This is a genomic window from Flavobacterium esculini (assembly GCF_048284325.1).
Taxonomy (GTDB): domain Bacteria; phylum Bacteroidota; class Bacteroidia; order Flavobacteriales; family Flavobacteriaceae; genus Flavobacterium.
In genome coordinates this window covers 57,672-173,014 of sequence record NZ_JBLVPI010000005.1, presented here as the reverse complement: position 1 = coordinate 173,014, position 115,343 = coordinate 57,672, and the positions used below count along the sequence as shown (strand labels likewise).

The 115,343-nt window shown below is 32.6% G+C and carries 106 protein-coding genes (2 of these 106 cut by a window edge); 45 read left to right on the top strand and 61 right to left on the bottom strand.

Going from position 1 to position 115,343, the window contains the following annotated elements; genetic code table 11:
- Nucleotides 1-2,630 carry the 3' portion of a DUF8202 domain-containing protein gene (locus tag ACNQGG_RS06525; protein WP_417962318.1) on the top strand. 2,218 nt of this gene lie to the left of the window's left edge, so only the last 2,630 of its 4,848 coding nucleotides appear in the window; its start codon lies off the left edge, out of view; its stop codon occupies nt 2,628-2,630.
- 364 nt (nt 2,631-2,994) lie between these two features.
- Here ACNQGG_RS06525 and ACNQGG_RS06520 read toward each other — a convergent pair whose 3' ends face one another.
- The gene (locus tag ACNQGG_RS06520; RefSeq protein WP_417962316.1) at nt 2,995-4,539 is read right to left on the bottom strand and encodes a hypothetical protein; all 1,545 of its coding nucleotides are present in this window, start codon (nt 4,537-4,539) and stop codon (nt 2,995-2,997) included.
- A 154-nt stretch (nt 4,540-4,693) separates the two neighbouring features.
- On the opposite strand from ACNQGG_RS06520, the gene ACNQGG_RS06515 reads away from it, so the two are divergent.
- The 14 genes from ACNQGG_RS06515 to ACNQGG_RS06450 all read left to right on the top strand — a co-directional run bounded on the left by ACNQGG_RS06515 (nt 4,694) and on the right by ACNQGG_RS06450 (nt 21,169).
- The gene (locus ACNQGG_RS06515) at nt 4,694-5,869 is read left to right on the top strand and encodes a 2-isopropylmalate synthase (RefSeq protein WP_417962314.1); all 1,176 of its coding nucleotides are present in this window, start codon (nt 4,694-4,696) and stop codon (nt 5,867-5,869) included.
- A gap of 44 nt (nt 5,870-5,913) precedes the next feature.
- Nucleotides 5,914-7,029 (top strand): 3-isopropylmalate dehydrogenase, encoded by a 1,116-nt coding sequence (gene leuB, locus ACNQGG_RS06510; RefSeq protein WP_417962312.1) that lies wholly within the window; start codon nt 5,914-5,916, stop codon nt 7,027-7,029.
- A 270-nt stretch (nt 7,030-7,299) separates the two neighbouring features.
- On the top strand, nt 7,300-8,973 hold the full coding sequence (gene ilvD, locus ACNQGG_RS06505; RefSeq protein WP_417962309.1) for a dihydroxy-acid dehydratase: 1,674 nt from the start codon (nt 7,300-7,302) through the stop codon (nt 8,971-8,973).
- Between the two features lie 130 nt (nt 8,974-9,103).
- The gene (gene ilvB, locus ACNQGG_RS06500) at nt 9,104-10,798 is read left to right on the top strand and encodes a biosynthetic-type acetolactate synthase large subunit (RefSeq protein ID WP_417962307.1); all 1,695 of its coding nucleotides are present in this window, start codon (nt 9,104-9,106) and stop codon (nt 10,796-10,798) included.
- Between the two features lie 4 nt (nt 10,799-10,802).
- Nucleotides 10,803-11,324, top strand: a complete 522-nt coding sequence (gene ilvN, locus ACNQGG_RS06495) for an acetolactate synthase small subunit (protein WP_417962305.1) — start codon at nt 10,803-10,805, stop codon at nt 11,322-11,324.
- A gap of 88 nt (nt 11,325-11,412) precedes the next feature.
- Nucleotides 11,413-12,882, top strand: a complete 1,470-nt coding sequence (ilvC, locus tag ACNQGG_RS06490) for a ketol-acid reductoisomerase (protein WP_417962303.1) — start codon at nt 11,413-11,415, stop codon at nt 12,880-12,882.
- A gap of 478 nt (nt 12,883-13,360) precedes the next feature.
- Complete coding sequence (gene acs / locus ACNQGG_RS06485) at nt 13,361-15,268, top strand: acetate--CoA ligase (RefSeq protein ID WP_417962300.1); 1,908 nt, start codon at nt 13,361-13,363, stop codon at nt 15,266-15,268.
- A 162-nt stretch (nt 15,269-15,430) separates the two neighbouring features.
- Nucleotides 15,431-16,561: an NAD(P)/FAD-dependent oxidoreductase gene (locus ACNQGG_RS06480; RefSeq protein ID WP_417962298.1), complete on the top strand. Its 1,131-nt coding sequence runs from the start codon at nt 15,431-15,433 to the stop codon at nt 16,559-16,561.
- Complete coding sequence (locus ACNQGG_RS06475) at nt 16,562-17,275, top strand: methyltransferase domain-containing protein (RefSeq protein WP_417962296.1); 714 nt, start codon at nt 16,562-16,564, stop codon at nt 17,273-17,275.
- Nucleotides 17,272-18,324 (top strand): type III polyketide synthase, encoded by a 1,053-nt coding sequence (locus tag ACNQGG_RS06470; RefSeq protein ID WP_417962425.1) that lies wholly within the window; start codon nt 17,272-17,274, stop codon nt 18,322-18,324. Before ACNQGG_RS06475 ends, ACNQGG_RS06470 begins: the two co-directional genes overlap by 4 nt.
- 34 nt (nt 18,325-18,358) lie before the next feature.
- Entirely contained in the window at nt 18,359-18,787 is a 429-nt protein-coding gene (locus ACNQGG_RS06465; protein WP_417962294.1) for a 3-hydroxyacyl-ACP dehydratase FabZ family protein, read from the top strand.
- 55 nt (nt 18,788-18,842) lie between these two features.
- Nucleotides 18,843-20,123 carry a beta-ketoacyl-[acyl-carrier-protein] synthase family protein gene (locus ACNQGG_RS06460; protein ID WP_417962292.1) on the top strand — a complete coding sequence of 427 codons (1,281 nt, stop codon included), beginning with the start codon at nt 18,843-18,845 and terminating at the stop codon, nt 20,121-20,123.
- Between the two features lie 123 nt (nt 20,124-20,246).
- Nucleotides 20,247-20,495, top strand: a complete 249-nt coding sequence (locus ACNQGG_RS06455; RefSeq protein ID WP_417962289.1) for an acyl carrier protein — start codon at nt 20,247-20,249, stop codon at nt 20,493-20,495.
- A 188-nt stretch (nt 20,496-20,683) separates the two neighbouring features.
- Complete coding sequence (locus ACNQGG_RS06450; protein ID WP_417962287.1) at nt 20,684-21,169, top strand: 4'-phosphopantetheinyl transferase family protein; 486 nt, start codon at nt 20,684-20,686, stop codon at nt 21,167-21,169.
- Between the two features lie 33 nt (nt 21,170-21,202).
- Here ACNQGG_RS06450 and ACNQGG_RS06445 read toward each other — a convergent pair whose 3' ends face one another.
- The gene (locus ACNQGG_RS06445; RefSeq protein ID WP_417962285.1) at nt 21,203-21,799 is read right to left on the bottom strand and encodes a 3'-5' exonuclease; all 597 of its coding nucleotides are present in this window, start codon (nt 21,797-21,799) and stop codon (nt 21,203-21,205) included.
- 2 nt (nt 21,800-21,801) lie between these two features.
- Nucleotides 21,802-23,718, bottom strand: coding sequence for a DUF294 nucleotidyltransferase-like domain-containing protein (locus ACNQGG_RS06440; RefSeq protein WP_417962283.1), 1,917 nt, complete (start codon nt 23,716-23,718; stop codon nt 21,802-21,804).
- 184 nt (nt 23,719-23,902) lie between these two features.
- On the opposite strand from ACNQGG_RS06440, the gene ACNQGG_RS06435 reads away from it, so the two are divergent.
- On the top strand, nt 23,903-24,406 hold the full coding sequence (locus tag ACNQGG_RS06435) for a DUF2911 domain-containing protein (protein ID WP_417962281.1): 504 nt from the start codon (nt 23,903-23,905) through the stop codon (nt 24,404-24,406).
- A 311-nt stretch (nt 24,407-24,717) separates the two neighbouring features.
- On the opposite strand, the gene fucP is transcribed toward ACNQGG_RS06435, so the two are convergent.
- The 4 genes from fucP to ACNQGG_RS06415 are packed head-to-tail and all read right to left on the bottom strand — an operon-like array spanning nt 24,718 to nt 28,500.
- The gene (gene fucP, locus ACNQGG_RS06430) at nt 24,718-26,079 is read right to left on the bottom strand and encodes an L-fucose:H+ symporter permease (protein WP_417962279.1); all 1,362 of its coding nucleotides are present in this window, start codon (nt 26,077-26,079) and stop codon (nt 24,718-24,720) included.
- A 20-nt stretch (nt 26,080-26,099) separates the two neighbouring features.
- Nucleotides 26,100-27,038, bottom strand: coding sequence for a carbohydrate kinase family protein (locus ACNQGG_RS06425; protein WP_417962277.1), 939 nt, complete (start codon nt 27,036-27,038; stop codon nt 26,100-26,102).
- Nucleotides 27,039-27,092: 54 nt separating this feature from the next.
- Complete coding sequence (locus ACNQGG_RS06420; protein WP_417962275.1) at nt 27,093-27,947, bottom strand: sugar phosphate isomerase/epimerase family protein; 855 nt, start codon at nt 27,945-27,947, stop codon at nt 27,093-27,095.
- A 16-nt stretch (nt 27,948-27,963) separates the two neighbouring features.
- On the bottom strand, nt 27,964-28,500 hold the full coding sequence (locus tag ACNQGG_RS06415; RefSeq protein ID WP_417962423.1) for a carbohydrate porin: 537 nt from the start codon (nt 28,498-28,500) through the stop codon (nt 27,964-27,966).
- Between the two features lie 453 nt (nt 28,501-28,953).
- Here ACNQGG_RS06415 and ACNQGG_RS06410 point away from each other — a divergent pair, with 453 nt between their 5' ends.
- Nucleotides 28,954-29,691, top strand: coding sequence for an NUDIX hydrolase (locus ACNQGG_RS06410; RefSeq protein WP_417962272.1), 738 nt, complete (start codon nt 28,954-28,956; stop codon nt 29,689-29,691).
- 241 nt (nt 29,692-29,932) lie between these two features.
- Here the strand turns inward: ACNQGG_RS06410 and ACNQGG_RS06405 are convergent, their stop codons facing one another.
- The gene (locus tag ACNQGG_RS06405; RefSeq protein WP_417962270.1) at nt 29,933-31,435 is read right to left on the bottom strand and encodes an aldehyde dehydrogenase family protein; all 1,503 of its coding nucleotides are present in this window, start codon (nt 31,433-31,435) and stop codon (nt 29,933-29,935) included.
- A 212-nt stretch (nt 31,436-31,647) separates the two neighbouring features.
- Nucleotides 31,648-32,484, bottom strand: coding sequence for a helix-turn-helix domain-containing protein (locus ACNQGG_RS06400; protein ID WP_417962268.1), 837 nt, complete (start codon nt 32,482-32,484; stop codon nt 31,648-31,650).
- Between the two features lie 181 nt (nt 32,485-32,665).
- Between ACNQGG_RS06400 and ACNQGG_RS06395 the strand changes: the two genes are divergently transcribed.
- Nucleotides 32,666-33,910, top strand: a complete 1,245-nt coding sequence (locus tag ACNQGG_RS06395) for a multidrug effflux MFS transporter (RefSeq protein ID WP_417962266.1) — start codon at nt 32,666-32,668, stop codon at nt 33,908-33,910.
- 13 nt (nt 33,911-33,923) lie between these two features.
- On the opposite strand, the gene ACNQGG_RS06390 is transcribed toward ACNQGG_RS06395, so the two are convergent.
- The 4 genes from ACNQGG_RS06390 to ACNQGG_RS06375 all read right to left on the bottom strand — a co-directional run bounded on the left by ACNQGG_RS06390 (nt 33,924) and on the right by ACNQGG_RS06375 (nt 39,179).
- Nucleotides 33,924-35,201, bottom strand: a complete 1,278-nt coding sequence (locus ACNQGG_RS06390) for an NAD(P)/FAD-dependent oxidoreductase (protein WP_417962264.1) — start codon at nt 35,199-35,201, stop codon at nt 33,924-33,926.
- A gap of 321 nt (nt 35,202-35,522) precedes the next feature.
- Complete coding sequence (locus ACNQGG_RS06385) at nt 35,523-36,860, bottom strand: DEAD/DEAH box helicase (protein ID WP_417962261.1); 1,338 nt, start codon at nt 36,858-36,860, stop codon at nt 35,523-35,525.
- Nucleotides 36,861-36,999: 139 nt separating this feature from the next.
- Nucleotides 37,000-38,544, bottom strand: coding sequence for a DEAD/DEAH box helicase (locus ACNQGG_RS06380; RefSeq protein WP_417962259.1), 1,545 nt, complete (start codon nt 38,542-38,544; stop codon nt 37,000-37,002).
- Nucleotides 38,545-38,651: 107 nt separating this feature from the next.
- Nucleotides 38,652-39,179: a DUF6155 family protein gene (locus ACNQGG_RS06375; protein WP_417962256.1), complete on the bottom strand. Its 528-nt coding sequence runs from the start codon at nt 39,177-39,179 to the stop codon at nt 38,652-38,654.
- Between the two features lie 147 nt (nt 39,180-39,326).
- On the opposite strand from ACNQGG_RS06375, the gene ACNQGG_RS06370 reads away from it, so the two are divergent.
- Genes ACNQGG_RS06370 through ACNQGG_RS06360 form a run of 3 tightly spaced genes read left to right on the top strand, consistent with a single transcriptional unit; the run spans nt 39,327 to nt 41,282 of the window.
- Nucleotides 39,327-39,611, top strand: a complete 285-nt coding sequence (locus tag ACNQGG_RS06370) for a DUF3817 domain-containing protein (protein ID WP_417962254.1) — start codon at nt 39,327-39,329, stop codon at nt 39,609-39,611.
- The gene (locus tag ACNQGG_RS06365; RefSeq protein ID WP_417962252.1) at nt 39,604-40,857 is read left to right on the top strand and encodes a mechanosensitive ion channel family protein; all 1,254 of its coding nucleotides are present in this window, start codon (nt 39,604-39,606) and stop codon (nt 40,855-40,857) included. The genes ACNQGG_RS06370 and ACNQGG_RS06365 overlap by 8 nt, the downstream gene beginning before the upstream one ends.
- Before the next feature lie 32 nt (nt 40,858-40,889).
- Nucleotides 40,890-41,282, top strand: a complete 393-nt coding sequence (locus ACNQGG_RS06360) for an ACT domain-containing protein (protein ID WP_417962250.1) — start codon at nt 40,890-40,892, stop codon at nt 41,280-41,282.
- Between the two features lie 21 nt (nt 41,283-41,303).
- Here the strand turns inward: ACNQGG_RS06360 and ACNQGG_RS06355 are convergent, their stop codons facing one another.
- A complete protein-coding gene (locus ACNQGG_RS06355; RefSeq protein ID WP_417962248.1) occupies nt 41,304-41,687 on the bottom strand; it encodes an acyl-CoA thioesterase in 384 nt (127 codons plus the stop codon).
- A 69-nt stretch (nt 41,688-41,756) separates the two neighbouring features.
- On the opposite strand from ACNQGG_RS06355, the gene ACNQGG_RS06350 reads away from it, so the two are divergent.
- From ACNQGG_RS06350 to ACNQGG_RS06280, 15 genes are all read left to right on the top strand, one after another.
- Nucleotides 41,757-42,161, top strand: a complete 405-nt coding sequence (locus ACNQGG_RS06350) for a glyoxalase (RefSeq protein WP_417962421.1) — start codon at nt 41,757-41,759, stop codon at nt 42,159-42,161.
- A 227-nt stretch (nt 42,162-42,388) separates the two neighbouring features.
- A complete protein-coding gene (locus ACNQGG_RS06345; RefSeq protein ID WP_417962246.1) occupies nt 42,389-43,102 on the top strand; it encodes an esterase family protein in 714 nt (237 codons plus the stop codon).
- Between the two features lie 18 nt (nt 43,103-43,120).
- On the top strand, nt 43,121-44,068 hold the full coding sequence (locus ACNQGG_RS06340; RefSeq protein WP_417962244.1) for an ATP-grasp domain-containing protein: 948 nt from the start codon (nt 43,121-43,123) through the stop codon (nt 44,066-44,068).
- 119 nt (nt 44,069-44,187) lie between these two features.
- Nucleotides 44,188-45,294 (top strand): carboxylate-amine ligase, encoded by a 1,107-nt coding sequence (locus ACNQGG_RS06335; protein ID WP_416858532.1) that lies wholly within the window; start codon nt 44,188-44,190, stop codon nt 45,292-45,294.
- 41 nt (nt 45,295-45,335) lie between these two features.
- Nucleotides 45,336-46,166: a type 1 glutamine amidotransferase gene (locus ACNQGG_RS06330; RefSeq protein WP_417962242.1), complete on the top strand. Its 831-nt coding sequence runs from the start codon at nt 45,336-45,338 to the stop codon at nt 46,164-46,166.
- 15 nt (nt 46,167-46,181) lie between these two features.
- Nucleotides 46,182-47,372 carry a hypothetical protein gene (locus tag ACNQGG_RS06325; RefSeq protein ID WP_417962241.1) on the top strand — a complete coding sequence of 397 codons (1,191 nt, stop codon included), beginning with the start codon at nt 46,182-46,184 and terminating at the stop codon, nt 47,370-47,372.
- A 482-nt stretch (nt 47,373-47,854) separates the two neighbouring features.
- Nucleotides 47,855-48,415 (top strand): gluconate 2-dehydrogenase subunit 3 family protein, encoded by a 561-nt coding sequence (locus tag ACNQGG_RS06320; RefSeq protein WP_417962239.1) that lies wholly within the window; start codon nt 47,855-47,857, stop codon nt 48,413-48,415.
- Between the two features lie 105 nt (nt 48,416-48,520).
- Nucleotides 48,521-50,224 carry a GMC oxidoreductase gene (locus tag ACNQGG_RS06315; protein ID WP_417962237.1) on the top strand — a complete coding sequence of 568 codons (1,704 nt, stop codon included), beginning with the start codon at nt 48,521-48,523 and terminating at the stop codon, nt 50,222-50,224.
- A gap of 10 nt (nt 50,225-50,234) precedes the next feature.
- The gene (locus ACNQGG_RS06310) at nt 50,235-51,398 is read left to right on the top strand and encodes a Gfo/Idh/MocA family protein (protein ID WP_417962235.1); all 1,164 of its coding nucleotides are present in this window, start codon (nt 50,235-50,237) and stop codon (nt 51,396-51,398) included.
- A 35-nt stretch (nt 51,399-51,433) separates the two neighbouring features.
- Nucleotides 51,434-52,486 carry a sugar phosphate isomerase/epimerase family protein gene (locus ACNQGG_RS06305; RefSeq protein WP_417962233.1) on the top strand — a complete coding sequence of 351 codons (1,053 nt, stop codon included), beginning with the start codon at nt 51,434-51,436 and terminating at the stop codon, nt 52,484-52,486.
- A gap of 94 nt (nt 52,487-52,580) precedes the next feature.
- Nucleotides 52,581-54,047, top strand: coding sequence for a Gfo/Idh/MocA family protein (locus tag ACNQGG_RS06300; protein WP_417962231.1), 1,467 nt, complete (start codon nt 52,581-52,583; stop codon nt 54,045-54,047).
- Nucleotides 54,048-54,106: 59 nt separating this feature from the next.
- Complete coding sequence (locus ACNQGG_RS06295; protein ID WP_417962229.1) at nt 54,107-54,751, top strand: 3-keto-disaccharide hydrolase; 645 nt, start codon at nt 54,107-54,109, stop codon at nt 54,749-54,751.
- Between the two features lie 62 nt (nt 54,752-54,813).
- Complete coding sequence (locus ACNQGG_RS06290; RefSeq protein WP_417962227.1) at nt 54,814-56,052, top strand: nucleoside permease; 1,239 nt, start codon at nt 54,814-54,816, stop codon at nt 56,050-56,052.
- A 12-nt stretch (nt 56,053-56,064) separates the two neighbouring features.
- Nucleotides 56,065-56,958: a hydroxypyruvate isomerase family protein gene (locus ACNQGG_RS06285; RefSeq protein WP_417962225.1), complete on the top strand. Its 894-nt coding sequence runs from the start codon at nt 56,065-56,067 to the stop codon at nt 56,956-56,958.
- A gap of 19 nt (nt 56,959-56,977) precedes the next feature.
- Nucleotides 56,978-57,853 carry a sugar phosphate isomerase/epimerase family protein gene (locus ACNQGG_RS06280; protein WP_417962223.1) on the top strand — a complete coding sequence of 292 codons (876 nt, stop codon included), beginning with the start codon at nt 56,978-56,980 and terminating at the stop codon, nt 57,851-57,853.
- A gap of 203 nt (nt 57,854-58,056) precedes the next feature.
- Here the strand turns inward: ACNQGG_RS06280 and ACNQGG_RS06275 are convergent, their stop codons facing one another.
- The 23 genes from ACNQGG_RS06275 to ACNQGG_RS06165 all read right to left on the bottom strand — a co-directional run bounded on the left by ACNQGG_RS06275 (nt 58,057) and on the right by ACNQGG_RS06165 (nt 84,050).
- Nucleotides 58,057-59,712 (bottom strand): M1 family metallopeptidase, encoded by a 1,656-nt coding sequence (locus ACNQGG_RS06275; protein ID WP_417962221.1) that lies wholly within the window; start codon nt 59,710-59,712, stop codon nt 58,057-58,059.
- Between the two features lie 41 nt (nt 59,713-59,753).
- Nucleotides 59,754-60,968 (bottom strand): ATP-grasp domain-containing protein, encoded by a 1,215-nt coding sequence (locus ACNQGG_RS06270; RefSeq protein WP_417962219.1) that lies wholly within the window; start codon nt 60,966-60,968, stop codon nt 59,754-59,756.
- Between the two features lie 3 nt (nt 60,969-60,971).
- Entirely contained in the window at nt 60,972-62,405 is a 1,434-nt protein-coding gene (locus ACNQGG_RS06265) for a leucyl aminopeptidase family protein (RefSeq protein WP_417962217.1), read from the bottom strand.
- 91 nt (nt 62,406-62,496) lie between these two features.
- Complete coding sequence (locus ACNQGG_RS06260; RefSeq protein WP_417962215.1) at nt 62,497-63,627, bottom strand: alpha/beta hydrolase; 1,131 nt, start codon at nt 63,625-63,627, stop codon at nt 62,497-62,499.
- A gap of 138 nt (nt 63,628-63,765) precedes the next feature.
- Nucleotides 63,766-64,365, bottom strand: coding sequence for a bifunctional phosphoribosyl-AMP cyclohydrolase/phosphoribosyl-ATP diphosphatase HisIE (hisIE, locus tag ACNQGG_RS06255; protein WP_417962213.1), 600 nt, complete (start codon nt 64,363-64,365; stop codon nt 63,766-63,768).
- Nucleotides 64,366-64,395: 30 nt separating this feature from the next.
- Entirely contained in the window at nt 64,396-65,151 is a 756-nt protein-coding gene (gene hisF / locus ACNQGG_RS06250; RefSeq protein ID WP_417962211.1) for an imidazole glycerol phosphate synthase subunit HisF, read from the bottom strand.
- The gene (gene hisA, locus ACNQGG_RS06245) at nt 65,145-65,873 is read right to left on the bottom strand and encodes a 1-(5-phosphoribosyl)-5-[(5-phosphoribosylamino)methylideneamino]imidazole-4-carboxamide isomerase (protein ID WP_417962209.1); all 729 of its coding nucleotides are present in this window, start codon (nt 65,871-65,873) and stop codon (nt 65,145-65,147) included. Before hisA ends, hisF begins: the two co-directional genes overlap by 7 nt.
- 120 nt (nt 65,874-65,993) lie before the next feature.
- Nucleotides 65,994-66,575 carry an imidazole glycerol phosphate synthase subunit HisH gene (gene hisH / locus ACNQGG_RS06240; RefSeq protein WP_417962207.1) on the bottom strand — a complete coding sequence of 194 codons (582 nt, stop codon included), beginning with the start codon at nt 66,573-66,575 and terminating at the stop codon, nt 65,994-65,996.
- Nucleotides 66,576-66,648: 73 nt separating this feature from the next.
- Nucleotides 66,649-67,785 (bottom strand): bifunctional histidinol-phosphatase/imidazoleglycerol-phosphate dehydratase HisB, encoded by a 1,137-nt coding sequence (hisB, locus tag ACNQGG_RS06235; protein WP_417962205.1) that lies wholly within the window; start codon nt 67,783-67,785, stop codon nt 66,649-66,651.
- 16 nt (nt 67,786-67,801) lie between these two features.
- A complete protein-coding gene (gene hisC, locus ACNQGG_RS06230) occupies nt 67,802-68,857 on the bottom strand; it encodes a histidinol-phosphate transaminase (protein WP_417962203.1) in 1,056 nt (351 codons plus the stop codon).
- On the bottom strand, nt 68,847-70,139 hold the full coding sequence (gene hisD, locus ACNQGG_RS06225; RefSeq protein ID WP_417962201.1) for a histidinol dehydrogenase: 1,293 nt from the start codon (nt 70,137-70,139) through the stop codon (nt 68,847-68,849). The genes hisC and hisD overlap by 11 nt, the downstream gene beginning before the upstream one ends.
- Before the next feature lie 87 nt (nt 70,140-70,226).
- Nucleotides 70,227-71,084 (bottom strand): ATP phosphoribosyltransferase, encoded by an 858-nt coding sequence (gene hisG, locus ACNQGG_RS06220; protein ID WP_416858559.1) that lies wholly within the window; start codon nt 71,082-71,084, stop codon nt 70,227-70,229.
- A gap of 291 nt (nt 71,085-71,375) precedes the next feature.
- Nucleotides 71,376-71,906 (bottom strand): DUF2231 domain-containing protein, encoded by a 531-nt coding sequence (locus ACNQGG_RS06215; RefSeq protein ID WP_417962199.1) that lies wholly within the window; start codon nt 71,904-71,906, stop codon nt 71,376-71,378.
- 229 nt (nt 71,907-72,135) lie between these two features.
- The gene (locus ACNQGG_RS06210; RefSeq protein ID WP_417962197.1) at nt 72,136-73,263 is read right to left on the bottom strand and encodes an efflux RND transporter periplasmic adaptor subunit; all 1,128 of its coding nucleotides are present in this window, start codon (nt 73,261-73,263) and stop codon (nt 72,136-72,138) included.
- Nucleotides 73,264-77,607, bottom strand: coding sequence for a CusA/CzcA family heavy metal efflux RND transporter (locus ACNQGG_RS06205; RefSeq protein WP_417962195.1), 4,344 nt, complete (start codon nt 77,605-77,607; stop codon nt 73,264-73,266).
- A gap of 97 nt (nt 77,608-77,704) precedes the next feature.
- Nucleotides 77,705-78,154: a hypothetical protein gene (locus tag ACNQGG_RS06200; protein ID WP_417962194.1), complete on the bottom strand. Its 450-nt coding sequence runs from the start codon at nt 78,152-78,154 to the stop codon at nt 77,705-77,707.
- 134 nt (nt 78,155-78,288) lie between these two features.
- On the bottom strand, nt 78,289-79,683 hold the full coding sequence (locus ACNQGG_RS06195; protein ID WP_417962192.1) for a sensor histidine kinase: 1,395 nt from the start codon (nt 79,681-79,683) through the stop codon (nt 78,289-78,291).
- 6 nt (nt 79,684-79,689) lie between these two features.
- Entirely contained in the window at nt 79,690-80,352 is a 663-nt protein-coding gene (locus tag ACNQGG_RS06190) for a response regulator transcription factor (protein ID WP_417962190.1), read from the bottom strand.
- Between the two features lie 19 nt (nt 80,353-80,371).
- Entirely contained in the window at nt 80,372-81,769 is a 1,398-nt protein-coding gene (locus tag ACNQGG_RS06185) for a DUF3570 domain-containing protein (RefSeq protein ID WP_417962188.1), read from the bottom strand.
- Between the two features lie 44 nt (nt 81,770-81,813).
- Nucleotides 81,814-82,026: a DUF4266 domain-containing protein gene (locus ACNQGG_RS06180; RefSeq protein WP_417962186.1), complete on the bottom strand. Its 213-nt coding sequence runs from the start codon at nt 82,024-82,026 to the stop codon at nt 81,814-81,816.
- Between the two features lie 15 nt (nt 82,027-82,041).
- Nucleotides 82,042-83,025: an FAD:protein FMN transferase gene (locus ACNQGG_RS06175; RefSeq protein WP_417962418.1), complete on the bottom strand. Its 984-nt coding sequence runs from the start codon at nt 83,023-83,025 to the stop codon at nt 82,042-82,044.
- Nucleotides 83,025-83,459 (bottom strand): thioredoxin family protein, encoded by a 435-nt coding sequence (locus ACNQGG_RS06170; RefSeq protein ID WP_417962184.1) that lies wholly within the window; start codon nt 83,457-83,459, stop codon nt 83,025-83,027. The genes ACNQGG_RS06175 and ACNQGG_RS06170 overlap by 1 nt, the downstream gene beginning before the upstream one ends.
- A gap of 129 nt (nt 83,460-83,588) precedes the next feature.
- A complete protein-coding gene (locus ACNQGG_RS06165) occupies nt 83,589-84,050 on the bottom strand; it encodes a QcrA and Rieske domain-containing protein (RefSeq protein ID WP_417962182.1) in 462 nt (153 codons plus the stop codon).
- Nucleotides 84,051-84,296: 246 nt separating this feature from the next.
- Here ACNQGG_RS06165 and ACNQGG_RS06160 point away from each other — a divergent pair, with 246 nt between their 5' ends.
- On the top strand, nt 84,297-86,396 hold the full coding sequence (locus ACNQGG_RS06160) for an LTA synthase family protein (RefSeq protein ID WP_417962180.1): 2,100 nt from the start codon (nt 84,297-84,299) through the stop codon (nt 86,394-86,396).
- A 57-nt stretch (nt 86,397-86,453) separates the two neighbouring features.
- On the opposite strand, the gene ACNQGG_RS06155 is transcribed toward ACNQGG_RS06160, so the two are convergent.
- Nucleotides 86,454-87,452 carry a zinc dependent phospholipase C family protein gene (locus tag ACNQGG_RS06155; protein WP_417962178.1) on the bottom strand — a complete coding sequence of 333 codons (999 nt, stop codon included), beginning with the start codon at nt 87,450-87,452 and terminating at the stop codon, nt 86,454-86,456.
- Between the two features lie 96 nt (nt 87,453-87,548).
- On the opposite strand from ACNQGG_RS06155, the gene ACNQGG_RS06150 reads away from it, so the two are divergent.
- Entirely contained in the window at nt 87,549-88,280 is a 732-nt protein-coding gene (locus ACNQGG_RS06150; protein ID WP_417962176.1) for a YoaK family protein, read from the top strand.
- A 21-nt stretch (nt 88,281-88,301) separates the two neighbouring features.
- On the opposite strand, the gene ACNQGG_RS06145 is transcribed toward ACNQGG_RS06150, so the two are convergent.
- The 19 genes from ACNQGG_RS06145 to ACNQGG_RS06055 form a co-directional block, all read right to left on the bottom strand.
- Nucleotides 88,302-89,279: a YeiH family protein gene (locus tag ACNQGG_RS06145; RefSeq protein ID WP_417962174.1), complete on the bottom strand. Its 978-nt coding sequence runs from the start codon at nt 89,277-89,279 to the stop codon at nt 88,302-88,304.
- Nucleotides 89,280-89,354: 75 nt separating this feature from the next.
- Entirely contained in the window at nt 89,355-90,251 is an 897-nt protein-coding gene (locus ACNQGG_RS06140) for a LysR family transcriptional regulator (RefSeq protein WP_417962173.1), read from the bottom strand.
- A gap of 31 nt (nt 90,252-90,282) precedes the next feature.
- Nucleotides 90,283-92,310, bottom strand: a complete 2,028-nt coding sequence (locus ACNQGG_RS06135) for a hypothetical protein (protein WP_417962171.1) — start codon at nt 92,308-92,310, stop codon at nt 90,283-90,285.
- 65 nt (nt 92,311-92,375) lie between these two features.
- Nucleotides 92,376-93,122, bottom strand: coding sequence for a 3-oxoacyl-[acyl-carrier-protein] reductase (fabG, locus tag ACNQGG_RS06130; protein ID WP_417962169.1), 747 nt, complete (start codon nt 93,120-93,122; stop codon nt 92,376-92,378).
- Between the two features lie 135 nt (nt 93,123-93,257).
- Complete coding sequence (locus ACNQGG_RS06125) at nt 93,258-93,680, bottom strand: hypothetical protein (protein ID WP_417962167.1); 423 nt, start codon at nt 93,678-93,680, stop codon at nt 93,258-93,260.
- Nucleotides 93,681-93,897: 217 nt separating this feature from the next.
- Nucleotides 93,898-94,770 carry a succinate--CoA ligase subunit alpha gene (gene sucD, locus ACNQGG_RS06120; RefSeq protein ID WP_121925180.1) on the bottom strand — a complete coding sequence of 291 codons (873 nt, stop codon included), beginning with the start codon at nt 94,768-94,770 and terminating at the stop codon, nt 93,898-93,900.
- Nucleotides 94,771-94,856: 86 nt separating this feature from the next.
- Nucleotides 94,857-95,219, bottom strand: a complete 363-nt coding sequence (locus ACNQGG_RS06115) for a nuclear transport factor 2-like protein (RefSeq protein WP_416850943.1) — start codon at nt 95,217-95,219, stop codon at nt 94,857-94,859.
- 2 nt (nt 95,220-95,221) lie between these two features.
- On the bottom strand, nt 95,222-96,151 hold the full coding sequence (locus ACNQGG_RS06110; RefSeq protein ID WP_417962165.1) for a UDP-3-O-(3-hydroxymyristoyl)glucosamine N-acyltransferase: 930 nt from the start codon (nt 96,149-96,151) through the stop codon (nt 95,222-95,224).
- Nucleotides 96,152-96,219: 68 nt separating this feature from the next.
- Nucleotides 96,220-96,786 carry an elongation factor P gene (efp, locus tag ACNQGG_RS06105; protein WP_143388916.1) on the bottom strand — a complete coding sequence of 189 codons (567 nt, stop codon included), beginning with the start codon at nt 96,784-96,786 and terminating at the stop codon, nt 96,220-96,222.
- Nucleotides 96,787-96,858: 72 nt separating this feature from the next.
- The gene (gene lpxA / locus ACNQGG_RS06100) at nt 96,859-97,644 is read right to left on the bottom strand and encodes an acyl-ACP--UDP-N-acetylglucosamine O-acyltransferase (protein WP_143388917.1); all 786 of its coding nucleotides are present in this window, start codon (nt 97,642-97,644) and stop codon (nt 96,859-96,861) included.
- Between the two features lie 70 nt (nt 97,645-97,714).
- A complete protein-coding gene (locus ACNQGG_RS06095) occupies nt 97,715-99,103 on the bottom strand; it encodes a bifunctional UDP-3-O-[3-hydroxymyristoyl] N-acetylglucosamine deacetylase/3-hydroxyacyl-ACP dehydratase (protein WP_417962416.1) in 1,389 nt (462 codons plus the stop codon).
- Nucleotides 99,096-100,139 carry a UDP-3-O-(3-hydroxymyristoyl)glucosamine N-acyltransferase gene (lpxD, locus tag ACNQGG_RS06090; protein WP_417962162.1) on the bottom strand — a complete coding sequence of 348 codons (1,044 nt, stop codon included), beginning with the start codon at nt 100,137-100,139 and terminating at the stop codon, nt 99,096-99,098. The genes ACNQGG_RS06095 and lpxD overlap by 8 nt, the downstream gene beginning before the upstream one ends.
- Before the next feature lie 40 nt (nt 100,140-100,179).
- Nucleotides 100,180-101,409 (bottom strand): HD domain-containing protein, encoded by a 1,230-nt coding sequence (locus ACNQGG_RS06085; RefSeq protein WP_417962160.1) that lies wholly within the window; start codon nt 101,407-101,409, stop codon nt 100,180-100,182.
- A gap of 149 nt (nt 101,410-101,558) precedes the next feature.
- Nucleotides 101,559-102,353, bottom strand: coding sequence for a 3-keto-disaccharide hydrolase (locus ACNQGG_RS06080; protein ID WP_417962158.1), 795 nt, complete (start codon nt 102,351-102,353; stop codon nt 101,559-101,561).
- Between the two features lie 141 nt (nt 102,354-102,494).
- Nucleotides 102,495-103,034: a GNAT family N-acetyltransferase gene (locus tag ACNQGG_RS06075; protein ID WP_417962156.1), complete on the bottom strand. Its 540-nt coding sequence runs from the start codon at nt 103,032-103,034 to the stop codon at nt 102,495-102,497.
- A 32-nt stretch (nt 103,035-103,066) separates the two neighbouring features.
- A complete protein-coding gene (locus tag ACNQGG_RS06070) occupies nt 103,067-103,234 on the bottom strand; it encodes a hypothetical protein (protein WP_282742777.1) in 168 nt (55 codons plus the stop codon).
- Nucleotides 103,235-103,355: 121 nt separating this feature from the next.
- On the bottom strand, nt 103,356-104,273 hold the full coding sequence (locus ACNQGG_RS06065) for an NAD(+)/NADH kinase (RefSeq protein WP_417962154.1): 918 nt from the start codon (nt 104,271-104,273) through the stop codon (nt 103,356-103,358).
- Nucleotides 104,274-104,279: 6 nt separating this feature from the next.
- Nucleotides 104,280-105,287 carry an SPFH domain-containing protein gene (locus ACNQGG_RS06060; RefSeq protein WP_417962152.1) on the bottom strand — a complete coding sequence of 336 codons (1,008 nt, stop codon included), beginning with the start codon at nt 105,285-105,287 and terminating at the stop codon, nt 104,280-104,282.
- A gap of 98 nt (nt 105,288-105,385) precedes the next feature.
- Nucleotides 105,386-107,434 (bottom strand): hypothetical protein, encoded by a 2,049-nt coding sequence (locus tag ACNQGG_RS06055; RefSeq protein WP_417962150.1) that lies wholly within the window; start codon nt 107,432-107,434, stop codon nt 105,386-105,388.
- A gap of 472 nt (nt 107,435-107,906) precedes the next feature.
- Here ACNQGG_RS06055 and porX point away from each other — a divergent pair, with 472 nt between their 5' ends.
- The 6 genes from porX (at nt 107,907) to ACNQGG_RS06025 (ending at nt 112,127) form a co-directional block, all read left to right on the top strand.
- Nucleotides 107,907-109,460 carry a T9SS response regulator signal transducer PorX gene (gene porX, locus ACNQGG_RS06050; protein WP_417962148.1) on the top strand — a complete coding sequence of 518 codons (1,554 nt, stop codon included), beginning with the start codon at nt 107,907-107,909 and terminating at the stop codon, nt 109,458-109,460.
- A 71-nt stretch (nt 109,461-109,531) separates the two neighbouring features.
- Nucleotides 109,532-109,939, top strand: coding sequence for a tRNA (adenosine(37)-N6)-threonylcarbamoyltransferase complex ATPase subunit type 1 TsaE (gene tsaE, locus ACNQGG_RS06045; RefSeq protein WP_417962146.1), 408 nt, complete (start codon nt 109,532-109,534; stop codon nt 109,937-109,939).
- 10 nt (nt 109,940-109,949) lie between these two features.
- Entirely contained in the window at nt 109,950-110,135 is a 186-nt protein-coding gene (locus tag ACNQGG_RS06040) for a hypothetical protein (protein ID WP_417962144.1), read from the top strand.
- Nucleotides 110,122-110,424 carry a GNAT family N-acetyltransferase gene (locus ACNQGG_RS06035; RefSeq protein WP_417962142.1) on the top strand — a complete coding sequence of 101 codons (303 nt, stop codon included), beginning with the start codon at nt 110,122-110,124 and terminating at the stop codon, nt 110,422-110,424. Before ACNQGG_RS06040 ends, ACNQGG_RS06035 begins: the two co-directional genes overlap by 14 nt.
- Nucleotides 110,425-110,516: 92 nt before the next feature.
- The gene (locus ACNQGG_RS06030) at nt 110,517-111,716 is read left to right on the top strand and encodes an alanine dehydrogenase (RefSeq protein WP_417962140.1); all 1,200 of its coding nucleotides are present in this window, start codon (nt 110,517-110,519) and stop codon (nt 111,714-111,716) included.
- Between the two features lie 36 nt (nt 111,717-111,752).
- On the top strand, nt 111,753-112,127 hold the full coding sequence (locus ACNQGG_RS06025) for a DUF4258 domain-containing protein (protein ID WP_417962138.1): 375 nt from the start codon (nt 111,753-111,755) through the stop codon (nt 112,125-112,127).
- A 66-nt stretch (nt 112,128-112,193) separates the two neighbouring features.
- Here the strand turns inward: ACNQGG_RS06025 and ACNQGG_RS06020 are convergent, their stop codons facing one another.
- From ACNQGG_RS06020 to ACNQGG_RS06005, 4 genes are read right to left on the bottom strand one after another with little or no spacing between them, the layout of a single operon-like run.
- Nucleotides 112,194-112,331 (bottom strand): hypothetical protein, encoded by a 138-nt coding sequence (locus ACNQGG_RS06020; protein WP_417962137.1) that lies wholly within the window; start codon nt 112,329-112,331, stop codon nt 112,194-112,196.
- A 21-nt stretch (nt 112,332-112,352) separates the two neighbouring features.
- A complete protein-coding gene (ung, locus tag ACNQGG_RS06015; protein WP_417962135.1) occupies nt 112,353-113,033 on the bottom strand; it encodes a uracil-DNA glycosylase in 681 nt (226 codons plus the stop codon).
- A 1-nt stretch (nt 113,034) separates the two neighbouring features.
- Nucleotides 113,035-113,400, bottom strand: coding sequence for a HepT-like ribonuclease domain-containing protein (locus ACNQGG_RS06010; RefSeq protein WP_417962133.1), 366 nt, complete (start codon nt 113,398-113,400; stop codon nt 113,035-113,037).
- Nucleotides 113,393-113,683, bottom strand: a complete 291-nt coding sequence (locus tag ACNQGG_RS06005; protein ID WP_417962131.1) for a nucleotidyltransferase family protein — start codon at nt 113,681-113,683, stop codon at nt 113,393-113,395. Before ACNQGG_RS06005 ends, ACNQGG_RS06010 begins: the two co-directional genes overlap by 8 nt.
- Before the next feature lie 164 nt (nt 113,684-113,847).
- On the opposite strand from ACNQGG_RS06005, the gene ACNQGG_RS06000 reads away from it, so the two are divergent.
- Nucleotides 113,848-115,343, top strand: the 5' portion of a protein-coding gene (locus ACNQGG_RS06000) for an endonuclease MutS2 (protein WP_417962129.1). 670 nt of this gene lie beyond the right edge of the window; only the first 1,496 of its 2,166 coding nucleotides appear in the window; the start codon lies at nt 113,848-113,850; its stop codon lies beyond the right edge, outside the window.

The following is a 115,343-nucleotide window of genomic DNA, read 5'->3' as shown; positions in this document are numbered from 1 at the left end:
TAGTGAATACTACTTCTAGTGTTATTGACAAAGATTTTTTAGTTGGAGAATATGCCTTGAATTTAAATAGCGGTTCATTTACTGTTGGCTGTTGGATAAGAAATGACGGCTCAAGCACAACTGTTAAAACCATAATTGGCAAAGGAGTCAATTTAGAAATAGTATTAAATGCTCAAAACAAAATAGAAGCATTTTGGGATGGTGTATCACAATTTATTTCAAACACAGCTGTTGCAGACGGGAAATGGCATAATATCGTTGCTGTTTATTATTTGGGGAGTGTGGATTTATACATAGACGGAGTTATAGAATCTTCTATTTTTAATCTTCAAAATCCATCACCAAATTTTTCCAGATTTTCTATTGGTGCGCTTTATATTGATAAAAATAATATTGTTAATCCATTTATAGGAGAGATTGACGAGGTTCAAATTTGGGATTTGGCGTTATCATCAGATCAGATAAATTATTTAATGAACCAGGAATTTGTGAAGTATACAGACAATACTGTAAATGGGAAAATAATACCACAATATATCACTAAGAATTCAGTTAAAACAATTCCTTGGACTAAACTTAAAGCTTATTATGATTTTAATTCCTTTTATGGTACCACTGTGGAGGGATTAACGGATGATCGTAATTTCTTGAGAATTAAGTATTTAAATAAAAGCAAGCAGATTCTAAATGTTCAAACCGCACCATTACCCTATGAAACTGTTGCAGATGGTTTATGGAGCAGTCCAGCTATTTGGAAAAACGGTTCCTTACAAACTATACCCAACGATAATTCTATAGTAAATCAAACTCCACAGCCGATAGTAAATGGAAATATTGTTAAAATATTTAATAATGTTGAATCAACAGGGAACAAAACCCTTTTAGGATTATTTGTTGAAGGTACAGATACCGTAACCTATAAAACGTTATTGGCTAGTAATAACACTAAAATTGAGATTTCTAATTATTTAAAATTAGATGGTTTAATTGACTTGAAAGATCGTTCCCAATTAGTTCAAACTCTTAATAGCGAACTTGACCCAACAAGTAAAGGCTTTGTAAAAAAAAACCAACAAGGAACTAGTAATAAATATAATTATAATTATTGGTCTTCTCCTGTAGGACCTATAAACGGCAGTTCTAATAATAATGGATATAGCGTAAATGATATATTTAAAGATGGTTCGACAACTACTCCTCAAGATATAAATTGGGTTAGTGGTTATGATGGTAATCAAACCATACCAATAAGTTTAGCAAGATATTGGTTGTATAAATTTCAAAATGGAACAGAATATGCCGATTGGATACATTTTAATGAAATCACCGACCAAATTCTTCCTTCTCAAGGATTTATATTTAAAGGTGCAGGAGCAGTAGACTCCAGTAATTTAATAACTCAAAATTATACGTTTATAGGGAAACCATTTAATGGGCTAATTAATGGTAATTCTGTTTTGGCGGATAACTTATTTTTGGTAGGTAATCCTTATCCATCGGCTTTAGATGCTTTTGCATTTATAAATGATAATATTAATACCATTGATGGCGAAATTACAGGGGAACTTTATTTTTGGCAGCATTCTCCAGAAAATAATACTCATCTACTCGCAGGGTATACAGGTGGCTATGCTACATTAACTTTAACTGGAGGAACACCGCCAGTAGTTCCGGTAGGAATTATGGGACTTGGTACTAGTACTAAATTAGCATATCAATATATTCCTGTTGGTCAAGGTTTTTTTGTATCAGGAAAACCAGGGATAGTTGGATCTGTACCTATTGTATTTAATAATAATCAACGGGCTTTTGTTAAGGAAAATGACATAGACGATTTAGCTGCACCAATTTCTAACACATTGTTTAAAACAATCCCAAAAAAAAATAAAAAAACAGCTCTTGTTGAACGCTTCAATGATAATAGTAATGATATAGTTTACAATAATTATAATGCAAAAATTCGATTAGGTTTTAATACAGCTAATAATTATCACAGACAATTATTAATTGGTTTTATGGATGATTTAGCAACTGATGGAGTGGATAAAGGTTATGATGGGTATCAAATAGATACGCAAGCGAACGATTTATATTTTCTAATTGATGATTTTGAATATACTATTCAAGGTGTTGGCTCATTTGATACTAGTAAAGTGTATCCATTAGGAATAAAGACTGATAGGATTGGGAAAATTCAATTTACTCTTGATAGTGCAGAATTCTTACCTCCAAATCAAAATATATATATTCATGATAAAGAAACTTCAGTTTACTATGATATTACAGAAAAAGCAGCGGAAGTTAATTTGCCGGTTGGAACTTACAACACTCGTTTTGAATTAACTTTTCAAACTGACAAAACGTTAGCAATAAGACAAAATGAATGGACAGAATCAATGTTTGTGATTTACAATAATGAGATAAAAAAGAAATTGTTTATTAGTAAAAATATTTCAATAGATATTAAAGAAATCGCAATCTACAACATCATTGGTCAGCAACTTAGTACTTTGAAAAAAATTCCAAATGTTAATACAGTAGAAATTCCATTTAATGTACAAAAGGGTGTTTATTTAATAAAAATAATTACCGATAAAGGTATAATCAGTAAAAAAGTATTAAAACAATAATTTCATCGTTGAAGAGATTAACTAATTATTCCATAAAGAATAAGGTTTAGTGCTAATCTAATACCTTTTTTCAAACAAATGAAACTAAAAAACTGATAAATTCTATATAAAAGAATTCTAAAAAATAGAAAACATTAATTTGTTGATATTCGATGATTTTCTATTATGGGCTATTGAATAAGAAAAAAATAAAAACTGATGAATGAATCGAAAAATAGGATTAAAGAAAATGAACTATTTTTATTTTACAGCTTGCCATAAAAAATGGGTATCATTTTAATCAAATAAAAAATGATTATCTGAGATTAAATACTTTTAAAGATGAGTCCAGTCAGACGGAAGGGAATAAAAGAAAACTTAAATCTTATCGATTACTCAATTTCGCTTTTTCCTTTATGATATCGCTTATTTTACGATTTTCGATTTTGCTTTCGAGCCAAGAGATAATATCAAGATAAAGAAACGCTCTTTTTTCGTAGGTGTTTTTTTCTAATTCGATAAATCGCTCTCTCATTTTTACAAACTCTTTTTTGATATCACCAGGATAAATGGAGTTTAAGTTCTTCATAAATCGCATGATTTCCTTTTGAACTTCATGCAAATCATTCATTTTTAATAAAAACTTATAGGTGTTTTTTAATTGGTTTTCCAAGTAATAATCTTTTCCTAATTCATAATGGGCGATCAGGCAAAGAATTCGAGAAAAACACATTAAATCTTCCCTCATCGTTAGATTTTTGTTGTTTATGATTTTCTCTAAATAAAAAATACATTCATTATATTTTTCGTTACCAAAATAAATTGATGCAATTTTATAATAAAACAACATTTCGTGATGTTCATCAAGATGCTCACTATGTAGTTTTAACTTTTCTAAAATTTCAGGGATTAAGTATTCACTTTCGGCAAAAGTGCCTTCTAAAATATGATAATTCAATTTGTTATTATACAAATATAAGAATGATAAAGAAGCAATATTATCATTCACCGGAAAGCGAGGATCTTTAATAGTTTCTTCTAATAAAACCAAATATTTTTTAAAATTTGATTTGTATTTGAGCATATATAAAGATTCCAGCAAATAATGGTTTCCTTTAAGGAAAAAAACGGGATTGAGATAAATCATATTGGGGTTGTCATAAAAGAGATTGACCCATTTATAGGCATATTTATAGCTGGCTAAAAAGTCCTGTACTAAAAAGCTATGCCAAAGATTGGCATTGTAAAACCAGTATTTTTCTCGAAATCCAAATTTTTTCTCATCGAATTTAGAAATATGTTTGTTGAAATAGTCGTCTATATATTTGTACTCCTCGTCACTTTTTACATAACCCGTTTTGAGCATAATACCATATAGTTGCAGGGATAAATTCGATAATTTGCTGGAAATAGTATTACGATAATTCAACTCCTTCGCCTGAATAACTAACTCATCAGCGCGTCCTTGAATACTTCGGGTAATATATTGCGATTCAATTAGTTTTTCGAATTCTACAATCTCATATGCCATGAGTTTTTCATCATTTTCTAAAGCCAGAATCTTCGTTTTATCCAAGATTTTTAAGCTTTGCTTGTACAAGCCTTTATTATATAGTATCGCCGCAAAATCAATTTGTTCTCTAAGCTGATACCTAATGTTTTGACTCGGAATATTCAATCGAATACTTACTAAAATTTGTTTATATAAATAGGATTTTAAATTGGATAATTGTACTTTTTTAATAATACCACTTTTCAAGATAAGTTTCTCATCATACACTTCTGATTTGTCTAAAATGTTGAATAATTCGATGAATTTTGTATTTGAACTTGTCTCGAGTCGGCTCGCAAAAATCTTAAATTGTCTTTTTTCAGACTTTGAAAGGGATTTTATTAATACAAATAAGAAATCTTTTTGATGGTTAGCCATTGTAATATATTGTAGCTTAATTAATTGTAAATCAATTACTTATAAAGTATTAATTCTCTTTATAAGCAGTATATTTCGTTAAAATGAGTTTTATATTAAAGTAATGAAATATAAATTTGTTATCGAGATGTGAAATTACATTAAATAAATGAAAATGAATAGAGAGAAAGTTCAAATTTTTGATACCACTTTACGAGATGGAGAACAGGTCCCAGGATGTAAATTAGATACCAATCAAAAACTCGTTATAGCCAATCGCTTAGACGAAATGGGTGTTGACATTATTGAAGCTGGTTTTCCTGTTTCTAGTCCAGGTGATTTTTTGTCTGTTTCTGAAATTAGTAAGATTGTAAAAAATGCAACTGTTTGTGGTTTAACCAGAGCAGTAAAAAATGATATTGATGTTGCTGCAGCTGCCTTAAAACATGCTAAAAAACCGCGTATTCATACTGGAATCGGAACTTCAAATTCACATATAATACATAAATTAAATACTACAAGAGAAGATATTATCGCCAGAGCGAAATTTGCAGTTTCACACGCCAAATCGTATGTTGAAGATGTAGAATTTTATGCTGAAGATGCTGGTAGAACTGATAATGATTTCTTGGCAAGAGTTTGTGAAGAAGTTATAAAATCAGGTGCTACTGTACTTAATATTCCTGATACTACAGGATATTGCTTACCGGAAGAATATGGAGCAAAAATAAAATACCTAAAAGAAAATGTAAAAGGTATTGAAAATGTTATTCTTTCTTGTCATTGTCATAATGATTTAGGAATGGCAACTGCTAATTCTATTGCTGGTGCAGTAAACGGTGCAAGACAAATAGAATGTACTATAAATGGAATAGGAGAGAGAGCCGGAAACACTGCACTTGAAGAAGTGGTAATGATCTTCAAACAACATCCTTATTTAAATCTATATACTGATATCAATACGAAACAGTTGAACGAAATGAGTCGTTTGGTTTCTGAAAGTATGGGAATGATGGTGCAGCCCAATAAAGCGATTGTTGGCGCTAATGCTTTTGCACACAGTTCAGGAATTCATCAGGACGGTGTGATTAAAAACAGAGCAACTTATGAAATCATGGATCCTTTGGATGTTGGTGTCAATGAGTCTTCAATCGTTCTTACTGCGAGAAGTGGTAGAGCAGCATTGGCATACAGAGCAAAAAAGGTAGGATATGAACTTACTAAAGTGCAATTAGATATAGTCTATGTTGAGTTCTTAAAATTTGCCGATATCAAAAAAGAAGTTTTAGATGATGATATTCATCAAATTATTGAAGCTTGTAAAATACAAAGCGATTTAATAAGAAGCTAATAAAAGAACTATTTACAATAGTATAATTATACAAAAAATAAACCATGAATTTAAAAATAGCAGTATTGCCAGGAGACGGAATAGGGCCAGAGGTGACCTTACAGGCAAAGAAAGCTTTATATGCTATAGGTGTAGTGTATGATCATGAATTTGTTTTTGAAGATGCTCTTATGGGAGCTGTTGCGATAGATAAAACAGGAAACCCTCTTCCGGAGCAAACGCTTAATCTTTGTATTAATACGGATGCAGTTTTGTTTGGCGCTATTGGTGATCCCAAATACGACAACAATCCTAGCGCTAAAGTTCGTCCGGAGCAAGGTTTATTAAAATTGAGAAAAGAATTAGGTCTTTTTGCAAATATCCGGCCTATAAAACCATATAAATCATTATTGGATTCTTCTCCTTTGAAGAGAGAAATTATCGAAGGTGCAGATTTTACTATTTTCAGAGAACTCACCGGAGGTGTTTATTTTGGGGAGAAAAAATTGAACGATGCTGGTACAATAGCTTCTGATTTATGCGAATATTCAGAAGAAGAAATCACCAGAATTACTCATTTGGCTTTTAAAGCGGCACAAAACAGACGTAAAAAAGTAACGATGGTGGATAAAGCCAATGTACTTGAAACTTCTCGATTATGGAGAAATGTAGTGAAAAAAGTTAGCGAAAATTATCCTGATGTACTATTGGATTTTCTTTTTGTTGATAATGCTGCAATGCAAATCATCTTAAATCCAAAACAATTTGATGTCATTTTGACCGAAAATTTATTTGGAGATATATTATCTGATGAAGCTAGTGTTATTACAGGTTCTATAGGATTATTGGCTTCGGCATCATTAGGAAATAAAAATGCACTTTTTGAACCCATTCATGGTTCTTATCCGCAGGCAAAAGGAAAAAACATAGCAAATCCAATTGCTTCCATATTATCTGCAGCAATGCTTTTAGAACATTTTGGACTTCATAAAGAAGCAAAAAAAGTCTATGAAGCAGTAGAAAAAGCGATTGAATATAATGTGGTGACAATAGATTTGAAAGCAGATTCAAAATTTGGTACAAATGAAGTTGGAGACTTTATTTCGAATGTCATTTTAAGTAAAGACGATTTATATTTTAAAAGTGATAATGTCCAAATAGGACAATCGACTATTGTTTAATAAAACAATGATCAAAATGCATTTAATAATTGAAAAGTGCTTATAATTTTAAGGTTCTATTTTTTTGTTCTATTTGTTTTTCATACTTTTGAAACAAATAAAAAAAATGAAAATCGGAACTATTATTTATTCAATTATTAATGTCAATGTGGTAATCACATATGCAACAGGAATGGTATAGATATAATTAAAAAAATATTTAAAACCTTCCAATAATTTTGGAAGGTTTTTTTTTGGAATAAATTAAAAAAATAGAGAAACAATCATATAATGGAATTAAACAAATACAGCAAAATAATCACGCAAGATGAAACACAACCAGCTTCTCAAGCCATGTTGTACGGAATTGGATTAACTGAAGAAGATCTTAAAAAAGCGCAGGTAGGAATCGTGAGTATGGGCTACGATGGAAACCCTTGCAATATGCACTTAAACGATTTGGCTAAAGATATTAAGACAAGCGTCTGGGCATCAGATTTAGTTGGTTTGATTTTTAATACGATTGGTGTAAGTGACGGTATTTCAAATGGGAATGACGGAATGCGTTTTTCTTTGGTTTCCCGTGATGTAATTGCAGATTCTATTGAAACTGTTATGGGTGCACAATGGTACGATGGTATGATTGCTGTTCCAGGTTGTGATAAAAATATGCCAGGAGCCTTGATGGCTATGGGTAGAGTAAATCGCCCTTCCATTATGGTATATGGAGGTTCGATTCATCCTGGGAAATGGAAAGGTGAAGATTTGAATATTGTTTCAGCTTTTGAAGCATTAGGGAAAAAATTCAACAATACTATTACACCTGAAGATTTTAAGGGTGTGATACAAAATGCTTGTCCAGGTGCAGGTGCGTGTGGAGGAATGTACACAGCTAATACAATGTCATCAGCGATTGAAGCATTAGGAATGAGCTTGCCTTACAGTTCCTCTAATCCTGCTTTGAGTCCAGAAAAGAAAAAAGAATGTGCTGATGCTGGTCGCGCCATCAGAATATTACTAGAAAAAGATATTAAGCCTAGAGATATTATGACTCGTAAAGCATTTGAAAATGCGATTACAATAGTGGCTGTCTTAGGTGGTTCTACGAATGCAGTTATGCACTTAATTGCAATGGCACATTCAGTAGGCGTTGATCTTACATTGAAAGATTTCCAAGACATTAGTGATAAAACACCCTTGCTTGCTGACTTGAAACCAAGTGGGAAATACTTAATGGAAGACTTACATAATGTAGGTGGTGTTCCGGCAGTAATGAAATATTTATTGAAAGAAGGTTTTTTACATGGCGATTGTTTAACGGTAACCGGAAAAACAATTGCTGAGAACTTAGCTTCAGTTGCTGATTTACATGATGGTCAAGAAGTTATTCATGAAATCCAAAAAGCATTAAAAGCTACTGGAAATATTCAAATTCTATACGGAAACTTAGCTTCAGAAGGTTGTGTGGCTAAAATTAGCGGAAAAGAAGGAGAATTTTTTGAAGGTACAGCAGTAGTCTATGAAAATGAAAAAGATGTAATTAAAGGAATACAAGGAGGCGAAGTTAAGCCTGGAAACGTAGTGATCATTCGGTACTGCGGTCCAAAAGGTGGCCCGGGTATGTCTGAAATGTTAAAACCAACATCTGCCATTATGGGAGCTGGGTTAGGAAGTACTGTCGCTTTGATTACTGACGGACGTTTCTCTGGAGGTTCTCACGGTTTTGTGGTAGGACACGTTACTCCCGAAGCCTATGAAGGTGGAGGAATTGCATTGATAGAAAACGGTGATGTTATTACCATTGATGCTGTGAAAAACACCATCAATATGAAAATATCTGATGCAGAATTTGCCGAAAGAAAAGCCAACTGGGTTCAACCAGAATCACCAATTAAACAAGGAGTTTTACTTAAATATATGCGTTCGGTCTCCAGTGCCTCTGAAGGATGTGTAACCGATAAATAATCCCCTAACTCCCGAAAGGGAAAATAGGGTTGGACTTTTATTTTAAAAGTAAAAAATAGGAATACTATATCAATCTCGGCTTCCTCTCTTATGGAGAAGGTGGTGGGGAGGAAAAATAATAAACGTACCCATGGGAACAAATAAAATATCAGGCGCAGAAGCCGTTATTAGATGCTTATTAGAAGAAGGAGTAGACTTGGTTTATGGTTATCCAGGAGGTGCCATAATGCCTGTTTACGACGAATTATATAAATTCCAAGATCAATTACAGCATGTGTTAGTACGTCACGAACAAGGTGCAACTCACGCGGCTCAGGGATATGCAAGAGCAACAGGAAAAGTTGGAGTTGCCATAGCGACTTCAGGTCCTGGAGCAACAAATCTTGTAACCGGTATTGCTGATGCTCAAATTGATTCTACTCCAATGGTTTGTATCACAGGTCAGGTAGGAAAACATTTATTGGGTTCAGATGCATTTCAGGAAACCGATATTATCGGAATTTCGACTCCGGTTACCAAATGGAATTATCAAATTACCGAGGCACATGAAATACCAGAAATCATTGCTAAAGCTTTTTTTATTGCAAAATCTGGTCGTCCGGGTCCCGTATTGATTGATATTACAAAAAATGCGCAATTTGACGAAATTGAATTTAGTTATAAAAAATGTACCAGCATTAGAAGTTACAACCCAAAACCGACTTTAGATATTGAAAAAGTTAAAAAGGCTGCGGAATTAATTAATAATGCAAAAAAACCATATATTGTTTTTGGTCAGGGAATTATTCTTGGCGAAGCCGAAGAACAATTAAAAGCATTAGTTGAAAAATCAGGAATTCCTGCTGCTTGGACTATTTTAGGACTTTCGGCATTGCCAACTGATCACCCATTGAATGTGGGAATGTTAGGAATGCACGGAAATTATGGTCCTAATTTGTTGACTAATGAATGTGATGTTTTGATCGCCCTTGGAATGCGTTTTGATGATCGTGTTACAGGAAATTTAGCTACTTATGCAAAACAAGCCAAAGTAATTCACTTTGAAATTGATCCTGCCGAAATAGATAAAAATGTTAAAACAACTGTCGCTGTTTTAGCTGATGTCAAAGAATCATTGACTGCCTTACTTCCTTTTATAAAAAATAATACACATGAATCTTGGCACAATGAGTTCAAGGAAATGTATAAAATTGAATTGGAAGCAGTAATCAATGAGGAGTTAAAACCTAAGAAAGAAGGAATTTCTATGGGAGAAACTATTGAAATGATTAACAAACATTCTAAAGGTGACGCAATTATGGTTTCGGATGTGGGACAACACCAAATGTTTGCTTGTCGTTATGCCAAATTCAATTCTACAAAAAGTAACGTAACTTCGGGTGGTTTAGGAACTATGGGATTTGCTTTACCGGCTGCTATTGGTGCCAAAATGGGAATGCCAGAACGTGAAGTGGTCGCTATTATTGGTGATGGTGGTTTTCAAATGACCATTCAGGAATTAGGAACCATTTTTCAAACTAAAGTTCCAGTGAAAATTGTAGTCTTGAACAATGAATTTTTAGGAATGGTACGTCAGTGGCAACAATTGTTTTTTGATAAAAGATATGCTTCTACGGAGATGATTAATCCAAATTTTATAGCGATTGCTGAAGGCTATTATATTAAAGCTAAAAAAGTGACCAAAAGAGAAGATTTAGATGCTGCCGTTGCTGAAATGATGGCTTCAAAAGAATCTTATTTCCTTGAAGTTATGGTAGAAAAAGAAAATAATGTATTCCCAATGATTCCAACAGGAGCATCGGTTTCTGAGATGAGATTAAGTTAATATTATGGAAAATAAAACATTCACCATTTCTGTTTATTCAGAAAACAACGTTGGCTTATTAAACAGAATATCAGGAATATTCTTGAAACGCCATATCAATATTTTAAGTTTAAATGTATCCGAATCAGAAATAGAAAATGTTTCCAGATTCATCATTGTAGTAGATACAACTGAAAAGTGGGTACAAAATATTGTAGGCCAAATCGAAAAACAAATCGAAGTAATCAAAGCCTTTTATCATGTTGATGAAGAAACTATTTTCTTAGAAAGTGCTTTGTTCAAAATAAATTCGAGTTTATTATTTGACGAAAGACAAATACAAAATATTATTAAAGAAAGTCATTCAGAAATTGTTACCGTATCAAGAGACTTTTTTGTGATTTCAAAATCAGGAAGACGCTCTGAGATTGAAGAACTATATGAAAAATTAAAACCTTTCGGAATCATGCAGTTTGTACGTTCAGGGAGAATATCGGTTTCCAAAGAAAAAATGGAAATATCAACATTATTAGAAGAGTTTAAATAGAATTCATTTTGCAATAACACTTTATAGAGCGCTATTGCAGCAATCAAAATTTCAAGTATTAAATTTTAAAATCATTAAATAAAAAAAGATGGCAAATTATTTCAATTCATTACCACTTAGATTACAATTAGAACAATTAGGCGTTTGCGAATTCATGGATCAATCAGAATTTGCAAATGGTATAACAGCATTAGCAGGAAAAAAAGTAGTTATCGTAGGTTGTGGAGCTCAAGGTTTGAACCAAGGTTTAAACATGAGAGATTCAGGTTTAGATATTTCTTACGCATTGCGTGCAGAAGCAATTTCCCAAAAAAGAGCTTCTTACATGAATGCTGCTGATAATGGTTTCAAAGTGGGAACTTATGAAGAATTAATTCCAACTGCTGATTTGGTTTGTAATCTTACACCAGATAAACAACATACAGCTGTAGTAACAGCAATCATGCCTTTGATGAAAAACGGTTCAACATTAGCGTATTCTCATGGTTTCAATATCGTAGAAGAAGGAATGCAAATTCGTAAAGACATCACGGTTATCATGTGTGCTCCTAAATGTCCCGGATCTGAGGTTCGTGAAGAATATAAAAGAGGTTTTGGTGTACCAACTTTAATTGCAGTTCACCCTGAAAATAATCCAAACGGAGAAGGTTTCGAACAAGCAAAAGCGTATGCAGTTGCTACTGGAGGACATAGAGCAGGAGTTTTGAACTCTTCATTTGTAGCTGAAGTAAAATCAGATTTAATGGGAGAACAAACAATCCTTTGTGGAATGTTACAAACAGGTTCGATTTTATGTTTCGACAAAATGGTTGAAAAAGGAATCGAGCCAGCTTATGCTTCGAAATTAATTCAATACGGTTGGGAAACTGTAACTGAAGCTTTGAAACATGGTGGAATTACAAATATGATGGATCGTCTTTCAAATCCTGCAAAAATTGAAGCATACGAAATTTCGGAAGAATTGAAAGATATCATGCGTCCATTGTTCCAAAAACATCAAGACGATATCATTTCTGGAGAATTTTCAAGAAACATGATGATTGACTGGGACAATAATGATGTTAATTTATTGACTTGGAGAGCTGCAACTGCAGAAACTAATTTTGAAAAAACGGCTCCAACAGCAGCTCATATTTCAGAACAAGAATATTTTGACAATGGAGTTTTGATGATCGCTATGGTTAAAGCGGGTGTAGAATTAGCTTTTGAAACAATGACACAATCAGGAATCATTGAAGAATCAGCTTACTACGAATCTTTACATGAATTGCCTTTAATTGCTAATACAGTAGCAAGAAAAAAATTATATGAAATGAACAGAATCATTTCAGATACTGCAGAATATGGTTGTTACTTGTTTGATCATGCTTGTAAACCTCTATTGGTTGATTTTATGAAAACTGTAGACACTAACGTAATTGGTAAACCATTCTCAACTTCTAACGGAGTGGATAATGCAGTTCTTATTGCAGTAAATAAAAGTATTCGTCAACACCCTATTGAAGAAGTAGGAGAATGGTTGAGAGAATCTATGACGGCTATGAAAAAAATAGGATAATAAAAATTAGGAATTACACACATTAGGGTGTGTTGGGATTTGCATTATATCATTTGAATCCATAATATTTTGAATTAGTAAGCACTTATTAAAAGAAAAAAGAGATATGGATGCATATTACTTTCACTTAACTTCGAACGATTTGAAAGTTAAGTGAAGTAATTCCTTTCAAAAACAGAATTAGATACTTTTTAATGTCTAAATTTAGATTTTGAGAGGCTTCAATTTAAGTAGTAATAATGTATATTTTTATTATTAAAAATTATTGTTGTTAAATTTTGTTGAGATAAAAGGCGAGGTAGAAATTCTATCTCGCTTTTTTTGTTTTAATCACAATTCTTCCAAATAGCAAAAAACAAACAAATTATCATTAAAAAATGGCTTTTATTATATAATATTTAATTTAATATAGGAATTTATAATTTAAATAATTTTAAGAATAGAAAGAGATTTAATACTTTTATAAAAAATTAAAAACATGAGCTACTATAAAATTGATAATTTAGAACAATATTTTAAACATTATAATAAATCAGTTCGTGAGCCAAGAAAATTTTGGGGTAAAATAGCAGAAGAAAATTTCACTTGGTACCAACAATGGGATAAAGTTGTCGATTTTAATATGGCGGAAGCCGAAGTAAAATGGTTTACTGAAGCTAAAGTAAATATGACTAAAAATTGTATTGACAGACATCTTGCTAAAAGAGGTGATAAAACGGCTATTATTTTTGAGCCGAATGATCCAACAGAAACAGCATTACATATAACATATAATGAATTACATCAACGTGTTTGTAAAATGGCAAATGTGTTGCGTGAACAAGGTATAAAAAAAGGAGATCGTGTTTGTATTTATTTACCAATGATACCTGAATTGGCCATAACCACTTTGGCTTGCGCCAGAATTGGAGCCATACATTCCGTTATTTTTGCAGGATTTTCATCCTCAGCTGTAGCCACTAGAATAAATGACAGCGATTGTAAAATGGTCATCACTTCAGATGGAGGTTATCGCGGTAACAAAACCATTGATTTAAAAGGAATTATTGACGAAGCATTGATAAACTGTCCGGGTGTATCAACTGTTTTGGTGGTAAAAAGAACGAATACTTCCGTAAATATGAAAGATGGACGTGACCAATGGTTGCAGCCCCTTTTAGACGAAGCTTCAGATAATAATGTTGCTGAAATCATGGATGCCGAAGATCCGTTGTTTATCCTTTACACTTCTGGTTCAACAGGAAAACCTAAAGGAATGGTACACACTACTGCAGGATATATGGTTTACACTGCTTATACTTTCAAGAATGTATTCAATCATGAAGAAAACGACATTTTTTGGTGTACTGCTGATATAGGTTGGATTACCGGACATTCATATACCTTATATGGTCCGTTATTAAATGGTGGAACAACTGTAATTTTTGAAGGAGTTCCGTCTTACCCTGATTTTAGTCGTTTCTGGGAAATCATCGAGAAACATAAAGTAACTCAATTTTATACGGCACCAACTGCTATTCGTGCTTTGGCAAAAGAAAGTTTAGAATACGTGCAAAAATTCCCTTTGAAATCATTAAAAGTAATTGGTTCAGTAGGCGAGCCAATAAATGAAGAAGCTTGGCATTGGTACAACGACCATGTTGGGGATAAGAGATGTCCAGTTGTGGATACGTGGTGGCAAACGGAAACAGGTGGGATTATGATTTCGCCAATTGCTTTTGTGACGCCAACTAAACCAACCTATGCTACTTTGCCATTACCTGGGATTCAACCGGTATTAATGGACGAAAAACGAAATGAAATTGAAGGCAATCAAGTGGTAGGCAGCTTGTGTATTAAATTCCCATGGCCTGGAATCGCCAGAACCATTTGGGGTGATCATCAACGATATAAAGACACCTACTTTTCTACCTTTCCAGGTAAGTATTTCACTGGTGACGGCGCTTTGCGTGATGAAGTAGGATACTATAGGATTACGGGTCGTGTGGATGATGTAGTTATCGTTTCTGGACACAATTTAGGAACTGCTCCAATTGAAGATGCCATTAATGAACATCCGGCAGTTGCTGAATCAGCCATTGTAGGTTTCCCTCATGATATCAAAGGAAATGCTTTATATGGTTTTGTAATTCTAAAAGAAACCGGAGAAACCAGAAATAAAGAAAATCTTATTAAAGAGATTAATCAACACATAACGGATCACATTGGTCCAATTGCTAAGTTGGACAAAATTCAATTTGTTTCCGGCTTGCCAAAAACACGTTCTGGAAAAATCATGCGTAGAATTCTTCGCAAAATAGCAGAAGGGGATTATTCAAATTTTGGAGATACTACAACATTATTAAATCCTGAAATTGTTGAAGAAATAAAAGAAGGAAAATTGTAGATTAATTAAAAGCTGTTTGTAATAAAACAGCTTTTTTTTGAATTATATTGTTGAAGTGACTCTAAAAAAAGCAAATATTTTCAGTTTATTAAAGTAATTATGTAAGTTTTATATTAAATAATATAGCTACGTTCCCAAACAAATCCATAAATTTACTTCTATATGAAAAATAATGAAGTTTTAATTATTGGTGGTGGCTTAGCAGGTTTAACTGCTGCAATTCATTTATCCAAAATTGGATTTCAAATTACCGTTGTAGAAAAAAATGAATTTCCAAAACATAAAGTTTGTGGCGAATACATTTCTAATGAAGTATTGCCTTATCTGAATTGGTTGGATTTAATAATAGCTGATTTATATCCTACAACGATTACAAAACTTGAATTTTCGACAGTTAACGGAAAGAGAATCAAAAGTACGTTGCCTCTTGGAGGATTTGGAATTAGTCGCTATGCTCTAGATGAGTATTTATATAAAAAAGCAATTGCAAATGGTTGTGAAATTATTCAGGATTTAGTTGAAGAAATAGCTTTTGAAGATGATATATTTACAGTAACAACTTCAAAAAAAACTATTTTGAAATCTAAAATTGTAATTGGAGCTTTTGGCAAACGTTCTATTATTGATCAAAAACTAAATCGTAATTTTATTCAGAAGAAATCACCATGGTTGGCTGTCAAAGGACATTATTCAGGAAATTTCCCTAATGACAAAGTTGGTCTTCATAATTTTAAAGGTGGCTATTGTGGTGTTTCAAAAGTTGAAAATGGTGCAATTAATATTTGTTATTTAGCAGATTATGAAACTTTCAAACAGTTTAAAAATGTTGCGGAATATCAAAATAAAGTTGTTTCCCAAAACCCACATTTAAAAATAATTTTCGAAAAAAGCAACTTGCTTTTCGAAAAACCATTATCAATAAGCCAAATTTCTTTCGAAAAAAAACAAGCTGTTGAAAATCATGTTTTAATGATTGGAGATACAGCCGGATTAATCCATCCCTTATGTGGAAATGGAATGGCAATGGCAATCCATAGTGCTAAAATTGTTTCGGAATTAGTGGAGAAATATTTTAACAACGAAATTAAATCCCGAAACGAATTAGAAGAAAAATACAGAAAGGAATGGAGTTTTAATTTTGGTCAAAGATTAAAAATAGGGAGATTTTTATCGAATCTTTTAAAAAAGCAAAAACTCTCAGGTGTATTAATGCGTATATTGATTGCATTTCCGTTTTTATTACCGAAAATTATAAAAAAAACGCATGGAAAACCTATAATTTTAAACTCATAAATGTTTATAAACACTAAATATAGAACGGATCAATCTGAGACTATGGATGATTTTAGCATGCAAGGAGAAATCTTGCGAGATGCATTAGATAAAATTGCCCAAATCAATCAGCTCTTGGGAGGAAACCAGTTAACTTTACGAGGTGTTCAGAGTTTGATTCGGAATATTTCTAAATCAAATGAAATTAGAATAGTTGATGTAGGTTGTGGTAATGGAGATATGTTGCGCACATTGGCGGATTTTGGATTAAAAAACAATCTTAAATTTCAATTAATAGGCATAGATGCTAATACTTTTACGATTGAGCATGCACGAAAATTATCTGAAAAGTATTCTAATATATCGTACCAATGCGAAGATATATTTGATAAATCTTTTGAAGGATTAAAATATGATATTGTTTTGTGTACTTTGACATTGCATCATTTTAAAAACGATAAAATTATTCATTTGTTACATGTTTTTAATACTAATTCGAATGTTGGGATTGTTATAAATGATTTGCAAAGGAGCGCCGTTGCTTATCTCTTATTTCAGGCATTATGTTTTGTTTTTCGATTGAATAATATGTCACGGGGAGATGGATTAATTTCAATTCTACGAGGTTTTAAAAAAGAAGAACTGGTTAGCTTTTCAAAAAAATTAGATTTTAACAACTACAAAATTCAATGGAAATGGGCTTTTCGCTACCAGTGGATAATTTCAAAAATATGAGTGTAAAAATAAAAGCCGTTACAAAACAATTACCAAAATACTCCCGAACAACCGAAGAAATCATTCCATTTTTAGATGCTTGGTTAGTCGGACAAGACGAACGTTTCATAAGGAAAGTAAAGAAAATTTTTGAAGGTGCTGCTGTTGATAAACGGTATTCCATAATGGATCCAATCGAGGTATTTACGAAAACTTCTTTTGAAGAAAGAAATGATATTTATGTCCGGAAGGTAATTGATTTAGGCGAAAAAGTATTGAAAAAAGCATTGAAAAAAGCCAATTGGAATCCAGAAGACTTAGATTACATCATTACGGTAAGTTGTACCGGAATTATGATTCCGTCTTTAGATGCATATTTGATTAATAAATTAAAATTACGCCAAGATATCGTTCGGCTTCCAGTAACTGAGATGGGCTGTGCCGCCGGGATTTCAGGAATTATTTATGCTAAAAATTTCTTGCAGGCTAATCCTGGAAAACGGGCTGCAGTTATTGCAGTTGAAAGTCCAACAGCTACATTTCAATTAGATGATTTTTCGATGGCTAATATTGTAAGCGCAGCTATTTTTGGTGATGGTGCAGCTTGCGTTTTACTTACTTCTAATGACCAAGATGAAGGCCCTGAAATTCTAGCCGAAGAAATGTATCATTTTTATGATAACATTCAGATGATGGGTTTCAAACTCACAAACTCCGGTTTACAAATGGTATTGGATATTGAAGTTCCTGAAACTATTGCGTCACATTTTCCAGATATCATTAATCCATTTTTAGAAAAGAATAAGGAAACTATTGAAACTATTGATTATTTGATCTTTCACCCAGGTGGAAAAAAAATTGTTCAAACGGTTGAACGTTTATTTTCTGATTTAGGAAAGAACATTGACGACACAAAAGAAGTGTTGCGATTGTATGGAAACATGTCCAGTGCTACTGTTTTATATGTTTTAGAACGAATTATGGACAGCAAACCTAAAAAAGGAGAGAAAGGATTAATGTTGAGTTTTGGTCCTGGATTTTCGGCTCAACGAGTTTTATTGCAGTTTTAGCCCCTTAACCCCCAAATGGGGGAATAGAAAAACTATGAAAAAAGAAGAAATCATATCAAAATTACCTTATTCTAAGCCGTTTTTATTTGTCGATGAAATTCTTCAAATCAATGAAAATGGAGTGGAAGGTACTTATACATTTGATGAAACGTTAGATTTTTACAAAGGGCATTTTAAAGAACATCCCGTTACTCCAGGAGTAATTTTAACTGAAGTTATGGCACAAATTGGATTGGTTTGTTTAGGGATATTTTTGTTAGATGATTCATTTAATAAAATGACCTCAATTGCTTTAACATCAACAGAAATAGAATTTTTAAAACCTATTTTTCCAAATCAAAAAGTAATAGTCATTTCAGAAAAAATATACTTTAGATTTGGAAAATTAAAATGTAAAGTGAGAATGATAAATGAAAAAGGAGAAGACGTTTGTACGGGAACAATAGCAGGGATGATAGTTTAAGATTGAAAATTAGATTTAAAAAAAATCAGCAGATACTGAAATAAATTCAGCATAAATGGAAAAACGTGTCGTAATTACAGGACTTGGTGTCGTTGCTCCAAATGGAGTAGGACTTGATACTTTTACTCATGCCATAAAAAATGGAATTTCGGGAATCAAACATGATCCAGAATTAGAAAGACTGCAATTTTCTTGTCAGATTGCTGGAAAACCTGAAATTTCCACTGAATTAGCATTGCAGTATTTTTCGGAATTAGAGTTGAGAAATTTCAATTCAACGGGAATTTTATATGGAGTTATTGCCGGGATTGATGCTTGGAAAGATGCTGGTTTAGCTTTGGAAATCAATGAAGAACCGGATTGGGATAGCGGAACTATTTTTGGAACAGGAACCTCTGGAATTGATAAATTTCGCGAAAGCATTTATAAAATTGATGATTTTCAAACCCGTCGATTAGGGAGTACAGCCGTAGCACAAACTATGAATAGTGGTGTGAGTGCTTATTTAGGAGGGAAATTAGGATTAGGAAACCAAGTAACCACCAATTCTTCGGCATGCACAACAGGAACCGAAAGTATTTTGATGGCATACGAACGGATAAAATCAGGACAGGCAAAACGCATTTTGGCAGGAAGCACGAGTGATTCAGGACCTTATATTTGGGGTGGTTTTGATGCGATGAAAGTCTGCACTTTTAAGCATAATGAAAATCCGGAACAAGGCTCAAGACCAATGTCTGAAAGTGCTTCAGGATTTGTTCCAGGAAGTGGAGCAGGGGCATTAGTTTTGGAAGATTTAGAAAACGCATTAGCACGAGGCGCTAAAATCTATGCAGAGGTTTTGGGTGGAAATATAAATTCTGGTGGTCAACGCGGTTTAGGAACGATGACCGCTCCAAATCCGACAGCCGTTCAAAAATGCATTAAAAATGCTATCGAAAATGCTGGAATTTCAGCTAATGATATTGACGCTATAAACGGACATTTAACAGCTACATCAAAAGATAGTTTGGAGATTCAGAATTGGAGCGAAGCTTTGGGAAGAAAAGGAAAAGATTTTCCTTATATAAACTCATTGAAATCAATGGTTGGGCATTGCTTGTCAGGAGCGGGAAGTATAGAAAGTGTGGCCTCGACATTGCAATTATATAAAGGATTTGTTTTCCCAAATATCAATTGTGAAGATATAAATTCTGAAATTACCGATTTAATTGATGAATCAAGAATTCCAAGACAACTGATTGAGAAAGAATTGAATATTATTGCCAAAGCGAGTTTTGGTTTTGGTGATGTGAATGGATGTGTGATTTTTAAAAAATATAAATCCCATCCCTAACGAAGGAATGGAGCCGAATCCGAAAACACAAGTATTATTTATAAAATCTATTTGTAAATTAAGCTAAACAAAAACAAACCACTTCGCTTTTAAGTCTTTACGAGCTAAAAAATAAAAAAAAACATGAATAAACAAGAAACAATCGAGCAATTAAAATCTATTGTAAAGCCTTATATTCAGAACCAAGAGGCATTTGATGCACTTACTGAAGACACTGATTTTATTAATGATTTGAAGATTAATTCCGCAAATCTGGTTGATGTAATTCTTGATATTGAGGAAAAATACAATATAATAATAGATAACGAATCTATGGAACAGATGGTTAATGTTAAAGCAGCTATGCAAATTATTGATGCCAAATTATCCTAAAAATGATAGAAAAGGACAAAATACAATTTATTTTGTGCCTTTGAATAGAAAAATTTAACCACAAAAGGCACAAAAGGAAATAGTGGATTGCATTCTTTAAAATAGAATGCACCTGAAAATTTAGTTTTAACACTTTTTTCTGCATTCTTTTTTCTTTGTGCCTTTTGTGTAAAAAAAATAGCTCATAGATGATTGGAAATGACATTGTAGATTTAGCTTTAGCCAAAAAAGAAAGCAATTGGAAACGGAAAGGTTTTTTAGATAAAATTTTTACTCCAAAAGAGCAGTTGTTGATTTCTAATGCCAAAAATCCAGAAGTTATGGTTTGGAATTTATGGAGCAGGAAAGAAGCTGCCTATAAAATCTATAATAGAGAAACTCAAATTAGGGCATTTATTCCACTACAGTTGATTTGCTGTTTTGAAAATGAAACTTTAGGGACGGTTATTTGTAATGAAATTTTATATTACACACAAACTAGAATTTCGGATGAATTTATACACACTATTGCAGTTGTAAAAAAGGAATATTTTAATCAAATAAAGACTTTAAATTCTAAAACTGAAATCATTAAAATAAACAGAATTCCTTTTATAATTGATGAGCAGACCAAAATTGAGAAACCTGTTTCAATCAGTCACCATGGAAGGTTTTGGGAAGGTATCTATTATTGATTAAATAAATTTTATTACCTCTCCGGGAATAAATTACTTTATCCCCAGCCTAGATTTTAATTTCAAAAACAACAAAGCGGTTTTATAAGCATCCTCAGCAGAAGAATTTCGATCACTTTTAGGAATATTATATGCCGTACAAAGTTCGTCTAGAGAAAATTGTTTGTCATTGATATCATTCAATTTGCGATGCATAACATCAACGTCCAGAGCTTCATTTTTTAATCGGCCGCAATCTAATCTTTCAAGGGCTGCATTAATCATCTCTACATCAAAATCAATATGATGTCCCACTAAAACGGCATTCCCAATATATTCTATTAAAGTTTGTATCGCTTCAGCTTCCCCAAGTTTTTTCATTTTGCTTTCGACAATAAACTCGTTCGAAAGACCGTTATCATGTAAAAATTTATATTGCAATAAAACGGTTTCAAAACTGTCACCAATAAGTATACTATTATCAACTACAGCAAAAGAACCAATTGATAAAATAACATCTTTTACAGGGTTTAAGCCTGATGTTTCTGTTGATAAAACTACAAAACGAGTTGATTTTTTATCAAATTTTGCCAAATAGGTTTTCCAAAATTCAGGATATTCTTTATTTAAATTTTTCAGCCAGTCCAACATAGTTATGAAAATTGAGTGAGTTGAAATTTACTTTTAATTAATTCTTCCAATTCTCTCATTGGAGCGAAAGCATTTTTAAGTTTTTCTTTATCAATTTTTGATAATTCATGTAAATTTATAAATTGACCAGAATCATCATTTTTTAACCCTTCTAAAGTTCTAAATTTTGATAATATCAAAAAAGCTTCGGCACAATTAAGGTAAATCTCGGAATGTTTGGAATCTATAATTGCTAACTGTTTGAATCGTTGATAGGTATTGTTAATACCTCTTATATTATAGCTCAATGTAAATAAACGAGCACCATCAATCAACGGCATTAAAGCACGTGTTTTTATATCAAATTTATCTTTATTTGGTTCTTCTTCTTCAATATTAAATTTTTTAAAAAAACTTAATGGAGCATTTTTTCTCAACGCATCATTCCCTAAGAAGTCAAAGAACAAAGCGTTATTTTTTGCATTTTTGAATACTATATTTCCTATGGCATCTTCTATTTTTTGTTCTCCAAAAGTGATTTCGTAATCAAAGAAAATACTACTTAAATCATTACTATTTTCACCTGGAGTATTCATCCAGCTGTCGTATTGCTTTGTCCAGTCTGTCAATGATTTACACCACAACATATTACTTCCCATATGACCATTTGGACAGTATTCATATCCTATTTTTTCAAGTGTGCCGGTGGTTCTTTTTGCCAGTTTAAGGAAGTAGTCTTTCACGTCACGGTATTTATCTGCAGAAACATCTTCAAAAATTAAAATGCTGTCTTGATCCGTTAATAATAACTGTTCTTTTCTTCCTTGACTACCAATACTCAACCAAGCAAAACGGGCAGGAGGTGAGCCCAAATCTAAAATTGATAATTCTACGGAACGCTTAATAATAGCCAAGTTGATTTCACTTGCAATATTGAAAACATGAGAAAGCGGTATATTTTTAGAAAGGGAAGTCTGAATCAGATCCGTCAAACGTTCCCGTATTTGTTTTAGTTCTTTTGGATTTTGAGAACGTTTTATTTCTTTAATCAAAACTCCAGGATTACTGGCTTGAGCTACCACTAAATCATGTTCAGAAATAATTCCTTTTAAAGCAGATTTATCAGTTCCATCTTGCGTTACACATAAATGAGTTACGTTGTGTTTCAACATAAGTAATTGAGCTTCTGCTAGGGAAACATTCTCTACAACTGTAATGACCGGCGATGACATTATTTTATCTACGGATATTGTTATTGGAAATCGTCCCGTGGCAATTTTTGAACGCATATCTGTATCTGTAATTATTCCTAAAGGAATATTATTATCACATATGACAATATTGTTTTTTAAGGATTCAGTCATCAATTGTGCAACATCTTGCACAATAGCCGTAACTGTTGTTTTTAATGGAGAAATGTTATAGGATAAAGATTGAAAATATTGCATTTCCGATTGCTGATCAGAATAGAAAACATTGTCAGAAATAAGTTTTCCTATTAAATTTTCTTTATCTTTTGGATTACGCGTATTTACAGCAAAACTTTCTAATAAAAAGTTTAAAACTTCAGAATTATTGGCGACAAAAGGACGAAAAGTAGCTATGGGAATGGCATAAACAATACTTTCTTCTCTGGCTTTAGCCGTCATCATATAATTGTTTTTGGCAAAAAATGGACGCAAACCAAAGATATCACCTGTATTACATTTATTCAATAGGGTTTCTTCAGCATCTGCTATGACAGATAGATTAATAACTCCTGATGCAACAACATAAAAACTATCATGTAAAACATCATTTACTTGAAATAATATTTTATGTTTTTCTAAATTTACAACGCGAATGTTTGTAGCTATTTCAGATAGTTCTTCAAACGTCAAGTGATTAAATGGTGGGTATTCCTTTAAAAAATCAGCAATGTGCTCAGCAATTGTATTCATAGTTCGGCAAATAAATAAAGTATTGTCTGTAAAAATAGCAAATTAAATAATTACAAGACTGTCAATTTTATAGTAAAACAAATAATTTATAAAATCCTTATTTTTTTCTTAAAATTAGTAAGAATTTATAATAAATTAAATAAGTTATTTTAAGTTTGTAATCATAACTAAAATATTTTAAATCATGAGATTACTTAAAAAAATACCCTTTTTTGCCTTTGCATTATTATTTATTAATTTTTTAAATGCTCAAGAGAAAGCTAGCCCGGCAGCTGTTGCAACTGGGAAAATTAATGGCGCTACAATTAGTATTAATTATAGTAGCCCTTCAGTTAAAGGAAGACAAATTTGGGGTGCGTTAGTTCCGTTTAATGAAGTTTGGCGTGCTGGCGCAAATGAAGCAACCACTTTTGAAACAGACAAAGATCTTACTATTGAAGGATTTAAATTACTTGCAGGAAAATATTCTTTTTTTGTTATGCCAAAAGAAAAAGAATGTGTCATCATTTTTAATAAAGAAGCTAAACAATGGGGAGCTTATAAATATAAAGATAAAGAAGATCAGTTAAGAGTTACAGTAAAACAGCAAATTGCTAATTCCACTTCTGAAAAATTAGTTTACACAATTGATAAAGATAATATTGTTTTAAGCTGGGGAAATTGGAATATTCCGATTTCTGTAAAATAATATAGTAGTAGCTTATTTTTTTATAAAGCATTAGCAAGAATATTGATAATGCTTTTTTTATTGGTTTTAAAAGTAGTAGGAGTAGAATTTAAAAGAATCAGTATTTGGAGAATTATAGAATCCAGGTGAATGCTCTAAAATTCTATTTTACATAATATAAATTATAGTTCAAATAGTGACATTGTAAATAAGGTCATTTATTGTATATTCAAAAACAAAAAAGAAACGAACAATATCATTATCATTAACTGTTCGTTTCTTTTTCGTTCTTTTTAGAATCAAACTTTTTAAAATCAAAAAGTCTAATCAAGTTAAACTGCCGCATCCGCAATATCAATGACTTCTTTGATTTTACTTTTTGACAATTTATAAGTACTATACCCATAATACGTTACAACTGATAGACAAATTAAAGGCAATATAAAGGAGAAATTTACTTCAGGAATATACCCGAATAATTTAATGTCAGAAAATCCGGAACCTCCTAAGTCCAAAATACTCCCTTGTATAACAGGCATCAATGCGCCACCAACAATAGCCATAACTAAACCAGCAGACCCAATTTTTGCTTCGTCTCCCATGTCTTTTAGTGCTATGCCATAAATAGTTGGAAACATAATAGACATAAAAATAGAAATACATACTAAAGAAATTAATCCAGCCATGCCTTGTAATAAAATTGCCCCAGCTGCACAAATTACTCCTCCAATACCAAATACCATTAATATTTTTGACGGATTTACAGTTTTCATCAAACCGGTTCCAATCCATCTGCCTAATAAAAATAAAATCATGGCAGTTATGTTGTAATATGTGGCAGTCAATTCTAATCCAAATGTTTTATTGATGTTATCTACGTATTGAAAAATAAAAGTCCAACACATAATTTGTGCCCCAACATAAAAAGCCTGCGCTATAACACCATGTTTATAATTTTTATTGGCAAATAACTTTTTGAATGATTCAGATATAGACATTTTATCTTCGTGTGCTGTTTTAGGCATTTTTGTTAAAATAATAATGATTAAAATTATTAAGACAAAAATTCCTAATCCAATGTACGGAATACTAATAACACTCAAATCATTTTCTCTAATACTGGCTAACTCATTTGAAGTTAAAGCTTTGTAAGCTTCTGGGGTATAATCATCTGATTTTATTTCTTTAATTACTAAAAATTGAGCCATGACCAATCCGGTTATTGCTCCAATAGGATTAAATGCTTGCGCTAAATTTAAACGTTGCGTTGCTGTTTCTTTATTGCCCAGAAATAAAATCAAAGGATTTGAAGTGGTTTCAAGGAAGGCTAAACCACATGTAATTACCCATAATGAAATAAGAAAGAACGTATAACTTTGATAATGTGCTGCCGGATAAAATAAAAAAGCACCTGTCGCATATAATAGCAGTCCTAATATTATTCCAGATTTATAGCTGTATTTTCTAATGAATAAGGCAGCCGGTAATGCCATAAAGAAATATCCAAAATAAAACGCAAATTGTACTAATGATGCTTGTGTGTTTGAAAGTTCTGGCATGACTTTTTTGAAAGTGGAAACCATCGGGGTTGTTAAATCATTAGCAATTCCCCAAAGGGCAAATAATATGGTTATTATTATAAATTGAAAAACAAATTCTTTACTGACTACAGGGATTTTTTTGAATTGATTCATTGTTTGGTTTGTTTAATTTGTTAATTAACAATATCAAATGGTTCTTTGGTTTTACAATCTGTATGTTCAAAACCACATAGAAAATCATCTATTTCCGATTGTGAAATTACAGGGTTTGCTCCTTCGTTTTGAGCAACAATAGCGCCAACGGCAGTAGCAAAATTAATGGCATATTGAGGATCTTCTCCATTGAGTAACATTATGATCAATGAAGCTAAAAAAGAATCTCCTGAACCCACAGTATCAATTACATTTACTTTGAATCCACAATTATGGTAAAATGTATCATTGCAATACAACACCGCTCCATGAGATCCTAAAGTAACGCAAACCGTATCGGTATTGGTTTCCTTGGCAATGAATTTAATATTTTGCTCTAATGACTTTTTATTTGAATTTAAATCCTCGCAAATTTCATTTAACTCATCATCATTAAACTTAATAAAATCAGCCGCATGCAATAAATCCAAAACATTTTTCTTAGTATAATGTGGTACTCTTAAATTCACATCAAATATTTTATATTTTGCAACAGCTAAAAGTTGTTCCAATGTATTTCTGGAAACTGAATCTCTACAAGATAAACTTCCGTAGACAAAAAAGTCCGCTTTTTCAACTATTGAAATATTCTCGTTTGAAGTTTCTATTTTATCCCATGCTGAAGGATAGTTAATATCATACGAAGCATTTCCTTTTTCATTCAAAATAACGTTAACTAAACCCGTTGGATAATTATCTTTTACTTGAACTGCATCGGTGTTAATTCCCGAAACATTCAAATACGTTATTAATTCTTTTCCGTTTAAATCGTTCCCTACTCCACTGATAACGGAAACCTCCCCTCCTAGCGAATTTAATCTTGAAGCCACATTTAGCGGAGCTCCACCAATTTTTTTATGCTCCAGAAAAACATCAAAAAGGATTTCTCCAAAACAAACACCGTTTAATTTTTTTTTCATTTGTTGTGATTTTTTGTAAAAAAGTATTTAATAATTACTTTTTTTTAGGTTTAATTATTTTTGATTCGTATACCATTTATTGACCATTTCCCTCATGAAAGCGAGGCTGCCTTTAGCAAGATCTTCCGAGTTGTATTTTGAAGGTCTCCACAAGGAAGTTGGGCCAACTAATGCAGTAATTTGTGAAGAAAAATTCTCCAGAATAAGTGGGCCTTGATAGTTAATAGCTGCCAAGGCTTTGAAAAAATCATCCCAATGCACATTGCCTTCACCAGTCATACCACGGTCACTTTCTGTTATATGCACATGTTTTAACCTGTTTCCTGCGCGAATAACGGGATCGTAGAAATTCCCTTCTTCAATATTCATGTGAAACGTATCCAGATGCAATCCTATATTATTTGTACCAATGGATTCAATCATATCCAACACTTCATCTGCTGCTGTAAAAACATAACTTTCGTACCGATTAATGGGTTCGGGAGCAATTGTGATATTGCTTTTGTTAGCATAATCAGCAACTTCGGTAAATACTTGCTGAATGATTATTTTTTCTTCTTTGGTACAAGGTTTTCCGGTAAATGTTCCAATGGCGGAATGCAACACACCCCCTAAAAAATCACCATCCATTTCAGCTACTTTGTCAAGTGCTGATTTAATAAGGGTTATTGCTTGCTCAGGATATAAAGGAATGTGACAATTTGTTGGTAAATTTAACGTGCAACGACCTAAAATACCTTTATTATCAAGTAATTTTTTTGTTGTTTTAGCATCGAAATCTAATGAAGACGGTAAGATAATTTCAAGCATATCAAAGCCATATTCCGCGGTCTTTTCTATTGCAAAACGACCTCCTTCGGCACTCCATCCGGGGATAAATGATAAAATTGTTGTTCCAAAAATTGGCATATTTATGATTTTAAATTTATTTTGGCACTACTGTGGGAGTAAAAGAAAATTTCCACATATTGGCTTCTGGATTATCTCCGTCTTTTCGCACTGCATAATGTACTTCTTCAATTAAGTGTAACCACTTTGTTACATAAAAGAAACTTCTAAAACCCACTACAAAATCTGTTTTTTGATTGTAAAATTGATTTCCGTTGAAGTATTCATCCGTATTCGTACTGGCAGAACCCCCTTTACTTTTTGTAAAAACACTATATCCATTGATACTGAATTTTTGCGAAAGGTTTAATAGAAAATGTTCCACCATTGTTAAGGAATATGCATTGCTATATTTTCCTTCTGAATCTGGCGCTCCATAAGTTGCCCAAGTAAAAGTATTTCCCTTATCACCTCTATTTGCAATTCCGGTACCATAACGCACCGAAAATTGATTAAACGAGTCGGGTAAAACTGTTTTTAGCGGATTATTGTATTTAATACCAGCTACCCAGCCGTTATCGGATGGATAATTCTTAGAAACCTTTTTGGAGTTAGCATTAGGCGAGAGTAAAATAATTAAGAAAAAAAAGATTTATTAAGTGTTTTAAAAAGTTGACTAAACATATAGTAGATTTGTTAAATAGTTTCTTTTTTTAGTGCTTCTGAAATATTTGATACTCTTGTTAATTTTGTTCCATAAAAATTAGTTTTTCAATTTACATTGTTGATTTTTAATATTAAGCGTCGTTTTGAATATTATTCTTCAAATGTATTATATTTTTTTAATTTACAATAAAAAAAATCAAATAAATATTTATTTATAGCATTTTTACGTCTAATTATATGATTTTTTAATAAATATCAATTAATTTGTTACAAATAATATATATCGTAATAATGACGTTTATTCTTGAATTGTATAGTGCTAAATATATTATTACAAATAAATCATTAATTTTGCAATATTAAAAGGCCGTGCAAAACAGTGCAATCTTTTCAAAAAACTAATTATATTCTTCGTTATCTTATGATGCCTCAAATAATTCCAAATATATCTGTAGACTGCGTCGTTTTTGGGTTTGACGCCAATACAAAATCACTAAACGTATTATTGATAAAACGTTATTTAGAATCTAAAGAAAATCACGAACCACTGGTTAACGATTATGTTTTAACGGGATATCATACGTTCGAAAATGAAACAATAGATGATACGGCTACCAGAGTCTTGAAAGAATTGACAGGACTTGATAATGTATATAAAAAGCAATTTAAAGTTTTTGGAGATCCGAATCGTTTGATGAATGAAAAAGATGTTATTTGGGCCAAAAATGAAAATTTTAATAAACGGACGATAACTATTGCCTATTATTTTTTAGTAAAAACACAGGAGGTCACTTTAGAAAATAAGCAACATAAACCGCAATGGTTTCCTGTAAATGATTTACCGGAATTAGGATTTGACCACAAGGATATTATCAATGAAGCATATGCTGATTTAAAGGAAAAAGCATTGAATAAACCTATCATTTTTGAACTTTTACCCGATAAATTCACCTTCAATGAATTACAGGATACTTACGAATCTATATTAGGAAATGGAATCGATAATCGGAATTTAAGGAGAAAATTGCTAACAAAGAAATATATTATTGAGCTGGATGAAAAACAAGTGGGAGTTTCAAAAAGACCTTCTCAACTTTTCATGTTTAGTAAAGATGTTTATCAAAAAATATATAAAGAAACCTACTTGATTACTATTTAGATTGATGGTATAATACTCTCAAAAGATATTACAAACAGTATTAGGAGAAATGACGCTCTTAAATCACTTGATTTTTTATTTATATCAACTCCTATTGATGTTTATTATTTTTGTTTGTACTTTTCATAGCTGGAATAATGTTATTGCTAACAATAACAGTTATATAAAATTAGTATCTTGTTTTAAATTAATAGACCCCAGACTTTTCCGGGGTCTATTACAAATTATAATCTAATATTGATTAAAAGAAACCAACTGGTTCTTTATCATAAGAGATCAACATATTTTTAACCTGACGGTAATGATCCAAAGCTAATTTATGATTTTCACGTCCAAAACCTGATTTTTTAACTCCACCAAAGGGTGCGTGAGCAGGATAGGTATTGTACTGGTTTACCCATACTCTACCTGCTTGAATTGCTTTTGGTACTTGAAATAATTCGTGAGCATCTCTGCTCCAAACTCCTGCACCTAAACCATAAATGGTGTCATTTGCAATTTCAATCGCTTCTTCAGTAGAACTAAAAGTAGTCAAAGCTACTACTGGTCCAAATATTTCTTCTTGAAAAACACGCATTTTATTGTTTCCTTTCAAAATGGTGGGTTGAACGTAATATCCGTTAGCAATATCGCCTTCATGATTTCCGGCAGCACCGCCTGATAATACTTCTGCTCCTTCTTCTTTACCAATATTGATATATCCAAGGATTTTATCCATTTGACCTTTAGATACTTGAGAACCAATCATCGTTTCAGGATCCAATGGATTTCCTACTTTTATTTTTTTGATTCGTTCCAACATTCTTTCGATAAATTTATCGGCAATACTTTCATGCACTAAAATTCGTGATGGAGTAGTACAAATTTCACCTTGATTTAAGGCAAACATAAGCGCACCTTCAATTGCTTTGCTAAAGAAAGCATCATCATGATCCGCTACTGATGGGAAGAAAATATTTGGAGATTTACCACCTAATTCCATTGTTACTGGAATAATATTTTCGGCAGCATTGTGGTATACTTTACGTCCAGTTTCCGTAGATCCTGTAAAGGAAAGTTTAGCAATACGATCTGAAGTAGCCAATGCGGTTCCTGCTTCATTACCAAATCCGGTAACAATGTTTAATACACCTGCAGGCAAAATATCGCCAATAAGTTCCATTAAACACATCACACTCGTTGGTGTTTGTTCTGCTGGTTTAACCACCACTGTATTTCCTGCTGCTAAAGCCGGAGCAATTTTCCATGCTAACATTAACAATGGAAAATTCCAAGGAATGATTTCGCCCACTACACCTACTGGTTCATGTAAAACAATACTTACTGTGTTTTTATCATGTTCAGAAATACTACCTTCATCAGCACGAATTACACCTGCAAAATAGCGGAAATGATCCACACAATACGGAATATCAGCCGCGCGGGATTCCCGAATTGGTTTTCCATTATCAATGGTTTCTAATGTTGCTAAATATTCTAAATTGTCTTCCATTACTTGTGCAATTTTCAACAACATATTACTTCTTTGTGTTGCAGAAGTTTTGCTCCAAGAAGGAAAAGCTTCGTGTGCAGCATCTAAAGCAAGAGTAATGTCCTCTTGAGTAGAACGTGCTGCTTGAGTAAATACTTTACCATCAACTGGCGACACATTGTCAAAATATTGACCTTTAATAGGTGCTACAAATTTACCTCCAATAAAATTACCATATTTTTCTTTAAAAACTGGTTTTGTTACATTAGCCATATTTATTTTTTTTAATTAAACAATTGTACTTTGATAACTAAAACGCTAATCAAAGTACACTGCAAATTTAAGGAGAGAGTAGTTTTATGAAGTTACCGATACAGTTCAAATACTTATTAAAAAAGTTCAAATATATTTTACAATACTGCTAAAAGTCTTTATATTTTAATTTATATAACTGAATTACAGCTATTTAATATAAAAATAATCTGCTATTTGATTTCTTTTGGACTTATTCCAAATTTATTTTTAAAGGCAATACTGAAATTAGAAAGATTGTTGTATCCACAATCTAAATAAATATCCGATGGTTTTAAAATCCCTTCCTGCAATGTTTTTTTTGCATTTTGTAACCTTTTGTCCTGCAACCATTTCCCTGGAGACATACTGTATTCGTTTATAAAATGGCGTTTAAAAGTAGAAAGACTCATACTACATAAAAAGGCAATTTCCTCAATCTTTAAATTAGAATTGATATTACTCTCTACTATATTTTTAAATGAAAAAGACTCTTTCGAAATTAAGGAATGCAAATACAATTCAAATTTAGAGCCGTATTTATTAATAAGATAAAGCATTATTTCTTCAAATTTTACAGCAAGTAAATTTTCCATATAAATAGAATCTGAACCACTTATTGCAGATAAAGAATTTAAATATGACGAAATGTAAGTGTCATTTTCGATAACAAAATAAGGAATTTCTTCTTTATTCGATGCAGTATTGCTCGTATGTTTGATTAAAAATTCGATTAGTTTATTTTCAGAAAAAAATAATAGCTTGCAATAATAAATATCTTCGTTATCCAATAATTCTGTCCAAAGACTGTTTCCTTTTTTAAGTAATAACGATTGTTGTTTGTTTACGGCAATTGAGGTATCTGCAAAATGGACTTGTTTTTTACCAACTTGTAGAAAACTAAACATATTCATACTTAAATTGACCTTACTTTTAACAACATTATTAGTCATCTTAAAATCATAAACGAATAAATCTTTTTTTGATTTATCATTTTTTAAATATATTTCAGGTATGTTTTCTATGGCCATTTTAAAATTTTAAAGGCTATAAATGTAGTTCATATTTATGCTTTACAATTAGAATTATAACATCTTATTTATTTTATTTCGTTTCTCATTTATCAATCATACTGCATTAGATTAGTTGTAAATGTAGTTTGATTCGGCTCTTAAATATTTACCTTTGCAAAAAATTTAAAAAAGCAATTTGATGTCCGATAAATCAATCCCAAAAACAAAATATATAAAATTAATTCTAATTTTAGGTTCGTTAACCGCGCTCGGTCCATTTTCAATTGATATGTATTTGCCTGGTTTTGCTGGAATTGCAAAAGACTTGAACACTTCGGTCGCCAATGTTTCAATGACTTTATCCAGTTATTTCATTGGGATTTCAGCGGGACAATTACTTTATGGGCCATTATTAGACCGTTTTGGCAGAAAAAAACCTTTATTTATAGGATTGTTAGTTTACATTTTAGCCTCATTAGGGTGTGTTTTTGTTACTGATATTGATACTTTCATTGGGTTGCGTTTTATTCAGGCTATCGGCAGTTGTGCTGCAACTGTAGCTTCGGTTTCTATGGTTCGGGATTTATTTCCTGTCAAAGATATTCCTAAAGTATTCTCATTATTGATGTTGGTTGTTGGGCTTTCGCCAATGTTAGCACCTACAATTGGAGGTTACATCACAGCCGATTATGGTTGGCATACTGTTTTTTTTATATTAATGTGCATGGGGATTTTGATTCTTTTGGCCGCTCAAATGGGCTTACCAAATACGTTTAAACCAGACACTTCAATTTCATTAAAACCTAAACCTATAATTACAAATTTTATTAGTATTGTAAAGGAACCTCAGTTTTATACCTATGCGTTTACAGGAGCTATCGCTTTCTCAGGGTTGTTTACTTATGTAGCAGCTTCTCCTATTTTATTCATGGATATTTTCAAAGTGGATGCTAAAACCTACGGATGGATATTTGCTTTTATGTCGCTAAGTTTTATAGGTGCCAGTCAGCTTAATTCATTATTATTAAGAAAATTTACCAGTGAGAAAATGATTTATGGTGCACTGATTACGCAATCCATTATTAGTATTTTATTCCTTATTTTGGCAATGAATAATCTTTTGGGATTATACGAAACTATTGCGATGCTATTCTTATTCTTAGGTTGTTTAGGGATATCAAATCCCAATACTGCGGGACTTACCCTTGCTCCTTTCTCAAGAAATGCGGGAAGTGCTTCGGCTTTAATGGGTGCTATTCAGTTAGGATTAGGAGCTTTGGCATCTTTTTCAGTGGGTGTTTTTGTAAAAGACTCTATGTTACCTATGGTGGTGATTATGACCGTTACCACAATTTTGGCATTAATCATTTTGATTTTTGGAAAACGAACCATAAAAAAAACTATTGCAACTTCTCATGATGAGGGAATTGCAATAGTTCATTAATTATAGGTTTAATTTATTCTTGTTTTTCTGATTTTGCTTTTTTATCAGGTCTGATAATCATACGTAAAGATTGATCTTTTGCAAAATAAGCAATCATCCAATTGAAGAATGTTTTTATCCTGTTGCGATACGTTATCAATGAAATAAGGTGAATGAATAGCCATATTACCCAGGCAAAGAATCCTTTGAAATGCATTTTGGGTTTAGGTAAATCAACTACAGCCTTATTTTTCCCTATAATAGCCATTGATCCTTTATCGTTATACTTAAAGGGTTTTAATACCTTACTCTGGTTCATTAACTTAAAGTTATTTGCCAAATTTATTCCTTGTTGAATAGCAACTTGTGCTACTTGCGGATGTCCATTAGGAAAATCTGCATCTGTAAGTTGAATACACGTATCTCCTATAGCAAAGATATTTTCGGTACCATTGACTTTATTAAAAGCATCGGTGGCCATTCTTTTTCCGCGACCATAACTTTCTGCAGGAATTCCTTCGAAAATTTTTGCTGAAACTCCAGCAGCCCAAATTAAATTTTTGGTTTGAATCGTTTCTCCATTTCCAAAATATACCGTATCATCAATATAATCCACCACTGTAGTATTTAATTTTACTACAACGCCCAATTTTGTTAGTGCCTCCAGTGTATCTTCCTGTGAAGCTTTACTCATTGGAGATAATACAGCATTAGCTCCATCAACGAGATAAATATTACTTGCTGTAGTACTTAATTCCGGGTATTCTTTTAATAAAATACTTTTACGCATCTCAGCAAACATTCCTGATACTTCAACACCAGTAGGCCCACCACCGGCAACTACAATTGTTAAGAGTTTTCTGCGTTCGCGAATGTCTTTGCAAATGGCTGCTTTTTCTAAATTTTTAAGCAATGTATTACGCATCACAATGGCATCATTCAGCGTTTTCATTGGAATAGCATTTTTCTTTACATTTTCCATTCCAAAATAACTCGTTTCAGCACCTGTAGCAAAAACTAAGTAATCATATTTTAATTCCCCATTGTTGAGAATAATTTTATTTTCTGAAGGGTTTACTTTTAATAAGTTTCCCATTCGAAACTGTAGATTTTTTTTACCGGAAAAAAATTTTCGGAAAGGGTAACTGATACTGGAAGGCTCTAAAAAAGCGGTAGCAACCTGATATATAAGTGGTGGGAAGAAATTATAATTGTTTTTGTCAACGAGCGTTACATTAATTCCTTTTTCGTTTACTAATTCTTTAGCAAGATTTAATCCGGCAAATCCTCCTCCGATAATAACAATTTCCATATAATAATTTTGATATAGTTTTATAAAAAATAATTGTTACAAAATTACATAAATTATAGAGGAGACTCGAATTATTAGTACTAAAAAAGGGTTAAAAAAACGGCTATTTCACTAGTGTTTTCTGGATTTTTCTATTTTATCCTCAACGAAAACGATAGCGTTGAAAAAGCTGATAGTGTCTATTTTATTTTTGTTAGACAGAAGTATCCTTTTTTTGTTTTAAATATAAAATTTTCAAAACAGAATTTTTACAGAAAAAACCATTACATTACTTTTTAAAGTGATGCAATGGTTTTCTAAATTGTAATAGAAAAGAATTTTTTACTTCTTTTTAAGCTTTTTGACGGGCTTTTCTAAAGGTTCATTTTTGTTTTGCAACAAATAATTAGCCAATAACTTCTCAATTAATTCATCTTTAGTCAAATGATGAAAAACTGTTTTTATTTTGGTCTTAAGTTCTGCATCAACATCATGGTTGGGCTTGGTTTTAAAGATTTGTTTTGCCCACAATAATGTGTTGTTTTCTTCGATACTGGCAACCGTTGGTTTTTTGAACTGGGTAAATTTAATTCCTAATTCTTTTTCGAAATCAGCAATTTCTGCCACTTCTTCCGGTTGTAAAACCGTTAGAGAAAGTCCCTTTGCTCCTGCTCTTGCAGTTCTTCCGCTACGGTGAACGTAAGCTTCATAAACATCAGGCAAATGATAATTAACAACATAAGAAATTTCCTTAACGTCAATTCCTCTTGCAGCTAAATCGGTAGCTACTAATATATTGATATGTCCTTCACGGAATTGCTCCATGATTCTGTCTCGAATTCCTTGTGATAAGCTACCATGTAATGCTCCTGATGAAAACCGGTTGATGGCCAGATTTTTAGCTAATTTATTGACAGCAGCTTTCGTTTTACAAAAAATAATTCCGCGTTCGCCCTCTTTAGTATTTAAGAAATGCATCAAAACATCGAGTTTTTCAATTGGATCAACTACAATATATTCGTGGTCAATGCCTTGATTCCCTACTGTTTCCATATTAGCACTAACTTGAACTACGTTTTTGTTTAAGTAGTTTTGAATCAGTTGTTTTATGGTTCCTGGCATGGTTGCCGAGAATAAAAAAGTATTGTGAGTTGCAGGCAATTCGGCAATAATTTCGTCTAAGCCTTCTTTCAATATGGTCACCATTTCATCGGCTTCATCGAGCACTAGGAATCTGGTTTCTTTTAAGTTTATCGCTTTGCGCTGAATCAAATCTATTAAACGTCCTGGTGTTGCCACGACAATATGTGTAGGCAATGTAAGCCGTTCTATTTGTGGTTTGATTGGAATTCCTCCGCAAGTTGCTGCAATAGAAACTTCGGGTAGGAATTTAGCAAAAGATTCTAAATTCTTAAAGATTTGTTGTCCCAATTCTCTTGTTGGTACAAGAATTACTGCTTGTATAACAGATAAATTGGTATCTATTAATTGTAAAATAGGTAATCCAAATGCCGCTGTTTTTCCAGTACCCGTTTTGGCAAGTCCAACCAGATCTGTTGTATTTGATAAAAGCAACGGAATTGTTTTTTGTTGAATTTCTGTGGGTACAGTAAATTTCAATTCATTTATTGCTTTTAATATGGGTGCTGAAATTCCTAAATCAGAGAATTGCTTTGGCATTTTTTGGATTTTATAATTTTATAAAAAAGTTGTTTTGTAAACGTAATTTTTAGCCCCGATGGAAACGGCATCCTGTTGTGGCGGGGTTCGCCACAACAGATATAGTGTACAGCGGGATTAGCTCCTTGAAAAGAAAATATTAATCTTCATCAGGTTCGTTCATGATTTTCTCACGATATTTTTTCCCCGTTAACAAAATTAATTTTAATTTGTAATCGTCAACAAGCCATTCGCGGTAATTTTTACTGCACTGACTCAAACATTTAGAATACCGTTTGATGCGACAATCGATATCATCATCTAACAGTTTTCCCAATGCTTTAGCTTCTTGTAAAGTCTCCGAATTATCAACACACATAGCAGCATGCTGGTCCAACGATTTTTCAAGCACTTCTTTTGAGCGTAAATTTTGCTTGATGATGAGTTTATGCTCTTCATCGACATCAAAAGTTACTACTTCTGTTTTGCTGAATTTTGCGCGTACATCAGGTGGCATATTGTATTTGAAATATAATTCAATTTCCGTATCATCGCGTAAATTTTCCAGGTAAAACTCCGGTGATTTAAAGATGTGTTGCCAGTTTACCGGCTCACTCCACAAGCCAAATCGGGCTGCATTATTTCCTAAATCGATTACATTAAAAATATCTTTATTAGGTAGTTTCCTGGAACCACGACCAATCATTTGATAATATAATGTCAATGATTTTGTCGCTCTATTTAAAATTATAGTTTCTACAGTAGGCTCATCAAAACCGGTGGTAAGAATTCCAACGGATGTTAAAATAGCATCTGGTGTATGCTTAAACCAATGTAAAATATCTTTTCTTTCCTCGTTATTACTGGTATTGTCCAAATGACGAATCGCATAACCGGCTTCTCTAAAAGTTTCATATACATATAAAGAGGTATTGATACCATTATTGAAAATCAAGGTTTTCTTACCCAGAGATTTCTCCGTATAGGCATGCAATAATTTTTCCTGCATGGCCATATTGGTATATAAATCATCCGATGATTTAACGGTGTAATCACCATTGATACCTACTTTTAATGAAGTCAAACCTACATCATAACTATAAGTAATTGCTTTGGCCAAAAAGCCATTTGCAATCAAAGAACTAATCGTATCTCCTACGATTAATTCATCGTAGCTTTCATGCATTGGTAATTTAATATTCGAGCTTAAAGGCGTTGCCGTAACTCCTAATATAAAGGCATTTTTGAATGAGCTTAATAATTTTCTAAAGGAATTGTAATGTGCCTCATCGATGATTACCAATCCCACATTATCTAAATGTAATTTTTCGTCATTGATTCTATTTTTCAACGTTTCTACCATGGCAACAAAACAGGAATAATCGTTTTGATCCGGAAGTTCTTTTACTTTACTGTTGATTATTTTGTTTTTTACGTCAAAACCCTTCAACATTTTTGAAGTTTGCTTACACAACTCAATTCGGTGTGTTAAAACAACTACCTTTTTATCATGTTGTGATAAATAACGACGTACGATTTCTGAAAACACTACTGTTTTCCCACCACCAGTAGGCAATTGGTATAACAAATGATGTTGAGGAGGAGCATTATCGATACGTTCAAATATGGCGTCAATGTCGCCTTTTTGATACGCATATAGTTCTTTTTTGTCTTCGATTTCTATTTCTAAAGTGTTTTGCGACATTGCTTATTGTTGGATTTTTGCAAAAATACGCCTAAAAAACAGTTTAATTGTCAATTTTTAATTAAAAAAAAACGATTGATTAAATAAAATTGAATTATACAGCAAACTTAATATTCAAATCGCTCTATAATTGCATTGAATTCGGGTTCATTGTACCATTTTTGTGTTATGGTTTCGTTATGAATAGCTAAAATCCTTGTTTTAAAATCATTTAGGATTCCATTTGCTATCAAAAAAACAACGGCCTGTTCAAAAGAATTAAACATACTTTTGAAAAACAAGTCTTGTTTTATAATGTGTTCCGAGGAGAATGTTTGTGCAATTTCAATATTGTAGAGCATTACATCACCAATTATAAAGGGATCTACTCCCAAGAGCGTGAAATGCTTGATGTATTTTTGGGCAACGGAACGCCTCATTTTTGGTTTGCTCCGCCTTCCCGCCTTTTTCAAAGGATAATATTCATTTGAAATTTTGAGTTTGCATTCCTGCAAAAGTGTTTCTTCCTTTGGATTGAAAACAAAATTATAATAGACTTTTACCGGACTAAATTTCTCGTACAATTCGATAATCTGTTCTTCGAGTTGTTCTTTATTAAGTTCAGCTAAGTATTTTTTTAAATCGCGTTTGCTCATTATCAAAGTTTAAGAATACAAAAGTAAATTACTTTAGTAATGAATACATCCAAAATCAATGATAATACTTAATTTTGCCATAAATAAAGCATTAAGAACGGTTCTTTGGTTCTTTTTTTTTACTTTTAAACTTCAAATTTAATTTTTATGCTTAGATTTTTTAAGATTGTTGCCATTCTCGAGGGAGTTTCCTATTTGGTTTTATTTTCAAATATGCTTATTGTAAAACCTACAAATTTAGTGTTGTACAAAACACTTTTATATCCAATAGGAATGGCACACGGCGTGTTGTTTATTACCTATATTATATTGGCAATAGTATTGAAATTTAGAGAAAATTGGGATTATAAAAAATTTGGGATTATTGGTATTGCCTCAATAATTCCTTTTGGTACTTTTTACATGGAAAAGAAATACCTGAAAAATGTATAAATTCATAGAAAAAATATTCACTTTTCTATATCCTATATTACGGAAAATAGGATTTGGGAGTAGTTTTTCAAGCTATCTGAGTTTGATTTTAAATATTGCCTTACTATGTGCAATAGCTTACGGTATATACATCCTTTTCAGACTTATTTTAGTTACTTTAATGATTGTTGTTGCCAAGAAAACAAAAACTAAGTTTGATGATTTGTTGGTTACCAACAAAACGGCAAAATATATTGCCCATTTAATCCCGTTACTATTTATTTACAAATCAGTTCCTATAATTTTAGATCGTTTTGAATACTGGGAAGGTGTTTTTGGTAAATTGGTAGGAATCTATATTGTAATGCTAGTGCTGTGGATTATACGAACTATTTTCAATGCATTAAGAGATTATTTAAAGTTAAAACCAAGATACAGCGACAAACCCATCGATAGTTTTATTCAGGTTATTATGATTGTGCTTTGGATGGTTGGAATTACTGTTATAATTTCGAAGCTATTCAATATCGATCAAAAAGAACTATTGACCATTTTAGGAGCGGTTTCCGCTGTGATTATTTTGATTTTTAGAGATACTATTTTAGGTTTTGTATCTAGTGTCCAAGTATCTATAAACGATATGGTTCGTATAGGCGATTGGATCACAATGGATAAATTTGGAGCAGATGGAGATGTTATTGAAATTAATCTAGCTACTGTAAAAGTTCGAAATTTCGATAATACCACTACCACTATTCCTACATATAGTTTGAGTTCTGATTCTTTTCAAAACTGGCGCGGCATGCTTAATTCTGATGGGCGACGCATAAAAAGACACATTCTTATTAAAACAGGCAGTATTCGATTTTTGGAAGAAGCCGAATTAAACGAATTAAAAAAAATCCAACTGATTTCAGATTATATAGATACTAGAAAGTTAGAAATTGATACTTTTAATTCGAATAATAAAATCGATAAATCATTGGCAATCAATGGGCGTAATTTGACTAATTTAGGCCTGTTTAGAAAATATATTACCCAATATCTTCATCATTATCCGGGATTGAATAAAGATATGTTAATGCTTTGTCGGCAATTGCAATCTACTTCTCATGGTGTTCCTCTTGAAGTTTATGCTTTTTCGCATGACAAACGATTTGAAAATTATGAATACATCATGTCCGATATATTTGATCATATTATTGCTTCCGTAAAATATTTTGATTTAGAGATTTTTGAAGGAGTTAGCGAAAATGTAACGGATTAAAAATAAGAAAATTTAAATGCATTCTATATTAAATGAGCGGAGAAAAAGACTTAGATAAGTTGCTTAAAACAATTAAACCGGAACATATTTCAGGAGAATATGTTTTTTGTGTGGTTCATGATTTGGCAAATCTAAATCTTAACGATATCATTATGACATTCAAAGAGCAGGAAGGTACTACAATAGTAATCAAGAAGGAATTTGCCGATAGTCTAAATTTAGAATATTCTTTTATTGCTTCTTGGATTACTCTAACGGTTCATTCTTCTCTGGAAGCTGTGGGATTAACCGCAGCTTTTTCTAATGCTCTTTCACAGGAAGGAATAAGTTGTAATGTGGTAGCCGCTTTTTATCACGACCATATTTTTGTCGATAAAAAAGACACTGATAAAACAATGGAAATCCTTAATCGATTTTCAAAGTAACAGCGAAAATATCAATTCTAATTACAAACGATCCTTAACAAATTCAATTTCTGTTTTCCCGTGTGCTTTTGGTTTTCCATCAGTGCCCAAACTTACCATTGTAGTATGGTCAATTGTGATAATTGTTTCACGTGTCATCATGTTTCTGGCTTCACATTTTAGTGTAAGCGAAGAATTTCCAAATTTGACAACATCAATACCAATTTCTATAATATCGCCTTGTTTTGCTGAACTTCTAAAATTGATTTCAGACATATGTTTAGTGACAATTCTTGTGTTTTCTAATTGGATGATGGTGTACAAAGCTAATTCCTCATCAATCCAAGCTAATAATTTACCTCCAAATAAGGTTCCGTTTGGGTTTAGATCTTCCGGTTTTACCCATTTTCTAGTGTGAAATCTCATAATTTTTCTTTATATCTGCAAAAATAAACTTTTCTTATGGCTATTTTCTTTATTTTTAAAGAAAAAACCATGAACGAACGCGATACTTTTTTAAAAGAATTCCGAGGACAAACAATAGGATCCGTAACTAATCAATCTTCAACAGAGGAATCATTTCAAAATGAAGTGCTTAGGCCAATTTTGAAATTGCAAAACGATTTATTCATAGCTTCATTCATTAATTATGTAGTAAAAAACAAAGCTGATTTTTATGGTTACACTAGCGAAAAAAAATTATCGGTTATAGAAAATGCTATTCAAAAAGACATCAAGTTTAGAAATGCTTTAAAAGGAATGATAATCGCATTATTCACAGCCGATGAATATACAGAGTATATAAAAAATTCCTCTAATATCAACAAAAGGATGATGAGTATGCTTATCGAACGATTAAAAAGCCAAGTCCAATTATTTGAAATCAATCAAGACATGTAATCTGATTTGTTTATATAGTCACTTAAAAGCACTATTTATAAATCGTGATATGTTAAATCGACTGAATTTGTTGTCTATACTTTAAAAAACAGATGCTTATTGATGTAAATATTACCATTTAATTATGATTTAATAATCGCAATGTTTTTTATAATAAATATTAGTTAAGTAAAATTATTTATGCTCTCCGCTCGGATTTTTTCATTATAATTGTTAAAAATAAAGTTATGAAGGAAGAATATTTCAAATGGCATTCACCCAATCTGGGCAGGGATATTGAAATGCTGGTTTTTGGACATGCAGGATACCCTGTTATTTTATTTCCTACTTCTATGGGCAGTTTTCATGAAAATAAAGACATGGGGTTGATTGATTCTGCGAAATGGTATATTGAACAAGGTTTAATCCAAATATTTTGTCCAGACAGTATCGATAAAGACAGTTTTTACAATAAACAAATTCATCCTGTACATCGCATAGAAAATCATGTTAGGTATGACAAAATGATTTGTCATGAAGTCGTTGAAAAAGTAAAAAACAATACTTCTTCCGGTAAAGTTGCTGTTGCGGGTTGTAGTTTTGGCGGGTATCATGCCGCTAATTTTGCTTTTCGACATCCAGGTTATGTAAGTCATATGTTTTCCATGAGTGGTGCTTTTAATATTAAGAGTTTTTTGGATGGTTTTCATAATGATGATGTGTTTTACAACAGTCCCGAGGATTATTTATACGGACTCGATGATCATGAATTGTGGAATATGGATGTCGTTCTTGGAACTTCAAATTGGGACATTTGTTTTGATGCGAATTTAAAACTAAGCAAAGTTTTAAGTGACCGAAACATCCATCATTGGCTGGATATTCGTCAGGAGCGAAAACACGATTGGCCAGTTTGGCAAGAAATGTTTCCGCATTATTTATCAAGAATTAAATTTTTCTAAAATTATAAACGTATCAAGATGAAAAAAATAGGAATTTTATTTGGAATGGAAGACACCTTTCCGCAAGCATTTATAGATTGTGTAAACTCAAAAAATGAAAAAGGAATCATTGCCGAAGCAGTTGCTATTGAAAAAGTAGTTCAAAACCAAGATGGAGAATATGCTGTAATTATTGACCGAATTTCACAAGATGTTCCTTTTTATCGCGCTTATTTGAAAAATGCTGCCTTAACAGGAACTAACGTTATTAACAATCCTTTTTGGTGGAGCGCTGACGATAAGTTTTTCAATAACGCTCTCGCTGATACTCTTGGAGTTCCGCTTCCTAATACGGTTATACTTCCGTCTGCGGAACATCCTACAGATACCACCGGAAAATCATTCCGAAACCTAAAATACCCAATGGATTGGGAAGGAATTTTTGATTATATTGGATTCCCAGCCTATATGAAACCGTATGCCGGTGGCGGTTGGAAAAACGTATACCGATTGGAAAACAAAGAAGAGTTTTGGGAGAAACATCAAGAAACTGGGCAATTAGTGATGATGTTACAAGAAGAAATTGTTTTTACGGAATATTTCAGAGTGTATTGTTTGGGCTGCAAAGCGGTTCGAATTATGCAATACGAACCAAGAAATCCACATCATTTGCGTTATGTGATTGATGGGCCACCAGTTGATAAAAAATTATTAGCAACTATAAAGGACTATACTTTACGCCTTTGTAAAGGATTGGGATATGATTTTAACACAGTTGAATTTGCTGTTCGTGATGGTATTCCTTATGCGATAGATTTTGGAAATCCTGCTCCTGATGCTGAATTGACTTCGGTGGGTGCCGAAAATTTTGAATGGGTAGTTGAAGAAGCTGCAAAAATGGCTATCGCTGCCGCAAAAAAACAAAAGCCAGGTAAAATCAATCTTACTTGGGGGACTTTTATTAAAGACGCCGTAGCTGTAAAATAATTATAGATAAACGGAATTGCCTAGCCCCGATTGCAGTGAAAATCCTTTCTATTCCTGATTTTTTCCAGGAATAGAAAGATTGAAACGAAAAGCGGGAAATAGCTCCTAAAAAAAAAATAATGAAAAAATTACCCGTTTTTACACTTGGTGTAGAAGAAGAATATCAAATTATAGATCCGGTAACAAGGGATTTGCGTTCCCATTTGTCTAAAATTGTGGATGGCGCCAAAATAATTTTGAATGAACAGGTAAAGGCTGAAATGCACCAATCGGTTGTGGAAGTAGGTACTAATATTTGTAATAGCGTCACTGATGCCAAAAACGAAATTAGATTTTTACGTTCTAAAATTGTTGAGTTAGCCGATAAACAAGATTTGATTGTGGGTGGTGCCGGGACGCATCCTTTTTCGAAATGGCAAGACCAGCCGATCACCGATGATCCTCGTTATCATGATATTGTAAATGAATTGCAAGATGCGGCACGTTCCAATTTAATTTTTGGGATGCATTGTCATGTAGGTATTGAAAACCGGGAAATTGGCTTGCAATTGATGAATCAGGCGACTTATTTCTTGCCTCATATTTTTGCGCTTTCTACGAATTCCCCTTTTTGGGAAGGACGACAAACGGGTTATAAATCCTTTAGAACAAAAGTTTTTGATAAATTTCCAAGAACTGGATTACCCGAATATTTTGATTCGGTAGGATCGTATGAGAATTATTTAGAGACATTGGTAAAGACCAATTGTATCGATAATCCGAAGAAAATTTGGTGGGATTTACGTTTACACCCGTTTTACAATACGATTGAATTTAGGATTTGTGACATGTGTTTAACCGTTGATGAGACGATTTGTATTGTTGCAATTATTCAGGCAATTGTAGCTAAACTCTACAAATTAAACATGAATAATACCAGTTTCAATATTTATCGATTGGCATTGATTAAAGAAAATAAATTTCGTGCTGCCCGCTATGGAATTGATAATAATATGATTGATTTTGGATTGCAAAAAGAAGTGGAAACCAAGATGCTTATTCTGGAATTGCTTGATTTCATTGATGATGTAGTGGATGAATTAGGAAGTCGTGAGGATATTAATTACGTGCATGAAATTTTGAAAAACGGAACTGGAGCAGATAAACAATTAGTTATTTTTGAAGAAACGGGAGACCTTTGTAGAGTGGTTGATTTTATAACTGGTGAATTTACCAAGGGATTGTAAAATATAAATTACCTTTGTGCATTGTTTTTTAAAAATTGTGTATGCCTAATAAGATTATAAAAATAGCCCTTTTAGATATGTACAACGGTGAACCTAACCAAGGAATGCGTTGTATTATTGATGTAGTGAATCGGTTTAGTCCGGTTATGAGTTTCGAAATATTTGATGTTCGGGTTAAATGTGAATTGCCTGATATTAATAAGTTTGACATTTATATTTCAACTGGAGGTCCTGGCAATCCATTAATTGGAGATGGAAACTGGGATGTAAAATATTATGAATTTATTGATTCATTGAACAAATGGAACAATGAAAACGCAATTAAAAAACATGTACTATTTATATGTCACTCTTTTCAAATGGCATGCTTGCATTTTGGATTAGCTACAGTGACCAAAAGAAACGATACTTCTTTTGGTGTTATGACTATTCATAAAACAAAAGAAGGGCTTGTGGATCCACTTTTTGAAGGATTAGCGGATCCTTTCTATGCGATTGATTCTAGAGATTATCAGGTTGTACAACCTAAGTTGAGTATTTTTGCTAAAAAAGGAGCTAAAATCATTTCTTTGGAAAAAATTAGAGACCATATACAATACGAACGTGCAATCATGGCAGTTCGTTTTACTGAGTATTTTGTAGGCACTCAATTTCACCCGGAAGCGGATCCAATCAGCTTTGTTTCCCATTTGAGAAATAAAGAATCAAAAGAGAAAATTAGAGCTATGAAAGGGAAAAGAAAGTTTAGGAATATGTTGGAAGATTTATTGGATGATGATAAAATATACAGAACCAATGAAACTTTGATTCCAAATTTCCTTCGAATAGCCATTAATGACTTGATGAAAACAAAGAAAATGCTTTCTAATTAATACCATCCATTCCAAATGATTTCAAAATATCGGGAGTTATTTAATACTCAATTTACAGAAAAAAAATATCAAGAACTTAAAGATGATATTGCTTCCGATTTCAATTATATGCCTACTTTTCGATTGGGTGAGACGCCTTTTTTTATTTCAAATGAACTAAAAGAACAATTGATTGACGGAAGTAATGAAGTTATAGCTTTAATTCAAAATAAATCCTTTAAGTTGCTTACAAACAAATCATTAGAGCTAAATCATAAAGTTCCAAACGAAGACGAGCACACTACTTTTTTAGCAATTGATTTTGGAATTTGTGAAGAAGATGGAGTGATTATTCCTAAACTTATTGAAGTACAAGGATTCCCTTCTTTGTATAATTATCAAATTAATTTGTATGAAAAATTTAAGAATCAGTATCCTTTTCTTAGTGAATTAACTCCTTTTATTAATAATATTGAACAACAGGAATATCTAGATATACTTGAAGAAGCGATTTGTAACAATCATCCAAAAGAAAATGTTATTCTTCTTGAAATAGAACCGGAGAAACAAAATACAAAAATCGATTTTTATTACTGTCGCAGAGATATTGGCATCCCAATAGTTTGTGTTACTGAACTTATAAAAAAAGGAAAACAACTATTCTACAAAAACGAAAAAGGAGACGAAATTCTTGTAAAACGAATTTATAATCGGGTCATTTTTGATGAATTGGATTTACGCACGGATTTAAAATTGAATTTTCATTTCTCAGATGAGCTTGATGTAGAATGGGCAGGCCATCCCAATTGGTTTTTTCGAATCAGTAAATTTATTTTACCTTTCCTCAAAGGGAAATATTTTATAGAAACTACTTTGTTAAGTGAGCTCAAAGAAATTCCTAAGGATTTAGAGAATTATGTTTTAAAACCTTTATTTTCTTTTTCAGGAACGGGGGTTATTTTTCATGTAAAAAAAGAAGACATTGAAGCTGTAGCTGAAAAAGAACTTTATATTCTTCAAAAAAAGGTAAACTACCTTCCTATTGTTCAATCACCTGACGGAAAAGTAAAAGCTGAAGTGCGTATGCTTTGTGTTTGGAAAAAAGAGGACGCCGCTCCTACGCTACTTTGTAACTTAGTCCGACTGAGTCGCGGTGAAATGATCGGCGTAAAATTCAATAAAGATAAGGATTGGGTCGGTGGTACGCTGGGATTATTTGAAAGATAGATCCGTTTTATTTTGATAGTATCGCATAATTAAAATAAATTCATTTTTTGTTTCATGAATTAAATATTAAAGTATCTTTTTTTTTTGCAATAAATCTCCTTTATATTATTTCTAGTATTTAAATACTTTTTAAGATTAGTTTTTTGAAGTAAATGTCATTTTAACACATTGACATTAATTTCAATGAAAATTTTATTTTATTTTGTAATATAAAACGTATTAAATTTACTCGCAAATACCTCCTGAAATAATTTTAACCGTAACAGGTATTTTTAAAACCTATCTTTTTTCTTATTTTAATTGATTAGAGCTGCTCTTTAATGATTTTTTTAAAGTGATTTCCTTAATAATTTACAAATTGTTGAATTCTATCAATAAATTAACAGTAAAAAAATGAATCTATCTTATTTTTATTTATTATTGTATTGTTATAATAAATGAATAATATTCAATAATCATTAATACTTTTAATAATTTAGTAAATGGATAGACGTAGAGCAATCAAAAACTTGGCGTTGGTGTTGGGAGGTGTCATCTCAGCAACAACAGTTGGAATTTTAATTAAAGATATTGTAGTTCCGGACAACGAAAATAGTAAGGTGTCATTTTCTACCACAGACGAAGCTCTTTTGGCCGAATTTGCTGATATTATTATTCCAACTACAAAAGCTGCACCTGGAGCAAAAGCTGCTGGTTTAGGGGCTTTTATTCCTATGATGATTAAAGACTGTTATCCTGCAGATTTACAACAAACGTTCTTTACCGGAATGAAAGAGATGGAAGAGAAATGTCAAAAAGAATATAATAAAAATTTCATTGCATTGTCCACTGAAGAGCGTGTTAAAATAATGGAACAGTTAAGAACCGAATCGCTTGTAGATATTAAAAAACCTTCCTTTTTTATTCTTGCCAGAGACTTAACAATTCTTGGATACTTTTCATCGGAAATTGGTTGTACACAAGCACGTGAATATATTGCAGTTCCTGGTCGTTATGACGGAAATGCGGATTACAAGCCCGGACAAAAAGCTTGGGCTACTTAGAAATTAATTGCCGATAGAAATCCTTTATAATAAATTATTTAGGATTTTAGCACATTAATTTTTTCGAAATATTATCTTCAAATTAACCAAAAAGAACTCCCTAGAATGAATATAAATTCAAATTTAAAAGAAGAAAATACTTATGACGCGATTGTTGTAGGTTCAGGAATAAGTGGTGGTTGGGCTGCAAAAGAACTAACTGAAAAAGGATTAAGAGTTTTGATGTTAGAACGCGGAATGAACATTGAGCATATTAAAGATTATGATACTGCCATGAAAAATCCATGGGAATTTAAACATGCCGGTAAACTTACAGAAGAACAAAAAAGAACACATCCTGTTCAATCCAGAGATTATCCATATAGCGAAGCAAATGAAAAATGGTGGGTAAACGATCTAGAATGCCCCTATACTGAAGACAAGCGTTTTGACTGGTACAGAGGATTTCATGTGGGAGGAAAATCATTAATGTGGGGACGTCAGAGTTACCGTTTAAGTGATCATAACTTTGAAGATAATGCTAAAGATGGTCATGGTAATGACTGGCCTATTCGCTATAAAGATATTTCGCCGTGGTATGATTATGCAGAGAAATTTGCAGGAATCAGTGGGCAAGCAGAAAATTGGCCTCTTTTACCAGATGGTATATTTTTACCACCAATGGATTTGAATTGTGTGGAGAAGTCCGTTAAGGAAAGAATGGAAAAACATTACAAAGGCACCCGTATTCTTACTATTGGGCGTACTGCCAATTTGACTGTTCCCCATAATGGACGTGGAAGTTGTCAATATAGAAATTTATGCAGTCGCGGTTGTCCTTTTGGAGCTTATTTCAGTACACAATCAGCTACTCTTCCTGCCGCTATGGCAACTAAACGATTAACGGTAAGACCCTACTCTATCGTAAATCATATCATTTATGATAAAGATACCAAGAAAGCAAAAGGGGTTATGGTGATTGATGCAGAAACAAATGAAACTATGGAGTTTTATGCTAAAATTGTTTTTGTAAATGGTTCAACTTTAGGTTCAACATTTATTTTATTAAATTCAACTTCAGAAGCACATCCGGAAGGATTGGGTAATGCCAGTGGTCAATTAGGACATAACTTGATGGATCATCATTTCCGTTGTGGTGCTTCAGGAAAAGCAGAAGGCTTTGAAGATAAATATACTTATGGGCGAAGAGCGAATGGTATATATGTTCCAAGATATCAAAATATAGGCAATGATAAAAGAGATTATTTAAGAGGTTTTGGTTATCAAGGTGGTGCCAGTAGAAATCCTTGGCATGAAGAAGTTGCAGAATTAGCTTTTGGTGGAGATTTTAAAGATAAAATGAGTCTACCGGCTGATACATGGAATATGGGATTAGGTGGTTTTGGCGAAATGTTACCTTACTATGAAAATAAGGTTTATATCAACCATGACAAAAAAGACAAATGGGGCCAATCGGTATTAGCCATTGATTGCGAATACAAAGAAAATGAGAAAAAAATGCGTATTGACATGATGAATGATGCAGCAGAAATGCTTGAAGCATCAGGAATTAAAAATGTAGAAACGTATGATAATGAATGTTATCCTGGAATGGCCATTCATGAAATGGGAACTGCCAGAATGGGTAATGACCCTAAAACGTCTGTTCTAAACAAATGGAATCAAATGCATGAAGTAAATAATGTATTTGTAACAGATGGTTCTTGTATGCCATCAATTGCTTGCCAAAATCCATCATTGACCTTTATGGCATTAACGGCTAGAGCTTGCGATTATGCAGTAAAAGAATTAAAAAAAGGGAATATTTAGTATACAAAAGATGAATAGAAAATTAAAAATGGGTATGGTCGGTGGTGGCCAAGATGCATTTATAGGTGCCATTCACCGCTTAGCTGCCAATATGGATGGACTTATAGAATTAAGTTGTGGTGCATTGAGTATAAAACCAGAAACCGCAATTGCATCAGGAAAAGCTTTGTTTCTTTCAGAATCAAGAATATACCTAACTTATGAAGAAATGTTTAAAGCTGAAGCAGCGTTGCCAGCTAATGAACGAATGGATTTTGTGACTATTGTTACTCCCAATTTCGCTCATTTTGCACCTGCTATGATGGCTTTAGATTATGGTTTTAATGTTGTAATCGAAAAACCAATCACTTTTTCATTAGAAGAAGCCAAACTTTTAGAACAAAAAATAAAAGAAACAGGATTAATCCTTTGTTTGACACATACCTATTCTGGTTACCCAATGGTGAAACAGGCGAAAGCCATGGTCAGAGAAGGAAAACTTGGAAAGATTAGAAAAGTTTGGGTAGAATACCCTCAAGGATGGTTGAGTAAATTATCCGAAAGAGAAGGAAATGCACAAGCTGCTTGGAGAACTGACCCCACAAAGGCAGGGAAAAGTTCTGTAATGGGAGACATTGGTACTCATGCAGCTCATTTAGCGGAATATATTACCGGATCTAAGATTACAGATGTCTGTGCTGAATTAAATACATTAGTTGAAGGACGTGTAATGGATGATGACGGAGCCGTAATGTTAAAATTTGATAATGGTGCTAAAGGTGTTTTAATGGCATCTCAAGTTGCTGCAGGAGAAGAAAATGCTTTAAGAATCCGAGTTTATGGTGAAAAAGGCGGAATCGAATGGTTGCAACATGATCCCAATACTTTAATTGTGCGATGGTTAGATGAACCTGCACAAATTTTAAGAGCTGGGTCTAATTATGCACATTTATCCTCATTTGCTACTCATAATTGCCGTACTCCAGGAGGACATCCGGAAGGCTATTTAGAAGCTTTTGCTAATATCTACCGCAATTTTGCATTAACACTTGGTTGCAAACTAGACGGCAATGAGCCTACTCCTGAAATGTTAGATTTCCCTTCTGTTGAAGATGGATTAAGAGGTATGGCGTTTATTGATAACGTAGTAGTTTCAGCACATTCAGATAAAAAATGGACTCCTTACGTTTTGTAGTTAAAGGGTTTTCATAAAAAAATTAAAATAAATAAATGACAACAATACAAGGTCCTGCAGTATTTTTAGCTCAGTTTATTGGCGATGAAGCTCCTTTTAATTCCTTAGATGGAATTTGTAAATGGGCAGCCGATTTAGGTTTTAAAGGTATTCAAATGCCAACATTAGATACTAGATTCATCGATTTGCAAAAAGCAGCTGAAAGCAAAACCTATGCTGATGAATTAAAAGGTACCATTGCATCATACGGATTAGAAATCACGGAATTATCAACACATTTACAAGGTCAATTAGTAGCAGTTCATCCTGCTTATGATGATTTTTTTGACGCTTTTGCGCCAAAAAATGTACATGGAAATTCAAAAGCAAGACAAGAATGGGCTGTTCAGCAATTAAAATATGCTGCAAAAGCATCTCATAATTTAGGCTTAAATGCGCACGCCACTTTCAGCGGTTCATTACTTTGGCAGTATTTTCATCCATGGCCACAACGTCCACCAGGTCTAGTGGAAGATGGCTTTGCGGAATTAGCTAAACGCTGGTTGCCTATCTTAAATGAATTTGATCAAAACGGTGTTGATCTTTGCTATGAAATTCATCCCGGAGAAGATTTATTTGACGGGGAAACCTATGAAATGTTCTTGAAAGCTGTAAATAATCACTCCAGAGCATGTATTTTATATGATCCCTCCCATTTTGTTTTGCAACAATTAGATTACATTCAATATATCGATTTTTATCACGAACGAATAAAAGCATTTCATGTTAAGGATGCTGAATTTAACCCAACAGGAAAACAAGGTACTTTTGGAGGCTACCAAAGTTGGGCAAATCGTGCAGGACGCTATCGTTCCCCTGGAGATGGCCAAATTGATTTTAAAACTATTTTCAGCAAATTAGCGCAATACGATTATAAAGGTTGGGCAGTTATGGAATGGGAATGCTGTATTAAAAATCAAGAAGATGGTGCTCGTGAAGGTGCTGAATTTATAAAAAAGCATATTATAAAAGTAACTGATAAAGCTTTTGATGATTTTGCTGCGGTAGAAACGAACAAAGCATTTAATATGAAAAATTTAGGATTATAAAACAATCAAGGATTAATTCAACTTAAATAGTAGTAAAATCTAAAATACCAATAGCAAATTTCTATATTTCATAATAAACAATAAGTATCTTATAATGAGTATAAAAAAAGAAGACGATAAAGAAAATAAAATCATAACGAATCGTCGTGATTTTATAAAAACAAGTGCTTTAGCTGCTGCTGCATTTATGATTGTTCCAAGACATGTTTTGGGACGCGGTTTTGTAGCTCCAAGTGATCGTTTATTAATTGCCAGTATTGGTGTTGGCGGTAAGGGACAGTCTGATATTGCTATGTTTGATAAAAGTGGAAAAGCGAACATTGCTTTTCTTTGTGATGTAGATGATAGAAGAGCCTCTAAAAGTGTAAATGCATTTCCTAAAGCCAAATATTACAAAGATTGGCGAGAAATGTTTGACAAAGAACATAAAAATTTTGATGCTGTTTCAGTAGCAACACCTGACCATAATCATGCAATACAAACCCTCGCTGCTATGCAATTAGGCAAGCATGTTTATGTTCAAAAACCATTAACGCATGATATTTATGAAGCTCGTATTTTAACTCAAGCTGCAAAAAAATACAAAGTAGTAACCCAAATGGGGAATCAAGGTGCTTCTAACGATGGAACCCGTATAATGAAGGAATGGTATGAAGCCGATTTAATCGGAGATGTTCATACTGTATATGCTTGGACTGATCGTCCAGTTTGGCCACAAGGTATTCCCTGGCCTACTACAAAAGCAGAAATTCCAAAAGAATTAGATTGGGATTTATGGTTAGGAACTGCTCCTCAAAGAGATTATGTAGATAAATTAGTTCCTTTCAACTGGCGTGGATGGTGGGATTATGGAACAGGTGCTTTAGGAGATATGGGTTGTCATCTTATTGAAGCTCCTTTTAGTGTATTAAACTTAAAATATGCTAAAGATGTGCAATGTAGCGTTGGATCCGTATATGTTGATGAATTTAAAAGAGGTTATTTTCCACAAAGTTGTCCCCCTTCAAGCCATGTAACTTTAACTTTTCCTAAAACTAATAAAACGAATGGCGATGTATCCTTACATTGGATGGATGGAGGAATTCAACCTGAAAGACCTTTAGAATTAGAACCAAACGAAATTTTTGGAGACGGAGGAAATGGAACGTTATTTGTTGGTACAAAAGGTAAAATGATGTGTGACACATATGGAATGAATCCTCGTTTGCTTCCTTTGACAAAAAATCAAAATATAAATGTTGCCCAAAAATATGCCAGAGTGCATGACGGAGCAAATGGACATTATAAACAATGGGTTGAAGCTGCTATTGCCGGTCATGGCAAACAAGAATTAAGTTCTCCTTTTGAAATTGCAGGTCCTTTGACTGAGGCTTTGTTAATGGCAAATTTGGCCATCAGAGGATATGATATTCAAAGAGAAACTCTTGGAAAAATTAAATATCCAGGTCGATCAGTAAAATTACTTTGGGATAATGATGCTATGAAAATTACAAATTTTGATGATGTTAATCAATTTGTAAAACGTGAATACCGTCAGGGATGGAATAATTTAACTTTATAAAAGTACTTAAAGAAAGCATCATGATAAAAAAAATCCTAAGCTTATTAACATTAATAGTTATGATACAAATAGCAAATGCCCAAAATGAATTTAAACCACTTTTTGATGGTAAAACTACAAAAGGCTGGCATACTTATGGAAAAACTACTGTTGGCACAGCTTGGAAAATTGATGGAGGTATATTGTATTTAGATCCAACAGCAAAAGATAAAGATCAAGGCGGTGACCTTGTAACAGATAAAGAATACGCTAATTTTCATTTAAAGTTGGATTGGAAAGTAGCTCCAAAATCTAACAGTGGAATCATTTTTTACATTAGTGAGAATCCTGAAAAATACAAGAACACGTATGAAACTGGTCTGGAGATGCAGGTTTTAGATAATGACGGACATCCTGACGGAAAAATAATTAAACACCGAGCTGGGAATTTATACGATTTAATGAAAAGCGATGTTGAGCCAGTAAAAGCTGTTGGAGATTGGAATACCGTTGAAATAATAAGTAAAAAAGGAGAATTAACTCTTATTTTAAACGGAATAACTGTTGTAAAAACAACGCTCTGGGATGAAAACTGGAAAACACTTGTTTCAGGAAGTAAATTCAAAGCCTGGAAAGATTTCGGAACATTTAAAAAAGGAAAAATAGCTTTACAGGATCATGGTGATGCTGTTTGGTACAGAAATATTGTAATTAAAGAATTGTAATTCGGTAATTACTATTAAAAATAAAAACTATTAAATCATTTATGTTAACTAACCTAAAACCAATGAATACCACAATTCGAATTAAATTATCTATAATGATGTTCCTAGAATTTTTTATCTGGGGTGCATGGTTTGTAACACTTAGTACTTTTTTAAAGTATAATTTCAATGCAAATGGAGCTGAAACAGGATCAGTTTTTTCTACTCAATCTTGGGGTGCTATTATTGCTCCTTTTATTATTGGTTTGATTGCAGATCGTTATTTCAACGCCGAGAAAATTTTAGGTATTCTTCATCTTATCGGAGCTTTTTTGATGTATCAAATGTATCAATCAGAAGAAGTTGGAATTTTCTACACCTATGTTTTAAGTTACATGATTTTATATATGCCAACACTGGCACTGGTAAATTCAGTTGCTTTTAATCAAATGAAAGATCCTGAAAAAGAGTTTGCAAATATTAGAGTTTGGGGAACAATTGGATGGATATTAGCGGGATTAGCTATTAGTTTTATTTTTCATTGGGATACAATAGAAAATATTACTCAAGGAATGTTAAAGAATACTTTTCTTTTAGCGGGAATTGCAGCTTTAGCTTTAGGTTTATTTAGCTTTACCTTACCTTCAACTCCTCCTAAAGTTTCAACAGAGAAAATTAAAATTGGAGATATTATTGGTCTTGATGCATTAAAACTTTTGAAAGATAAAAATTTTGCAATATTTTTTATATCATCAATTCTTATTTGTATTCCATTAGCTTTTTACTATCAAAATGCAAATCCATTTTTAACCGAAGCTGGACTTGAAAATCCAACAGGAAAAATGGCTATTGGCCAAATATCAGAAGCTTTATTCTTATTATTAATTCCAGTATTTTTCACTCGTTTTGGTTTTAAGAAAACTATTCTGGTAGGTATGTTAGCTTGGGCTATTCGTTACGTTTTGTTTGCTTATGGTAATGGAACCGACTTGAGCTTTATGCTTATTATTGGTATTGCGTTACACGGTATTTGCTACGATTTCTTTTTTGTATCGGGTCAAATATATACCAACTCAAAAGCGGGTGAAAAATATAAAAGTGCTGCACAAGGTTTGATTACACTAGCTACTTATGGAGTAGGGATGTTAATTGGTTTTGCTATTGCAGGTTGGATTACTGATAATTACAGAATTAATGAAAAAACAGTAAACTGGGAAATGGTATGGATCATCCCAGCAGGTATTGCATTCGGTGTATTTTTACTTTTTGCCCTTTTATTTAATGATAAAACTAAAACAGAAAAGGAAATTCCTGCAGTATAAAAAATAAAAAATATGAGCACAAATTTAAATAGAAGATCGGCTATAAAAGGAATTCTCGCTGGAACAGCAGCGTTGAGTATTCCTTCCGGATTTTCTGCTTTGGCTATACCAAAAAACGAAACAGAAACACAATCAGGTATGTTAAAAGGAAAGATAAATCACTCTGTGGCTCGATGGTGTTTTAAAGATTTTGACTTAGAAACACTTTGTATCGAAGCAAAAAAAATCGGAATCACAGGAATAGATTTAGTTGGTCCTAAAGAATGGCCAACATTGAAGAAATATGATCTTGTTTCAACCATGTGTAATGGAGCCGAGATTAATTTGGTTGATGGTTTCAACGATATTAAATTCCATGAAACGCTAATAAAGAATTATACCGAAATGATTCCGTTAGTAGCAAAAGCAGGATATAAAAATCTTATTTGCTTTAGTGGAAACAAAAGAGATAAGACAGACGAGGAAGGTTGGAATAATTGCGTAGTTGGTCTGCAAAAATTAATTCCATTGGCTGAAAAGCATAATGTAACTCTGGTAATGGAGCTTTTAAACAGTAAAATTAATCATAAAGATTATCAATGTGATAAAACATCTTGGGGAGTAGAATTAGCAAAGCGTTTAAATTCTGAAAATTTCAAGCTCCTTTATGATATTTATCACATGCAAATCGATGAAGGTGATGTAATTAGGACGATACAAGAAAACCATCAGTATATTACACATTTTCATACTGGCGGTGTTCCTGGACGAAATGAAATTGACGAAACACAAGAACTAAATTATGTTGCAATAATGAAAGCTATTGCAGAAACTGGTTTTAAAGGATTTGTGGGGCAAGAATTTATACCCAAAAATCCAAATAAAATTGGTTCTTTGAAAAAAGCAATCACTATTTGTGATATTTAACTATTAAAAAAATTAAGTCATGATAAAAAGAAGAGATTTTATAATAAATAGTGGTTTGGCATTAGGAGCATTAGCAATAGCGCCTTCATTTGCTTTTGGAACTATGAAAAAAAATGTGGGTCTACAGCTTTACTCTTTAAGAGAAGAATTTCCTAAAGATGTAAAAGGCACTTTGGAGAAAGTAGCTAAAGCAGGTTTTAGTGAAGTTGAAACCTTTGGTTTTTCCGCAGAAAAAGGATATTTTGGAACATCTGTAAAAGATTTTCATAAGATTTTATGCGATAACGGTTTAAAGGCTCCAAGTGGGCATTATGATTTCAGTACCTTCATAAAAGATGATTCCGCTGATTTTTTAAAAGCTTCCATTGAAGCGGCTAATATACTTGATAGTGAATATGTAGTAGTACCTTGGCTGTCTCCAGATTTGCGTGGAAATGTAGGTGATGATTATAAAAAACTAGCACATAAAGTAAATAAAGCTGCTGAACTTTGTAAAGCTTCTGGTTTAAAATTAGCCTATCACAATCATGATTTTGAATTTACTAAATTTGGAGCAACAACTGGTTATGAAATTTTATTGAATGAAACGGATAAAAAATTAGTAGATTTTGAATTGGATTTATACTGGGTGGTTCGTTCTGGAAATGATCCATTAAAATTATTCAAAGAAAATCCTGGACGTTTTAAAATGTGGCATGTAAAAGACATGGACAAAGCAAAACCAGAATGGAATACTGAAATAGGAAAAGGTGCAATTGATTTTAAATCCATTTTTGCACAAGCAAAACTTTCAGGAATGAAACATTTCTTTGTAGAACATGAAACAAATTATTATCCAAATCCTATGGAATCTGTAAAAGCAAGTTGTGCTTACGTTAAGGAGAATTTACTCTAAAAACTATTATTTATAACGACTTTATTACAAACGAAAAGGAAGTTTTCAATAGTTCATAAAGCTGAAAATTTTATGGTCTATTGAAAACTTCCTTTTTATTTTGCGAATGAGTAAAATATCTACTGAATTTAAAACCTAATTTGAAGAAATAAAAAAGGTTGTACTCTCTATTTTTATTAGATAAATACAACCTTTTTTATGTTTTACTCCGAGATATTAAAACCTGCCACATAAAAATTTTTGTCAATTTCTAGTTTTGAATTTTCAGTTTTTGCCGGAACACCTTTCCATTCCGTTTCTGGTTTTAGTAATTCTTCTTTTCCATTCAAAGTTACTTTTACTGGCATATTGAAATCGGGAACACAATTTGTCCAACGATACCCAAGGTGATTGTCTTTGAAAAAATATTCTAATGTTGGAATTCTGATATCTCTCAAATATTGTTTGAAGAATGGATTTAGGTCAATTCCTACTTGTTGGCTTAAGTAATCTTCGATTTGTTTTGTGGTAACCGTTTGATGGTAAAAAGTACTATTTAATCCTCTTAAGATAGTTCTCCATTTTATATCATCATTTACAATTTGACGCAATGTGTGTAGCATATTTGCCCCTTTATAATACATGTCACTGGAGCCTTCATTGTTGACATCATAGTTACCAATAATTGGTTTATCATTTGCAATATTTTTTCTAATCCCCCTTACATAAGTATATCCCGCTTCTTTTCCATAATAATATTCAACGAAAAGACTTTCAGAATAATCCGTAAAACTTTCATGTATCCACATGTCAGCAATATCTTTATAAGTGATGTTATTGGCAAACCATTCATGACCTGATTCATGAATAATGATGTAATCAAACTTTAAACCCCAACCCGTTCCGCTCAAATCTCTTCCTAAATATCCATTTTTAAAACCATTGCCGTACGTTATGCTACTTTGATGTTCCATTCCTAAATAGGGAGCTTCTACCAGTTTGTAACTGTCTTCATAAAATGGATAAGGTCCAAACCAATGCTCAAAAGCTTTCAACATTCGAGGCACGTCTTGAAATTGCTTTTTCGCTTTGGTAAGATTATCTCTCAAAACATAATAAGTACAATCTAAGTCTCCTTTTTCTCCTTTATATTTTTCTGAAAAAGTGACATAATCACCTATATTGATATTTACGCCATAATTATTGATGGGATTTGACACAACCCAATTAAATGTTCTCGATTCATCATTCATTTCTTTTACACTTTGTAAACGACCATTGGAAACATCCATTAAACCTTTTGGAACATTTACACTGATTAGCATGCTTTCTACTTCATCATACATATGGTCTTTGTTAGGCCACCAAACGCTAGCACCTAAGCCTTGACAAGAGGATGCTATAAAAGGATTTCGATTGCTGTCTTTTTTCCAAGTTATACCACCGTCCCAAGGTGGATTTACGGCAACTTTAGGTTTTCCACCATAAAACACAGTAAGTTCTTTTGTTGAACCAATTTTTTGAGGAGCTATCAATTCAATAAAAAAAGCATTTCCATCTCTTTTATATTTTAAAGCAATACCATCTTGAATGACTTTAGATATCATCATTGGATTCTGCAAATCAATTTGCATGATACTGTATTCTTTTAATACTAAATATTTTATGGTATTAGAACCTGTAATAGTGCTATCCCCAGGATTTACTTTAATATCCAAGTGATAATATTTCACATCCCACCAAGCTCTTTCTTTAGTAATACTTCCTCGTAATGAATCTTGTCTGGTGAAAACTTGTTCTTTATGTCCAAGAAGTCCTTGTGCATTTGCACTATTAAAAATAAGAAATGAAAAACAAATGAGACTTAAATATCTTTTCATGAATTTAAAATAAATATAAATTGTTTTTACAAATGAATGAATTAATGCAATCTTGAAACCGAATTTTGTTCCACTATAGCTGTAAAATCAGTAGCTAAGCGATTTCCATAATCTTCTAATAGTTCTAAAACCCTTTCTTGTTTATCTGATTTTACAATAAGTCCCGCATGATATTCCAACGGAACTCTGAAGCAAACTTCAGGATCTGAAAAAGATGTTAAATCCGGATGCTGGAATTTAGACAAAGTCAAAACAATTCCGGCATATCCTTTTTTTACTTTTGGTAAAGTGTTTTTACTTTCTTTTACCAAAGCATCTTCAATTGCTGCCCACTCCTTCCATAAGTTAATGTTGGAGGCTTCGGCAACCATTTCTGCCAGATGTGCACCTCCTACTCGAGATGACGTTTCCAGAAAATAGATTTTCCCATCTTCCTTACATTTTATAAATTCAGTATGAGCAGCACCATGTTTCAATCCGAAGCCTTTCAATACTTGTTCATTTATTTTTTTGATGGCTTTATCATCATCAGAATCATAAGGAATATTGGCAGAACGAAAAACACCGCCACCTTGTGAAATTTCCATTGGTGTAGCCAAATATTTTGAAGTCAAACTAAAGATTACTTTACTATCCGAAATTAAACTGTCACAATGATACACATCGCCAGGTTTGAATTGTTCCAATAAATATTTGAATCTATTATTCCCCATTTCATTAATGTGAATCCATAAACTCTCCTTGTCATATACTTTTATGATCCCGGCCGCAGAAGCTTCAGAGCGTGGTTTCAAAACCCATGGAGCGGTAATTGTATCAGCAAAAGAATTGATGTCATGATCATTAAATAAGGAACAAAAAGCAGGAATTGAAATACCGCAACTCTTCGCTCTCATGCGCATGGCAAGTTTATCTCTAAAATAGCGACCTGTAGTTTGTCCCATTCCGTCAATACGAAGGTTTTCTCTGAGATAAGTTGCTTTTTCTACATCATAATCATCCAAAGCCACAATGGCATCAATTTTTGTAGACTTCATGAAATTTCCAACACCTAATAATAAATGCTCTAAATTCCAATCGACATCTTGACCTTCCATATAAAAAATCTCATCAATATATTGATGTGGCCATGGTTTGTCTCTCAGTTTTTCACTCGTCACTAAATAAACTTTGTTGCCTAACTTTTTTAAATTAATTAAAAAATCAGCACCCTTAAAATAATTTGAAATACAAAGGAAGGTTTTAGAGTTTTCCATACGTTATAAATTTTCTATGAATTTAGTTAATAAATGAACTCCATATGCTGTAGCATGTTTACTTTTAGCAAATTCATCATCGCCAAATGCTACGCCTGCAACGTCAAGATGTGCCCAAGCTTTGTGCTCTTGGGTAAAATATTCTAAAAATTTAGCTGCGCTTATTGCTCCGGCAACTGGTTTTCCACTATAATTTTTGACATCTGCAATATCGCTTTCAATGTCTGATTTATAAACATCCCAAAGTGGTAAAGGCCACAGACGCTCTCCAATTTCATCTCCGCTATCTTGCAATTTCTTTGCTATTTCCTCATTATTGGTAAACAAAGCACCACATTCATAACCAAAAGTACCAACGCTACTTCCTGTAAGTGTAGCGATATCAACAATATATTCCGGTTTGAAATTTTTAATTAAATACGATAATCCATCGGCTAAAACGAGTCGACCTTCAGCATCAGTATCAATTATTTCTATTGAATGTCCACTGTAACTGTGAATTACTTCACTAGGTAAAAAGGATTTGCTGTCAACCGAGTTTTCGGCACAAGGAACAATAGCGGTAACTTTCACCGGCAATTGTAAATCGGCTATAAGTTGCATCGCTCCTAATACTGCACCACCGCCAGCCATATCGCATTTCATGTGGACCATTCCTGCCGTTTTTATATTTAATCCACCGGTATCAAAGGTTATTCCTTTTCCCACCAATCCAACATGTTTTATGTGTTCCACTTTATCTTTAGGAGTGTAACTCATAATGATAAATTGTGGTTCATTTTCACTTCCTTTTCCTACCGCTAAAAATGCGCCAAGACCTGCAATTTTTGAAGCTTCATAACCTAGAATTTCTACATCAAATCCATATTTTTCGCCAGTCTCTTTAGCCCAATTCGACAAGTATTTTGGATTAATTGTATTCGGTGGCAAATCGACCAAATTATAGGTTGCCAGTTGTGCTTTGGCAATTTTAATTCCTTTTTTGGCAGTAGCCAAATAATCTTTTTCAGAAACCAAATTCAATGTAAATTCAGGATCTAAAAAAGGATGTTCCTTTTTATCTGATTTAAAATGACCTAAATTATAAGTGCCCAAAAGCAAACCAGAAATCATAGCTTCCACCTGATCCTGAGTAATTTGTTCTGGTATAACTAAAGCTATATTTGAACTGAAATTATCTTTTTGTTTTGATGAAATACGACGGAAAATAGTTTTTAATGATTTATAGTCAATCTCTTTTCCTAAACCAATAAAAATATATGCATTGTTATCCTTTTCGGCTAAATAATGGGTGTCTTTTTTGCCAAAAAAAACTTTAGAAGTAATTTCTAATCCATTAAACGCGATAGGAACAATACTTTTTGAGTACGTTTCAAAAGCTGGAATTAAAATTGTTCCTGAAAAATTATCTAAGTTTACTACTGTATTTGTTTTCATTTGTTCTTTTAATTTTTTTGCTTATTGATTAAAACGTTAGAAATGCATTACGCTTTATTTATTTTAGACGCGATAAATCGCGTCTCTACGTTTATTTTGTATTAAAAAACAACCATTCTATTGCTTTAGGAAATTCATCGCTCCAATAGGTTTCACTATGTTTCCCTTGTCTGTTAATGCTTAAATTAATCTTTGATTTGTCTTTTACAAATTCGCTTGAAATCAAATCTTCCTGAAACTTTTTCACATGCTCAATCATGGTTGCACTTTCATCTCCACCAGCATACAAATAGATTTTTGTATCGGCTGAATTAGCTTTTTTAGCATTGATTTTTAATTCTGGAACTACCCATAGTGATGGAGAAAATATCATTAATTTTCCATAAACTTCGGGGTTTCGCAATCCACTAAAAATACTGATTAATCCGCCCATAGAGCTTCCTCCTATTCCGGTAAATTCTCGTTCTTTTTTAGTTCTAAAATTACTGTCCACATAAGGTTTTAGCGTATCAGTTACAAATCGAATGTATTTTTTGCCTTGTCCTTTCCCTAATACTGTTTTGCCAACATTGTATTCCTTTATTCGATCTTCTTCGGCATGTTCTATAGCAATAATTATAATTTTTCCAATTTTATATTCTGACATAACTGCCAGTTTTTTATCAATTTCCCAATTGCCAAATTCAGCTGCTTCATTGAATAAATTTTGGGCATCCTGCAAATACATAACCGGATAACTTTCACTTGAATTGTCATAATCATGAGGCAACAAGGCCCAAATCTTTCTAGTTTTATTGAGTTGTGGAATTATAAATTCATCTGAAATCAACTGAACTTGCGGTAAAAAAGATTGCTTAAACGGCAACCAGTTTTTTCTCCATCGCGCTACATGTTCTTTTTGAATGCCCGTATGATTGTGTGTTGAACGGTTTTCGGTACGATTTCCACGGATGTCAATTTCTACTTCACTCCAATCTCCTTTCGTAAATTTATACAAAAGCTCTGCAGGATAATCAAAATCATGTGGAAATTTATAATGATGCAAACCAATACCGATTTTCTCCATTATGAATTCTTTGTCCTGAGTACGCCATTGATTAAAATTCCCTGAAATATATACGGGTCTCACATCATCTTCGTCAGTTGTAAGGATTATATGTAGTCCAGTATTTAGTATTGAATTATTTAATTCGTAGGTAAATTTGGTATTATTTGAATTCATCACTTGCATTGTACTACTTGTATTTTAAAAATAAATAGTAAATATAGTGGATTGCGATTTGAAATAAAAGAAAAAAGAAAACCCAATAGCAAATGATTTCCTATTGGGTTTTTATTAGTGAAAATTATTTGATGAATTTTACTTTTGGCGACTTTTTAAAACTTCCACAACATCATTTAGCTTAAATCCTTTGGCTTGCAACAATATAAGGTAATGGAAAAGCAAATCAGCACTTTCACTCAAAAACAAATCATCATTGTCATCTTTGGCTTCAATAACTACTTCAATCGCTTCCTCACCTACTTTTTGTGCAATTTTGTTCATCCCTAATTTAAATAAGGAAGCCACATAGCTCTTTTCTGAATCCGCATTTTCTCGTCGAAGTTGGATTGTATCTTCTAAATTCGAAATAAAACCATAATCTGCTTTGTTTTCGTCAGCCCAACACGTATCTGTACCTTTGTGGCATGTTGGTCCTTCTGGTTTTACCTGAATCAATAAAGTATCATTATCACAGTCGTTTTTGATGTCAATCAGATTCAGAAAATTGCCACTTTCCTCACCTTTTGTCCAAAGTCTTTGTTTCGTACGACTATAAAAAGTTACTTTTTTAGTGTCAACCGTTTTTTGATATGCTTCGGCATTCATGAAACCCAACATCAAAACCATTTTGGTTTCGCTATCTTGAATTATGGCAGGAATTAATCCATCTGTGTTTTTTGAGAAATCTATATTCATTTGTAATTTAGGATTTTCGATTTAGGATTGTTATATCCTAACTTCGATATTGTTGTTTTTAAGTTCTTTTTTTAATGTTTTGATTTCAATTTCTTTAAAATGAAATACACTTGCCGCTAATGCTGCGTCAGCTTTTCCTTCCAGAAAAGTATCTACAAAATGTTGTATGTTTCCTGCACCTCCAGAAGCAATAATCGGAATATTAACTAAGCCTGAAAGTGTAGCCAAAGCTTCATTAGCAAATCCGTTTTTAGTTCCGTCATTATCCATTGATGTGAATAAGATTTCACCTGCTCCTCTTTGCTCCACTTCTTTGGCCCAATCAAATAAATTTAATTCTGTAGGCACTTTTCCGCCTACTAAATGAACAATCCATTGCCCATCAATTTGTTTGGCATCAATCGCAACAACGACACATTGACTTCCAAATTTTTGTGCCAAATCATTAATTAACTGCGGATTTTTCACCGCCGATGAATTAATAGAAACCTTATCCGCTCCGTTTTGCAACAATACTTCAACATCACTAACTGATGAAATTCCACCGCCAACGGTAAACGGAATATTAATCGTCGAAGCGACTTTTCGTACCAAATCAACTAAGGTTTTTCTTCTTTCTTCCGTTGCCGAAATATCCAAAAAAACCAATTCATCTGCACCTTCATCCGAATATATTTTCGCTAATTCTACCGGATCTCCTGCATCACGTAAATCCACAAAATTAACACCTTTTACGGTTCTTCCGTTTTTTATATCGAGACAGGGAATAATTCTTTTTGTTAACATTTTTCTAATATATAATTTTCCAATTGTTTCAATGAAATTCTTCCTTCATAAATTGCTTTTCCTATTATAGTACCTTCACAACCTAATTCGGCTAGTCTTGGCAACTCATCAAAAGTAGAAATTCCTCCTGAAGCTATTAATTTTATGCCATTGGCTTCCGCCAAAATTTTAGCGTATAAATCAAAAGAGGGTCCTTCAAGCATACCGTCTTTGGCAATATCAGTACAAATTACATGCTGAATTCCTTTCCTTTGATACTCTTGGATAAATGGAATCAAATCTTCATTAGAATCTTCTAACCAACCTGAAACTGCTACTTTTTCATTGTTAGCATCTGCTCCCAGAATAATTTTATCCGAACCATACTCCGCAATCCATTTTTCGAATAGTTCTCTGTTTTTCACGGCAATACTTCCGCCGGTAATTTGATTCGCACCACTCTCGAAAGCAATTTTCAAATCGGAATCCGATTTTAATCCACCGCCAAAATCAATTTTCAATTTGGTTTGTGTAGCTATTTGCTCCAATATTTTATAATTCACAATTTGGCTTGACTTTGCTCCGTCTAAATCAACCAGATGCAAATATTCGATTCCGTGTGCTTCGAATGATTTTGCCACTTCAAGTGGGTTTTCATTGTATATAATTTTAGTATTGTAATCGCCTTTTGACAAGCGAACACATTTTCCGTCTATGATATCTATTGCGGGTATTATTCTCATTGGATTTTAGATTGAAGATTAACGATTTTTGATTTCAGATTTGTCATTGCAAGGAACGAAGCAATCTCACTTACTATTCTCATTGTTATTGCTATTGAATTTTGCCATTGCCATTAAAGTTTATAACTTCAAGAAATTAGCCAAAATTTGTTCTCCAATATCACCACTTTTTTCTGGGTGAAATTGTGTTCCGTAGAAATTATCTTTCTGCAAAGCTGAGGCGTATTCTACTTCATAATCCGTTGTAGCAATGGCTTCGGGACAGTTCGGCACATAAAAACTATGTACCAAATACATGTATTCATTTTCATTAATACCACTAAATAATGGTGATTTCAAATTATAAATTTGGTTCCAACCCATTTGTGGCACTTTTACTTTTGGCGTGAATTTAATCACATCAACATCAAAAATTCCCAATCCTTTTGTATTTCCTTCTTCTGATTTGTTACACATCAATTGCATCCCCAGACAAATTCCTAAAAGGGGTTGTTTCAAGGTTGGAATCAAAGTTTCCAAACCACTTTCTAAAAGCATTTTCATTGCTGAACTTGCTTCTCCAACACCTGGAAAAATAACTTTATCGGCTGCCTTAATTTCGTTTGGATTATTACTCAAAACTGCTTTGAAACCCAATCTTTCGATGGCAAACATAATGCTTTGAATATTTCCTGCGCCGTAATTTATGATTACTATTTTCATTTTTAAAATTTGGGATTTAGGAGGTTTGATTTAAGATTTTTACCCATATATCAAAACTTCTCAAAATCGTATATTAAAGCATTCCCTTCGTACTTGGCAAAATCATCTTCTCCGTATCGCGTTTTACCGCTACTTTTATCGCTTTAGCAAAAGCTTTAAAAATGGCTTCAATCTTGTGATGCTCGTTTGTTCCTTCTGCCTTGATATTGATGTTGGCTTTAGCACCATCTGAGAATGATTTGAAGAAATGATAGAACATCTCCGTTGGCATTTTTCCTACCATCTCCCGTTTGAATTCGGTTTCCCAAATCAGCCAGTTTCTACCTCCAAAATCAATTGCAACCTGCGCCAAACAATCGTCCATTGGCAAACAAAAACCGTAGCGTTCGATACCTAATTTATTTCCTAATGCTTTTGCAAAAACTTCACCCAAAGCAATCGCTGTATCTTCGATAGTGTGATGTTCGTCAACTTCCAAATCACCTTTTACAAGAACTTCCAAGTCCATTTGTCCGTGACGTGCGATTTGGTCCAGCATGTGGTCAAAAAAAGCAATTCCTGTTTCGATTTTGCTTTTTCCGGTTCCATCAAGGTTTAAGTTGATGGAAATATCCGTCTCGTTTGTTTTTCTCTCAATCGAAGCAGAACGTTCCTCTAATTTCAAAAACTCATAAATTACTTTCCAATCTGTAGTTTGTAAAGCAATAACGGAGTCGAGCTCTTCTCTTTTTGAAGCAATTTCGTCGCCTCCTAAAGCTTCGTCTGTATTGATAAAAATAGCTTTTGAACCCAAATTTTTTGCCAATTCAACATCAGTTATTCTGTCTCCTATTACGAATGAATTTGCTAAATCATACTCGGGATTATCAATATATTTTGTCAATAAACCTGTTGCAGGTTTGCGTGTTGGTGCATTTTCGTGCGGAAATGTTTTGTCAATTAATACTTCTTTGAAAACAACTCCTTCATTTTCAAAAGCTTTCATAATTAAATTATGAACGGGCCAAAAGTTGATTTCAGGATGAGAATCAGTTCCCAAACCATCTTGATTCGTAACCATTACGAGTTCAAAATCTAGTTCCAAGGCGATTTTTCCAAGGAATTGAAACGCTTTAGGATAAAATTCTAATTTTTCGAAACTGTCTAATTGGTAATTATTTGGTTCTAAAACCATTGTTCCATCACGATCTATAAAAAGTATTTTTTTCATTATATAATTATTTAAACTAAGCGCTTAGGCTTTGTAATGCTGCTATTAATTTTTTATTCTCTATTTCGGTTCCAACGGTTAAACGCAAACAATTGTTGCATAACGGTTGGGTTGTTCTGTTTCTAATGACGATTCCTTTTGCAATTAATTCATCATATCTTTTATTGGCATCATCCACTTTTATCAAAATAAAATTGGCCTCAGTTGGATAGATTTTTTCAGCAAAATTTACATTAAGTAATACTTTAAGTAAATCTTCTCTTTGTGCTATTATAGATTCAATTTCAAATTTTATTTTTTCTGAATTATCTAATCTGTCCAAAGCTCTTTTTTGAGTCAATTCATTTACATTATACGGCGGTTTTATTTTATTCAAAACCGAAATTACTTCTGCGGATGCGTAACAAATTCCTAATCGTATTCCTGCCAAACCATATGCTTTTGATAGTGTTTGAGTAATAACCAAATTTGGATATTCGTCTAATTCATTGATCCAACTTTCTTTTTCTGAAAAGTCAATATACGCTTCATCGATTACAACCAAACCTTTAAAGTTTTTCAACAAATAAGCCACGCTTTCATCCGAAAATGAGTTTCCGGTTGGATTATTTGGTGAACACAAAAAGATGATTTTAGTGTTTTCATTAACAGCTTCCATGATTTTCTCAATTTTCGGTTGAAAATCGGAAGAAAGCAATACCTCTTTATTTTCTACTGCATTGATATTGGCCAAAACACCATACATTCCGTATGTTGGTGGCAAAGTGATTACGTTATCTGTTTTTGGTTCACAAAAAGCTCTGAATAACAAATCCAACACTTCATCACTTCCGTTACCCAATAAAATTTGATTCGTTTTGACATTTTTTTGTTTTGCCAAAATTCCTTTTACACTCATTTGTTGTGGATCCGGATACCTATTCACACCGTTTTCAAACGGATTTTCATTGGCGTCCAAAAAAATCATATCCGCGGTATCAAAATCCTCAAATTCATCACGAGCCGAAGAATAGGGTTTTAATTGCTTTACGTTTTCTCTGACTAAATTATTTATATCAAAATTATTTCTCATTTTCAATCGCTTTTAATCGTAATGTAACTGCATTTTTGTGTGCTTGTAAACCTTCCGCTTCTGCCATGATTTCGATAGCTTTACCGATGTTTTGTATTCCTTTTTTAGTTATTTTTTGAAAAGTCATTGCTTTAGTAAAACTATCCAGATTTACACCGCTATAATTTTTTGCATAACCGTTTGTAGGTAAGGTATGATTAGTTCCTGAAGCGTAATCGCCGGCACTTTCAGGGGTGTAATTACCAATAAATACAGAACCTGCGTTGTGAACACCATTGCTGTAAAAATCATCAAATTCAGAACAAATGATAAAATGTTCCGGGCCATATTCATTGATCAATTCTAAGGCAATAGTATCGTTTTCTACAAAAATCAATTTAGAATTGGCAATGGCTTTTTCAGCAATGGATTTTCTTGGAAGTAAGTCCATTTGTATTTGAACTTCGTTTTCAACGGCATCAATTAATTTTTTTGATGTTGAAACCAAAATAACTTGGCTATCAGCTCCGTGTTCTGCTTGTGATAACAAATCAGATGCTACAAAAGCTGGAACAGCGGTATCATCAGCCACAATTAACAATTCGGATGGACCGGCAGGCATGTCGATTGCCACGCCAAATTGCGTTGCCAATTGTTTAGCAACAGTTACAAATTGATTTCCAGGTCCAAATATCTTATACACTTTAGGAATTGTTTCCGTTCCAAAAGTCATTGCTGCAATAGCTTGAATTCCTCCTACTTTCAAAATTTTAGTTACGCCACATAAATTTGCAGCATATAAAATAGCTGGATTTATATTTCCGCTTTTATCGGGAGGAGAGCACAAAACAATTTCATTACAACCTGCAATTTTTGCAGGAACCGCAAGCATTAAAACTGTCGAAAATAATGGAGCAGTTCCACCAGGAATGTATAAACCAATTTTTTGGATTGGTCTTTTTTCCTGCCAACAATTTACTCCTTCAATAGTTTCCACTGCTACTTTATTTGTTTTTTGAGCAGAATGGAATTTTTTTATATTTGTCTTTGCCAGTTGAATAGCCGCTTTTAATTCTGAAGAAATGGATGCAATAGCCGTCTCAATTTCTGCTTTAGAAACCTCTAAGTTTTCGATTGATGCACCGTCAAAAAGAGACGTGTATTTTGCAACAGCAAGATCACCTTTCTTTTGTACTTCCTTGAAAATCTCTTTTACTGTTGCTTCAATATCATCAACAGTTTTAGTAGGCCGTTCTAAAATAGAAGACCAAGTTTCTGATTTTGGATTGTATATTTTATTCATTGTATTGTTTTTAACCGCAAAGTTCACAAAGGGTTTTGCAAAGTTCGCAAGGAATTCTTAAATAGAATACGTTATACTTTAAACTTTTTAAAGTACCATTTTTTCAATTGGGCAAACTAAAATTCCTTCGGCTCCAGCATCTTTTAATTGATCAATAACATCCCAAAAACGATCTTCTTCAATAACGGTGTGTACACTGGACCAACCTTCTTGTGCAAGAGGCATTACAGTTGGACTTTTTAATACAGGTAAAATTTGATTGATAAGTTCGATTTTATCATTTGGTACATTCATCAAAATGTATTTTGATTTACGTGCTCTTAAAACGGATTGGATTCTGAATTGTAATTTGTCTAAAATGGCTTTATTTTCAATTGTTATTTTTGGAGAAACAGCCAAAACTGCTTCACTTTTAAAAATAACTTCCACTTCTTTCAAATTATTTTTAAACAAAGTACTTCCGCTAGAAACAATATCTACTATAGCATCGGCAAGACCAATATTTGGAGCAATTTCCACCGAACCTGAAATTTGGTGTAAATCAACAGTTACATTTTTAGAATTAAAAAAGTCTAAAACAGTATTTGGGTATGAAGTGGCAATTCGCAATCCATCCAAATCTTTTACCGAATTGTATTCGAAATTTTTAGGCACCGCTACAGAAACTTTGCATTTAGAAAAACCTAATTTTTCTGCAACTTCAATATTTTTTCCTTTTTCAACCAAAAGATTATCGCCAACAATCGCAGCATCCACGACTCCATCAATTAAGTATTGAGGAATATCGGAGTTTCTTAAATACAACACTTCTAACGGGAAATTGGAAGCTGATGCTTTAAGTTGGTCATTTCCATTGTTTATAGAAATTCCACAATCTTTTAGAATTTGAATACTGTCTTCGTTTAAGCGTCCTGATTTTTGAATTGCAATTTTTAGTGTACTCATTTTTTGTTTAATTTTTGTTTTTTTGTTTAGAATATTATGATTGAGTACAAATTTCAGGCAATAAAAAACCCGCTTGATGTACTCAAACGGGTTTTTAGATTATGATGATTTACACACATAACATTAACACATCGCTTGAGAGCAATAATGAAAATGATGGTGATGTAATTTATTTGTTAACATGTTTTATGTAATTGTATTTATCTTAAATTCTTTTGCAAATATAAGAGATAAATGATTTACAATCCAATTTTTAATTTAACTTAAAGATATCTTATTGTTAAATTAATACTATCTATCATATTCCTTTGGCTCCGATTTTTTTGAATCTGAAACTTGTTTTTCTGAATCAATAATATTCTTAACAGCTGAATCGATGCTTTCTTCTCTAATTTCAGTGTGTCGAATTTCACCTCCTGAAGTTCCAACTAAAGTTGTTAAATAGACACTTACAATTGCTACAATAGCGGCTACAAAAGAAATGAATTTAGTTTTTGAATGATTTTTTATATTTAAAACTAAACCTAAAATTGAAATCGCTCCAAGCAAATACAATACAATTGCTAACTTTTCTGCTATTTCTTCATGCTCATGAATTATTCTTTTCCCAATATTAGGCATATCTTCAACCATTTCCTCTGCTCCTTCACCAGTAGCCATACTTGCAAGTGCAAAAAGTGCAGCAACAATAAATAAAGCATAAGCGGTATTTATTACCGAATTGTTCTTTAAAATTATTCCGGCTATTAAAACTCCTAATCCCAAAATTGTTCCAATAATTGGAAAATGGTTGACTACCATGTGTAAATGCGCATCATTCATATTTTTTTATTTATAGTTTAATATTGCAAAGCTAAATTATTTGACTAATTATTTTATCCTGCTAATGAAATGTCTCTGTTTACAACTGATATTTTAGATTGTTAAGTCTATTTTTCGTGTTTACTTTGTATATAAATTCTATTTATCAGTATTTTTGTACACTATTCATTTCACTAATTTAAAGATTTTAATTTTAAAATTATTCCGTTCAGATTATAAATGTAATATTTTATTCCTCTAAATTTTTCATTTTCATCAAAAGAGAATAAGAACCTTTTATAACAATATTTACGTCTTTTAAATTTTCATTGGAAACAATTTCTACATATCCATTTTCTGATGTTCCAGTTGTGATTTCTTTCATTTCAAATTGCTTGTCTCCTTTGGATATAAAAATATAATCCTTGTTTTCATAATTCACAATAGCCTCTGACGGCAAAACATTGGATTGCTGACTTTTTAATTTTATTTCGGCATTCATGTACATTCCCGGTAATAGTGTTTTATCGTAGTTAGCAAAATGGCAATGCATTTCTGTACTTCGGTCTTCAGAAAAATCTTTTCCTATTAAAATAATTTCGCAGGAATATTTTTTTTCTGGATTAGTGTTATTATACGCTATAACTGACTGGCCAATTGCCATCTTGTTAATGTCTTTTTCGAATACGGTTAGTGCCAAATGAATATCAGAAGGATTTACAATCTCGAATAAAATATCGCTTGGATTTACATATTTTCCAGTATTTACATTGACTTTAGATACATAACCGCTTATTGGCGAATAAATATTGATGTTTTTTGAAATGGATTTTACAGACACATTATTTGGATTTATTCCTGCGAATTTTAATTTTTCTCCATACGATTGTACCATAACAGATAGGGAGTTGTATTCAGCCTGTGCTTGTTGATATACTTTGTCGCTACTCGCTTTACTTCTGTTGAGTTCTTTTTGTCTCTCGAATTCGGCTTTGGCGTATCCTATTTTTGCTTTCGCTAAAAGGTAATCTTCTTGTAATTGAATGTACTGTTGGTCTTCAACAACGCACAAAACTTGTCCTTTAGTAACATGCATACCTTCCAAAAGTTTGGTATGTTTTAAATATCCACCCATTGGCACACTTATGGACACTAAATTTTGAGGTGGCACATCTATTTTTCCATTTAATTTTAATAGTGATGAAATCTCCTTTTGCTCGATTTTCCCTGTTTCAATACCTGCATTTTTCATTTGTGCATCGGTAAGTGTTGTTGTGTTTTCAATAGCTGGAGTAGCTTCTGGATCAATTTCCGTATTTTTATTACCACACGAGTACAGAAAAAATAACCCTATTAAAGTAATGACTGTATTTTTCATTTATTTTGATATTAAATTTCCTAATTTAAGAATTGTTTCATTGAATTTTCTAACTGTTTCAATGTAGTTACTTTGAATTTCTGTATTTTGATTTATCAACATTACCCACTCCAGATAATTGATGTCACCATTGATAAATTTATCATTAGCGGCTTTATTTACCAAATCAACATTTTTCAAGGCCTGATTTTCGTAATAAGCAATAGTTTCTTGGTTTTTTTTCGATTCTTGAATTAATTCCTTGTACTGACTTTGCAATTTTAATTTTTCATTAGTCAAATTATTTTCTGCAATTTGACTGTTGATTTCTAATGCCTTTTGTCTGTTTTTTATGTTTGAATTAAAAAGTGGCAGCGCCACCCCAAATTGCCCATAAATGCCATTATAGCCGTCTTGAAACGCAGTATTTGTTTTGAATGTCTGGTAATAAACACCGCCTATTAATTCGGGTAATTTTTTAGATTTTTCAAGTGAAATTTGCGCTTTGTTGCTATTTACTTCTTGCTCAAATAATTTTATACTGGATTGATTGCTTATAACATTTTTATCTAAATTTTCAGCAAAATCCAATTTGTATTTATCTGAAACCGGGGTAAAGTCTTTATCTGTATTAAGGACGTATTTGAATTGCAATTGTGTCATTTTATAACCACTTTGTAAGTCCAGAAGCTGAATTTTTATTTGTCCTGATTGATTTTCGGCAGTTGCTTTTTCTAATATATTGCTTTCTCCTTTGTCAAAACGAAGTGTTGATTTTCTTAAAAATTCAGAATAGATACTATCACTTTTTAGCAATAATTTTTCCTTTTCTTTGAGATAAACCATTTCATAAAATACTGTTGTCACTTGTCTTGTCAATTCCTTTCTTTGTAAGACTTCGTTCCATTCGCCAGTTTTGGCTTCTTCAATTAGCAGTTGTCTCTGCCTTTTGTAAACTGTCGGAAATTTAATAGTTTGTGAAACGCCAATTTTTATATCATTAGCATTGCTGTTAAACTGACCATATTCCCCAATAATTCCCGTGTTGGAAATATCGTAGCCCGTCTTGGTCATTTTTTGTAAATATTCAGAATTTAGTTTTCCGTTTTTTATTTTTATATTATTATCCAATGCAGTTTCAATGGCTTTTTCAAGTGAAATTTTTTCTTGTGCACTTGCATTTTGAAAAGAAAAAAACAATCCCAATACCATGATTGTTGTAATTGATTGCATTTTTTTTGATTTTAATTTAGCTCCTTTTTCGAACATAATGTATAAAATTGGTAAAACAAATAAGGTCAGCAAAGTGGCAATTAATAACCCTCCAATTACAACTGTTGCCAATGGTTTTTGTACTTCGGCACCTGAACCATTGCTTAATGCCATGGGTAAAAATCCTAATGATGCAACAAATGCAGTCATTAAAACAGGACGTAAACGTATTTTAGTTCCTTGCAAAACAATTGCTTTCAAATCAGTTTCACCTGATTTCCGAATACTGTTAAATTCAGCAATTAACACCAAGCCATTTAGAACTGCTACACCAAATAAGGCTATAAAACCAACTCCGGCACTGATGCTAAAAGGCATTCCCCGCAACGCTAAAAAGAAAATACCTCCGATTGCAGAAAGTGGAATAGCGGAATAAATCAATAGTCCTTGTTTCAAGGAATTGAATGCAAAATAGAGCAAAATAAATATTAATAATAATGAAACCGGAACAGCAATCATTAAACGGTTTTTGGCTTCATTTAAGTTTTTAAAAGCACCGCCATAAGTCGAATAGTAACCCACAGGAAATGTTATTTTGGTTTCGACTTTACCTTGTAATTCTTTTACAATACTTTGTACATCCCGGCCTCGAACATTAAAGCCAATAACAATTCTACGTTTGGCATCTTCTCTTTGTATTTGATTTGGCCCTTCTCTTATTTCAACTTTTGCCAATTGTGATAACGGAATTTGCAAACCATTTGGTGTTGGAATTAATAAATCTTGAACATCAGCCAAATCCTGACGTTTTTCGCCTTCCAGACGAACTACTAAATCAAATCTTTTTTCGCCTTCGTAAACGACTCCTGCGCTTTGTCCTGCAAATGCGGTATTTACTATTCGATTAATATCTTCAATGTTCAATCCATATTGCGCTATTGTTGCCCGATTGTAGTCAACTACTACTTGAGGTATTCCAGTAACGGTTTCTATATAAAGATCAGAAGTACCTTCTACTGTATTCACAATTCCCCCAAGTTTATTAGCATACAAAGCTAATGTGTCTAGATTTTCTCCAAATATTTTACAAACTACGTCTTGTCTTGCACCTGTCATTAATTCATTAAAACGCATTTGTACCGGATATTGAAAACCGTAAGAAACACCAGGGACAGCTTCTAATTCTTTTGCCATTTTTTCTGATAATTCGTCAAAAGTTTTGGCAGAAGTCCATTCGCTTTTGTCCTTTAAAATAATCATCATATCGCTGGCATCAATTGGCATTGGATCGGTTGGTACTTCACTGCTTCCGGTTTTACCTACAATTTTCTCCACTTCGGGGAATTTTTCTATTAGTATTTTTGCACCCTGCGAAATAGCTGTCATTGAAGTTTGCAAATTACTTCCCGGCAACACCCTTGTTTCTACAGCGAAATCACCTTCTTCTAATGAGGGCATAAATTCACCTCCCATAAACGAAAGTGTAAGCAATGCCAAAAAAAATAATCCCAAAGTTGTAGCAATAATTGTTCGAGGAATTTCTAATGCTTTATTTAAAAGTGGTTGATAGAAATTTTCTAATTTTTCCATCATTCGATCTGAAAAAGTTTTTTTATGCGTTATATTTTTATTCAAAAACAAAGCAGTCATCATAGGAACATAAGTCAGCGACAATATAAAAGCGCCAAATAGTGCAAATGCTATCGTTTGAGCCATAGGTAAAAACATTTTTCCTTCAATACCTCGCAAAGTAAAAATTGGAATGTATACTATCAAAATAATCAGTTCCCCAAAAACGGATACATTACGCATTTTTATAGACGTGTTCAATACGGTATTATCCATTTCTTGCTGTGAAATTTGAGCAGTTTTCCTGCTGTGTAAACTAAACAAACAGGCTTCTACAATAATAACGGCACCATCTATAATCAATCCAAAATCCAATGCTCCTAAACTCATTAAATTACCACTAACCCCAAACATATTCATCAGTATCACAGCGATTAACAATGCCATTGGTATAACCGATGCTACGATTAAACCTGCTCTTACATTTCCTAAAAAGAAAATAAGTACAAAAAGAACTATTAACGCCCCTTCCAATAAGTTTTTTTCTACTGTTGAGATGGAATTATTTACCATTTTTGTTCGGTCTAAAAACGGTTCTACAATAACGCCTTCGGGCAACGTTTTTTGTATTTGCTCAATACGTTCTTTAATTTTTTTGATTACCACGTTACTGTTTGCTCCTTTTAACATCATCACTACCGCACCAGAAACTTCACCAGTTTGTGCTCCTTTTTTATTAAAAGTCATTGCTCCGTAACGGATAGCATTCCCAATTCGAACATCAGCTACATCACGGATAAATAAGGGACTGCCATTACTGGTATTTTTAATAGAAATCTCTTTTATATTTTCGATTGTATTAATCAATCCTTCACTTCGGATGTATAAAACTTTTGGACCTTTTTCGATATAAGCACCACCTGTGTTTTGATTGTTTTTTTCTAAAGCAGTAAAAACATCAGCAATCGTAATATTATACGATTGTAGTTTATTGGGGTCAATGGCAATTTCAAATTGTTTTAATTTTCCACCGAAACTACTCACTTCTGCAACACCTTCAACGCTTAATAATTGACGGCGAACAATCCAATCCTGAATGGTTCTCAGCTCGGTTATATCGTATTTTTTTTCATAACCAGGTTTCGCCCGAACAGTATATTGGTAAATTTCGCCCAGTCCAGTGGTTACTGGCGCAAGAAATGGATTACCTATTCCTTTTGGAATTTGGTCTTTGACAGCACTAAGCCTTTCTGCTACTTGTTGTCTTGCCCAATAAACATCAGTTGCATCATCAAAAACAATCGTTACCACTGATAAACCGAAACGAGAAAAACTACGAATTTCTTTCAGCCCAGGAATATTACTGTTGGTTTGTTCTATTGGAAATGTAATTAGTCGTTCAATATCAGTTGCCCCTAATGATGGTGCTGATGTGATTATTTGAACTTGATTATCCGTAATATCAGGAACTGCATCGATAGGTAATTTGGTGAATTGATAACTTCCATATCCTATAAGCGCAACAATAAAAAGACCAACGATGAACTTATTTTTGATTGAAAACTCAATTATTTTATTCAACATAATTTATAATTATTAATTATTTTTCTAAGAATATGCTACAATACAAATAGTCATCAATGTATATAAGTGATGAATTGTAAAAAAGCACTAAAAATAATCAACAATGTTTTGGAGGTCTCCAAATAGATAGTAGAACTCTTGAAGAAAAATAATTTTGTAAAAAAGCTATTTTTTGTGGTTCTTTAAAATAATAGTTAGGAATAAATTTGAATAATTTTATTTCTAAGTTTATTGCTAAATTTTGATGAAGCGAAAAATCCGAATGATTATGGAAAGGTAAATCTCCATGTTCATCATGATTCTCATTATGATGCTTATCTAAATAATGATCCACTAAAAAATGGATTAGAGTAATGTCTCTATGATTATGACTGTGCTTAATAAAATGTGAAACCAAGATTGGTAATCGTAAACTATCCTCAACAACAAAAGGAATCGTTAGTTGCAGGCAAATAATTAAAGCTAATATATTTTTTAAAAATTTCACGAAACAAATATAAGTGTTTTTAGATTTTATTTTAAATGATATACTTAAGAATTGAAGCATTAGGTTCCTTGTTTTAAAGAAAATTAAATAACTTGGAGACTTTTGTAAAATATTAAATTCATAACTTTATGATTGTGTAGAACAATTAAATAAAGTATAAATGTAAAACATAAATTTAAGGATTTACTTAAGAATTACTTAAGGTCTGTTTCAAATAAACTTAATACCACTCGTGTTCCTATGTTTTCTTCACTGGTAATTGCAATATCAATAGTAAGCAACGAACAGAGTCTTTTTACAATAGACAAACCCAATCCGGTTCCTTTTATTTCAGGGTGCACATTCGATTGTGAACGATAAAATTGATTGAAAATATTCTCTAAGTCCTCTTTTGGGATTCCAATTCCTGTATCAATGATGTGACATTCAATTTTAGAGTTTATCCTTTTTATATTGATAGTTAAATTCCCATTTTGATTTGAATACTTCAACGCATTAGAAATCAAATTATTGACAATGATTAAAAACAGATAACTATCAGTTTCTATGTAGTAATCTCCAGAAAATTTTGTAGTGATATTAATGTTTTTAGACTGTATCGCAGTAGAGTTTCTGGCAATAGTATCTAAAAATATAGCGTTCAAATAGACTTTTTCTATTTTTAAACTTTGTTTTTGATTTTCAAATCGGGCCAATAAAAGCAACTGATCAACCAAATGATTCAACCGATTGACTTCTGTAACACAAAAATTAATTTTTTCTTCATATTCAGCAGGATTTCGAGGTTTTCGAATCAAAACTTCCAATGTTCCTTTGATAACCGTTAAAGGCGTTCTTAATTCATGCGATGCATCCGAAGTAAATTGTTTTTCTCTTTCGATAGCGGTTTCAATTCGGTCTAATAAATTATTTATGGTTTGAGACAAAATATACAATTCGTCACGGTTTTGTGGTAATGGAATCCTAGATATAAGATTATCTTTAGTAATAATATTAGAAGTGGTGATTATGGAACTAATTGGTTTTATGCTCCTTCCGGCAATAAATCGTGCAATAAAGAAAAGTACTATCAGAATTAAAGGATAAACAATAAGCAACACCTCAAATAAATTATTAAGCACCATTGTAGCATCCTCTAAGGACATTGCAATTATGATATACCCAATAATTTTTGTTTTTTGATAAATAGGAACCTGAATTTGTCGAATAGAGTTATCGGCTAATTTTGTATCAAAGAACTTGTTCTCCCCATTTTTTTCATTAAAGAGGAGAGAAGATTTTTTGAGATTAGGCGATTTTTCAATCACATTTCTATTTTGATCCACAAACTGAATAAATACAGGATTTACATCCAGCGTATTGTGTTCCCGTTCTTTCCATTCCTCTTTATGAATCAAATGAAAACTATTGCCTACAATTTCAATTTCGGATCGATGTTTCTCAACTTCACTGGTAATATCATTATTCACATGGCTATAAACACTTAATTTAATAATAGAATAGATGATAAAGAAAACTACAAAAATCAATAAAGCTGTAGTCACTATATAATGGGAGGCAATTCTATTTTTAAAGGAAAGTTGTTGCATTTTTATTTAGTCATTAGCAATGTAACCTACACCGCGAACTGTTTTTATATAGTCTTGTTCAATTTTTAAATTTAATTTTTTACGAATCGCATTCATAAAAACATCAATCACACCCGTATCATATTCAAAATGAATGTCCCAAACATCCTCGATAATTTGGGTTCTGGTGCATACTTTGCCTTTATTTTTGACCAAATACGTCAATAAATCAAATTCACGTTGAGTCAAATTTACTTCAGTATCACTTACGAAAACACTATGTTTGGCCATGTCAATTTCTATAGTTCCAAGAGTCAGAATTTCATCTTCATTTTGATTTCTGAAATGAATTTTGATGCGTTCCAGTAATTCATCAAAACTAAATGGTTTTTTGATATAATCATTGGCACCAGCTTTCAAACCTTCAATTGTTTCTTGCACAGTATCTTTGGCCGTCAAAAATAAGATTGGCGTATGACTGTTTTTTAATCGAATGGATTTACAAAGTTCCAATCCTGTCATTTTTGGTAACATCCAATCTAATAAAATCAAATCGAAATTGTTTTTTTGAGTCAGTTCAAACCCTTTTAAACCATCCGAAGCACTTGTGATTGTATAGCCTTCTTCTTCTAATCCTTGCTGAAGAAATTGAACAATTCCCGCTTCATCCTCCACGATTAATATGTGCATGATTGTATAAATTTAGGCTTTATTGCATGACAAATTTAAATGCAATTGTACCAATGTTAGCATTTAGATTATCACTTCTTTCATAATGATTGAATCTAAAATCAATATTTTTCAAACCAAATTTCCAAATTTTTGTACCTGTAAAAATATCAGTATAATTGATTCCAAAACCATATTGATTCGCATCAAATGTAGCTAAATCTGCATCAGAGGTATAATATCTTTCTGTTGACAAATGGGTTTCATAAGGTGCATAATATTTTGAAGCCGTTTGGGTGTAATAGCGATACATTGGAAAAACGGTAAACCTATCAGATAATTTTATAGGAAGCTCAATTGTTGCGGTATGCGATTGAATATCCCAATTATCGGAATAAAAACGATAATAGGTTCTCAATATAAATCGCTCGTTGATGTAATAATTCAAACGTGCTCCAACAGGGACTTTAAATCGGGAATCCGGTAATCTTTCAATATCATCAGCCAGTTTATAAACTCCAGTATTCGTTGAACTTTCGTAATTATTAATGTATTGTGCCTGACCGATGTAATAATTAGCTTTATCTGCAAAATAAATTCGGTGATACGGTGAAGACAATAAGCCTTGTTGCTGTAAAATATCGAAGAAGATTGAAAACTGTAGTTTTTTAGTTAAAACCTGAGAGAAACTAACAGAAGCCGAATAAGAGTTTCTATTTACGCCACTTACCGTTTGTGCTGATGGCAAATAATTTGTTGTGGTTTGCCCATTTTGATCTAAAACTGATACGCCATTAAAATAGCCTTGATTTAAAAAATTAGCACCATATTTTGAATATTCGTCTAATTCCGTTGGATAAATAGGCCTCCATTGATCAAGATACACATTGGCTTTCAAGCTTAATTCGGTATTTTTTTCATTAAAAAGAGTCGCAATTCCTCCTCCAAAACCAACCGAAGTATAATCATACTCATTTGAAAAAGAAACATCAGTATTCCAAATAAAATTCCTAGAATCACTACTATGACTATAATTAGCAACAATTGACACCAATTGATCGCTTTTAGAAGCTCCAGAGGAAGCTTGCCAAGGAGTCCCACTAGGTCCGCCTGAACTGGAAGCTCCAGTTGAATTAAACGGGTTGATGTTACTTGATGATGCTGATGAATAAGCTGATATTCCCAAATCAATCGTTAAAACATCATCATCATTTAATGGCATCGCCACCACAATATTTGAGGCAATATCAGTAAGTTTCTCCGAACCAATTCCACCTGAAACGGCTGATTTTGATCCCTCCTGATTGTAATAACTGGCTAAAAAATCGACTTCGGTACTCTCTAATACTCGTTTTTTAAATGCTGGCGCAGTAGTTTTGTCTTGCGAAAAGGCAATGCTGCTGATTAATACTAAAAGAAATAAAAATTTTATTTTCATTGTATAGAAATTACTAATTACTATCTAAATTGTTGTTTTGTAAATTAGTTGCAACCACAACCACCACCTGATTTACCACCATTGGCTCCAGCAGCTGCTTCACGATATACTTGAAAAGAAGTTTCATATCGCTCTGAAGTTTTTGCGGTTAACTTCATGTCAGGATCATTTATTTTTTCTTTTTCGTATTCTTTTACTGAACTACACGATTGTAAAATCAGCATTACAAAAAACAAAACCGTTATAGTCTTTATCATTTTGAATGTCTTTTATTAATTATATTTTTTAATATCAATTCCTTTTGACGAATGGATTTTACCTTTGTCATCAACAATAATACATTCAATCCCTTTAAGCTGATTGACTAAATCCAACCCTACTTCTACCCCGAGAACAAAAATACCCGTAGCCAAAGCGTCAGCTACTTCCGTTTGCTTTGCAAAAACAGATACACTCACCACGCCAGTTGCCGGATAACCCGTTCTGGGATCTATAATATGTGAGTAGCGAATTCCATTAAAAATAACATACTTTTCATAACTTCCCGAAGTTTCTACAGCGCTGTCTTCTAATGGAAATGTGGCAAAAACTTTATTTTTATTCAAAGGATTTACAATTCCCACATTCCAAAGTTTCCCATCGGGTTGTTTTCCCCAAGCATTAATATCTCCAGAAACATTTACAATTCCTGAAATACAGCCTTTTGAAACCAATAAATCTTTTACTTTATCAGCAATATAGCCTTGACCAATTCCGCCCAAACCTAATTTCATTCCTTCTAATTTCAGGAAAATGGTTTGTTCTTTCTTGTTTATAATAATATTTCTGTATCCAATTTTTACAACTGATTTTTTTATGGCTTCTTCTGTCGGCATTACTTTCATCGAACCATCAAATTTCCATATTTTGTCCATGGAAGCATATGAAATATCAAAGGCGCCATCGGTAATTTGGGAAATTTTAATCGCTCTTTCGACCAATTCCAAAACTTCAGTATCCACTTTTACAGGTTTAATTCCTGCATTACGGTTGATTTCTGAAATTTGAGTAGTCGGAATCCAATCAGAAATTAAATTCTCTATTCGTTTTACTTCGGCTACAGCCAAATCTATATATTCATTGGATTTTATAGTGTCATTTGCAACAGCTGTAATCTCAAACGGACTTCCTAACATCGACAACTTTCTCTTATGGGCAATTTGACCAACGGAAATGAAGGTTGTCAATAATAAAAATAAGGAAATTATACTCTTCATCATTTTTCAAACGAATGGATTAATTTGATATAATCAGCTGGAGAAAGGTTTTTGAAACCTGTAATTCCTAACACATTCCCAGTTTTGTCCAAAAGTAACACTAATGGGAAATTCCCTGATTTATTGTATTTTTCTGCTATTTTTTTATTGCTCTCCATCAACGCTGGTTCGAGTTGATTTGCTTTTTTCTTTGGAAAATCAGCTTTGTAAATAACCCAATTTTGGTCGGCTTCCTTTTTAAATTCTTCTGATTTCCAAATGGTATTTTCTAATTTAATACATGGAGCACACCAATCTGATCCTGAAAATACAAGAAGGATGTTTTTATCTTCTGAAAGTGACTGCGCTTTTGCTTCTTCAAAATTGGATTTCCAGTTTTGAGAATATCCTAACGTTCCTATAAAAAGAAACAAGAACATAACCTGTTTTTTCATCTTTTAAATCTGTTTTTAATACTGTAAAAGTATTTATTTCTAGTGAAGTGTACTTTTCTGATAGTGAAAATTAAGGCAGAATTAATTTAACGACTTTTTACAGATATACATGACTGTTTATTTATTGGACTAGACAATAACGGTCAAAGTTGTTCCAGATAATGTAGTCTGATATTGTTTTAAATTGGATGGTGCAGGTCCCGAAATTACGGTACCAGTACTTGTAAACTGAGAATTATGCCTTGGACAAACAAATACATTCCCAGAGTTATCATAACCAAGCGTTACACCTTCGTGAGTACAAGAAGACGAAACAGCCAAAAAAGTTCCTGTAGTGGTCCGCGCAATGATAATTCCTTTCATAACTATAAAACCTCCATTTGTGGCCAAAGGTCCTGTGCTGGTATCAACTGTAAAATTACTTGAGGCGGTTGGTGTTGGCGTAGGCGTAGGTGTTGGTGTTGATGAACCAGAACCACCAGTATTAGAATCGTCTGAGCTACAACTCGCAACTAAAACGGCTATACAAGCAGGCAATAAAACAGTTGCCGCTCCAAATCCTACTCTCGCAAAAAATTCTTTTCTAGTCATGATTATTTTATTTTAGGTTGGTTAATATAACTATATACGCAAAAATAATAGTTATGGTTTTTTTTAGAATTAATAAACAGAACTTGTATGAAGACGCAAAATATTTTCATGACTGTTTTAAAATTTCAACCGTATTTATTAAAATTAATTAAATCTCCTTAATCTAAGATTCTGTTTTCCAATATTAAGCAATTCTTAAAAAATAGCACTAAAATTATATATACTTTTGTAAATAAAAATAATACTATGAATTTTTTAAAAAAGTCATCCCCTTTTTACAATCTTATGCTTTTTTATATTATTGTAAGTATCGTTTTAAGAATAGTACTGCTATTTCATCCCATTACCCAAAGCTCATTTGGTTTCCTAGAGGTTGTTAAAATATTTGGTTTTGGATTAATCTCTGATTTTTTCATTTTTGTATTAATAAGCGGTTTTTTATGGCTGTATCTAATTTTTATATCCAATTCAAAATACTTGAAACCCCATGGTTATCTCTTTTTCGGGCTATTAGTTGCCTTATTGTTGTATGTTTCATTTGGCAATACAATTCTTAACGAATATGGTGGTGCGCTACCTGCAATTGGAATCGCTTTTATGGCTATAAAAACTATTTTGTTTGGGTTATTGCTTTTTCTTCCAAAATACCGAAACCAAATTAGATTCTGGTTGTTCTCATTTGTCATTTTCTTGTATGTTGTTTTGATTTTGCAAAATGGAATTAGTGAATACTTTTTTTGGAATGAATTTGGTGTAAAATACAACTTCATAGCCGTTAATTATTTGGTTTACACCAATGAAGTAATAGGTAATATCATACAATCGTATCCTGTAATTCCAATATTTACCGCATTATTTGTTGTTGCAGGCTTAATAACATATTTGATCGTAAGACGTTCAAAAACGTACATCGAAAGTATTCCAAATTTTGTACAAAAAATACAGTTATCCGGAATTTATCTTACTTTGTTTGGACTCTCTTTATTAACGATACCCTATTTATCTGCTCAGGAAAACTCACCAAATATTTTTGCAAATGAATTAGAGGCAAATGGAATTTATAAGTTCTTTTTAGCCTTTAAAAATAGTGAATTAGACTATTTCAAATTCTACAAAACACTTGCCGAAAAAGAAGCGTATGCATTATTACGAGAACAAATTCCAGGAATTTCAGGAGAAACTTCTTTACGAAAAATTCAAAGCGATGCAACTGAAAACCATAAGAATGTAGTGTTAATAACTATCGAAAGTTACAGTGCCGATTTTATGAAATTGTACGGCAACGAACAAAATCTAACTCCTTTCTTGGATAGTTTAGCTACAAAAAGTTTGTTGTTTACGAATCTTTACGCTGTTGGGAATAGAACTGTTCGTGGTCTTGAAGCTGTTACTTTGTGTTTCCCTCCCACTGCCGGCGAAAGTGTGGTAAAAAGAGAAGATAATAAAAATAAATTTTCAACTGGAAATGTCTTCAAACAAAAAGGGTATACTGTGAAATACCTTTATGGAGGTGATGCTTTCTTTGATAATATGGAAGATTTTTTCACTGGAAACGGTTATGGTATTGTAGATAAAAAAACATTTACTCCTGAAGAAATTACTTTTGCGAATGTATGGGGCGTTTGTGACGAGGATATGTACAACAAAGCAATCAAGGTAATGAATGGGGAAGCAAAAGAAAACAAACCCTTTTTTAACCATATTATGACTGTTAGCAATCACAGACCATTCACCTATCCTAATAATAAAATTGATATCCCAGGAGATGCTAAATCACGTGAAGGTGGCGTTAAATATACTGATTTTGCCATGAAGAAATTCTTCGAAATGGCAAGTAAACAACCTTGGTTTGCCAATACTGTTTTTGTGATTATTGCGGATCATTGTGCTTCCAGTGCAGGAAAAACAGAGCTTCCTGTTGATAAATATAGAATTCCGGCAATGATTTACAGTCCGGGTTATATTCAGCCAAAGCATTACACGAATTTGATGTCTCAGATTGATATTATGCCTACGTTATTTGGATTGTTGAATTTCAATTATCAAAGTAAATTCTATGGTGAGGACGTTTTAAAATCTGACTATAAACCGAGAGCTTTAATTGCAACATATCAGGATTTAGGGTTGATAAAAGATAATATTTTAACTATTATTTCACCCAAACAGCAAGTGAAGCAATTTCAATTGACATTAAAAAAAGATCAAAAAACAGCACCTGATTTCCAAATCTATTACGACCAAAATCCGCTGATAAAAGAAAGAACTGATTTAGTAAACCAAACTATTTCCTATTACCAAACTGCTTCAGATATGTTGAAGAAAAAGAAATATCAAAAAATTAATTAGCATAAAAAAACGGGTAAGATTGCTATCTCACCCGTTTTTTTATTTTAGATTTAAAAATTATTCTTTATCGTTTACTAAACCAAAAAGGAATCCTTTTTTAAATAATTTGGAATCTTGTTTTAACCCTTTTTTATTGCGTTTGGTAAGCGCCTCTGAATCTAAAGTACTTAAATCGGGTTTCCCTGCATTTACCCAAGCGGTATACCAAAAACTAGCTGTAGCAGTAATTGCTTTTTTCATTTGATTTTCAACCATACCATTCAACTCTTGGTGAAATTTAGTGGCATAATCATCCGAATATAAAACGCCATTGTATTTGTTTTTTACAATGGTACCAGCCTCATCAACGACATACATTTTGCTTTCTGGAATTGTAGTTCTTAATTTTTTATCAGCCGCTAATAAAGGAGCTACTAAGCTATGGGTATCAAAAATAATACCCCAAGCTGCTTGGTCTACATTTTCAATATATTTTCCTTCATCAGCATTTAGTTTATAATTCTTAACAAACAATTCAGGCAAACGGCTTTCCCATAAAGAATGAATTCCTTTTTGATTGGTATTTTGACCATCATGATTGTCAGAAGTATGCAAAGGCATGTGTGCATCTCCTATGTAATGTCCAAGTTCTCCAGCAATAAATAGAATTTCGTTTTTTCTTTTCTCTTTGAAAGCTTTAGTTAATTTGCCCATCATTTCTTGAATGTACCAAGGCAATGTCCCATTTTTTGACAAGAATTTCTCATCGTATTTTTTCTTTGCAGCTTCCATAGTTCTAGGTAAACTGTCAATGCTTCCGAAATTCTCCATATCAAAATAATGACGTGGTCCTTCAGCCTTGTCATTCAAAATAGATTTTCTCAAATCCGGAACTGTGGATTCCTGAGTGATGAAATCGATATGATTGTAGAAAAAAGTTTGTAATGGTTTTGGAAGCGCCATTACCGCAGCTCTATTGATTCGTTCATGGCCAACAACTCCCCATGATAACAACAAAAAAGCAATTCCAATTGTAGATAACCCAATAAGTGTAGGTCTAATTTTAAAATTTTTCATTATATTTATTTATTAGAACTGCAAATGTATTTTTTTTAAATATAATTCAATGAAATCTGGTTTAAGATTATGTTAATTTAAAGAAATTAATTAAAAATGTTTCGTCACAAAGGAAAAAACAGGACTTTTATTCACAATTTACGTTTAGCAACCTTACTATCATTCGTGGCTGGCATCGTTAATATAACAGGTGTTTTGGCCGTAAAAACGTTAACCACAAATGTCACGGGACACTTTGCTTATTTTGCAGAAGAATTGATGCTTAACAATTATGCTACAGTAATAACTTTTTTTGTTTTCACAATCTTTTTCTTGATTGGCGCCTTTACTTCTAACTTTTTATCAGAATTAGTCTCAGTGAAACATCCCGATTTGTCTCATGTTGTGCCCATTTCTTTGGAGATTTTAGTTTTAACTGGTGTTGCACTTTTTGGAGTTCCCTCTGATATTTCTATTTTCGAAGGTAAAACAATCGCTTTTTTTATGCTTTTTGCCATGGGGATTCAAAATTCCCTGGTTACAAAAATATCACAGGCAACAGTCAGAACAACTCATTTAACAGGCCTTTTTACAGATTTAGGAATCGAATTGTCTCAATTGTTTTTTTATAAAAAAGCAGATGAAGTAACAAAATTGAAAACGAGTATTTATTTGCGTTTTTCAATCATTTCCTTCTTTTTTATTGGTTGTGTTTTCGGAGGATTTATGTATCAAAAAATGGAATTAAAAACACTTCTAATCGCTTCCTTTTTTCTGTTTATTGCCCTTTTTTATGATTATATGAGACTCACCTATTTTGCCATAAAAAGAAAGAAATTTAATCATTAATATTACTTTAAATAGTGCTTTCTAATTAAAATACATAATGGTTAACAGTGTTCCAATTGCTATAAATACCCAAAGCAAAAGGCCTTGAAACAAGGGTTTTACTCCAACTAATTTCAAAATATTCCTATTCAATCCTGCTCCAATTAAAAACAAAGTTAGCGTGAGTCCAATTTTGGCAATTGAAACCAAATACGGAGCAATAAGGGCTGTTTGTGAAACATACGTATTCATTGCCATTGCTATAATAAATAATCCAATAAAATAGGGGATTTTAATTCTGCTGGATTTATTTTTGAAAATAAAAGCGGTAAGTAAAGCTACCGGAATAATCCATAAGGCTCGGGCTAATTTTACAGTCGTAGCTATTTGTAATGCTTCGGGGCCAAATTTACTGGCTGCACCAACCACTGAACTCGTATCATGAATAGCAATCGCACACCATAACCCGAACTCTTTTTGCGATAAATCCAACCAGTGTCCTACAGCCGGAAATAAAAATAAAGCAACTGAATTCAGAATAAATATCACTCCTAAAGCAATGGAAGTTTGTTTTTCATCTGATTTAATTACCGGAGCAATCGCGGCAATTGCACTTCCGCCGCAAATTGCAGTTCCGCATGAAATTAAATGAGCAGTTTTCTTTTCAATTTTTAGCCATTTCCCTAGAAATGTTCCTAAAATTACAGTGCTAAAAATGGATGCAATAGTAAATATAAGACCTTCTTTACCTGCCGATAAAGCACCATTTACATTCATGCCAAAACCTAAACCTACCACAGAAACTTGCAGTAGAATATTTGTTGCTTTATGGTTGAGATGTAAAAAAGGATGACCGGAAAGATTCGCAACAATCAGTCCTAATAATAAAGCAATTGGTGGCGAAACAATTGAGGTCATGCAAAACAATAGCAGTGCAACAAAAATAATTTGTTGCTGTAGTGTACTTATTTTTAAAAATAATGGTACTTGTTTTAGAATTACTTTTTGATTTGGTTCCATTGTAAAGTAATTGAATTATTACTATACAAAGGTGAGTAGATTAATTTGCATTAGCCAATCGCAAAAAACAATCTGCTATAACTTTAAATTATAATGACTCGATATATTTTTTATAAACAATTCTGATAGTGGATCAACTTTTCCTTGTAAAGTAATGATGTAAAAAAAGCGTTCAATAACAAAATCATCAATATCAAGAATAACCAATTCGTTATTTTTAAGCTCTTTTTCTATAGCATGGATGGAAATAAAAGCAACACAATCAGAATTCATCAAATAGGATTTTATACTTTCCGGGCTTCCCAACTGCATTTCAATTTTTAAATGCGAGAGATTAATTCCAAAAGGTTTTAACGCATGATCAATAACTTCAAGTGTTCCAGAACCCTGTTCCCGAGTTACAAATCGCAGGTCTTTCAAATCCTCTAAACTAACTTGCTCTTTGTTTTTTAAAGGATTACTATTGTTGCAAACCAGTACTAATTCGTCTTTTAAAAACTCGGTGTATTTAATAGATTGATTTTTAGACTGTCCTTCTACAATTCCTATTTCAATCTCTTTATTCAGTAATGCTTTTTCAATTTGCTCCGTATTTCCGTTCAACAGATTCACTTTTATGTCCTGCAATTTTTGATGAAAGCGAGCCAAAAGAGGCGGAATTATATATTGAGAAATTGTTGTGCTGGCTCCTAATCGAAGTAATCCTTTTTGTTGATTGATTAATGCGCTCATGTCAAAATCAATTTCTCTATAGACTTCAAATATATTTTTAGTGTGCTTAAGCAATACTTCACCGGCATTGGTAAGGGAAATTTTTGAACCGTTTCTTTCGAAAAGTTTGATTTTATATTGTTCTTCCAGCTCTTGAATATGTTTCGAAATGGCAGGCTGAGTAATGAATAATTCCGTTGCCGCTTTAGTAAAACTCAATCTATTGGCGACAGTAAAAAAAACTTTTAATCTAAAATCCATGATTTATATTTTTATTAAATGGAATTTAAATTTACAACAATCCGTTATATTTTCTAACAAACCATTCCGTTGAAAGAAAAATCGAAATTAAAACGAGTAACCAAACCCATTCAATCAAAGGTGTTTTAGTCATAGTATTCTTTTGAACGGCTTTGTATTCCTCATTATCCAAAAGTGATTTTATTAAAACCTCAATTTGATCGGGGAAATAAGCTTTACCATGTGTTTGCGAAGCTAGTTGTGTCAATTTTTCTACATCTGGGTTAACAAATTGTTTTTCTATATCAAAATCCAGTATTTCAAAATGATTGGAATACGAAGTTTTTGAATTCAATTCTTTTACCGAAAAATCATAATTCCCAGCTGTAAGCCCATTAAGATTGACTTGATAGGAATTATTGCTTTTTAACAAATCGTAATTTTTAGTTTGCTTGGTTTTTGTATTAGTTATAGCAATTGTCAAACGAGCTTTCTCATCAAACTCATAGTTTTTATTGAAATATTGTGCGGAAATCTCAATTACTTCGTCTGAATTATAGAAATTTTCATGGGCAACAACCAATGATTTTTTTGAATTGTTAGAAGCCAAATACTGGATAATCTTGTCTATAAATACATCAAACTTCACAAAAGACTGGTTGTCGATATGGCTTTGCAAACGCCATTTCCAACTATTCTCCCCTAAAAAATAAGCCGTTCTTTTGCCTTGATTTTCAGTAAAAGCCAATAAAGGTGAATTGGTGTCAATATTTCTTATTTTGGAAGAAAGCAATACCAAAACGTTTCCATTTGTAGTTATATTTCCAAAAGGATTTTGCAAAGGTGGGAAATTTTCGAAACCAATATTATCAATTGCAAAGAGATTAAATTGAGAATTAAATGCCGCCAAATAATCTTCTTTTTGACTACTCATTTTGAAAGACAAATTATCCTGTTGTTGATTCAAAAAATTAAAATCTGTATTGTTTCCGGTAATAATGAATGTATTAATCCCGGTCGACTTAGCAGCATCAAAAACCGATTTAAATTCAACTGTGGGTTGGTATAGAATTAAAATACTATAATTTTGTAATAATTTGATATCATTAGGCTTAACTAGAGTTACTTTGCGTTGTGCATTCGTTTCGATTGCATGTTTCAAAGCACCAATATCCGGATGATTTATAGTAGAAATAATGGCGATATTTGTTTTTTGGTCAATCACTTCAACAGCAAAATTCTTGGTATTATTATAAGTATTCTTTTCTTTTTCTTTAGATGAAATCGTGGCTTTAAAAACTTGTAGTCCTACTTTATTAGCAGGTAATAGTAAATTGACAACAGCCGTTTTTTTCGATGGAGAAAATGAAATAGATTGTTTACTAAACACCGAATTCCCTTGTGAAATAATAAAATCAGCAGTTATATTTTTAGTTCCTGAATAATGCAAAAAGGCTTCTGCCGGAAACCTATTTTTATAAAAAGCGTATTTATTGACATTTAATTGATCTATTTTAAAATCTAAAAAAGTGGTCGTATCACCTACAATTAATGGAAATACTTTATTCGTTGCATCAAAACCATAAACATAATCGTTACCTGAAGTTTGATTTCCGTCCGTTATAATTATGGTTGGAAAAATTACATTTTTGTTAATGCTTTTCAGGTTTTTGGCTACGGCATCCAGATTGGTTTGTTTTCCTTTGAAATCAAATTTTTTCGATTGTTGAAATTCACTGTCAAATTGATACGATTGAATATCAAATTTCTTTTGCAATGCTGAATTCAAAATCAATTTTTGATATAATTTTACTGATTTTCCATTAGCTTTCAAGAATGAAATGGAACTGGAATTATCAACGACAATTGGCAACGGTGTTTTTACAGTTTCTAGCGTATTTTTAGTTATTATTGGATTAACCAACAGTAATAACATTCCAAAAATAGACATAAAACGCAAAAAAGCCAAAAACAAACTAACTATAGATTTGTTTTTGACTTTGTATAAATAGTGGTGAAATGACAAACTACCGGCTAGTATTAAAGAAAGTATTATTAATAAAATGGTAGTTGTCGTCATTTTTTATTGTTTAGTCATCTATTTTCAGTGATCAGCTACTGAATACTGAAAATAGATTGCTTTTATTAGGTAAGCATTCCACCACAAACATTCATAACCTGTCCGGTTACATAAGCGCTCATATCAGATGCAAAGAAAAGACACGCATTAGCAACATCTTCAGTGGTTCCACCACGTTTCAACGGTATACCGTCTCTCCATCCTTTCACGACATCGTCGTTTAATTTGGCTGTCATTTCAGTTTCTATAAATCCTGGAGCAATTACATTACAACGAATATTACGAGAACCTAATTCCAAAGCTACTGATTTTGAAAAACCAATAACACCTGCTTTAGAAGCCGCATAATTGGTTTGACCCGCATTTCCCTTCACTCCTACTACAGAACTCATATTAATAATTGATCCTGAGCGTTGTTTTAAGAAAGTACGTTGAATCGCTTTAGTCATATTAAAAACCGATTTCAAATTAACGTCAATTACTTGATCGAAATCTCCTTCAGACATACGCATCAAAAGGTTGTCTTTAGTAATTCCAGCATTGTTTATTAGAATATCAACAGTTCCAAATTCAGCTAAAACCGCATCTACAAATTTTTGTGCTTCATTAAAATCGGCAGCATTTGATTGATATCCTTTAGCTTTAATACCAAGCGCATTTAATTCATTTTCAAGAGCCAAAGCTGATTCTACTGACGAACTATAAGTAAATGCAACATTTGCACCGTGTTTTGCAAAAACTTCTGCAATTCCTTTTCCAATTCCGCGGCTTGCACCTGTAATTATGGCAACTTTTCCTTCTAGTAATTTCATATTATAATGATAAGTATGTTTATTATTTTGATGTACAAATATAGATTATTTAAGCGTTTTATGAAATTTGTAATACAAAAAAAGCCTTACCGAAGTAAAGCTTTTAAATAGTAAATTTTATTTTTTTGAAACATACTAAAAAGCTACATTCCATTTTGGCAATCTTCCATTTTCGTCAAGGAAGTTTTGCAAAACTTGTCCTTCTACGAATGTTGGTATTGCTTTAGTCTTATCGTTAAATGTTTCATACCAAACCACTTCCAATGTACTGATATCTTCAATTTTCATTTGTGCTGGCCAAGAATATTTTCTTCCTGTTTTTGCAAATTGGTGTCCTTCTACAATTTTATCCTTTAAGCCACCATTTTTAATTTTCAAAGTTCCATTATTCTGAACAGTTCCGGTAGAACCCACCATAATTAACTCTTTCTCATCCCCTACTGAATACACTAAAAATACTCCAGATCCTTCTGAAGCATTACATACTTCTTCTAAACTATCGTCTGTAGTGAATGAAAACTGATTGCTAACTTTGAATTTTTTTAACTCTTTGTACATGTTATTTTATTTTTATTTGAATTGGCTTTTACAAAAAAATACCCCACAAAATCGTGAGGTCCATTAGAAACCATTCGTTTATGATTGTTCTTATTAGGATTAAATCTGAAAAAACAGATCAATTTAATAAAGTGCAAAGGTATTTCTTTAATTCAATTTATAATAAAAAAAGCCCCACAAAATGTGAGGCTTTTGAAAATATTTAAATAGAATTAGATTAACCTAAAACTTCTTTTACTTTTTTACCAATCTCAGCTGGAGAATCCACAACGTGTATTCCACATTCTCTCATGATTTGTTTTTTAGCTTCAGCAGTATCATCAGATCCACCAACAATAGCACCTGCATGTCCCATTGTACGTCCAGCTGGAGCGGTAACTCCTGCAATAAACCCTACAACCGGTTTACGGTTACCGTCAGCTTTAATCCAATGCGCAGCATCAGCTTCTAATTGCCCACCAATTTCACCTATCATTACGATACATTCAGTTTCTGGGTCATTCATCAATAATTCAACTGCTTCTTTTGTAGTAGTTCCAATGATTGGATCTCCACCAATACCAATTGCAGTAGTAATTCCTAATCCTTGTTTTACAACTTGGTCAGCTGCTTCGTAAGTTAAAGTTCCTGATTTAGAAACAATTCCAATAGTTCCTTTTTTGAAAACAAAACCTGGCATAATACCAACTTTAGCTTCACCTGGAGTAATTATACCTGGACAGTTAGGACCTATTAATCTTGCATTTCTCTCCTTAACATAGCTATTCGCTTTAATCATATCAGCAACAGGAATTCCTTCAGTAATTGCAATAATTACTTTTATTCCTGCATCAGCAGCTTCCATAATTGCATCAGCAGCAAAAGCTGGCGGTACAAAAATGATAGTAGTATCAGCTCCTGCTTGTTCAACAGCATCTTTTACAGTATTAAAAACGGGTCTATCTAGGTGAGTTGTCCCACCTTTTCCTGGAGTTACACCACCAACAACGTTAGTACCATACTCAATCATTTGAGAAGCATGGAAAGTTCCTTCGCTTCCTGTAAATCCTTGAACAATTATTTTGGAATCTTTATTAACTAAAACACTCATGATATATATTTTATGTAGTTTTTAAAATTGTGATGCAAAAGTAAGGTTTTGTAAATTATTTTGAAGCCTTTTTTCATCAAAATATATTAGGATAATTGACTCATTTGATACCCTCTGAACAATTTATTATCTTTTATTTGCCAAATTGTTATAAAATGTGCTAATAGCATTTCTTCTCGGGGGTTTTCTATTGTTTTTACAAAATGAGAATAACGTACCGAGATTAAATCTTTTTCTGAAATAATATGACTTATTCTAACTTTAGAGCGCACATAAGCTTTGCTTAAATCATTAGCTAAATTGAGTAACGATTCATAATTATGCTGAATAAATCCTTTACTGCTATTCCATTCAACAATTATGTCTGGATGTAAAAAATCTTTCATGACTTCACTATCAATTAGAGCATCGGATTTATAAAATTTCTGAACGATTTCTTTAGCAGACATAATTACTTTAGTTTATTTAAAATTTCTGGTATTTTTTTGATATTAGCCAGTTGTTTCAATTTTTCTCTTGATTCTTCAATTGGTGTACCAAAGTAAGATTTACCTCCTTCTACTGATTTTGTAACTCCTGTTTGACCAAGAATGACTGCCTTGGCTCCTATTGTAATTCCGCTAGTGGTTCCTACTTGTCCCCAAATAGTAACTTCATCTTCAATTATTACGCAACCTGCTATTCCGGTTTGTGAAGCAATCAAACATTTTTTTCCAATCACGGTATCATGACCAACATGCACCTGATTGTCAATTTTCGTGCCTTCACCAATGGTAGTGTCGCCTGTAACTCCTTTGTCAATTGTGCAAAGTGCTCCTATCCCAACATTATCTTTAATTACTACTCTCCCTCCAGAAAGTAATTGGTCATAACCTTCAGGGCGCTTTTTATAATAAAAAGCATCAGCACCAAGAATAGTTCCAGCGTGGATGATTACGTTATCACCAATTACGGTATAATCATAAATCGATACATTAGAATGGATTAAACAATTCTTCCCAATAACAACATGATTTCCAACAAAAGTATTCGGCTGTATTACAGTGTTTTCTCCTACCGAAGCTGAAGTAGCTATTGAAACGTTAGAAAATTGAAAAGGCTTGAAATAATTCGTCAATTTGTTAAAATCTCTAAAGGGATCGTCTGAAATCAGTAATACTTTTCCATCAGGACATGCTACATTTTTATTTATTAAAACTATAGTAGCCGCTGAATTTAATGCTTTATCGTAATACTTAGGATGATCCACAAAAACGATATCTCCAGATTCGACAACATGAATTTCATTCATTCCAGTTACTGGAAAATTTTTATCACCAACATATTCACAGTTGATAATAGTTGCAATTTCTTCTAAAGAGTAAACTTTTTGGAATTTCATAAATTTTATGTTCGGTAATTAATATTCAGTATTCAGCTTGATTTACAAACTGAATACTGAACTGTAATTTACTCTTTTACACGTTCCATGTAAGAACCTGATGTAGTATCAATTTTAATTTTGTCCCCTTCATTTATAAACAAAGGAACATTTACGGTTGCACCTGTTTCAACAGTTGCTGATTTTGTAGCATTTGTGGCAGTATTTCCTTTAATTCCGGGTTCAGCATAAGTCACTTCCAGTACTACTGAAGCTGGCATATCTACTGAAAGTGGTAAATCAGTCTCTGTATTGATACTTACCATTACATTTTCTCCTTCTTTCAATAATCCCGGTGAATCCAAAATATTTTTATTCAAAGAAATTTGTTCGAAAGTCTCCGTGTTCATAAAATGAAATAAGTCACCTTCTGGATATAAATATTGAAATTTATGGTTTTCTACTCTAACTTCTTCGATTTTATGTCCTGCAGAAAAAGTATTATCCAAAACTTTTCCATTAGTTAAACTTCTTAGTTTTGTTCGAACAAAAGCAGGCCCTTTTCCTGGTTTTACGTGAAGAAATTCTATGATTTTGTAAATATCATTATTGTATTTAATACACAATCCGTTTTTAATGTCTGATGTAGATGCCATTTTTATGTTTATTTTGTTGATTTGTTTATTTGTTTAATCGTTTGAGCAAATAAACGATTAAGCGACTTATTCTTAATAGTTTCCTGAATATCCTTTCATTATTCCTCTTGACGAATTTCTGATAAAATCAATAATTTCATCTCTTTCCGTTGTTGCTTCCATCTCCGCTTCGATAATATCTAATGCTTGAGAGGTATTATAATTTTTCTGATACAGTATTCTATAGATATCCTGGATTTCTCTGATTTTTTCAGTTGTAAAACCACGTCTTCTCAATCCAACAGAATTAATACCAACATAAGACAAAGGTTCTTTAGCCGCTTTTGTATATGGAGGAACATCCTTTCTTACCAAAGAGCCACCAGATATCATTGCATGATCTCCTATGCTAATAAATTGATGAATTGCTGCTAAGCCTCCAATAACTGCAAAATTACCTACAGTAACGTGACCAGCCAAAGCGACACCGTTTACTATAATTGCATTATCACCGATGTGACAATCATGAGCTATGTGCGCTGTTGCCATAACAAGACAATTATTACCTAAAGTAGTTTGTCCAGATGCTATTGTTCCTCTATTGATGGTTACACATTCTCTAATTGTACAATTGTCACCAATTATAGCTAAAGAATCTTCACCTCCGAATTTCAAATCTTGTGGAACAGCTGATATTACTGCGCCAGGGAATATATTACAATTTTTTCCTATTCTTGCGCCTTCCATGATGGTAACATTTGAACCTATCCAAGTTCCATCTCCAATAATAACATTATTATGAATGGTGGTAAAAGGCTCTATAACAACATTTTTGGCTATTTTTGCGCCAGGATGAACATATGCTAGTGGTTGATTCATTTTCTTTATTTAATCGTTTAACTGTTTAATCGATTAATCGAATAAACGATTAACCAAATCAACAAAAAAATTATTGTTTTTTCGCAATTTGGGCCATTAACTCCGCTTCTGCAACAAGTTTACCATTAGCATAAGCATTCGCTTGCATATGACAAATTCCTCTTCTGATAGGCGTTATTAAATCACATTTAAAAATTAAAGTATCACCTGGGAGTACTTTGTGTTTGAACTTAACCTTATCAATCTTCATAAAGAAAGTCAAATAGTTCTCAGGATCTGGCACCGTGCTTAATACTAAAATCCCTCCTGTTTGAGCCATCGCTTCAACAATTAAAACGCCTGGCATAACTGGAGCTTCCGGAAAATGTCCAACAAAGAAATTTTCATTCATGGTAACATTTTTCATACCCACAACATGACTTTCAGACATTTCAATAATTCTGTCAATCAATAAAAATGGAGGTCTATGAGGAAGAACAGCCATAATCTTATGAATATCCATTAACGGCTCTAAATTTAAATCATAGACTGGAACATAATTTCTTTGTTCTATTTTTATGATTTTTGCCATTTTTTTTGCAAATTGGGTATTTACAAAATGACCTGGTTTATTGGCGATTACTTTGCCTTGTATTCTTGTTCCAATCAAAGCTAAATCGCCCACTACGTCCAATAGTTTATGTCTTGCTGCTTCATTTGGATAGTGCAAAGTAAGGTTATCTAAAATACCGTTAGGTTTAACCGTTAACTCTTCTTTTCCAAAAGCAACTTTTAAATTCTCCATGGTAGCTGCGGATATTTCTTTATCAACATATACGATGGCATTATTTAAATCGCCGCCTTTTATTAAACCGTTTTCTAAAAGTGATTCTAATTCATGTAAAAAGCTAAAAGTTCTGGATTCAGATATTTCAGTTTTAAATTCCGAAATATTTTTCATGTTAGCATTTTGGGTTCCTAAAATTTTAGTTCCAAAATCTACCATTGCCGTAACTGAATAATGATCACTTGGCATCACTAATATTTCACTGCCTGTAGCTTCATCCGTAAAAGAAATAACTTCTTTCACTACATATACATTTCTTTTGGCATTTTGCTCTTCAATACCCGCTTTTTCAAGGGCTTCAACAAAATATTTTGAAGAACCATCCATTATTGGAAGCTCTGAAGCATTTAGTTCAATGATGACATTATCCAAATCACAACCAATTAATGCTGCTAAAACATGTTCCGGTGTTTGAATTTTTACACCCAGTTTTTCTAAATTGGTTCCTCTTTGTGTATTTACAACATAATTTGCATCAGCTTCAATAACAGGATGTCCTTCCAGATCTACTCGGACAAAAGTAAAACCATTATTTACTGGCGCAGGTTTAAAAGTCATTTTAACTTCTTTTCCTGTGTGTAATCCAACTCCAGTTAGTGAGATTTCTGTTTTGATGGTCTGCTGTTTAACCATTTTTTCCATTTTTTTGGTTTGATATTTGTTTTTTTAATTCCTCTATTTCTGCAACAATTTTAGGTAGATTCCTGAAATGAACGTACGATTTACTAAAATCATTGTATCCAAATGCGGGGCTACCTTGTAGAATCTCATTATCTTTTATATTTCTTCCTACACCAGATTGAGCCTGAATACGGACATTATTACCAATGGTCAAATGTCCCGAGATTCCTACCTGCCCACCAATCATGCCATTCTTACCAATTTTTGTAGAACCTGCAACACCTGTTTGAGCAGCAATTACAGTATTCTCACCAATTTCCACATTATGGGCAATCTGAATTTGATTGTCAAGCTTCACTCCCTTTCTTATAATTGTAGAACCCATTGTAGCTCTGTCAATTGTAGTGCAGGACCCTATATCAACATTATCTTCAATAATTACATTCCCTATTTGTGGAATTTTAGTATACGTTCCATCAGGATTTGGAGCAAAACCAAAACCATCAGCACCTATAATAGCTCCAGAATGAATCGTACAATTATTTCCAATAACGGTCTCCGAATAAATTTTTGCGCCAGCAAATAATATCACATTATCTCCCATTACTACATTATCTCCAATGAAACAATTAGGGTATATTTTTACGTTTTTACCCAAAACTACATTCTGCCCAACATAACTAAAGCTCCCAAGATATAAGTTGTCTCCGTATTTTACGCTTGGCGAAAGGAAAGAAGGCTGCTCAATCCCGCTTTTATTTAACTTTACCTGATTGTAATATTCTAGTAATTTAGAAAATGCGGCATAGGCATCTTGTACCTTTATCAGTGTTGTGGCTAGTGGTGATTCCGGAACAAAAGTATCATTAACAATTGTCACCGAAGCCTTTGTGGAATAAATATAATTAAGATATTTAGGGTTTGACAAAAAAGTAAGTGATCCTTCAGCACCTTCTTCGATTTTAGACAATCTAAAAACTTCTGCCATGGGATTCCCAACAACTTCTCCTTCTAAAATCCCTGCTATTTGTTCTGCTGTAAATTTCATTGCGACAAAAATATAAAAAAATAGATTTTAAATGTTCATTTTAGGCAAGTTGTTTTGGGAAACATATATAATACTTGGTCACCAATTTAGATAACGATTTTAAATTCAGCTGATCAGAAGATTCTATAACGTCCTCAATTGTTCTGTCTTTTTTCAAAATTCGTATCGGTTCAGCTTCTTTACTATAGGCTTGGTTTTTTATTTTTCCTTTAAAAATAAAATAATTAGTCTCCAATAAAGAAATATTATTTTCCAATGCATAACGTTCTTTCAAAGGTTGCAACTCTTCAATAGCAACTTTTTCACTGGTTAATTTTATTTTTAATAAATCACGATTAACTATCATTTTACTCAAAGATGACAATATAAAATCGTCCTGTTTTTGCCAAGATTTTAAAGCACTGATGATATCGAAATCATCCAATTGAGAAAATAAATCCAAATTTTCAGTATCAAAAGTGTCCAAGGTAACTCTATTTTGCATAAAAAACAGCAACGGCTCGCTGCATGGCAATTGAATTCCTTTTAACGTCAATTCTTTAGCGCGTTTTAAGACTTTCGTCAAAATCAACTCGGCTACCAAACTTGTTTTATGCAAATAAGCCTGCCAATACATTAAGCGTCTTGACATCAGAAACTTTTCTACAGAATAAATCCCTTTTTCTTCAATAACTAAGAAATCATCCACCACATTCATCATTTGAATCAGTCGTTCTGAATTGACATTTCCTTCGGCCACACCCGAGTAAAAACTGTCTCGTTTCAAATAATCCATTCGATCCATATCCAATTGACTGGAAATCAATTGCAACATAAACTTTCGATCATAATCACCTTTAAAAATCTGAATTGCTAAACTCAACTGACCGTCGAATTCTACATTCAATTGGTTCATAAATAACAAGGAGATTTCTTCATGATGAACATCTTCAACAATACTTTTTTCCATCGCATGTGAAAATGGCCCGTGTCCAATATCGTGCAATAAAATGGCAATGTACAAAGCATTTTCCTCTTCTGGAGAAATCAAAACACCTTTAAAACGCAATACATCAACCGCTTTTTGCATCAGGTGCATGCAACCTAAAGCATGATGAAAACGAGTGTGATTTGCTCCTGGATAGACCAAATACGACAAACCCATTTGGGAAATTCGGCGCAAGCGTTGAAAATAGGGATGCTGAACTAAATCGTAAATTAAGGCATTGGGGATGGTAATAAACCCATAAATGGGGTCATTGAATATTTTTAGCTTATTGATTTGACTCACTATAACTTTGTTTTTGGTCAACAAATATAAGGAAATTAGACTTTAAAATAGAAACCGCTTGTTATGGAGATTTTGAATCCAATAAAACAGACGTTCCAGTTCGTACAAATACTAAAAAAGGAGCTTTTTTAGCTCCCTTTTAATTCTTTTTATAGTTTTCTAATCCAGATATTTCTGAATTGCGTTTTACAACCATGCTCTTGTAAAGCGATCACATCATCACCATGTGGTGAAGGATAATTGTGCAAACCAATATAAAGTGTCAACCCACTGATAGTAGCATTGTTTTGAACTAACACTCCGTTGTGTAATACTGTTATTCTTGCCGGGGCATCTAGTCTTCCATCAGCTTTAAAACGCGGAGCAGTATAAACAACATCATACGTATTCCATTCTAAAGGCATTTTCATGGCATTCACTAAAGGCGGTACATCTTTATAAATACTTCCGGCTTGACCGTTGCTATAAGTTCTGTTGTTATAGGAATCCAACACTTGAAGTTCGTATCTGTTTTGTAAAAATATACCACTGTTTCCTCTCCATTGTCCTCCATCAACTACAGCATCGGGTGCGCTCCATTCAACATGCAATTGACAATCTCCAAACTGCATTTTTGTCTGAATCGCTCCAGAACCATCTACCACTTCCATATATTCCTTATCCACTATTTTCCATGGGGCTGGTTTTGTAACATCTTTTTGACTAACCCATTGATCTAAGTTTTTACCGTCAAATAAAACAATCGCATCCGAAGGTGCATCTCCTAACTTTTTAGCAGGACTGATTACTTTTACCTGTGGTTCCCATATTTCAGTCATTTCGGGTTTCATAGTCATTGGCGATACGGCTGGCGGCGTGTTCACATAATCATGTTGTGCCATAGCAACGGTCACAGAAAATAAAGCGATACTCAAAAAATAGTTGCTGATTTTATTCGATTTCATAAATAATTTGGTTTGGTTTGATAAAAGTATAAATTTAGAATAAAATCGTTTTGTTTTACATTTAGGAACAAAAAAATGTTTCCAGCATTAGTTTCTTGTTTTTGGACTTAAATCATTTCATTTCCGCCAAATTGAAGTTATTCAGTCAGTCGATAAAATTGCGTATCCATAATTATCTGTCCAGCCTGATTTTAATGGCAATAATTTTCGGGTATGGGCTTCTCGTATCATCCCTGTTTTTTCCAAAACGCTTATGGAACCTATATTCCCAACGGCACAACCCGCTTCAATTCGATGAAGGTTAAGTTCCTTAAATCCAAAATGCAGTAGCTCTTTCAAGGATTCCGTAGCGTAGCCTTTATTCCAATGATTTTTATGAAATTTAAACCAAACCTCGGCATTTTTATATTTTAACTTTCCCAAATTGATTCCAATTAATCCTATAATTTGGTTTCCAGTATTTAATTCCACCGCAAAAGTAAAATGGGTAGTAAGCGCTTTGTTGTTTTCAAAAATCCATTTTTCTAAAAGCACTTTAGTTTCATCAATATGTTGTGGAATTCCTAACGTATTGAATTCATCTGTTTCTTCCATGGAATGCAATTCATGAATATACTCTAAATCTAATGCGGTAATTGGTCTTAAATTTAATCGTTCTGTTTTCAGAATTATAGTGTTCATTTTTATTTTTTAATAATTACTAATGAATGCAATCAGTACTCCTCCTCTTCATCTAGTTCTGATTCCTTTCTAATTGTAGTATCCGTATTAAAAAATTTGGTTACGTCTTTTTTATCCTTTTGATTCTTTTTAATCAAGTATAGAATTAAAGCAATTGCACAAACCAAAACTGCAGCTATAATAATCCAATTTATTTCCATTGTTTTTGTTTTTAGTAAAGTTACAGGAATATAAAAATAATCAAAACAGGTGTTTTTTGGTCAACAACATAAATAAATTTATAATTGTTTTAACTTAAGAATTACCAATCTTTGTTGGCCTTTAGATTACTAATTTAGCGGTTTCTTTAGCTATTCCAATAGTTGCAATCGAACCACTATTAAATCTTAAAAAATCAGATTCGATTCCGTCGCTAAAAATCACGCCGCTTGTTGGCATTAATGATTCTATTGTTAAACTATTTTGAGTTTTTATAATTCCAACCGTTATTCCAATTTGAGTTCTAACACTTTGAAAAGGCTCTCTGACTGCAAACAACAATTCATTGTCTTTTAGTTTTGGTCTTTTGGGTTTTAAATTCTTTTCAAACATATTTGTGATTCCATAGGACATATTAAAAATCGAACTCAACCATCCGGTTGAACCAGCAGGAGTTGAAACGATTAAGCCGCTTGACGACTGCTCTTCAATGGTGTTGTTATACGTTATTTTATATTTTGCAGAAATATGCGTTGATGCACCAATAAACAAATCATTAAACGCTAAAAGTCGTTGTCCATCATTTAGTTTTGCTTCAGCAAATCGCATCGTTTTAGAATCGTATTTAGTACTAATTACATTTTCAACCCCGCCAATAAAGTTAGCAGTATCAAATGGTAATAAAACTCCATCATATCTTTCTTTATCTGGATTCACTCCTATTATTGGGATATTTCTTGAATATTTTGCAGTATTGGCGACAAGACCATCTTGACCAATTACGATAATTAACTGATTCTCGGAGAATATAAATGAGGAAACAAAATTTCTTTCCACGATTTTATTTTTAATCACTTTTGAAAGTTGGAGCTGCAATGATTGCAACGAATTTTGAAAAATTTCATTTTCAATCTCGTAATCATTAAAGTTTCCACCAAGTCTTTCAATGTAAAATTTGGCCTGTGCTTTTGTATTAAATCTTTCAATTAATAGTTCAAGCCGAGTCTTGTTTTTTACAATTATTGCATATTCAATATTCATCTTTTCTTATTTCTCGTTCAACAAAGAATCTAATAAATCGGGACTTATATTCAAGTTCCCAATTTTATCAGCATTTTCTGCTAACTGTCTAAATGCAAGTGCTATATTAAATTTAGGGTCAGGATTATTGTTTAAAGCGGTTAAGATTTTCCAATCAACATCTTTGTAAGGTTTCAAAGTTGCTTCAATCACATAACCTTGCGTTTCGGCTTCGATTTTATCATTTTCTGTTTTCTCTTCAATCAGTAATTTCCTTTGATTTTCAACAGAAATATCCGCTTCCAATTTCATTTCTCGCAACTTCCTGTCATTCTCCGCTTTTATGACTTCCGATTCCATTTTCTTCTCTGTAATTTGCTTTTGTTTTTCTTCAATTGCAATTTCAGTATTTAGTTCTGTTTCTTTAATTTTTCTTTCTTGCTCTACAGCAAAATTTCTTCTTTCGTAAATGGCTTGATCGGCTTCTTGTTGTAGTTTTTCCCTTGTTTCGGTTTCTAATGCTCTTGACATTTCTGGAGTTGCAGAAATCGCCAAAATATTAGCTCCCAAAATTTCTATTCCAAGCATATTTATGGCGGTAGAATTTTTCAATCCTTCAATAATACTTTCTTCGATTGTCTTTGCAGAACGAATGGCATCTTTTAGTTTTATTCCGTGAATAAAAGATGAAGTTGCCGTTTGCGCCTCATTAATTAATCGTTGGTTTAGATTTTCAATATCATTCTTTTTGTATTGTCCATTATCTTGAACGGTAAAATCCAAAACATCGGATAACGTTTTTGGATTTGTAATTTTATAACTAATTTGTCCTTGTATCGTTACCGTTTGATAATCATTTGTTGACTCACTAAAAATAAATGGCAAATCATTACTTCCCATTGGAATAGCAACGATAGAGCTATTTGGCGAAAAGTAGAAAAATGAAAGTCCGCGACCTTCTCTTTTTATGTTTCCATTTTTAAAATGCAAAACATACGTCATTGCATCAAATTTTATGTGTTTAAATCCAAACATATTTATTTATTTTAGTTTTTATTTTATAACTGTTAATCTTTATGGACACGGAAAAAAATTTCTGTTCCATCGAACCTTGACATATCCGAGCGATCGGGTTAATTTATTTCTCTCATTTCGTTTGGAATTGTTAGTCTTTCAACATAGCTTTTTATGTTTGAGTGATTTCTATATTTTCCTAACAATGTTTTCACCGTTATACTATTCAAAATGAAAATAACTAATGAAATTAAACCACTTATTATAATATTTGATTTTAATATTTTGATATAATCAATTGCCTTATTTATGTCCCAATCTGATTGAAATAATATATATGATAATCCGATTAAAAAAATTAAACTCAAAATAGTAAATTCAACCCAAGTTTTTCTTCTCCATTTATACAATTCAGTTTCTATCCAAGTCCTTCTTAATACGTCTCTATTTAAATTTTTTTCTTTTAATAACGCTGATTCTAATTCAGTCACTTTTGATATAGAGTGATTCTTTTCAGTTACTATTTTATCAATACCTTTTGACTTTTCTTGAAATTCTTTTTTTGATTTTTCAAGTTCATCAGTTCTTATAGAAATATCTTTAAATATATGTTCTAATTTTTTTATTCTTACTTCTTCTATTCTTTTTTGCTTATTAGCTTCTTCTTCAAGTCTTTTTACAAACTCCACTTTATCTTTATCGGCAAGTTCATTAAGTTCTTCAATATCCCTTAATTGTTTGTTTGTTATTCTTGTCGCGACTCTAATAATATCAGTATCGCTAATTTCTTCTTTTGCATACTTATGGATATTATCATCTAACTCTCTTAAAATTTTTGATTTTGGCAAATTATTATTTAATGATAACGAAATTATTGAAGTTAATCCAATTTCAGCTAAATCATTACCTTCAATTGTTTTATTTACTTTAGGATTACTTAACCAAAGTATATTTAATAAGTCGTCTGCTTTAATACTTTCAGGTTGAAAACCATTTTTTAAAAATATATTTTCTCCGTCATTTGAAGTTGAATTATTAACAAACCAAGCATTTACTTTGTCGAATTCTTTAATTTTTGTTTTTCTTACTTTATTTATATAAAGAATTGCGGTTGCATCGTGTAAAGCAGATTTTTTTGAATTTCTAACTTTTTCAAAAATTTTATATTCTTCAGTAAATTTTGCTTCATTATTTAATTTATCTGTCTGATAAAGAATACTAATTCCAAATTTACCAATACTTGATTCTAAATTATCAGCAATTCTTTCTAAATCCGATTTACTTAATTTTCTTCTAACACATGCATTATAAACATCTTCTGGATTAACTTTTTTTTGAAGAAAGGATTTATCGTAATATTCAGCTTTTGTATCTAATAGATTTTTAGTCTCTTCTATTGTATCTTTTAGAATCCTAATTTTAAATTTCTGTTGTTTTGCAATTTCTAAAAGCGTTCTACAAGTATGAGTAGATTCAGGCGTATTTAAATCTAAAAGACCAACAATGAAATTTGTATCAAATAATAATTCAATTTCTCTTTCTGCTTCATCAGAATTATATTCAATATATCCAGCAATAATAGAACCCAAATAAATGTTTTTTATTTTGTCATAAATCGGTGGAATTTTCTTGAAAAAATTTACAAATTGTGCTTCCGCAGTATAGTCAAAACCATTTATTAACTGACTGTTTGATAGATATTTAGATAAATTAAATTTATTTTTTTCAATAAATTTAAAAATAGATTCTGTATTTTCAATTTTCAATTCAGATGTGTCGCAAAATTGTCTAAAAAGTTCTTCTAATTCGTTAATGACTTTTGTTTGACTTTCTATAATTTCTTCAAACTCTGAAAAAGTATATTGATTTATACTAAATGCTCCATCATTGTAGAGTACAAAATGAGTTTGTTCATCAGTATTAACTTCTTTGCATATTTCTGTTAATATTTTTTTTAAAACAGGAATTGGAAAGTCAATAAAATATAGTTCATCTGCAGTTTTTTTTATTTCAATTATACTTTTTCCTTGATAAATCCCAACAGAATTCATTTTGGACAAAGCTCTTTTAATAAGTGGAATAAAAATATCAATCGGTCCTTTTGCTAAAGTTCCTGTATTACGAATATGAGCTAACAAACTATAAGTCAATGCTTTTTCTTTATTCATTTAATTTTATTTTTTTATATAAATTTTAAGAATGTACGATAACTTGCATAAATTGGCGACAATCCACCCTAAATTCACTATTTTCTACAACGAAAATTAATTTTTGTTCGTTTACGAATTTATAAAAAAACAACTACAAACAATACAATCTTCATCTATTTTCTGAAAACTTTTCTTATCTAAATCATAGTTATAAAACCCAATCGTTGTCGCAGCTGCGTGAGGAATGGAAGCGGCATCCTTTCCTTTTTTCTTTAAAAAGGAAAGATACAGCACACAGCCCGACCCAGATGGAGTTTACGGAGGATGGGGCACGCCCGGAAACAATTTCAATGCTAAAAATTCTTATCTTTATATAGCAATACGGAGAACTATTGCACGAAAAATTATCATAATATTAGGAACTAACCTTTGCAAAAAACAGTAAATTGGCACTTTCAATTATTACTTTTGATCACTTTTAATAGGACTTATGGATAAAATAAAAATACTTTGGGTGGATGATGAAATCGACCTTTTAAAGCCCCACATATTATTTCTGGAAAAGAAAAATTACGAAGTAACTACTTGCAATAACGGTCGTGATGCGGTTGATATTTTTGAGGAAAACAATTTTGATATTGTTTTTCTGGATGAAAATATGCCCGGAATGAGCGGCTTGGAAACGCTATCGGAGATGAAAGAGAAAAAATCTTCGGTTCCCATGATTATGATTACCAAAAGTGAGGAGGAATACATCATGGAGGAAGCGATTGGCTCTAAAATTGCCGATTATTTGATCAAACCCGTGAATCCAAATCAGATTTTGTTGAGTTTGAAGAAAAATCTGGATCATTCCCGCTTGATATCGCAAAAAACTACGTTGGATTATCAGAAGGAATTCCGAAAAATTTCGATGGAAATGGCGATGGTGAATTCCTATGAAGACTGGATTGAATTGTACAAAAAATTGATTTTTTGGGAACTTGAATTGGAGAATATCAACGATCAAGGTATGGTTGAAATTCTTGAATCACAAAAAGCAGAAGCCAATTCACAATTTGGAAAATTTATTGAACGCAATTATGAAGATTGGTTTGCACCAAAAGCGGATAAACCAATTCAATCGCACACTTTATTCAAGGAATTAGTGGTTCCTGAGATTGTAAAAAAAGACAAACCTATTTTGTTTGTGGTGATTGATAATTTACGTTACGATCAATGGAAAGCGTTTGAGAGTGTGGTGGGGAATTATTATAAGCTGGAAAAAGAGGTTCCGTATTATGCCATTTTACCAACGGCCACACAATACGCCAGAAATGCTATTTTTTCAGGCTTGACACCGCTTGAAATGGAAAAACAGTTTCCGCAATATTGGAAAAATGATCCGGAAGAAGGTGGAAAAAACTTGTACGAAGCAGAGTTTTTGTCGGCACAATTGAAACGTTTGGGATTGCATATTAAGGAAGATTATTTCAAAATCACCAATCTTGCCGGAGGTAAAAAATTAGTTGAAGGTTTTAAAGCATTAAAAAATAACGATTTGGTTACCGTAGTTTACAATTTTGTTGACATGCTTTCGCACGCCAAAACGGAGATGGATGTGGTAAAAGAACTTGCTTCCGATGATAAAGCATATCGCTCGCTGACACTGAGTTGGTTTAAAAATTCTCCGTTGTTGGAAATTATCCAACAGGCACAAAAAATGGGTTTCAAGTTGATTTTGACAACGGATCACGGAACTATAAACGTGAAAAATCCATCGAAAGTAGTAGGTGATAAAAACACCAGTTTGAATTTGCGGTACAAAACAGGACGCAGTTTGACTTACGAACACAAAGATGTTTATGCAGTGAAAGAACCAAAAAATATTGGTTTGCCAACGATAAATATGAGTAGTTCTTATATTTTTGCAAAAAATGATTTGTTTTTAGCATATGTCAATAATTACAATCATTATGTGAGTTATTATAAAAACACATATCAGCACGGTGGAATTTCATTGGAAGAAATGATTATTCCATTTTTAGTTTTTAATCCGAAATAAAAATTTTTCAGTCACAGTTTTTAGTTTTTGGCGCAACCTTAAACTTTAAGCTTTAAATAAATTTATTAAGAATGAATGTTATTTTTTCTTTAGACCAACTCGAGGAAGTTGCACAAAAAATCATAGCCGAAAACCCAAATAAAGTGATTCTTTTTCATGGAGAAATGGGTGTTGGGAAAACCACATTAATCAAACAATTGTGCAAAACTCTTGGAGTTATTGGCGCTACGAGTAGTCCAACTTTCTCTTTAGTTAATGAGTACCAAACTACTAACAATCAAATCATTTATCATTTTGACTTTTACAGATTGAATCATGAAGTTGAAGCATTAGACATGGGTGTTGATGATTACTTGTATTCCGGTAATTGGTGTTTTATAGAATGGGCGGAAAAGATTCCGAATTTGATTCCTGAAACCCATTCTGTCATTACGATTGAGCTACTTCCTGATGGAAAACGTGCTTTAGAATTAAGATAAAATAATACGTATGAGTTTAGAAAATACAGTTGAAATTATTCCTTTTACCACAGCTTTAACGGAGCCTATAAAAACCTTGAATATAGAATGGCTAAATAAATATTTCAAAGTGGAACCCAAAGACGAAATCGTATTATCGAATCCCCAAGGCGAAATCATCGACAAAGGCGGAATGATTTTTTATGCTAAATACTAATGACGAAATCATTGGCACGGCTTGCTTAATAAAAATTGATAAAACTACATTTGAATTGAGTAAAATGGCCGTTACAGATGGCGTTCAAGGACTGGGAATAGGAAAAAAACTGATGCTTCATTGCCTGAATATCGCTAAAGAGAAAGGAATTAAAAAGCTTATTTTATATTCGAACAGAAAATTACTGCCAGCAATCCATTTGTATGAAAAATTTGGTTTTGTTGAAATAGCTTTAGAAGGCGGTATTTACGAAAGAGCCGATATTAAAATGGAAAGAATCATTCGCTAATTTTAAATTTTAGCACCTATACATTTTCCAGCAATCAATTGCCATTTTCTAAAACTTTTTCCGTAAATTGTACCCTAAATTTCACAGCACTAATGCCAATAACGACAACACCATTTACTAAACAGCAGTTATTACCTCAAGAAGAAAAACTCGAGATACGAAGACGGAAAAGTGAACTTTTTATTGGTATTCCAAAAGAAACCAGTTATCAAGAACGCCGTATTTGTCTGACTCCTGATGCTGTAAACACACTGACCTATCATGGCCATCGGGTAATGATTGAAGCTGGTGCAGGTGAAAGTTCCAGTTATTCGGATAAAGAATATTTTGAAGCGGGAGCCGAAATAACTAATGACACCAAGAAAGTCTTCAGTTGTCCCATGATACTCAAAGTAGAGCCCGCTACGCTGGTCGAAATTGAAATGATGAATCAAGAAACGATTCTTATATCAGCAATTCAATTAAAAACCAGAAAAAAAACCTATTTTGAGGCTTTAACTAAAAAGAAAATCACTGCACTTGCCTTTGAATATATAAAAGATGAAGACGGCACCTATCCGGCAGTCAAATCATTAAGTGAAATTGCAGGAACCGCCTCTATTTTAATTGCAGCCGAATTAATGATTACCAATGAATTTGGAAAAGGATTATTATTCGGAAATATTACTGGTGTTCCTCCTACCGAAGTTGTTATTTTGGGTGCAGGAACCGTTGGAGAATTTGCCGCTAAAACAGCAATTGGTCTGGGAGCTACGGTTAAAGTATTCGACAATTCAATAACCAAATTACGCCGACTGCAAAATAATTTAAACCAACGTGTTTTTACTTCTACCATTCAACCTAAATCGTTACTTAAAGCATTGAGACGATGCGATGTCGCTATTGGCGCTATGAGAGGTATGGAACGTTGCCCGGTAGTAGTTACGGAAACTATGGTAGAATATATGAAAAAAGGAGCCGTTATCGTAGATGTAAGTATTGATACCGGTGGTTGCTTTGAGACTTCAGAAGTGACTTCACATGAAAAACCAACCTTTATCAAGAACAATATTTTGCACTACTGTGTGCCCAATATCCCTTCTCGTTATTCAAAAACTGCGTCCTTATCCATTAGCAACATCATCACTCCTTATTTGTTACAAATTGCTGAAGATGGCGGAATTGAAAGTGCTTTACGCTGCAATAAAGGATTGAAAAACGGAGTTTATCTCTATCATGGAATCCTTACGAATAAAGCAATTGGCGATTGGTTTGATTTACCTATTAACGACATCAATTTAATTGTTTTTTAAGAAAACTTTCTTTTACCTTTGCCAAAAATTTAAAACATGAAATTCGTACATCGTTTTGCTTATTATCTTATTGGTTTAATATTAGGATTGTTTTTTGTAGCCGCTATTTTTAGTGGAAAAGATACCCGTTGCAATTATTTTCCAAATGCAAGAGTATTGAATGATTTAAGAAATAAACCTTTTGATTATTCTGAAAAAGCGTCCCAAATATTAGCCGAAAAATGGATTGATACCATTGACATCAAAAACACATTGCAATACGGCGATGTTGATTTTGATAAAAGCAATACCGAATTTCGTAAAGAAAAAATATATGTGATTGAAGGCAAAACCCTGAAAGGCCAAGAAATTATCCTGAAAATAAAAAACGAAGAAGGCAAAGCTACTTTGGAAGAAATAATCAAGAAATAGACTCTTTAATTAATGTTATTTAATACTTAATTCTACAAATAATAGTATTTCAATTTGGGCGTGACCCTACAGATTGCTTCGTCGTTTCTCCTCGCAACTTCGGGTCGTGCTGTACGTTCCCGCTTTTTTTTGAGAGGCTGAAACACCTCTCAAAAAAAGAGCTCCACTACCATCACTCACGCAAAGCAATGTAAAATCAAGCATTTATAACTTTAAACAACAGAACTAATCTACCGCAATCCAGCTGATTGTTTCTATTACATTTTGTTTCAAATAGTCGTTTGTTTTACTAAAATGTTTATTCCCAAACCATTTTCCCTGATTCGCACTCATTGGCGATGGATGCCCCGATTCTAATACCAAATGTTTCTTTCGGTCTATTTTAAGTCCTTTTTTATGGGCAAAATTCCCCCAAAGCAAAAACACCACATACTCCTTTTCATCAGAAATTTTTTGGATTACAGCATCCGTAAAAACGTTCCATTTTAAATGCTTATGGCTATTTGGATTATCTTCTCTCACAGTCAGCGAAGCATTCAGAAGCAAAACACCCTGTTTCGCCCAAGCTTCCAGATTGCCGGAAGTAGGCATAAAAATAGTTCCTAAATCATCACTCATTTCGCGGAAAATATTGCGCAAAGAAGGTGGGATTCTGACACCGTCATTTACCGAAAAACACAGACCATTGGCCTCCCCTTTTCCGTGATACGGATCCTGACCAATAACAACCACTTTTACATCTTTGAAACTACAATAGTTGAAAGCAGCGAAAATCAAATCTTTTGGAGGATAGCAAGTATGAATATTATATTCTTCAACAATAGTTTCCATTAAATCCTGAAAATAAGGTTTCTGAATTTCGTCTGATAAAATGGATTGCCAAGAGGGATTGAGATTGATTTTCATACTATTCAAATTTACCTAATTCAGCTTTCAAAACTATTTCTAATTTAGGTAAGTAATTTTCACATATTTGATAAACAATCTCATAATCTAACATTTCATAATGATGAAAAATAAAATCTCGAAAACGAATAATCTTGTTCCATTCCATATCTGGATAATTGGTTTGCAACAAGTCATGTTTTCTCAAAGTGTTTTTTAAGTTTTCTCCAATAGCCTGAAGACGAGTAACAATAGCATCTAAAAGTGTTTTTCCGTATTCTGTTGAAACAAAATCAATTGGAGTTTTAATCTCAGAAAACCTTCTATTACAAATATTGATATGTTCTAAAATAGTCTCTAATGAATATTTATAAACATCATCATACATAAATTAAATCATTTTTGATATTATTAAGAAATCGTTCGGATACATGCGGACCTTTTCTGACGATCTCAATTTTAGAATTTAATTTATTTTCTAAATAAGAATACAGTCCCATCAAAAGGCTATAAGATGGTTCTTTAAACTCAACAAAAAAATCAACATCGCTATCCGGATTTTCCTGCCCTTTAGCATAGGAGCCAAACAGAGCAATTGTTTCAACACCAAAATTATCTTTCAGGAATTGCTTGTCTGTTTGTAAAGTGTTGATTATTTCATCTTTTTTCATGCGAAGCTTCTATTTGTTTCTTATTGGAACACGGTATCGCTATTTTTTCTTCTATTTAAGTTTGAATCATGGCAATTTCATTTAACAAATATAAAAATTAATTGTTTTAGATTAATACAACTTAACAAGTTTGTAACTTTGTATAAAAATTTCTACTAAATTAAATGATATCCATCACCGAAAAAACATTACAAGATTTACAATTCCCAACCGTTCTCGAAACTATTGCGACGATTTGTAATACTGATATTGGAAAACAAAAAGCATTAGAAATCACTCCTTTTAAAGATAAGGAAACCTTGATGCAAGCATTAATGCAAACATCTGAATATGTTTCGTCTTTCCAGAATAACAATGCCATTCCTAATCATGGTTTTGATGCCATAACGCATGAAATTAAATTCTTGGCGATTGAAGACAGTTTTCTTGAAGTGGGTAGTTTTAGAAAAATTGCCACCATTTCATCAACTGCTAATTTCTTATTGAATTTCCTTAAAAAATTCGAAGATTATTATCCCAACTTATACGGTAGGGCTTCACAAGTTGAATTTACCAAAGATATCATCACTATGGTCGACGAAGTAGTCGACAAATATGGTGAAATAAAAGACAATGCCTCACCTGATTTATTGGATATTCGTCGGAACATGAATCTGGTTCGCGGCAAAGTCAATCAAAGTTTTGGGACAGCATTAACGCAATACAATGCCTTAGGTTATTTAGATGACATTAAAGAAAGTTTCGTCCAAAACAGACGCGTATTAGCAGTTCTTGCCATGTACCGCCGTAAAGTTAAAGGATCTATTCTGGGCAGTTCCAAAACCGGAAGTATTGCGTATATCGAACCTGAAACAACACTGAAATATTCTCGTGAACTAAGCAATTTAGAATACGAGGAAAAAGAGGAAATCACCCGAATATTAAAGCAATTATCGAATAAAATCCGTCCTTTTTTACCGTTGCTAATTCAATATCAGGATTTTTTAAGTGATGTTGACGTGATTGCCGCCAAAGCTAAATATGCAAATAAAATCAATGGGATTTTACCCATAATTACAGAAGATCGCCGACTCTATTTTAGAGATGCCTACCATCCTATTTTGTATTTGAATAACAAGCAAAAAAATGAAATTACGAATCCGCAGACGATTGAATTAAATCAGGAAAGTAGAATCATTGTGATTTCAGGTCCTAATGCCGGAGGAAAAACCATATCATTAAAAACGGTTGGATTACTCCAATTGATGCTGCAATCTGGAATGTTGATTCCAGTACATGAACGTAGTGAAACGTTTTTATTTGATCGCATATTAACGGATATCGGAGACAATCAATCTATTGAAAATCATCTGAGTACGTATAGTTACCGATTAAAAAATATGAATTACTTCCTAAAGAAGTGCAATAAAAAAACCATGTTCCTTATCGATGAATTTGGTACCGGTTCTGATCCTGAATTAGGAGGCGCATTAGCTGAAATTTTTCTGGAAGAGTTTTATCATCGGGAAGCCTTCGGGATTATTACAACGCATTATTCGAATTTAAAAATTCTCGCTAATGAATTACCGTTTGCGACGAATGCCAACATGCTTTTTGACGAAAAAACATTAGAACCTTTGTACAAATTGGTTTTAGGACAAGCAGGAAGTTCTTTTACATT

What these genes read in the sequence shown, in the direction of transcription:
- ACNQGG_RS06160 (WP_417962180.1), top strand. Translation starts at nt 84,297, where the DNA reads ATGAATTTTTTAAAAAAGTCATCCCCTTTTTACAATCTTATGCTTTTT.
- ACNQGG_RS06280 (WP_417962223.1), top strand. Translation starts at nt 56,978, where the DNA reads ATGATAAAAAGAAGAGATTTTATAATAAATAGTGGTTTGGCATTAGGA.
- ACNQGG_RS06195 (WP_417962192.1), bottom strand. Translation starts at nt 79,683, where the DNA reads ATGCAACAACTTTCCTTTAAAAATAGAATTGCCTCCCATTATATAGTG.
- ACNQGG_RS06035 (WP_417962142.1), top strand. Translation starts at nt 110,122, where the DNA reads ATGCTAAATACTAATGACGAAATCATTGGCACGGCTTGCTTAATAAAA.
- ACNQGG_RS06070 (WP_282742777.1), bottom strand. Translation starts at nt 103,234, where the DNA reads ATGGAAATAAATTGGATTATTATAGCTGCAGTTTTGGTTTGTGCAATT.
- tsaE (WP_417962146.1), top strand. Translation starts at nt 109,532, where the DNA reads ATGAATGTTATTTTTTCTTTAGACCAACTCGAGGAAGTTGCACAAAAA.
- ACNQGG_RS06285 (WP_417962225.1), top strand. Translation starts at nt 56,065, where the DNA reads ATGAGCACAAATTTAAATAGAAGATCGGCTATAAAAGGAATTCTCGCT.
- hisB (WP_417962205.1), bottom strand. Translation starts at nt 67,785, where the DNA reads ATGAAAAAAATACTTTTTATAGATCGTGATGGAACAATGGTTTTAGAA.
- ACNQGG_RS06270 (WP_417962219.1), bottom strand. Translation starts at nt 60,968, where the DNA reads ATGGAAAACTCTAAAACCTTCCTTTGTATTTCAAATTATTTTAAGGGT.
- ACNQGG_RS06065 (WP_417962154.1), bottom strand. Translation starts at nt 104,273, where the DNA reads ATGAATATTGAATATGCAATAATTGTAAAAAACAAGACTCGGCTTGAA.
- ACNQGG_RS06310 (WP_417962235.1), top strand. Translation starts at nt 50,235, where the DNA reads ATGAATAGAAAATTAAAAATGGGTATGGTCGGTGGTGGCCAAGATGCA.
- ACNQGG_RS06030 (WP_417962140.1), top strand. Translation starts at nt 110,517, where the DNA reads ATGCCAATAACGACAACACCATTTACTAAACAGCAGTTATTACCTCAA.
- ACNQGG_RS06110 (WP_417962165.1), bottom strand. Translation starts at nt 96,151, where the DNA reads ATGAAATTCCAAAAAGTTTACTCTTTAGAAGAAATTGCAACTATTATC.
- ilvC (WP_417962303.1), top strand. Translation starts at nt 11,413, where the DNA reads ATGGCAAATTATTTCAATTCATTACCACTTAGATTACAATTAGAACAA.
- ACNQGG_RS06330 (WP_417962242.1), top strand. Translation starts at nt 45,336, where the DNA reads ATGCCTAATAAGATTATAAAAATAGCCCTTTTAGATATGTACAACGGT.
- ACNQGG_RS06020 (WP_417962137.1), bottom strand. Translation starts at nt 112,331, where the DNA reads ATGCTTGATTTTACATTGCTTTGCGTGAGTGATGGTAGTGGAGCTCTT.
- ACNQGG_RS06365 (WP_417962252.1), top strand. Translation starts at nt 39,604, where the DNA reads ATGTATAAATTCATAGAAAAAATATTCACTTTTCTATATCCTATATTA.
- ACNQGG_RS06370 (WP_417962254.1), top strand. Translation starts at nt 39,327, where the DNA reads ATGCTTAGATTTTTTAAGATTGTTGCCATTCTCGAGGGAGTTTCCTAT.
- ACNQGG_RS06175 (WP_417962418.1), bottom strand. Translation starts at nt 83,025, where the DNA reads ATGAAGAGTATAATTTCCTTATTTTTATTATTGACAACCTTCATTTCC.
- ACNQGG_RS06150 (WP_417962176.1), top strand. Translation starts at nt 87,549, where the DNA reads ATGTTTCGTCACAAAGGAAAAAACAGGACTTTTATTCACAATTTACGT.
- ACNQGG_RS06135 (WP_417962171.1), bottom strand. Translation starts at nt 92,310, where the DNA reads ATGACGACAACTACCATTTTATTAATAATACTTTCTTTAATACTAGCC.
- ACNQGG_RS06140 (WP_417962173.1), bottom strand. Translation starts at nt 90,251, where the DNA reads ATGGATTTTAGATTAAAAGTTTTTTTTACTGTCGCCAATAGATTGAGT.
- porX (WP_417962148.1), top strand. Translation starts at nt 107,907, where the DNA reads ATGGATAAAATAAAAATACTTTGGGTGGATGATGAAATCGACCTTTTA.
- ACNQGG_RS06460 (WP_417962292.1), top strand. Translation starts at nt 18,843, where the DNA reads ATGGAAAAACGTGTCGTAATTACAGGACTTGGTGTCGTTGCTCCAAAT.
- ACNQGG_RS06060 (WP_417962152.1), bottom strand. Translation starts at nt 105,287, where the DNA reads ATGTTTGGATTTAAACACATAAAATTTGATGCAATGACGTATGTTTTG.
- hisD (WP_417962201.1), bottom strand. Translation starts at nt 70,139, where the DNA reads ATGAATAAAATATACAATCCAAAATCAGAAACTTGGTCTTCTATTTTA.
- ACNQGG_RS06455 (WP_417962289.1), top strand. Translation starts at nt 20,247, where the DNA reads ATGAATAAACAAGAAACAATCGAGCAATTAAAATCTATTGTAAAGCCT.
- ACNQGG_RS06180 (WP_417962186.1), bottom strand. Translation starts at nt 82,026, where the DNA reads ATGATAAAGACTATAACGGTTTTGTTTTTTGTAATGCTGATTTTACAA.
- ACNQGG_RS06295 (WP_417962229.1), top strand. Translation starts at nt 54,107, where the DNA reads ATGATACAAATAGCAAATGCCCAAAATGAATTTAAACCACTTTTTGAT.
- ACNQGG_RS06075 (WP_417962156.1), bottom strand. Translation starts at nt 103,034, where the DNA reads ATGAACACTATAATTCTGAAAACAGAACGATTAAATTTAAGACCAATT.
- ACNQGG_RS06465 (WP_417962294.1), top strand. Translation starts at nt 18,359, where the DNA reads ATGAAAAAAGAAGAAATCATATCAAAATTACCTTATTCTAAGCCGTTT.
- ilvB (WP_417962307.1), top strand. Translation starts at nt 9,104, where the DNA reads ATGGGAACAAATAAAATATCAGGCGCAGAAGCCGTTATTAGATGCTTA.
- ACNQGG_RS06215 (WP_417962199.1), bottom strand. Translation starts at nt 71,906, where the DNA reads ATGAATGATGCGCATTTACACATGGTAGTCAACCATTTTCCAATTATT.
- ACNQGG_RS06375 (WP_417962256.1), bottom strand. Translation starts at nt 39,179, where the DNA reads ATGAGCAAACGCGATTTAAAAAAATACTTAGCTGAACTTAATAAAGAA.
- ACNQGG_RS06360 (WP_417962250.1), top strand. Translation starts at nt 40,890, where the DNA reads ATGAGCGGAGAAAAAGACTTAGATAAGTTGCTTAAAACAATTAAACCG.
- ACNQGG_RS06475 (WP_417962296.1), top strand. Translation starts at nt 16,562, where the DNA reads ATGTTTATAAACACTAAATATAGAACGGATCAATCTGAGACTATGGAT.
- sucD (WP_121925180.1), bottom strand. Translation starts at nt 94,770, where the DNA reads ATGAGTGTTTTAGTTAATAAAGATTCCAAAATAATTGTTCAAGGATTT.
- ACNQGG_RS06025 (WP_417962138.1), top strand. Translation starts at nt 111,753, where the DNA reads ATGAAATTCGTACATCGTTTTGCTTATTATCTTATTGGTTTAATATTA.
- ACNQGG_RS06385 (WP_417962261.1), bottom strand. Translation starts at nt 36,860, where the DNA reads ATGCCAAAGCAATTCTCTGATTTAGGAATTTCAGCACCCATATTAAAA.
- acs (WP_417962300.1), top strand. Translation starts at nt 13,361, where the DNA reads ATGAGCTACTATAAAATTGATAATTTAGAACAATATTTTAAACATTAT.
- ACNQGG_RS06210 (WP_417962197.1), bottom strand. Translation starts at nt 73,263, where the DNA reads ATGAAAAATACAGTCATTACTTTAATAGGGTTATTTTTTCTGTACTCG.
- ACNQGG_RS06055 (WP_417962150.1), bottom strand. Translation starts at nt 107,434, where the DNA reads ATGAATAAAGAAAAAGCATTGACTTATAGTTTGTTAGCTCATATTCGT.
- hisIE (WP_417962213.1), bottom strand. Translation starts at nt 64,365, where the DNA reads ATGAATATAGATTTCTCAAAAAACACAGATGGATTAATTCCTGCCATA.
- hisA (WP_417962209.1), bottom strand. Translation starts at nt 65,873, where the DNA reads ATGAGAATAATACCCGCAATAGATATCATAGACGGAAAATGTGTTCGC.
- ACNQGG_RS06395 (WP_417962266.1), top strand. Translation starts at nt 32,666, where the DNA reads ATGTCCGATAAATCAATCCCAAAAACAAAATATATAAAATTAATTCTA.
- ACNQGG_RS06125 (WP_417962167.1), bottom strand. Translation starts at nt 93,680, where the DNA reads ATGTACAAAGAGTTAAAAAAATTCAAAGTTAGCAATCAGTTTTCATTC.
- leuB (WP_417962312.1), top strand. Translation starts at nt 5,914, where the DNA reads ATGAATTTAAAAATAGCAGTATTGCCAGGAGACGGAATAGGGCCAGAG.
- fucP (WP_417962279.1), bottom strand. Translation starts at nt 26,079, where the DNA reads ATGAATCAATTCAAAAAAATCCCTGTAGTCAGTAAAGAATTTGTTTTT.
- ACNQGG_RS06450 (WP_417962287.1), top strand. Translation starts at nt 20,684, where the DNA reads ATGATTGGAAATGACATTGTAGATTTAGCTTTAGCCAAAAAAGAAAGC.
- ACNQGG_RS06390 (WP_417962264.1), bottom strand. Translation starts at nt 35,201, where the DNA reads ATGGAAATTGTTATTATCGGAGGAGGATTTGCCGGATTAAATCTTGCT.
- ACNQGG_RS06335 (WP_416858532.1), top strand. Translation starts at nt 44,188, where the DNA reads ATGAAAAAATTACCCGTTTTTACACTTGGTGTAGAAGAAGAATATCAA.
- ilvD (WP_417962309.1), top strand. Translation starts at nt 7,300, where the DNA reads ATGGAATTAAACAAATACAGCAAAATAATCACGCAAGATGAAACACAA.
- ACNQGG_RS06040 (WP_417962144.1), top strand. Translation starts at nt 109,950, where the DNA reads ATGAGTTTAGAAAATACAGTTGAAATTATTCCTTTTACCACAGCTTTA.
- ACNQGG_RS06405 (WP_417962270.1), bottom strand. Translation starts at nt 31,435, where the DNA reads ATGGCTAATGTAACAAAACCAGTTTTTAAAGAAAAATATGGTAATTTT.
- hisC (WP_417962203.1), bottom strand. Translation starts at nt 68,857, where the DNA reads ATGAGAAATAATTTTGATATAAATAATTTAGTCAGAGAAAACGTAAAG.
- efp (WP_143388916.1), bottom strand. Translation starts at nt 96,786, where the DNA reads ATGGCATCTACATCAGACATTAAAAACGGATTGTGTATTAAATACAAT.
- ACNQGG_RS06200 (WP_417962194.1), bottom strand. Translation starts at nt 78,154, where the DNA reads ATGCTTCAATTCTTAAGTATATCATTTAAAATAAAATCTAAAAACACT.
- ACNQGG_RS06190 (WP_417962190.1), bottom strand. Translation starts at nt 80,352, where the DNA reads ATGCACATATTAATCGTGGAGGATGAAGCGGGAATTGTTCAATTTCTT.
- ACNQGG_RS06440 (WP_417962283.1), bottom strand. Translation starts at nt 23,718, where the DNA reads ATGAATACAATTGCTGAGCACATTGCTGATTTTTTAAAGGAATACCCA.
- fabG (WP_417962169.1), bottom strand. Translation starts at nt 93,122, where the DNA reads ATGAAATTACTAGAAGGAAAAGTTGCCATAATTACAGGTGCAAGCCGC.
- ACNQGG_RS06380 (WP_417962259.1), bottom strand. Translation starts at nt 38,544, where the DNA reads ATGTCGCAAAACACTTTAGAAATAGAAATCGAAGACAAAAAAGAACTA.
- ACNQGG_RS06480 (WP_417962298.1), top strand. Translation starts at nt 15,431, where the DNA reads ATGAAAAATAATGAAGTTTTAATTATTGGTGGTGGCTTAGCAGGTTTA.
- ACNQGG_RS06315 (WP_417962237.1), top strand. Translation starts at nt 48,521, where the DNA reads ATGAATATAAATTCAAATTTAAAAGAAGAAAATACTTATGACGCGATT.
- ACNQGG_RS06185 (WP_417962188.1), bottom strand. Translation starts at nt 81,769, where the DNA reads ATGAAAATAAAATTTTTATTTCTTTTAGTATTAATCAGCAGCATTGCC.
- ACNQGG_RS06355 (WP_417962248.1), bottom strand. Translation starts at nt 41,687, where the DNA reads ATGAGATTTCACACTAGAAAATGGGTAAAACCGGAAGATCTAAACCCA.
- ACNQGG_RS06470 (WP_417962425.1), top strand. Translation starts at nt 17,272, where the DNA reads ATGAGTGTAAAAATAAAAGCCGTTACAAAACAATTACCAAAATACTCC.
- ACNQGG_RS06170 (WP_417962184.1), bottom strand. Translation starts at nt 83,459, where the DNA reads ATGAAAAAACAGGTTATGTTCTTGTTTCTTTTTATAGGAACGTTAGGA.
- ACNQGG_RS06095 (WP_417962416.1), bottom strand. Translation starts at nt 99,103, where the DNA reads ATGGTTAAACAGCAGACCATCAAAACAGAAATCTCACTAACTGGAGTT.
- ACNQGG_RS06265 (WP_417962217.1), bottom strand. Translation starts at nt 62,405, where the DNA reads ATGAAAACAAATACAGTAGTAAACTTAGATAATTTTTCAGGAACAATT.
- lpxD (WP_417962162.1), bottom strand. Translation starts at nt 100,139, where the DNA reads ATGAAATTTACAGCAGAACAAATAGCAGGGATTTTAGAAGGAGAAGTT.
- ACNQGG_RS06305 (WP_417962233.1), top strand. Translation starts at nt 51,434, where the DNA reads ATGACAACAATACAAGGTCCTGCAGTATTTTTAGCTCAGTTTATTGGC.
- ACNQGG_RS06345 (WP_417962246.1), top strand. Translation starts at nt 42,389, where the DNA reads ATGAAGGAAGAATATTTCAAATGGCATTCACCCAATCTGGGCAGGGAT.
- ACNQGG_RS06080 (WP_417962158.1), bottom strand. Translation starts at nt 102,353, where the DNA reads ATGAAATCGAATAAAATCAGCAACTATTTTTTGAGTATCGCTTTATTT.
- hisF (WP_417962211.1), bottom strand. Translation starts at nt 65,151, where the DNA reads ATGTTAACAAAAAGAATTATTCCCTGTCTCGATATAAAAAACGGAAGA.
- ACNQGG_RS06420 (WP_417962275.1), bottom strand. Translation starts at nt 27,947, where the DNA reads ATGCCAATTTTTGGAACAACAATTTTATCATTTATCCCCGGATGGAGT.
- ilvN (WP_417962305.1), top strand. Translation starts at nt 10,803, where the DNA reads ATGGAAAATAAAACATTCACCATTTCTGTTTATTCAGAAAACAACGTT.
- ACNQGG_RS06275 (WP_417962221.1), bottom strand. Translation starts at nt 59,712, where the DNA reads ATGAAAAGATATTTAAGTCTCATTTGTTTTTCATTTCTTATTTTTAAT.
- ACNQGG_RS06300 (WP_417962231.1), top strand. Translation starts at nt 52,581, where the DNA reads ATGAGTATAAAAAAAGAAGACGATAAAGAAAATAAAATCATAACGAAT.
- ACNQGG_RS06115 (WP_416850943.1), bottom strand. Translation starts at nt 95,219, where the DNA reads ATGTCTGCTAAAGAAATCGTTCAGAAATTTTATAAATCCGATGCTCTA.
- ACNQGG_RS06340 (WP_417962244.1), top strand. Translation starts at nt 43,121, where the DNA reads ATGAAAAAAATAGGAATTTTATTTGGAATGGAAGACACCTTTCCGCAA.
- ACNQGG_RS06350 (WP_417962421.1), top strand. Translation starts at nt 41,757, where the DNA reads ATGAACGAACGCGATACTTTTTTAAAAGAATTCCGAGGACAAACAATA.
- ACNQGG_RS06005 (WP_417962131.1), bottom strand. Translation starts at nt 113,683, where the DNA reads ATGAAAAAAGATGAAATAATCAACACTTTACAAACAGACAAGCAATTC.
- ACNQGG_RS06520 (WP_417962316.1), bottom strand. Translation starts at nt 4,539, where the DNA reads ATGGCTAACCATCAAAAAGATTTCTTATTTGTATTAATAAAATCCCTT.
- ACNQGG_RS06435 (WP_417962281.1), top strand. Translation starts at nt 23,903, where the DNA reads ATGAGATTACTTAAAAAAATACCCTTTTTTGCCTTTGCATTATTATTT.
- lpxA (WP_143388917.1), bottom strand. Translation starts at nt 97,644, where the DNA reads ATGAATCAACCACTAGCATATGTTCATCCTGGCGCAAAAATAGCCAAA.
- ACNQGG_RS06425 (WP_417962277.1), bottom strand. Translation starts at nt 27,038, where the DNA reads ATGAAAAAAAAATTAAACGGTGTTTGTTTTGGAGAAATCCTTTTTGAT.
- ACNQGG_RS06260 (WP_417962215.1), bottom strand. Translation starts at nt 63,627, where the DNA reads ATGAATTCAAATAATACCAAATTTACCTACGAATTAAATAATTCAATA.
- ACNQGG_RS06145 (WP_417962174.1), bottom strand. Translation starts at nt 89,279, where the DNA reads ATGGAACCAAATCAAAAAGTAATTCTAAAACAAGTACCATTATTTTTA.
- ACNQGG_RS06155 (WP_417962178.1), bottom strand. Translation starts at nt 87,452, where the DNA reads ATGAAAAATTTTAAAATTAGACCTACACTTATTGGGTTATCTACAATT.
- ACNQGG_RS06290 (WP_417962227.1), top strand. Translation starts at nt 54,814, where the DNA reads ATGAATACCACAATTCGAATTAAATTATCTATAATGATGTTCCTAGAA.
- ACNQGG_RS06010 (WP_417962133.1), bottom strand. Translation starts at nt 113,400, where the DNA reads ATGTATGATGATGTTTATAAATATTCATTAGAGACTATTTTAGAACAT.
- hisG (WP_416858559.1), bottom strand. Translation starts at nt 71,084, where the DNA reads ATGAGTACACTAAAAATTGCAATTCAAAAATCAGGACGCTTAAACGAA.
- ACNQGG_RS06445 (WP_417962285.1), bottom strand. Translation starts at nt 21,799, where the DNA reads ATGTTGGACTGGCTGAAAAATTTAAATAAAGAATATCCTGAATTTTGG.
- ung (WP_417962135.1), bottom strand. Translation starts at nt 113,033, where the DNA reads ATGAAAATCAATCTCAATCCCTCTTGGCAATCCATTTTATCAGACGAA.
- ACNQGG_RS06410 (WP_417962272.1), top strand. Translation starts at nt 28,954, where the DNA reads ATGATGCCTCAAATAATTCCAAATATATCTGTAGACTGCGTCGTTTTT.
- ACNQGG_RS06205 (WP_417962195.1), bottom strand. Translation starts at nt 77,607, where the DNA reads ATGTTGAATAAAATAATTGAGTTTTCAATCAAAAATAAGTTCATCGTT.
- ACNQGG_RS06515 (WP_417962314.1), top strand. Translation starts at nt 4,694, where the DNA reads ATGAATAGAGAGAAAGTTCAAATTTTTGATACCACTTTACGAGATGGA.
- ACNQGG_RS06400 (WP_417962268.1), bottom strand. Translation starts at nt 32,484, where the DNA reads ATGGCCATAGAAAACATACCTGAAATATATTTAAAAAATGATAAATCA.
- ACNQGG_RS06325 (WP_417962241.1), top strand. Translation starts at nt 46,182, where the DNA reads ATGATTTCAAAATATCGGGAGTTATTTAATACTCAATTTACAGAAAAA.
- hisH (WP_417962207.1), bottom strand. Translation starts at nt 66,575, where the DNA reads ATGAAAATAGTAATCATAAATTACGGCGCAGGAAATATTCAAAGCATT.
- ACNQGG_RS06165 (WP_417962182.1), bottom strand. Translation starts at nt 84,050, where the DNA reads ATGACTAGAAAAGAATTTTTTGCGAGAGTAGGATTTGGAGCGGCAACT.
- ACNQGG_RS06320 (WP_417962239.1), top strand. Translation starts at nt 47,855, where the DNA reads ATGGATAGACGTAGAGCAATCAAAAACTTGGCGTTGGTGTTGGGAGGT.